This window comes from Ectopseudomonas toyotomiensis, from assembly GCF_017167985.1.
Classification (GTDB): Bacteria; Pseudomonadota; Gammaproteobacteria; order Pseudomonadales; family Pseudomonadaceae; genus Aquipseudomonas; species Aquipseudomonas toyotomiensis.
Window position 1 is genome coordinate 4,282,173 of the sequence record NZ_CP070505.1, and the last position, 115,343, is coordinate 4,397,515.

The following is a 115,343-nucleotide window of genomic DNA, read 5'->3' on the forward strand; positions in this document are numbered from 1 at the left end:
GCAATTGCTGAGCGTCGATGTCGATGCGGATCAGTCGACCGGGCAGGCGGAAGTCGCCGTCGAACACCACGTCGTAGTCGGTCTCGCCCAGCTCGGTGCCGATGGCCAGCACCACGTCAGCCTCCAGCGCCAGATCGCGCACCGGGCGCAGCGACTGGTTGCTGCCCAGCAGCAGCGGATGGCCCGGCGGCAGCAGGCCCTTGGCATTGATGGTCAGCGCGGTCGGAACATCCAGTGCAGCGGCCAGAGCGCGGGCTTCAGCCTCGGCGGATACGCAACCACCGCCCAGCAGCAGGAGAGGGCGCTTGGCCTGCCTGAGCAGGCCGGCGGCCTCACGGATCAGCGTGCGGTTCGGCGCCGGGCGGCGCACGGTCGGCCGTGGCGCCGGGGTCATGTGGGTGGCGTCTGCGGTGATGATGTCCAGTGGCAGCTCGATATGCACAGGGCGCGGCCGCTCGCCTTCGAATACGGCGAAGGCGCGAGCCAGCACGCCGGGCAGTTCCTCGACGCTCATCAGGGTATGGCTGAAGGCGGTGACGCCGGCGGTCATCGCCCGCTGGTTGGGCAACTCATGCAGATAGCCCTTGCCCAGGCCCAGGCGTGCGCGCTCGTTGACGCTGGAAATCACCAGCATCGGGATCGAGTCGGCGTAGGCCTGGCCCATGGCGGTGAGGATGTTGGTCATCCCAGGGCCGGTGATGATGAAGCACACACCCGGCTTGCCCGAGACGCGCGCATAGCCGTCGGCCATGAAGCCGGCGCCCTGCTCGTGACGCGGGGTGACGTGGCGGATGCTGCTTGAGGGCAGGCCGCGATAGAGCTCGACGGTGTGCACGCCGGGGATGCCGAACACGGTGTCGACGCCCCAGGCTTCCAGTTGCTTGACGAGAAATTCGCCGCAGGTGGTCATGGTCAGGTCCTTGTGTCGACGTCAGCCGACGATCCAGTGCGCCATCAGCGCGATGATCGGCAGGGTGATCAGGGTGCGGATGATGAAGATGACGAACAGCTCGAGCAGGTTCAGCGGCAGCTTGGCCTTGATGATCAGCACGCCGACCTCGGACATGTAGATCAGCTGGGTCAGCGACACGCAGGCCACCACGAAGCGGGTCAGTTCGCTCTCGATACCCTTGCCCAGCACTGCGGGCAGGAACATGTCGGCGAAGCCCACCAACATCGCTGGCGCTGCCTTGGCGGCTTCCGGCAGTTGCAGCAGTTCGAGCAACGGCACGATGGGAGCGGACAGCCAGTTGAAGATCGGAGTGAACTCGGCGATGGCCAAGGATACCGTGCCAATGGCCATTACCAGCGGCAGCAGACCCAGCCAGATATCGACCACGTTGTGCACGCCGACCTTGACCATCTGCCCCGGCGAGGGATTGGCGTTGGCGCGCTTGACAGCCTGCAGCAGGCCCCAGCGCAGCAGCGAGGTGCCGGCTGGCACATCTTCCTTGATCTGCTTGCCGACCCCGGCGACGTACTCGTCCTTCTTCCACGACAGCGGTGGAATACGCGGGGTGATGATGGCGGCAGCCAGACCGGCGACTACCACGGTCAGGTAGAAGGGTACGAACAGATGGTCGAGCTTCATGAAGCTGGTGATCAGCAGGCTGAAGGCGATCGAGGCGATGGAGAAGTTGGTGGCGATCACTGCCGCTTCTCGGGCGCTGTAGAAGCCCTTCTGGTACTGCTGGGCAGTGATCAGCACGCCAACGGTGCCGGAGCCGAGCCAGCTGGCGATGGCGTCGATGGCCGAGCGTCCGGGCAGGCCGAAGATCTTGCGGAACACATTGCGCACCAGGGTGCCGCAGAACTCCATCAGGCCGTAGTCGGTAAGCAGCGGCAGGATCAGGCCGGCGACCAGGAAGAAGGTGATCAACACCGGCGCCAGGTCTTTCAGCACCACGCCGCCGGTATTGGCGTTCCACACCCATTCCGGGCCGAATTGCCAGAACGTCATGGCCGCGAACAGCCCGCCGAGCACGCGCAGGGCGAGCCACAGCGGCGGCAGCACGAACAGGTCGTTCAGGGCGCGACGCTCCGTGAGCCAGCGTGGCTTGAGCAGGCTGCCGAACAGGCCGAGGACGGCGGAGAGCAGCAACAGGGCGGTGGCGATGGCAGGCAGCTGATCGCTGACGGCAGCCTTGAGTGCGTCAGCCATGACGCCGAGGCCGATGGTGACCTTTTCTTCGTAAACGATGGGGGTGAGAAACAGCAGTACGCCGAGCAACGAGGGGATCAGGAAGATCAGTAACTGACGCACGCTGTAGGAGGTATCGGTCGGCGGCTGGTCATCCAGCAACGGCATGGATTCTTCGCGATTCATCTGGGCACCCTGATTTGTTGTTGTAGGGATGTACCGGGCGCCTCGCGGGGCGCCCGGGCGGAGCAGTAAAAGCCGGAGGTCAGCGACGCTGAACCCCCGGAAGCACGCAGAGCATTTCGTACAGCAGGTTGGCGCCGAGCAACGAGGTGTTGCCGGTGGTGTCGTAGGGCGGCGAGACCTCCACCAGGTCGCCACCGATCAGGTCCAGGCCCTGGCAACCACGGATGATCTCGATGGCCTGGATGGTGGTCAGGCCGCCGATTTCCGGGGTTCCGGTGCCGGGCGCCCAGGCCGGGTCGATGCCGTCGATGTCGAACGACAGGTACACCGGGCCGCCGCCGACCTTCTCGCGCACTTCGGCCATCAGCGGCTCCAGCGACTTGTGCCAGCACTCCTCGGCCTGCACCACACGGAAGCCCTGCTTGCGGCTCCAGTTGAAGTCTTCGGCGGTGTAGCCCTGGGCGCGCAGGCCGATCTGCACCACACGCTGGCTGTCGAGCAGGCCTTCTTCCTGGGCGCGGCGGAAGGTGGTGCCGTGGGCGATCTTCTCGCCGAACATATGGTCGTTGACGTCGGCGTGGGCGTCGATATGCACCAGGCCGATCTTGCCGTACTTCTTGTGCAGGGCACGCAGGATCGGCAGGGTGATGGTGTGGTCGCCACCCAGGGTCAGCGGCTTGATGCCGAGTTCGACGATCTCGTCGTAGGCTTCCTCGATGATGCGCACGGCGTCGAGCAGGTTGAAGGTGTTGATCGCCACGTCGCCGATATCGGCCACGTTCAGCGAGTCGAAGGGGGCGGCACCGGTGGCCATGTTGTACGGGCGGATCATCACTGACTGGGCGCGGATCTCGCGCGGGCCGAAGCGGGTGCCGGAGCGCAGCGAGGTGCCGATGTCCAGTGGCACGCCGACGAAGGCGGCGTCGAGCTGGCGTTTTTCCTCGGGGCTCTGGATGTGGGGCAGGCGCATCATGGTGGCGATGCCGCCGAAGCGGGGCATTTCATTGCCGCCCAGGGGCTGGTGGAAGGTCTTGTCCATGGGTGGGCCTCAGGCTCGTTCTGGTTGTGGCCGGGAGTCTTGACCGGCCAGGCGCTGGGAAAAATCGGCTGGGGCAAAAACTTACTTCAGGATTGTTTGAAGTAAGGCTGTAAGCCCCGGTTCATAAGGTGTGGCGTGGCGCGCGCATCAGTCGCGGTAACTGGTATCGAGGCGATCAAGCTTGCGTAGCCAGGCCTGCCACAGCAGCTGGCGCTGCCATTCGGCGCCCTGCAGCTGCTCGCAGGCATGCTGCGCCAGGTGCGCCGGAATCTCGCTGCAGGGCTGGCCACCACCGGTGGCGGCGAGCTGGATCTCGCAGGCGCGGTTCAGGTAGTACATGACGTAGAAGGCGTCGGCGACGCTGGCGCCGACGCTGAGCAGGCCATGGTGGCGCAGCAGCAGGGCAATGTTGTCGCCCAGCGAGGCCTGGATGCGCGCACGTTCGTCCAGATCCAGCGCCACGCCTTCGTAGGCGTGGTAGCCCAGGCGCTGGTGGAACTCGGTGCTGATCTGGTTGAGCTGCAGCAGGCCATCGTTCTGCGCGGCCACCGCCATGCCGGCCAGGGTATGGGTGTGGATCACGCAGTGGGCGTCGTCGCGGGCCATATGCACGGCGCTGTGGATGGTGAAGCCGGCGACGTTGTAGTCGGCGTTGCCCTCGACCACCTTGCCGTGCATGTCCACCACGATCAGGTCGCTGGCGCGAATCTCCTCGAAGAACAGACCGAACGGATTGATCAGAAAACGCGGCTCGCCGTCACCCGGCAGGCGTACGGAAAAGTGCGTGTAGAGGGTGTCGTCCCAGCCGAACAGGGCGGCCAGGCGGTAGGCCGCAGCCAGGTCGCGGCGCAGGGGGGCGATGTCGTTCATGCGTTCTCCAGGCCGATGAAGCGGCGTACGCGTTGGTGGTTGCCGTGGTGGATGGCGGCAGGTGAGGCATCGAGCTGAACATGACCGTCTTCCATGAACAGCACGCGGTCGGATATCGACAGGGCGAAGTCCATCTCGTGGGTGACGATCAGCATCGTCATGCCTTCGCGGGCCAGGTCGCGGATCACCGCGAGCACGTCGCCCACCAGTTCCGGGTCGAGCGCCGAAGTGGGCTCGTCGAACAGCATGATGTCCGGCTGCATGGCCAGGGCGCGGGCGATGGCCACGCGCTGCTGCTGGCCGCCGGACAGTTGGTGCGGGTACTTGTCGGCGTGGGCCAACAGGCCGACCTTGTCCAGCAGCGCCAGGGCTTGTCGGCGCAGTTCGGCGTTATTACCCAGGCCGTGGTAGCGCGGCGCGAGTAGGACGTTGTCGAAGATGGTGCGGTGGGGGAACAGGTTGAAACTCTGGAACACCATGCCGATGCGCCGCACGCCTTCGCGCTGGCGGCGGTTCTCGGGGCGGTCGCCGGCCTGGATGAAACTCTCGCCGAACAGCACGATCTCGCCTTCGTCGATGCTTTCCAGGCCGTTGACGGTGCGGATCAGCGAGGTCTTGCCGGAGCCGGACGGGCCGATGATGGAGATCACCTCGCCAGGCTGCACACTCAGGTCGATGCCCTTGAGCACATGGTGGTCGCCGTAGTGCTTGTGGATGTTGCTCAGGTACAGCGCCGCCGGAGTGCCTGGCTCACGAACCCGGGCGTTGCCGGTCGCCACCTGTGGCAGTTCGCTGCGCAGCTTGGTTACCTGGGCATCGCCGAGGGTGCCCGGCTTGCGCCGGCCAAGGTCGAGGTGGCGCTCCAGGTACTGCAGGCCCCAGCCGAACAGGCTGACGATCAGCACGTAGTACACGGCCACGGCGCCGAGGGTTTCCAGCACCAGGAAGTTCTGCGCGTAAAGGCGTTGGCCGACCAGCAGCAGTTCGCTGAGGGAGATCACCGAGACCAGTGAGGTCAGCTTGACGATGGTCACGTACTCGTTGGTCAACGTCGGCAGGGCGATGCGAAAGGCCTGCGGCACGACGATCAGCCGCTGGGTGCCAAGCCGGCCAATACCCAGGGCGCGGGCGGCTTCGCGCTGCCCTTTGGCCACCGACAACAAGCCACCACGGTGGATTTCGGCCATGTATGCCGCTTCGGTCAGTACCAGGGCGAACAGACCGGCGTAGAACGGATTGGACAGTACCTTGCCGCTGGCCGGCATCAGTTGCGGCAGGTTGTAGACGAAGATCAGCAGCACCAGCAGCGGCACGCTGCGAAAGAACCATACGTAGATCGCGGCTGGCGCGCTGAGCCAGCGACTGGCGGCTTGCTTGGCACTGGCCAAACCGAAGCCCAGCACCAGGCCGAGCAGCCAGGCCAGGCTGCTGAGTTTCACCACCGTCCAGCACGCCGCCCAGAAGGCCGGCATGGAAAACAGGGAGAAGAAATAGCTCCATTCGAACGGCATATGGGGCACCTGTGACTCAAGCTGAAAAAAGGCCGCTGGCCGGAGCGAGTAACGGCCAGCGGGGTGAAGCGGTCATTCAACGCAGCGGCCGTGGGCGAGTCATGACGGACTCGCCCACGGACTTACCTCAGGCTTCTTCCAGGTTGTATTTCTTCAGCAGTTCGGCGTATTCGCCGCTGGCCTTGAAGTCGTCCAGCGCGGCTTTCAGGGCGTCGAGCAGTTGGGCGTTGCCCTTCTTCACGTAGATGCCCAACACCTGCGGGTAGATCGAACCCTTGGAGCTGATGGCGATGCGGCCCCGGGATTTTTCGACGATCAGCAGCGAAGCGGCGTCGATCTCCAGGTGCGCCTGGATATGGCCGGAGAGCAGCGCCTGGGAGGTTTCCGAGGTGGTCGGGTACTGGTTGATGGTGATGGCGCCGGCGCCCTGTTCCTTGCAGTAGCCGTCGGAAACCTTCTGCAGGGCTGGAATCCACGAAGTGCCCTGTTGCAGGCCGACGGTCAGACCGCATAGCTCTTCTGGTGTGGCCGGTTTCTTTTCGGCGTCGCTGCGCACCATGATCGCGGCGCCGGTCTTGGCGTAGGGGATGGCATCGGCTTTCTCCAGGCGCTCGGGAAGGATGTACATGCCGGAGATGATGGTGTCGAAGCGGCCGGCGTCGAGGCCGAGGATCAGGTTGGGGAAGGTGATGTCGCTGAAGTTCGCCTCCAGGCCCAGACGCTTGGCCAGGGCTGCGGAAACTTCCGGGTCGAAGCCTTTCACCTGGTCGCCTTCGTAGTATTCGAACGGTGGGTAGGTAATTTCCATGCCCACTTTCAGCTCGCCGCTGGAGAGGGTCTTGGGTGTTTCGGTGGCGTGGGCGGTGGTGAACAGGCCGGCGAGGGTGCAGGCCAGAGCCAGGGCGGTGCTGCGCAGCGGGGTACGGGTTGCCATTGTGTTTATCTCCGGATCAGTTTTTGTGTTGGCAGTGGGGAAAGTCACAGCGCGCTCAGCTGGTGCTTCAGGTGGCCGAAGCTGGATGGCGCGCGGGCGCGTTCGGGCAGCTGCAACTGGCCGTCCTCGACGCGCTTCTTCAGGTATTGGTAGGTCTGTAGCGCCTGGCTCCACATGTGCTCGCCGATGCTGATGGTTTCGTAGCTCTGGCCGGTGGCCTCGAACTGCGGCAGCGGGCGGATCTGCGTGTGGTAGTCGCAGGCATAGAAGAACGGGAAGGAGTAGCGCTCCTGGCTGACCTTGCGCACGCGGTGCGAAGTGGCGACGAAGGTGCCGGCGCTCATCACCTCGAGCATGTCGCCGATGTTGACGACGAAGGTGCCTTCGCGCGGCGGTGCGTCGATCCACTGGCCGAGGTCGTTCATCACTTCCAGCCCCGGACGGTCGGCGAGCAGGATGGTGAAACACTCGTAGTCGGTGTGGGCACCGATGCCGGGGGCATCCTGGGCATCGCCGTCGTAGGGGTAGTGGATCAGGCGCAACTTCGACGGCGGGAAGTTGGCCATCTCGTCGAAGGTGTTTTCCGGCACGCCGAGAGCCAGGGCGAAACCGCGGAACAGCATGCGGCCGAGCTGGAAGATGCGCGCGTAGTAGGCCTGCACCGCCTCCTTGAAGTCAGGCAGAGTGGGCCAGTCGTTGGGCCCCAGCAGCGGCGTGCCGGCCAGTACCAGCGGGTTGTCGGCGGGGACTTCGAAGCCGATGTCGAAGGCTTCCTTGTGGTCCGGCTTGCCGGCGCCGTAGCGCTCCTCGCCCTCGGGCACGAAGCCCTTGTGGCTGGCCGAGGTGCCGATGTAGTGGCGCATCTTGGCGTCCAGGGGCTGGGCGAAATAGTCCTCGGCGGCGCGGTGCAGGCCATCGATCAGCGTCTGCTCAATGCCATGGCCGCTGATGTAGAGAAAACCCACCTCGCGGGCGGCGCGGCCCAGGTTCTCGGCCACGGCCAGGCGCGCCGCCGGGTCGCTGCTGAACAGGCCGGCGATGTCGACCACGGGGATTTCGGTGAAATGCTTGGCGTTGGTGTTCATCACGGCTCCTCAGCGACTGGTGAAACGGTGGAAGTGCTGGCGCTCGCAGCGCGCCATCCACTGATTGAGTTGCCACAGGTCGGCCACCGGCACGTCGGTGAAGGGCAGGTGGTGCAGGTAGCCGTCCGGGCCGAATTCGGGGGTCAGGGTGGTGGTCTGCAGGCCGCGCTTTTCCTGGCTGCTCCAGATGCTTTCCCAGTGGCGCTGATGGAACGCCAGCACTTCGGCGTACTCCGGCGCGCCGGGGTGCGGCACCTGTGGGCCCTGGTCATAACCGACGCGGGCCTGGATGTGGTCGACCCGCTCGATGAAGGCGGAGAGGTCGTCGGCGGGGTCGTCGAGCAGGCGCTCGCAGGTCACCAGCCAGTGGCTGATATCGCTGGTGAAGCGCAGTTCGGGGACCTGACGGATCACGTCCAGCGTGACCCAGGGGCTGTACAGGGAACGGCCGCGATGAATTTCGAAACAGACGTGGAGGCCGCAGGCCAATGCCAGTTCGGCGGCGCGACCGAAGAAATCGACCTGTTCGCTCAGCGCCCAGCGATCATTGCCGGGCAGCACGTTGACCAGGCGCGGGCCGAGTTCGGCGGCCCAGTCGAGCTTCATGCGCAGGTCTTCGAGGTGCACCTGCGGGCTGTCGCTCTGACGTGGCAGAACCGGGGTGGAGGTGAACAGGGTGGCGATATAGGGGACATTCTGCTCGCGCAGCAGACGGGCGTTGATGGCGCGCTGCGCGGCGGTCTCGGGGATACGCGCTTCGATACCGTCGAAGCCGGCACCGAGCGCTTCGTCGAGCGCTTGCTGCCAACTGCCGCGGTAACCCCAGAGGGTGCGGAAGATTTCCAGTCGCATGGCCGTCTCCTGAAGAGGGCGAAGGTCAGCGGCAGATTGGCAAGGGGCGTGGTGTGGCGCCCGGTGGCAGCCGATTCGAGTCGGCGCCTGGTTATGGCGGCATTGTTGGCTCAGCCTGCGAACGGGTTAAATCGCATCGAACAAATACTTAGTTCAGTGATTGCTGAACTATTGATGCGTCTTGCGCTGCCCCGGATTTCATCCTGGCACCAAGCTAGCGCCGCTCCGTAGGGTGCGCCGCGCGCACCAGTTGTTTCGCCAGTCTGTGCCTAGAGCAGGGCGGTCTAGTTTTGTAGCCCGGATGCAATCCGGGGAAATAGGCTGGGTGTTGTCCCGGATTTCATCCGGGCTACGTTTGCTGGATGTGCCAGGCAGGGGCAGGGCGCTACACTGGCACTCCGTTCATCTGCCGTACGCCGCCATGTCCCTCGCTTTACCCGATCTGAAACTGCTGAAGATCTTCGTCGCCGTGGTGCGTCATCAGGGCTTCGCCGCCGCGCAGCAGGAACTCAATCTTTCCACGTCGGCCATCAGTACCTACATGAGCCAGCTGGAAAGTCAGCTCGGCATCGTGCTTTGCCATCGCGGCCGTGGCGGTTTCAGCCTGACCAGCAAGGGCGAACTGTTCCATCAGGAAACCTTGCGCCTGCTCGGCGAACTGGAAGGTTTCGAGCGTTACTCGGCGGCGCTCAAGGGCGAGTTGCGCGGCACCCTCAACCTCGGTGTGCTGGACTCCACGGTCAGCGATCCGGCCCTGCCATTGGCCGAGGTGATCGGCGCCTACAGCCAGGAGCACCCAGGCGTGCACCTGCACCTGTCGGTGATGAGCCCTTATGAGCTGCAGCTGGCGGTGCTGGACAATCGTCTGGACCTGGCCATCGGTGCTTTCTCCACGCGCATGAACGGCCTGGTCTACCAACCGTTGTATCGCGAGCAACACTGGTTGTATTGCAGCGAGCGGCATGCTCTGTTCGAGCAGAGGCGGATTCCCGAAGAACTGATTACCCAGCAACGCATGGTGGGCCGCGGCTACTGGAGCCAGGCCGAACTGGCTCGCCATGGTTTCAAGCACAGTGCGGCCACGGTGGAGTCGATGGAGGCGCAGCTGATTCTGGTGCTCTCCGGCGCCTACATCGGCTATCTGCCGGAGCACTACGCTCAGCCTTGGGTGGATCAGGGCAAGCTGCGGGTATTGCTGCCAGCGGTATTTGGCTATCAGGCACCGTTCTCGCTGATCCTGCGCCGAGGGCGTACTCGCGAACCGCTGATTCAGACCTTTCGCGATTTGCTCAAAACGCAACTGAATCAGATCTGAAACAGGGTCGTCTTTCTCCTCCGAAAGGCTTAGAGCCTGCAACTGGCGCGGTTATTAGGCTGTGCTAGTACTTATTCATACGTCTGTACCAACTTCAATTCGAACAGGGAAGCCTCGATGCGCCAGAACCTGCCCGTGACTCAGCGGGAAAGAACCTTCCCCGCTGATGAACGCCTGATTTCCACCACCGACCTCAACAGCAAGATCACCTACTGCAATGACGCCTTCGTCGAGATCAGCGGCTTCACCCGCGAGGAACTGATCGGCCAGCCGCACAACCTCGTGCGCCACCCGGATATGCCGCCAGCGGTGTTCGGCCATATGTGGGATACCATCAAGCAGGGCAAACCCTGGATGGGCATCGTCAAGAACCGCTCGAAGAATGGCGATTTCTACTGGGTCAGTGCCTACGTCACGCCCGTCTACGAGAACGGCCGAATTTCCGGCTACGAGTCGGTACGCTCATTGCCAACCGAGGCCCAGAAGCGTCGTGCCGAAGCGCTCTATGCCCGTCTGCGGGCCGGCAAACCACCGGTGCCGAAGCTGGAGTACTGGACCTACGATTTGCTGCGCTCCTGGCCACTGATCGTCGCGTCGCTGCTGATCGTTGCGGCGCACTGGGTGGTTTCTGGTTGGCCGCTGATGGCTTTTATCGTGCTGACGCTGTTCGCGCTGGGTTCATACCAGCTTTATCGGACCCGGCAGCTGATTCGCCGTACCCTGGCGGATCATCCGAAAGCCTTTACCAGCGGCCTGGTGGCGCTGACCTACAGCGACAACCGTGGTGCCCAGGCCCTGCTGGACATGGCGATGATCAGTGAGGAGGCGCGTTTGCAGACGGCGTTGACGCGACTGGAAGATGCTGGCGAGAACGTCAAGAAGCGCGCCACGCAGTCCGCCGAACTGTCGCACTCCAGCGCGCAGATGCTCGATCAACAGCGTGCCGAGACCGATCAATCGGCCACGGCCATCAACCAGATGGCAGCGACCATTCAGGAAGTCGCGCACAACGTGCAGAATACCTCGCATGCTGCCGAAGAGGCGGATCGTCTGGCACGTGAGGGGCGTGATCTGGCTGTAGGCAGCCTCGATTCCATGCGCCAGATGGCCAAGGCGGTCAACGATATTGGTCAGGCGGTCAACGAACTGGCCAACTCCACGCAGTCCATCGGCAGTGTGGCTGATGTGATCACCTCGATTGCCGAGCAGACCAACCTGCTGGCGCTCAATGCTGCCATCGAGGCCGCGCGGGCAGGGGAGCAGGGCCGCGGTTTCGCGGTAGTGGCCGATGAAGTGCGTTCGCTGGCTTCGCGTACGCGCCAGTCCACCGAGCAGATTCACCAGATCATCGCCGACCTGCGTGCAGGGGCCGAGCGTGCAGTGGTCACGGCGGGCAAGGGCGAGGACATTTCCCGCGGCAGTGTGCAGAGCGTGGAGTCGGTACGCGACGCGCTGGAGGGCATCAGCTCGGCGGTGACGCGCATTACCAGCATGAGCCAGCAGATGGCGGCGGCTTCCGAAGAGCAGAGCCATGTGGCCGAGGACATCAGCCGGCAGATCACTCGCATCGCCCAGCTTTCCGATCACAGCGCCGGGCAGGCGCATCAGGGCGCGGCCATCAGCCGTGAGCTGGAGGAAATGGCCGATTACCTGCACAGCCTGGCGGAGCGCTTCAACCGCTGACTCTGAAGCCGGATGCAGTCTGGGGATTCCCGGATTGCATCCGGGCTTCGCGAGTTCGAGGTGTTCTGGCACACTGCGCGGCATGCCTCGTCCGACCTGCTCCCGCTGCCAGCGCCCGCTTGGCCACTGCCTCTGCCCGCTGATTCCCAACCTCGAGAGTCGTACTCGTGTGCTCATCCTGCAGCACCCGAGCGAGGTCGGCCATGCCCTCAATACCGCTCGTCTGGCTGCGCTAGGGTTGCGCAACGCGGAACTGCGCGTCGGTGAGAGATTCGATGATCTGCCGCAATTGCTCGCGCAGCCTGATTATCGCGCCTGCCTGCTGTTTCCCGGCGATGAGGCTGTGGCCCTGACGGGCTACGCGCCCAAGGAGAAACCGCTGCTGCTGGTGGTGCCCGACGGCACCTGGCGCAAGGCGCGCAAGCTGCTGCATCTCAACCCGCTCCTGGCGGCGTTACCGCGCGTGAGCCTGGGAGCCGTGGCCCCGTCGCGCTACCGGCTGCGCAAGGCGCCGGAAGAGGGGGCGCTGTCGACCATCGAGGCGATCGTTGCCGCGCTGGATGTGTTGGAGGCCCCGCAGGGTTTCGCTGCGCTGCTGCGGCCCTTCGACGCGTTGATCGAAGGGCAGATCGCGGCGATGGGAGAAGAGGTCTTTATCCGCAATCACCAGCGCTAAGGAGGTGCGCACGACGCACCCTAGGGTAGCACTTAGGTCACGTAGCCCGGATGCAATCCGGGAAACTCTAATGAATGCCCGGCGGTCAAGCGCGAGGCAGGCGCATGTAGGGTGCGCCGCGCGCACCAGCTTCGACGACTTTCACGATGCCGGGCCCGGTGCGCACGGCGCACCCTACGGTATCGATTCGGGCTACGCAGGGTGCACGGCAGGTAATCAACGTTCGCGCATGGCTTCCGAGCGGGCCTTGAGAACGGGCTTGAGCAGGTAGGCCAGTACGCTCTTCTCGCCGGTGATGATATCCACCGTGGCGACCATGCCGGGGATGATCAGCAGCGGGTGTTCCTCGCCGCCAAGGTGGCTTTTGTCGGTGCGCACATGGATCAGGTAGAAGCTGTTGCCTTCCTCGTCGGTGATGGTGTCGGCGCTGATCAGCTCGAGGTTGGCCTTGAGCCCGCCGTAGATGGTGTAGTCATAGGCGGTGAACTTGACCATGGCTTTCTGCCCGGGATGCAGGAAGGCCACGTCCTGCGGGCGCACCTTGGCTTCGATCAGCAGGCTGTCATCCAGCGGCACGATTTCCAGCATGTCGCTGCCCGGCTGTACCACGCCACCGATGGTGTTGACCTTGAGCTGTTTGATCACCCCACGCACCGGCGAGGTCACGGTGGTCCGGGTCACCTTGTCCTGAATGGCGACGCTGGTGGCGGTGATCTTCTGCAGTTCGGTGCGTAATTCGTTGAGCTCCTTGAAGGCCTCGGCGCGGAAGGCCAGCTCGGATTCCTCCATCTTGCTCCTGATCTCGCTCATCGCCGCTTCAGCACGCGGGATCGCCAGGTTGGTGGCCTCCAGCGAGCCACGTACTTCCACCACGCTGCGGCGCAGACGCAACACCTCGACCTCGGAAATGGCGCCCGAGGCCACCAGGGGTTGCGACATGTTCAGTTCCTGCTGCAACAGGCCGAGACTGGAACGGTACTGCTGGGCCTTGGAGCGAAATTCGGCGAGCTCTTGCTCCTTTTGCCGCAGTTGTTCGCCCAATGTGCGCTGCTCGCTGCGCAGCCGTTGCTGGCGCGAGCGATACAGGGCCAATTGGTCTTCGGCCAGCTGTGGCGCGTCGCGGGTGATTTCTTCGGGCAGTTGCGGTTCGCGGCCTTCGGCCTCGGCGCTCAGTCGTTCGAGACGGGCGATGAGCGCCAGCCGATCCGCTTCGGTTTCCCCGCGATTGGATAGAAAACGCGTGTCATCCAGTCTCAGCAGGGTGTCGCCCTTGTCCACCACCTGGCCTTCGCGCACGAAGATCTCACTGACGATGCCGCCTTCCAGATTCTGGATCACCTGTACCTTGCTCGACGGGATGGCCTTGCCTTCGCCGGTAGTGACCTCTTCCAGCACGGCGAAATTTGCCCAGACCAGCGCTGCCAGCAGGCAGGCGCTGACCACCCAGATCGTGGCGCGGCTTAGCCAGGGCGAGTCCTCCAGAATGGCACCTTCGACTTCCGGCATGAACTCGGTGTCCTGGCGTTTTTCGCGCAGGCTGCCGAAGTAGTTGCCGAGGCTCTGGGTCGCTTGCATCGCACATCGCTCCTACAGACTGGCCGGGCCGACGCGGCCCTTGCGCAAGGCTTCGATCACCGCTTCCTTCGGCCCGTCCGCCACCACATGGCCGTTGTCCAGCACAGCCAGGCGATCCACCAGGCTGAGCATGGAGGCACGATGGGTGATGAGGATCAGCGTCTTGCCCTGCACCCACTTGTGCAGGCGTTGGCGCAGCAGGTCTTCGCTGGTGTTGTCCATGGCACTGGTGGGTTCGTCGAGTACCAGGATTGGCGGGTCGAGCAGCAGTGCGCGGGCCAGCAGTACGGCCTGGCGCTGGCCGCCGGAGAGCAGCTGGCCGCGTTCGCCTACCGGGCGGTCGAAGCCTTGCGGATGCTGGCGGGCCAGGTCCACCACGCCGGTGAGCTCGGCGACTTCGAGCATGCGCGCGTCGCTGATGTAACGGGCGCCGAGGGTCAGGTTGTCGCGCAGGCTGCCAGCCAGCAGTGGCAGGTCGTGGGCGACGTAGCCGATCTGATGGCGCAGGTCGGCGACGTCGAGTTGGCGCAGGTCGAGATTGTCCAGCAGGATCTGTCCTTCGTCGGCGCTGTAGAAGGCCATCAGCAATCGCGCCAGAGTGCTCTTGCCCGAACCGCTGCGGCCGATGATGCCAAGGCGTTCGCCAGCGCCCAGGCGCAGGCTGACGTTGCTCAGCGCCGGTGCGCTCTGGCCGGGGTAGGTGAAACTGATCTGCCGCACCTCCAGTGCCCCTTTGAGCTGGGTGCGATCCAGCGGCCGCTGCTTGTCCTGACGCTCCTGCGGCAGGGCCATCAGGGCATCGGTGCTGGTCATGGTCAGGCGCGCTTGCTGGTAGCGGGTGATCAGCCCGGCGATCTGCCCCAGTGGGGCGAGGATACGGCTGCCGAGCATGTAGCAGGCCACCAGCGCACCGACGCTGAGGTTGCCGGCGATGATCAGATAGACCCCGGCGACTATGGTGGCCATGCCGGCGAACTGCTGCAGGAACAGGGTGCCGTTGGTGGCCAGCGAGGCGAGGAATTTTGCATGGCCGTCCAGGCGGGTGAGGGCGCCATGGGTTTGCTCCCATTGGTGCTGACGCTCGCTTTCGGCACCACAGGCCTTGAGCGTTTCCAGGCCACCGAGGGTTTCGATCAGCAGCGCCTGGCGTTGCGAGCCAAGCTGCAGGCTTCTTTGCACAGTGTCGCGCAGGCGTGCCTGAATGATGTAGGCGAACAGCGCGGTGATGGGGAAGGCCAACAGCGGGATGAACACCAGCGGGCCGCCGATCAGCCCGATCACCAGCAGCATCAGCAGGGAGAAAGGCAGATCGATCAGGCTGGTCAGGGTGACCGCGGTGAGAAAATCGCGCAGTCCCTGAAAGTCGTGAATGCTTTGTGCGAAACCGCCCACGCTGGCCGGCCGCGCCTTCATCGACATGCCGGTGATGCGCTCGAACAAGGTGGCCGACAGCACCACGTCGGTCTTCTTACCTGCCGTGTCGAGCAGGTGCGCGCGTAGCACCTTGAGCAGCAGTTCAAAACCGGTGCCGATAAACAGGCCGATGGCCAACACCCAGAGCGTTGCGGTCGCCTGGTTGGGCACTACACGGTCGTAGGTCTGCATCACGAACAGCGGCACCATCAGGCCCAGCAGGTTGATCAGTAGGCTGGCCAGGACGGCATCGGTGTAGAGCCAGCGCGACAGCTTGAGGGTGTCGCGAAACCAGGCTTCGATGCGTGGCACCAGCGGCGTGCGGGCTTCTTCCAGCTGATGTCGAGGGCGGGCAAAAAAGGCCCGGCCACTGTACTCGGCGGCCAGTTGTTCACGGCTGACCCATTGTTCGCCGCCATCGGTCTCGCAGGGCAGGATCTGCGCCTGCTGCTTCGGCCCCCACTGGCGCAGGACCGCACAGCGACCGTCCTTGAGCAGTAGCAGGACTGGCAGGTTGAGGGCGGAAATGCTGGCAAGCTCGCGCTGTAGCAGGCGCCCCTGCAGCCCGGCCCGTGCCGCAGCACGCGGCAGCAGGTCGGGGCTCATGCGTTGCTCCGGCATGGGCAGGCCGGCACTGAGGGTGCCACGGCTGGCCGAGCAGCCATGTAGCCGGCAGAGGATCAACAAACCATCCAGCAGCGGATCGTCGTGACTGAGCCGCGGATCACTGGACGGGCCTGGCCGTTCCATGGTGGTCAATTTCTACTCCTCCTCACGCCGGTACTACTTCATATCCGGCAAGCGTGCCTCGCTCTTCACTTCAGTGAGGGCTACAGCTTCTGCCGGGACTACGACCTGTTGCTGGCGCAACAGATCACCCATTGCCGCAACGACGCGGTACATCGAGAACTCTTCGCCGTAGCGCACCTCGGTGTAACGACGGTTGGCGGTGAACAGCTCGTTTTCGCTGTCGAGCAGGTCGAGCAAGGTGCGTTGGCCCAGGCTGAACTGCTGCTGGTAGGCCTCGCGAACCCGTGAGGTGTAGTCCGCGTAATCACGCGCCTTGGGGGTTTGCAGGCGCGCGTTCTCCATGGCGTTCCAGGCCAGCGAGAGGTTCTCGTTGAGCACGCGCAGCGCGTTGTTGCGGATGTCCATCGACTCGTTGATCTGGTGCGCAGCCGACTGCAGCCGGGCCTTGTCGCGCATGCCGTTGAACAGGTTGTAGTTCATCACCACGGCAGCTCGCCAGGTGTTGTAGTGACCCTCATCGCCCTGCACGTTGTCATCGGCCGAGGTCGCCAGCTCCAGATCGAAGCGTGGGTAGAACGGCGACTTGGCTACCTCGTACTGCTTCTCGGCGGCGTTGACGTCAGCCTGCGCTGATTTCAGGAAGGGGTTGTTGTCCATCACGGTCTGCCGCGCAGCGAGCAGATCGGCAGGCATGCCGCCTCTGATCGATGCCGGGCTTTCCAACTGATCCGGCAGACGGCCCACGGCACTGAAGAAGTTGGCTTCGGCATCGGCCAGGTTGACTTCTTCGGTGTAGAGGTTGTTCTGCGCGAGTGCCAAGCGAGCTTCGGACTGGTCCAGGTCGGCAGTGCTGCCCACGCCCTGGCGACTGCGCAAGCCGATCTGATCGTTGATGCGCTGGTGTGCCTGCAGGTTGTTGCGCGCCAGGGTGACCATCTCGCGGCGCATCAGCACATCGAGGTACACCTCGACGGTGCGCAGGGCCAGGCTTTCGGACGTACCGAGCAGACGGTAGGCACGGGAGTTGACCACTGCCTGGGTGCGCGCCACCTCGTTGGGCGTGTTGAAACCGTCGAACAGCATCTGCCGCAGCCGCAGTTCGGCATCGCGGTAGTTCAGGGTCTCCTTGTTGTGATCGCCAAGCGCCCGTGTACTGGGGCTGTCAGTACGTTCCCGGCCATAACCGACCAGCAGGTCGACGGTGGGCAGGTAGCCGCCCTTGGCGAATTTCACGTCTTCATCCGATGAGAGTCGGCTATTGGCGGCAGCGTGGATTTCCGGGTGATTGTCCAACGTGCTCTGAATCGCTTCCGAGAGATTCATGGCTTGCGCCTGACTGCAAACAGTCGCCAAAAGCATGGCGCTCCATAGCGGGGTTAGGGTGCGCATTGGCGTTTCTCCTGACTGATGTTCTTATCCTGTCGCCATAAAAATGGCGTTTTTGCCTGTAAAACCGTTTCAGGCTTGTAACATCAGAGCTAAGAACAACTTTTGGAGAGCCTAAGATGTTTTTTTCACAACCCATATTCAGAAAAAATCTTATGAACTCTGCGAAAAGCAGCACATTGTTTGAACCTGTGAGCTGCGCAAGTCCTCATTTTCCGTGGGTTGCGCAGCTGAAATGGGTTGTCAGGCATCACAGGGCGGGGATTCATCTGATGGAGTAGTTCGACGCAGGTTGTAGTGACATTTTTTTGTCAGTAGCGTTTTTGGGATTTTGCGCCGTTCCATTTCAATCAGCTGTCTTGGGTTTCTCCTCGGCTTCGAAAAGGTGTTCTGACCCTTTCGGTAGGTACGTGTCGGCGGTGGTCGGCAGCCGTAGTGAGGATGGAATCATGGCTACTCTTATTGGTGTCGTCAGTCAGGTCGTCGGCGAAGTGTTCGCGGTAGCGAGCGACGGATCGCGCCGGCCGATCAGTGAAGGAGACCGGGTCTACGCGGGCGAGCAACTGGTAACCGGCGCTTCGGGCGCGGTGGCCGTTGCCATGACCAACGGCCAACAACTGACGCTTGGGCGCGACAGCAGCATGACGCTCGACGCGCAGATGCTTGCTACCAGTCCTGACTCGCAGACTCCGACGGCCGATGCGCCGCCCCCCGTTCCCAGCGACAGCGACCTGACCGATGTCGAGCGACTGCAGGCGGCGATCGAGGCCGGCGTCGACCCGACCCTCGAAGGTGAAGCTACCGCCGCCGGACCGGGTGCGGGTGGTGGTGCGGGCGGCGTCGGTGGTGGCCACTCCTTCGTGCTGCTCGGCGAGGTCGGCGGCGCACTCGACCCAGTGATAGGTTTCCCTACCGAGGGGCTCAGCACCGGCCCCGAATTCCCCGATGGCGAGCCGATTGTCGATCCGGATGACGCAGTGGTACTTGAGGTCGACGGCACCCCTACCGGGGGCGAGGCTATCAATGCAGTCGATGAGGAGGGTTTGCCAGGCGGCATTGCCGGCGGTCCAAATGATCTTCCCGGTGAGGCTGCTTCGGTATTCGGTATTCTGGGCTACAGCTTTGGTCCCGACGGTCCGGGCGGTTTCACCTGGAGCACGGCTGGGCTGTCCGGGTTGGGAATGACTTCGGGGGGCGTACCGCTTAGCTACGAGGTGAGTCTGGATGGCCTGACTTTGATGGCTTTCGCTGGTGATCAAGAGGTCTTCACACTCGAGATAACCGACCTGCTGGCCGGTACCTACACATTTGAACTGCTAGCCGCGTTGGATCACGAGCCGCCGCTGCCCGGAGGCAGCGATGAGAACGATCTTTTCTTTACCTTCACCTACACCATTACGGACGGCAACGGCACACCTGCGACCGGCAGCTTGAGCATTCTGATCGACGACGACAGTCCCGAACTGGCCGGTAGTGAAGGTCAGCGCCCAGTCGTCGGAGGCGTCGTGCATGAAGATGCTCTGGTTGGTATCGGCAATGCCGAGCCCGGCAACCTGCCTGCGCAAACCCATCAGCTGATTGGCGATCCGGGGGCACTGGATGCGCTGGTCAACTTCGGGGCTGACGGGCGCGGTGGCTTCCAGCTGAGTACCAACCCTGAGGCATTGAGCGATCTGCAGGCATTGGCCCTGACATCGGGTAAGGAGCCGTTGGTCTATTCCGTCGAGGTCTCGGACGACGGCAGCATAAGCACCCTGACAGCGACAGCGGGAGGTGTGCCGGTATTCACGCTGGTGGTGACCAGCGATGGTGGGTATGTCTTCACCTTGTCGGGGCCGATCGATCATCCACGCAAGGATGGAGATGACAGCGAGCTGTTGGGCGACAAGGATCTCGCGCTGGACTTCTCCAAGCTGCTGATCGCCACCGACTACGATGGTGATGCGGTGCCAGGCGGCTTCAACCCTGGCAGCTTTGTGATCGACGTGGAAGACGATGTGCCCGTGTTGGTGGAAGACGGAGTCAAACACTGCCTGACCATCACGTATCAGGGCGGTGATGCGTCATACCTCAACAGCTATGGCTATTACATCAAAGGCCCCGATGGTGAGCCGATTAGCGGTCAGATCATCTGGGGCGACACCAGCGGCCTGGCTGAAGGAGACTCGATCACCCTTCATGGCCTCGACCCGAGCCAGGTTGGTTTCTTCATCATTCCCAATGGGGGCTTGAACGGCGCAGCCAGCAACACCGAGGTAACCTTCCAGATCGTGGAGGGACAGTGGAAGGCCTTCATCGGCGATACAGAAATCAATGGGGCCGGTGGCGCTCACGTTCTGTTCAGTGACCCGACGCTGAATCCCGGCGGCAAGTCCCATGTTGACGACAATACCGCGCCGGGCAACCAGAACTGGGAGGATGTCAATGACGGCAACAGCGACAACGACTACAACGACGTCAATATCCAGGCCACCTGGACGGCCAAGACGCCGCCAGCTATCGGTGGCACGGTGCATGAAGACAAACTGACGGCACCCAATGTCGGTAATCAGGAGGGCGGGCAGACGCTGGTCATCAGCACTGCTGGCGGTGCTGGCACGCTGGCCTCGCTGGTCGCCTTCGGTGCCGATGGCCCTGGCAGCTTCGGCCTAGTAGAAAACGCCACGGTCACTTCGCAACTGAACGAGCAGGGGCTGACCTCCGGCGAAAAACCACTGGTCTACACGGCCAGCGAAAGCGTCGATGGCGACGGTAATCTGCTCAGCACCACCCTGACCGCTGCGGCTGCCGCGGATGTTGGCGGCTACAAAGTATTTACCCTGGTGATCAATGCCGATGGCAGCTTCACCTTCACCCTGCAAGGGCCGATCGACCACCCGCAGGCCGATGGCAACGACAGTGAGCTGTGGTCGAACGCTGGTCAGATCGGCATCGACTTCACTCACCTGCTGGCCATCACCGATGGTGACGGCGATCCGCTGAACATCCCCGAAGGTGTTGGCGGCCTGTTCGTGATCAATATCGAGGACGATGTGCCGACCCTGAGTCTCGGGGTCAATACTCAGGCACTGGCTCAGTTGGAAGTGGCACTGGACGAAACCCGTGGCAATCAGGACCGTTACGCCGCCAACGATGACCAGAGCCAGGGCTACACCAATGACGACAATGGTGCGCTGGCCAGGGTCACTACTCAGCTCGCTGGCGGTTTGACCTCGCTGTTCACCGTCGGCGGGGCAGCAGGGGCTGATGGCGAGGCTTCGCTCAATGGCACGCTGAGCTTCTCCGGGGTGCCGCCCCAGGGGCTGGCCACGACCTTGTCCGCCACCGTTGGCGGTGCCATCCGGCTGTTCGTTGACCCAGCCAACAGTCAGGTTATCAAGGGTGTCGATGCCACTGGCGATACGGTCTTTACCATCGCCATCGTCACCATCGATGGTCAGCCGCAACTGCAGACCACGCTGTTCGAAGCGATCCGTCATCCGCACAACGATCAGCGTTTCGACGAGGCGCTCGACCTACTGATCAAACACCAGGGCTCATTGCAGCTGCAGTACCAGGTCACCCGTGTCGACGGTGATGGTGACGCGGTGACCCGTACCGCTAAGGTCGAGCTTGCTGGCGGTAATTCGTCCTACTTCTCCTTTCAGGATGATGGTCCGAAAATCGGCAAGTTCGAGCTGGAGCATGGCGTCAAGCTCTACGTTGACGAGTCAGTTGGCAAAGGCGGCTCCAATCAGAACGAGCAAGGTCATGTTGCGCCGAACGATGAGCCCGACCATGGCAATGTGCTGGGGTATGCACGAGTCGATGGCAAGGATCTTTTCAAGCTGATCGCCGATGGCGGTTCCGATGACCTGGACAGCAGCCGTACCCGGTTCTCCCTGAGCCTTGCTGGCAATGCTGTGGACTCGGGGCTGAATGCCACGGCCGGTGGCGACATTCTTCTGTACAAGGAGTCCGATGGCAGCATTCTGGGTAAGGCCAATGGCGTTACGGTGTTCAAGATCAGCGTCAACTCTGCTGACGGCAGCGTGACCCTGGTGCAATACAAGGCCATCGCGCATGGTGATACCGGCAACCATGACGAGCTGGCGCTGCTCAAGGATGGCGTGCTGAAACTGAACGTGACCGTCTATGACAAGGACGGCGACTCGCAGAGCGCCAGCCTGGATCTGGGCAAGATCGTCGGTTTCGAAGACGACGGCCCGAAAATCACCAAGTTCGAGTTGCGCCACGGTACCAAGCTGTACGTCGACGAATCGATCGACACCACAGGTTCCAGCCAGAACGAGCAGGGCCATGTTGCGCCGAACGATGAGCAAGGCCACGGCAATGTGCTCGGCTACGCCAGCATCGACGGCAAAGACCTGTTCAGGCTCACCGTGGATGCGGGGTCAGATGGCCTGGACGCATCGCGTACCCGTTACCAGCTGAATCTGAGTCAGGACGGCGTGGACTCTGGGCTGGATGCCACTGCTGGCGGCGACATTCGCCTCTACAAGGACGGTGACGGCAACGTGCTGGGTGTCGCCGATGGCGTGACCGTATTCAAGATCAGCGTCAATGCCGGCAATGGCAGTGTGACCCTCGTGCAATACGAAGCCATCGTCCACGGCAAGACCAGCAACCATGACGAACTGGCACTGATTCGTGCCGGTGTGCTTAAGCTTGGTGTGACCGTCTATGACAAGGACGGCGACTCGTGGAGCTCCAACCTGGATCTGGGCAAGATCGTCGGCTTCGAGGACGACGGCCCCTCCGCTTGCATCACCCAGGCGGCCCATGCGCTGGACGATGAAGGCCTGCCCAATGGCATCAATGGTGGTGAGGGTGATGTAACTGGGGCGAGTACCACGGTCACCGGCACGCTGGTGTTCGACGCCGGCTCCGATGGTCTGCGTGGTATCGCCTTGTCCGGGCCGAGCGTGCTGGGCTGCGAGGATGTCACCTCGACCTGGAACGCCGTCACCAACACGCTGACCATCAGCAGTACCGAGCGCGGCACGTTGGTGACCGTGGTGTTGACCGATCCGGCGCTCGGCAAGTACGAGCTGGAGCTGCATAAACCTCTGATGCATCCGGCTGGCCAGGATGAAAACGACATCAAGCTGCAGATCGGCTACACCGTGACCGACGGTGATGGTGATACCGCCGAGGGCAAGCTCGTGGTCAACATCGACGACGACACCCCGACCATCCAGGCCATGCAGCCGGGCTTCGAATCGCAGGCCACTTTCCTCGGCAGCGATGCCGGTTATCAAAACAGCTATGGCTATTACTCGCGAGATGCCGACGGCAATCCATCCGTGGGCAAGGTGATCTGGGCTGATGTAAAGGCGCAGGTGGCAGGCGCCACCTTCGATCTGGATGGGCTCGATCCGAGTGAGATCGGCTTCTTCATCATCCCCAATGGTGCAGCCAACGCTGCGCTGAGCAATGGTGCCGAGCTGACCTTCGAGCAGGATGTCGATGGCAACTGGCAGGCCCTGCTGGGCGGGGTACCACTGACTGGCGCTGGTGGTGCCAACGTGCTGTTCGACCGTGCCGAGTTCAACCCGGGCGGCTCGCATCTGCAAGACAACGCCGAACCAGGCAACCAGAACTGGGAGGATCTCACCGACGCTCCCGACTATGACTACAACGACGTCAATACCAACGTTACCTGGGGTATGCCGCTGCAGGTGGACGAGACCTACCTGAGGACGCCGGATGCCACGGCCAGCCGCAACTTCAGTTCGGCCTTCAACGCCGAATATGGTGCCGATGGTCCTGGTTCCCTGACTTATGAACTGGTGATCAAATCGCCAGACTCCGGGTTGGTCGATACCAAGAGCGATGAAGCGGTCAAGCTGGTGTTCAACGGTTCGGTGCTCGAAGGTCGTACCGAAACCACTAACGAGCTAGTCTTCACCCTGAGCGTCGACGCTGCAGGGCTGGTGACCCTGACGCAACTGAGGGCCGTGGTTCATCCCACTGCCCAGCCGGATGAACTGCATCTGCTGGGCAGTGACAAGATCGGACTGCAGGCCACCATCACCGATGCCGACGACGATCAGGCCTCGGCCAGTATCGACTTGGGCCAGGTGCTGGGCTTCCGTGATGACGCACCGATGGCGGTCAACGATGAGATTGCCGGTGAGGTTTCACGCACGGCGGTCGATCAGGTCGTCGGCAACATCAACGCTCTCATCGGCAACGACAACTTTGGCAACGATGGCAAGGCAAGCGTCTCGCCAGTGCAGATCATCGGCCAGGGCAGCCAGGGCGGTACGCTGGTCATCGATGCCGGCGGTAATCTGGTCTACAGCGCCGGCAGTGGTGCCAGCGCCGGTACGGAGGTGTTCACCTATCAGATCACCGACGGCGATGGCGACGTTTCCACTGCCACCGTGACCCTCACGCTCGGTGGCAATGACCCGGTCGGTGGTCAGGCCTCTGGCAGCGTCGACGAGGATGGCTTGACCAATGGGCTGGCCGAAGGCCCCAATGATCTGGCTGGAGAGGCCACCACGGCCGGTGGAACGCTCGGTTATCAGGTGGATAGCTTCGGTGGTTTCGCCTGGGATGCCAGTGGTCTCGGCAGACTGTCTTCAGGCGGCTCGGATCTCAACTATCAGCTCAGTGCAGACGGCAAGACGTTGAGCGCGTTCGATGCCGGTGGCAATCCGGTCTTCACCCTCAGCCTGACCAACTCGGATACCGGGCAATACAGCTTCAAGCTGTTCAAGCCGCTCGACCATCCGGCACCAGACGTCGATGGAACGGCAGACGAGAACGACCTGAACCTGGCCTTCTCCTACACGCTCTGGGACTCTGCTGCGCCTTCGGCTCCGGCCACAGGTAGCCTGACGATCACGGTGGATGATGACTCGCCGGCCACGCCCGACGACATCGCCAAGTCTGCCAGCGAGCCGCAAGGCATCCAGACCAACCTGATGGTCGTGCTGGATCTGTCCGGCAGCATGGACGAAGCGCCGTCGGGTGTCAGCGGTTTCAGCAGCAAGCTGGCGCTGGCCAATGATGCCGTGAAGCGTCTGATCGACAGCTACGACAACCTCGGTGACGTGATGGTGCGCATCGTCACCTTTGCCAATACCGCCAGTGCGGTGGGCGAAGTCTGGATGACCGCCGTCGATGCGAAGGCCTGGCTCACCGACCTGGCCAGCAACGCTGGTAACGGCTCGACCAACTATGACGATGCGCTGATCGAGGCGATGGATGCCTACGATTCATCCGGCAAGCTCACCGGCGCAGGGGTACAGAACGTTTCGTACTTCCTTTCCGATGGTCAACCAACCCTGTCCAACGCCAACCCGGGCAGCAACAACAGTGGTAGCCAGTACAACCCGGAACTGGGCGATGGCATCGGTGCCGGCGAAGAGGCGGACTGGATCGCCTTCCTCACGGCCAAGGACATCAAGTCCTATGCCCTGGGTATGGGGCTGGGCAGTGACCTCGACAAGACCTTGCTCAACCCCATCGCTTATGACGGCAAGGCGGGCGTCAACACCGATGGCATCCTGGTCTCCAACCTCAACCAGCTCAACGACACCCTGCAGGGTACGGTGACGGGGACGGTGATCTCCGGCAACCTGATCAGCGAAGGCAGCAATGGTTTCGGTGCCGATGGTCCGGGTCTCCAGCCAATCGCCGCGATCACCCACAACGGTGTGACGTACACCAGTGAGTCGGCTGCCTACGATGAGGCGAGCCATACGCTGACCTTCAACACGGCAGGTGGTGGCTCGTTCAGCGTCAACCTGGTCACCGGGGCTTACACCTACAACTTCAATGGTGATGTCGCAGAAGATGTGACGGATACCATCCGCTACACCCTGATCGACCGTGACGGCGATGCGGTATCCGCCGACCTGAAGCTGACCATTACCGACAGCAGTGAGGTCTATGCCTACGACAATTACAACCAGGCGATCGTCGGGCAGCAGTGGGTCGATGCGGATCCAACTACGACGACACTCGCTAATTTCAGTAGCGGCAATATGAATAACTCACAAGGCAGCCAGTGGGTCTTTGATAACACTGGATCAGTTAATGGCGGCAGTGCCAATGTGGTGAGTGGCGATAGGTCGCCTGAAGCTAACCAATGGCACATAGCGGGTGACGTAAACCGCAGCAGTTCTTCCGGTACGCTGAGCTTTAAAGATTCGGATGGGGGCGGAGTCAGCAGCGCGTTGACGCCTACCTTCAGTGTTGCCTCAGGTAGCAGTGCCAAAATAACGTTCACCGTTACGTTGGTGAACGAATGGTTGGGCAACCAGTTCCAGGATGGCGACACTTTTACATGGAGTTTGGTCAATGATGTTAGCGGCGCGGTCTTAAAATCCGGCGCTACAACAAGTAGTGGCAGTACGACGATAGATGACGTTGCTGCAGGTACTTACCGTATTCGCTATACCCTAACTGATAAAACAGGTGGTTTTTGGTCCAGGCCTGCGGAGGTCCGGGTAGACAACATCACCCTGATCACCGTGGCTGCTGCCATGCTGGTCGACACGGCCACGGCGGTGGCGGGCAACGTGCTGACCGATGCCAACAACTACCTCTACAGCGACCATCCATGGGGTGCGGTGGATAGCAAGGGTAGCGAGGGGGCGACGCTCAGCGTGCTGGATAACGGCAGCTTCGTGGCCGTGAGCACCTCGAAGACCATTGACGGGCAGTGGGGCAGCTTGCTGTTGCACAGCGACGGCTCCTACACCTACACACCGGATCCCGACTACGCCAACCTGGGCAAGGAAGATGTCTTCACCTACCAGTTGACCCAGCCTGATGGCGACGTCAGCACGGCGCGTTTGGTGGTCGGTATCGGCTCCGGCGCTGCAGTGCAGCCCAATGTGGTGATGGGGCATGAGGCGCTCAACGACACCTTGCTGGGTAGCGAAGGCAGTGATGTGCTGCTGGGGTTGGGTGGCAACGATACGCTCCATGGGCTGGGTGGCAATGATCGTTTGGAGGGCGGTGATGGTAATGACACCTTGATCGGCGGCAAGGGCAACGACATCCTCATTGGCGGTGCCGGCAACGACACCTTCGTGTGGAACTCCGATGATCGTGGCGGCAACTACCACGATATCGTCAAGGACTTCGGCAATGGCGCGGACAAGCTGGATCTATCGCAGCTTTTGGTGGGTGTCAGCGATCCAGCCAGTGCCGACGTATTGACCCAATACCTGAGCTTCGACTTCGTCAGCGATCCGGGTAGTACGGTGATCAACATCGCCAGCGCCGGAGGTGGCGCGCCGCTGGATCAGACCATCACCCTGGAGAACACCATCCTCTCCGGTGGCAATACTGCAGATATCATCCAGGGCATGCTGGACCAGAATCAGCTGGTCGCCTGAGGTGTGAGGGGAGTCCGTCAGCGCTGCGCTGGCGGCCTCTCAGGCAAAGGGAAATGCTTATCAGAGTTTCCTTAGTTGGAGCACTCAACTAGAGTAAGCCCGCTACCCGTTCCGAGTAGCGGGCTTTTTTATGGCGTTTGCTGGAGGCAGCGATGGTTTACGTACAGCGCGACGCGGCCGGGCGTTTGTTGCGAGTCGAACATGAACCCTTTGAGGGTATGACGGAAAACCTGGCTGTCGAGAGCGAGGAGCTACACAGCTGGCTTGAGGCCAGGGAAGAGGTCAAGGCGCGCCTGGACAGCCTGAAACAGTCTGACCTGGAGCTGGTGCGCGTACTGGAAGACGTGGTCAGCGTGCTGGTCGAACGAGGTGTTATCCGCTACACCGACCTGCCCGAGGCCGCGCGACAGAAGCTCGATCAGCGTGCCATCGCCCGTGCCGAAATCGAGGGGCTCAGCGGTCTGCTTGGCGACGACGAGCACGATCTGGTCTAGAACCACGCCGTTGTAGGAGCCGCACCCCGCGGCGAAACGGTCGGAGCAACAACCTGTAACCTTCAGAAATTTCCTTCGGGGCGGGGCTCCCGCAGTTATTGGTTGCCCCAGGGCGCCGGTGCGCCGATCAGACGGCCCATGGCGCCGTGTATGCCCAGCTCGGTCAGCACCGCGAGTTCCTCTTCGGTTTCCACCATCTCGGCGATCAGCGGCAAGTCGATGCTGTTGGTGGCGCGGAAGATTGCTTCGATGAACAGTCGCTTGTCGCTCTCCTGGTCGATGGCGCGGATGTAGGTGCCATCGATCTTCAGGTAGGCCAGGCCCAGGTGGGTGAGATTGCCAATCAGGCTGAAGCGCCCACCAAAATGCTGCAGGCCCAGGTTGAAACCCGCCTCACGAATCGCCTGGCTCAGCGCTTCCAGTTCGGCGGGTGGCGGCAGGTGGCGTTCGTCGATTTCCAGCGTCAGCAGGTGCGCTACCTCCTTATGACTGTTGAGCGCATCGAGCAGGCGCGCTTTATCTTGGTCATTGCGCAGGGTCGCGGCAGACAGGCTCAGCGCCAGGGGTTGCGGGTGTCGCGTCAGGTGGGCCAGGCTGTGTTCGAGCATCGCCAGATCGAAGCGCGCGGCCCAGCCCAGGCGCTCGATCCAGGGTAGGAAGCGCCCGGCCGTGATGGCTTCACCGGCTGGATCGAGCAGGCGTGCGAGGACCTTGTGCTGCATGAACCTGCCCGTCGCGCATTCGGCTACAGGCTGGAAATACAACTGCAATTTGCCCTGGCTCAGCGCCTCGTCGATCCAGCCGCGCCAGTCGTGCAGGCCCTGAGTGGTCTGGGTGGTGAAGTCGTCGAGGCGTTCCCAGCACCTGTCGGTGTTGCTCTGTGCCTGAGCCAGTGCCTGATCGGCGCGACTCAGCACTGCCGCGCTCTGTTCGCCGGGACGAAAGACGGCAATACCGATATGGGCAACGGGGTCGCAGTCACTGGCACCGGTCTGCTTCAGGCTGGTCAGGGCTTCGCTGAGCTCGCTGGCCAGGCGCTCTGCGTCTTCGCCATTGAGGCCGGGCGCAAGCAGTATGAACTCGCCGCCGCGGTTGCGCGATGCCAGCCATTGACTGCGCCCTGGTAACGCCAGCAGTTGTTTTAGCTGATCGCCCAACGCGGCGATCAGCGCGTCGGTACGCTGGCCGCCGAGACGCTGGTTGAGACCGCCCAGGTCGTTCAGACGCAGCAGCAGCAGGTAGCCATCCGGATGCTGCTCGTTGATCACCAACTGATTGCTCAGGCGTATGTCGAACTGGCGGCGGTTGGCCAGGCCGGTGAGGCTGTCCTGATAGGCCTCCTCGCGCAGTTTCTCGCTGCGCGCGGCCTCTTCGGCGAACAGGGTCTTGAGCTTGTCGACCATCTGGTTCATTGCCAGCACCACCCGCTTGAGCTCTGGCGTGCGTGGCACACGGGGCAGGGTGAGAAATTCGCGGCGGCTGATGGCTTGCGCCTGCTGCACCATGTTGTCCAGCGGCCGCAGCTGGGTACGCAGCAGCCAGCCACCGAGCACGGCACTGACCAGGCCGCACAGCAGTAGCCAGAACAGGCTGCCGAGGGCGCTGTCCCATAGTTTGGCCAGGGCGAACTGCGGATGGCTGAGCACCTCGACCCTTGCGGCCTGCTCCCAGCCGCGCATGATCAGCGCATCGCCACCCTGGGGCTGCAGATCAACCAGGTCGACGAACCAGCCGGGCACGTTCTCGGGCCTGATCTCGGTGCTGCGCTCGACGATCACGCTGTCGTCGGCGATGCGCACCACGCGGATGCTGGCGAAGTAGCCACTGTCGAAGATCGAGCTGACCATCAGCTCGATCATCGCCGGGTCGTCCACATGCGGCGTCATCGACAGCCCCAGCGCCGTGGCGGCGTCCTGGGCGTGCGAGCGCAGCTGGCTGATCAACTGTTCGCGCGAGCTCTCCACCCCGGCGATGAAACTGCCGGTGAAGGCCACCACCAGAAACAGGCAGATGGCGAGAAACAGCTGCTTTAGTAACGACATGGCTTTTTCCTCCTAGCCTTCGCCGATGGCGAAGCCCTCCGCGCGCATTTTTTTCAGGATGTCCTGCCAGCGCGAGAGCTTCTTGGTGTCGCTCTTGCGTGTGTTGGAGCCTGCGAGATAGAGGCCTTCGGCATTGAAGGCGTATACCGGCAGCAGGTCCTTGCGTTGCGAGGCAGGGCGGATGTCGTTGATCAGGTTGTCCAGCACCAGTGGCTCGGCGGTAGGGCTGGCGTAGTAGGTCAGCACCATGTGTGCCTGGTTGTAGTTCAGCGCCTTGACGTAGGTGATGCGCAGCTTCTCGCTGGGGATGCCGAGGCGGCGCAGGGTGAAGTACTTGGCGATGGAGTAGTCCTCGCAATCGCCGGCGCCCTTGATCAGCATTTCTACTGGGGTGGCCCAGTAGTCGTTCTCGCGCCAGAGCTGAATGTCGTCGACGAAGCGGATGGTGCGGTTGAAGAAGCGATTGACCTCGTTGAGCTTGTCCGCCTCGTTCAGGCTGGTGCTGCTCTTGATCAACTCCTCCCAGTCGAGAATGCGTTTGCGTGCAGGGCCGAGGTTGCCGTAGCGGTTTTCCGCATTCTTCACGATCACGGCGAAGTCCCAATCGGCTACTGCCAGCGCGGCCAGCAGCCCGCCGCCAATCCACAGGATCAGCAGCCGCCACCGCCATCCCTGAACGCGCAGCCGTTGCATGGGGTCGTGGTCTCCAGGCTCGATTGGCAGAGTCTAGGTGAGGTGTCGGCTTTTTGCCGGCCGCTTCGTCAGTGTAAGAAAGCAGCGTCAAAAGCTTGTCGAGGAAGTGACTGGCTCCCGTAGCCCGGATGCAATCCGGGGGAGTACCGTTGAGCTGTCGGATAGCATCCGGGCTGCGCAGAACGCTCAGGGATTGGGCAGAGTCTTCTGCTTGAGAATATACAGGCTGACCAGCACCGCACTGCTGAGCATGAACACGCGCGCCCAGGGCATGGGCACCAGATAGCAGGAGAAGCTGATGCTGGCCCACATCAGCACCAGGGCGTAGACCTTACCCTTGAGCGGGATGCCCTGGCCTTCGAGGTAGTCGCGAATCCATGGTCCCAGGCGCGGGTGGGTGACCAGCCAGAGGTAGAAACGTCGTGAGCTGCGCACGAAGCAGGCCGCCGCCAGGAGCAGGAATGGCGTGGTCGGCAGTACGGGCAGGAAGATACCGATGACCCCGAGTGCCACGCTCAACCAGCCGATGGTCAGCAGCAGGTAACGGACACTGCGATGGCGGCTTGGCTGGATGTCACGCGGCATGGGCGGGTCTTGGCGGCAGCCGGGGGCGTACCCCGGCTCATGGGGTCAGTGGCGAGGCTTGAGCAGTGCGGGTTTTTCTTCCGGAGCCTGGCACAGCAGGAAGAGGGCGGTCAGCAGCTCGGGAATCTGGTCGATCATGCTGTCCACCAGGTCGCGGTCGCGGGCGATCTCGGCGAACTCGGCCTGTTCGTCGAACAGACCCGAGCCGACCATGATCGGCAGCAGCAACTCGCTGACTTCGTCTTCGGCATCTTCGAACCACACCGCTTCACGCAGGAACACGCCTTCCATGAAGCCGATGCACCAGCCGCGCAGGTCGGAGTCATCCGGTTCGTCACCGAGATCCAGATCGCACGGCAACTCGGGCTCTTCCTCGCCGGCCAACTGACGCGCGATGTGGGCCTTGAGATGGATCAGCGTGCTTTCGATCTCTTCGCGTTCGGCGTCGCTGCGGTAGTGCGGCGGCTCGGCGAACAGCGCATCGATCCACTCACGCTCCGGTACCTGATCCGGGCAGATGGCCAGGGCGGTCAGGTAGCCATGGGCGGCCACGTAGTCCAACGCCTCTTCGTGCAGCTCATCGGCATCGAGAAAGGCTTGCAGGCGGGACAGTTGCTCAGCGAAGGACATCGTGGAGTTACCTTGAGGCTTAGGGGATAAACGAGGATGGATTCTAGTTCACCGCTGCCTCTGCGACCAGCACGAGCGCTCTACTAACGGCGATTGAGCGGCTTCGGACGGGTAGGCGCCCTGTTGCCTGCGATCCTGCGGCATAATGCGCGGCTAGATTTGGAGGCCTTCATGCTCGACCACGCCATGCGCATTCTCAAAGATGTTTTCGGCTACGACGCCTTTCGCGGCAACCAGGCCGCGATCATCGAGCGCGTGGCCGGCGGCGGCGATGCCCTGGTGTTGATGCCTACCGGCGGCGGCAAGTCGCTGTGCTTCCAGGTGCCGGCACTGATGCGCGAGGGCCTGGCAGTGGTGGTTTCACCGTTGATCGCCCTGATGGACGATCAGGTGGCCACCCTCGACGAGTTGGGTGTGGCAGCCGTGGCGCTGAACTCCACCTTGAGTCCTGACGAGCAGCGCGAGATTGCCGATCGTATCCGTCGCGGGCAGATCAAGATGCTCTACCTGGCGCCCGAGCGTCTGGTGCAGCCGCGCATGCTGAGCTTCCTGCAGGACCTGGACATTGCCCTGTTTGCCATCGACGAAGCGCACTGCGTGTCGCAGTGGGGCCATGATTTCCGGCCTGAGTACCTGCAACTCGGCCAGCTTGCTGAGCTCTTTCCCAATGTGCCGCGCATCGCCCTGACCGCCACCGCGGATAAACGTACCCGTGAGGAAATCGTCCAGCGTCTGCACCTGGACAACGCCGAGCGCTTTCTGTCGAGCTTCGACCGGCCGAACATCTTCTATCGCATCCAGCCCAAGGATCAGCCGCGCAAGCAGCTGCTGGGTTTTCTCGCCGCGCGCAAGGGTGATGCCGGTATCGTCTACTGCCTGTCGCGCAAGAAGGTCGAGGAGGTCGCCGAGTTTCTCAGCAGCCAGGGCTTCCCAGCTCTGCCTTATCACGCCGGCTTGCCCAACGAGTTGCGTGCCTTCAATCAGAAGCGCTTTCTCAATGAGGAAGGCCTGATCATGGTGGCGACCATCGCCTTCGGCATGGGTATCGACAAGCCCAACGTGCGTTTCGTCTGTCACCTGGATCTGCCCAAGTCGCTGGAGGCCTACTACCAGGAGACCGGTCGCGCCGGTCGTGACGGACTGCCGGCCGATGCCTGGATGGCTTACGGCCTGCAGGATGTGATCTTCCTCAAGCAGATGCTCAACAATTCCGAAGGTGACGAGCGCCACAAGCGCATCGAGCAGCACAAGCTCGACGCCATGCTCGCCCTGTGCGAGGAGACACGCTGCCGCCGTCAGGCGCTGCTGGCCTACTTCGATGAAGAACTGCCCAACCCTTGTGGGCACTGCGACAACTGCATCGATGGCGTCGAGACCTGGGATGCCACCGAGCCGGCGCGCCAGGCGTTGTCGGCTGTCTATCGCAGTGGCCAGCGCTATGGTGTCGGCCATCTGGTGGATATTCTGCTCGGCCGTGACAACGAGAAGATTCGCGCCGCTGGTCATCAGCATCTGGCGGTGTTCGGTGTGGGCAAGGGTTTTTCCGAGGTCGAGTGGCGCACCCTGTTCCGCCAGTTGGTCGCGCGCGGCCTGGCCGATGTCGATCTGGATGGCTTCGGCGGTCTGCGTCTGAGTGAGACCTGCAGGCCGCTGCTGCGCGGTGAGGTCAGCCTGCAATTGCGCCGTGAACCCAAGCCGGCGCAGGCGGCCAAGGCCTCCAGCAGCGCCGCCAGCCAGTTGGTGCGTGGCCATGAACGGGAAATGTGGGAGGCGCTGCGCAGCCTACGCCGTAAGCTGGCCGAGGAACACAGCGTACCGCCTTACGTGATCTTCCCCGATGCCACGCTGCTGGAGATGCTGCGTAGCCAGCCCAGCTCGCTGAGCGAGATGGCCGAGGTCAGCGGCGTTGGCGCGCGCAAGCTGGAGCGCTATGGCCAGGCTTTTCTGGAAGTGCTCAATGGCAGCGGCGCGGATGACACGCCGGCTCCGGTGGCCGATCTGCGTCACGAGCTGGTCAGCCTGGCCCGTGCCGGCATGACGCCCGCACAGATCGCCGGCCAGCTTAACTGCAGCGAGAAGAACGTTTACAGCCTGCTGGCCGAGGCCATTGCCCAGCAACAACTGACCCTGGAACAGGCGCTGGATCTTCCTGAGGAACTGCTGGGCGAGATTCAGGAAACCTTCCTCGACGGCGAGGGCGAGCTGCCGGCCGTGAGTGAGGTGGCGCCACTGTTCGCCGGTCGCGTCGACGAGGCCGTGCTCTACTGCGTGCGTGCGGCGCTGCAGGCCGAGTTCGAGATCTAAGCGTCCTCGGTGAAACTTGGCAGCCTGATTCTGGCGGCATTTCGCGCACAGGGCTAACAGGCCGTTGAAAAACGTAGGCGAGGTAGCCAGTGCAAGGCAAAAAGCAGGCGAAAAAGCGGAGTTTACGAGTTGTAAATGAGCATTTTGAGCCTGTTTTTAACGCAGCAATGGCAACGCAGGTAGTTTTTCACCGGTCTGCTAAGGTGTGGGCAGGCCGCCAGATAACGAGGTGAGGGTGCCTAACTATCACGCCTGGCCAGACGAAGTTCGTTCGAGCCCCTATGCCGACCAGTTGAGCCTGGGCTTTCGGCGATTGCGTTTTTCCCGCGCTCTCGAGCGTGAATATCGTGCGCACATGCTCGAGGACGGCTTCGAGCTCAAACGTATCGCGCTCTGCGTGGCCACGGTCATCTGGCTGGCCCTGACTGCGCTCGACATGTTGGTGGTGCCTGCATCACACCTGGGCTGGGTGATTGCCGTGCGCCTGGTGGTGCTGGTCATCCTGCTGGTTTGCGCGACCCTGATCCTGCGGCGTCGCCACAGCCATCTGCTGTTACCGCTGAGCATGACCTGCATCCTCGCGCTCGGTGTGGGGGCAGCGATGATTGTCGGTATCGCCCATCGCGCCGACCCCGGCTACCCCTACGAAGGTCTGTTGCTGGTAAGCATGGCGGCGTACTTTCTGGTCGGCCTGCGCTTGAGCGAGGCCCTTGCCTGTTCCCTGGTGATTTTGCTCGCCTATGTGCTGGCGGAATTGGCCGCAGGGCTGCCTGCTCCGAGGTTGATCAACAACCTGTTGTTCCTGGTCTTCGGCAATCTTATCGGCGCTGTCGGTTGCTACCTCCTGGAATACAAATCACGCGAGCATTTTCTGATCAGCCACCTGATGCAGCTGCTTGCCTACCACGACAGCCTGACCGGGCTGCATAACCGTCGTAGCTTCAATCGGCAGTTCGAGCGCCTGTGGCGCCAGGCGCAGCGTGACGGCATATCGATTGCGTTGCTGCTCTGTGACATCGACCATTTCAAGGCCTACAACGACTGCTACGGTCACCAGGCTGGCGACGCGGCTTTGCAGCGTGTCGGCGCACTGATCGAGCAGGCGGCGCGGCGACCACTGGATATGGGCGTACGGCTTGGCGGTGAGGAGTTCGCGTTGCTGTTGTTCGACATCAGTGCCGATGAAGCCAGGCAACGCGCCGAGGCCCTGCGCCATTCGCTGGAGGAGGCGGGCATCGCCCACCGCGGCTCCGATAGTGCCGATGTGCTGACGATGTCCATCGGCGTCGCCTGCCTGAGTCCGGATAGTCAGCCTGAATTGAGCCAGCTCTACGAGCAGGCTGACAGAGCGCTATACGAGGCCAAGGCTTTCGGACGTAACAGGGTGGCAGCCTGAGTTGCAGTCGGTGCGCAACGAGTCGGTCGCATTCTGCAACGCTCATGGCGCAATCTGCGCTTGCCCTGCGCATCGGGTTATGGCTAGCTGGCTAATAATTAGTTTTTGACCTTTGTATGAGTCCGCTTGCCCATGTCTTACCCCGATCAACATCGCTTTGCCATGCAGGTTGCCCAGCTATCCCGTGCCTGGCGTTCCGAACTCGATAGACGCCTGGTAGGGCTGGGCCTGTCCCAGGCTCGCTGGCTGGTGCTGCTGCACCTGGCGCGCTTCAGCGAAATGCCGACCCAGCGTGAATTGGCGCAAAGCATCGGCGTAGAAGGGCCGACGCTGGCGCGTCTACTCGACAGTCTCGAAAGCCAGGGGCTGGTTACTCGCGTGGCGGTACCCGAAGACCGCCGTGCCAAGAAGATTGCGCTGCAGCCGGATGCGCAGCCTCTGATCGAGAAGATCGAAGCGATTTCCACCCAACTGCGCCATGAAGTCTTCGCCGGCATCGACGAGGATGATCTGCGTCGCTGTCAGCAGGTGCACGCTCGAGTGCTCGGCAACCTGATGAAGTGAACCGCCTGAACTGTCAAAAATCCGATCATTTTTTGATCGGATTTTTTCTGTGCCTAATTTTTGACTGATTCAGCTTGATGGCACTGTGCTTTCGTCGGCAAACTGGCGTCCAAGCCGCTACTTTGTGAATTAGTAGCCATAATGCAATTCGAGACGGCCTCGACAAGGACCTTGTCACCTGTTCTCGGAACTATCAAGGGCGCCAGCCTCCCGGCCAAGGGAAGCTCAGACAGGAAGTCGAGGAGGTGGCGTTCGAGCCGGATAACCCTGGAGGTCACATGGCTCGGGTGCGTCAATTAATGTTGGGTCTGGCGTCGGGGTCTGCCCTCTATTCGGGAATGGCACCGGCGCTTGGTTTAGGTGAGATCACGCTACATTCGGCGCTGAATCAGCCTTTCGAGGCCGAGATCGAGCTGCTGGAGGTGGGTGATCTGGGCGCGCAGGATCTGCGTGTCGGTCTGGCGCCAGCCGAGGTGTTCAGTCGTTCGGGCGTCGAGCGCTTCTACTTTCTCAACGATCTGCGTTTCACCCCGCTTCTGCAGGGTTCACGTAGCGTGATCCGCGTGGTGTCGAACCGTCCGGTGCGTGAGCCATACCTGAACTTCATCGTCGAAGTGGCGCGTCCCAATGGCCAACTGCTGCGTGAGTACACCGTGCTGCTGGATCCTCCCGGCTCTTCGGCTTATTCCGCCGTGGCTGCGCCAAGCGCTACGGCGCCTTCGCAACCCTCTACTCGCGCCGCGGCATCGCTCTCGCCGGTCAGCACGGTCACGCCACCGAGGGCATCGGCTGGGCACCGTCATCAGGTCAGCCGTGGCGACAGCCTCTGGTCCATCGCCGCGCGCCTGCGTGAGCAGGGCAGTACGCTATCTCAGCAGGCGCTGATGGAGGGCATTCTTGCCCTCAACCCGAATGCCTTTGCTGGCGGTGATCCAGGTCGTCTACAGGCTGGCGCCGACCTGCTGCTGCCGGATGCCGCCCGTGCGGAGGCTGTCCAGCCGACCGCTGCTCTGCTCGCTGCCGAGGCCGCACCTGCGCTCGCTGCAAACACTGCCGAAGGGCCCGTGAGCGCGCCTCTGGCTGCCTTGGAGCCAGCACCGCAGCCAACTGAAAGCCTGGAGCTGCTGGCCGAGAGGCAGCGCCAGGTCGATCTGGAGCTGGCTAATCAGGCTGCGGAAAATCTGCAGCTGCAACAAGGCTTGGCGCAACTGCAATTGCAACTGCAGCAGTTGCAGGAGCAATTGGCGCAGAAGGATGCTCAGTTGGCTGAGCTGGCTACGCGTACGCCCGCCGAGCCGGTCGCCCAGCCCATAGCCGTCGCGCCGGTCAGTGTCGAGGAGCCCGCGGCAGTAGAGCGCGGCTGGTGGTCGACACTGTTGGCCGGTGGTATTGGGCTTCTGCTGTTGCTCGGTGCGCTTTTCTGGGCCGGGCGGCGGCGTGGCGAGAAAACCAGGCCGGTGGTGCAGGTACAACCCAAGGCGCAGCCACCTCAGCAACCGCCTCGTCCCCAACTCGCGGCGGTTGCCGCTGCCGTTGGCGCCGCTCCGGTGGCCAAGGCAGTACCGACGCCGGCTCCGGTGCGTGCGCAAGGGCCGGTCGACCCGCTCGAGGCTGCCAATGTCTACATTGCCTACGGTCGCGTCAGCGAGGCGCGTGGTGAGCTGAGCAAGGCACTGGCTCAGGACCCGCAGCGCAGCGATCTGCGTTTCCGTCTACTGGAGGTTCTGGCGCTGTTGGGTGACGGGGCGGGCTTCGCGCGTGAGGAGGCCGTGCTGCGCGCCGAGGCGTTCGACGCCGCACGCATCGATGCCTTGAAGGCGCGTCATCCTGATCTGCGGGTGACTCAGCAGGTACCGACCGAGGCTGTCGCTGCGCCGCAGCCTGCGGCAGCACCTGCGACCGAGCCTGATTTTCAGCTCAACCTCGACGACCTGTCGCTGGATGCCGACTGGGATCTGGTCAGCCCGTTCCCGGCAACTGCCAAGGCCAAACCCAAGGCCGCTGCTGAGCCGGAGTTCGATGCGTCGTTCGCCAGCAATCTGCAGGAGCTGCCTGAGGTGTTCGAACTGCATCATGAAGACGAGCAGTTGAGCGCCTTCGGTGAGATGGAAATGGTGCTTAGTGATGAGGTGCCGGCGCTGGATGACAACTTCCTCGACGCTTTCGCCGGTGATGCCGATGCCACCGCTGCTCTGCAGGGCGACATCGACCACCTGGCGGGCAATCCGGAGCACATGGCCCAGCTCAACCAGGCGCTGGCCTATATCAAACAGGGCGATATCGCCACCGCCTGCGACATCCTCAACGAGGTGATCGACCACGGCGATGACGAGCAGAGGAAGGCCGCGCGCCAGTTACTGGCGGAAATCGCCTGACCGACTCTGTTGCTGGACCTGACGAGGCCGCGCATATGCGCGGCCTCGTCGTTTCAGAAGCTCTTGCCCAGGTTCAGGTACAGCGCCTTTTCCCGCTCGTCGTTGAAGCCGTAGCTGAAGTTCAGCGGGCCCAGCGGCGTATCCAGACCAAGGAAGATGCTGGCTGCGTTGATGTAGCCGCTGTCGAAGGCGTTGTCGTTGTTCCAGGCGCGGCCGCGCTCCAGCGACAGGCCCAGGTATAGCGGGAAGTTCAGCGGCAACATCGAGGTTGGCGTCATGCGCCGGTAGTAGATCATCCGCGCCAGCGCCATGTTCTGGCCGCTCAGCGAGTCCTGGCGAAAGCCCGACAGCTCCTGGGCGCCACCGAGAATGAAGCCCGAGGTGACCACTTCCGCCTCATCCAGGGTGCGTCCGTAGCGCCCACCGAACAGCCAGGTGTTGGGGCCGTGGCTGTGGGCCTTGTCCAGCTTCAGCTGCCATTGCCGATATTCCTCGTCCGAACCCAGCCCGCGGTCATATTTGCGCAGCATCAGGCCGATGTCCTCACCTGTACGTGGGAAGTCGAGGTTGTCCAGGGTGTCGAAGGAGTACAGCAGCTCGTAATACCCCTCGCTGAAACTGAAGCTGGGCAGATCGCGTTCGCCTACGCGGACATCCGCCTCGCCCCAGGCCTGAGCGATGCCGAAACGAATCTCGCCGTTGTTGGCAATCTGCCGGCCCAGATTGAGGCCATAGCCGTAACGCTCCAGGCGGTATTCGGCGATGGGATCGTTGTCCAGGATCGCTTCGACGTTCTGTGCCTCGCCGAACAGGTAGGGCGCGACGAAGTAGCGCGAGCCGGCGTCCAGCGGTTGATAGAACTCGCTATAGAGCTCCTGACGGTCACCCAGCTGCAGGCGTGTCAGCCATTCGGCGCCGAGCTCGTTGATGCCGTTGACGCGGTAACTGGCGCCGATGTTGAAAGCGCTGTCGCCACGCATGTCATCGGACAGGTTCAACCCCAGGCGCAGGTAGTCGGTGCCGGTGCGTTTGCCGCGGGCATCGATCACCAGTGCACTGCCGCGCTCGTCCAGTGGCTCTACCCGGTATTGCACGCGCTCGAAGTAGTCCAAGCCGTAAAGGGTGCCCATGTCTTTCTGCAGGCGATCCATGTCCAGTGGCTCGCCAAGCGTTTGGCGAATATGCCGGCGAATCACCGCATCGCTGACTTTCGAGTCGTTTTCCACCTGGATCTCGCGGATCACCGGTGTGCGCTGTTCGCGCGAGCGCGCCATGGCCAGTGCCGGATTGCCGGCGCTGCTGGTACGCAAACGAGCCAGGCGCTCGGCCTGAATCTGCGTGGCGCGATAACCGGCGTCGATCATCTGTTCGCCACGATTGAAGTCGGCGACGCCGAAGCCGGCCAGTGGCGGCTGGATCAATACGTCGTCCGCCTCCAGCGTTTCGAGTTGAGCCTCGGAGTTCTTGCGCATCATCAGGTTGATCGACTGGTTCATCACGTCGACCACGGTGAGCAGCTCTTTGGCCGGTTTCAGTGGCATACCCAGGTCGACGACGATGACGTGATCGACACCCATCTGCCGCGCGACGTCGATTGGCACGTTGTTGACCATGCCGCCGTCGACCAGCAGGCGGCCATCTACTTCCACCGGGGCGAACACCGCCGGGATCGACATACTGGCGCGCATCACCTGCGGCAGGTGACCGCTGCTCATGATCACCTGTTCACCCGTGACCACATCGGTGGCCACGGCGCGATAGGGGATCGGCAGATGATCGAAATCGCGGGTGGCGCTGCGATGCACCAGCAGGCTTTCCAGCAGCAGCGCCAGGTTCTGGCCCTGGATCACGCCCAGCGGCAGGCCAAGGCTGCCGTCGTCGCGAAAACTGAGTTTCTGTTTGATCAGAAAATCACGGTCGTCCTGCTTGCGGCGAAAGGGGATGTCCTCGCGTGGCGGTGAGTCGGACAGCGCCTGTTGCCAGTCCAGTTCCAGCGCCAGGCGCTCAAGCTCCGCCACCGAATAGCCGGCGGCATAGAGCCCGCCGACGATGGCGCCCATGCTGGTGCCGGCGATGGCGTCGATGCGAATACCTTGTTCCTCCAGGGCCTTGAGCACACCAATGTGTGCCAGGCCGCGAGCGGCGCCGCCCGACAGCACCAGACCGACACGTTCGGCAGCGACGACGGGCAGGCTGGACAGGGCGAACAGGCAGAGCAGCGAAAAGAGCAGGCGGCGCATGGTGGATTCCGGCAGGAGCAGAGACAAAGGCCGTTATTATAGGCATCAAGCCCCACAGTAGAGCCGCTGCCATGCCCGATCAGAAGCCCGAAATCGTCATCACCTATTGCACCCAGTGTCAGTGGCTGCTGCGCGCCGCGTGGCTGGCTCAGGAACTGCTGAGTACCTTTGCCGACGAGCTCGGCCGGGTCAGCCTGGAGCCGGGCACCGGCGGCGTGTTCCGCATCCTCTGCGATGGCCAGCAGATCTGGGAACGCAAGGCCGATGGTGGTTTCCCCGAGGCCAAGGTGCTCAAGCAGCGAGTGCGCGATTTGATCGCCCCGACCCGCGACCTGGGCCATAACGACCGCCCTTGATCGGATACGTATCAGAAGCTTTACCCCCTCTTTACACAGGGCTTACCCCGCTCCTGCGAGTGCGCACGAATAATTTGCCTTGAGCCGCTATGGCCATTCTGTGAGAGGTGAAGTATGTCGCTGCAACGCTCCGTGATCCTGGCATTGATGAGTCTGGTGCTTTCTGCCCAGGCGCTGGCAGGCCCGCCCGGTCCTGGTGGGTCTGCTCCGGGTGGCCCTGGTTGGGGTAAGTGGGGCCCCGGTCCCGGCGGTCATCGCCATGGTTTGCCGGAGGGCGCTCGTGAGCTATGGATCGGCAGTGCGCTGTACTTTGTCGCAGCAGGCACCTACTACCTGTGGAACGCCAATGCCCAGCGCTATGAGGTCGTCACACCGCCGCCAGTCATACAGGGCAATAGTATCGCCAGCTATGAAGTGATCGCCTATCCAGCCAGCGGACAGAGTGTCGAGCAACAGGGGCGTGATCGATATGAGTGCCACGGCTGGGCCGTGGGACAGAGCGGTTTCGACCCTGCCACCACAACCCGTCCAGTAGGTGCCGACTCCACCGAGCGTTATCGCCGGGCGTTGAGCGCCTGTCTGACGGGGCGTGGTTACAGCGTCAACTGATCAGCAGGGCTGCGCTGCAGCAAGGCGTTCCGGGCGTCAGCGCGCCATCCGCGCCGAAACGAAGATCGCGCTGACGATCAGCACGCCTCCGGCCAGCATGCGCAGCGTCGGCTGCTCGCTGAACAGCCACCAGGCGAACAGAATCCCGTAGACCGGCTCCAGAGCGAAGATCACTGCCGTAGTGCGCGCCTTGAGCACGCGCAGGCTGGCGACGAACAGGCTGTGCGCCAGGCCTGTGCAGAAGATGCCGAGCATGGCCAGCCACAGCCAGTCCACCGCGTGCACACTGGGCAGCAGCGGCCAGGCCAGCGGCAGGAAGCACAGCAGTACCGTGATGTTCTGGTACAGCGCGGCCTTTACCGGGTCGAGGTCACGGGTGCTGGCGCGATTGAGCAGCGACAGCAGGGCGAAGAGAAAGCCCGACAACACCGCCCACAGCAATCCGACTGTGGCGTCACTGTTCAGGCTGAACTCGGGCGTGACCAGGATCAGCCCCACGCATACCACGCCGACCATGGCGAACTCGCCGGGGCGGGTGCGCTCGCGAAACAGCAGGCCCTCCAGCAGTACGGTGAAGGCTGGGAAGCTGGCGAAGCCGAGGGTGGCGATGGCCACGCCGGAGACCTTCACCGCCTCGAAGAAGGTGACCCAGTGCGTGCCCAGTAGCAGGCCGCCGAGTGCCAGCAGAGCCATCTGCCGCAGGCTCGGACGAACTGCATTGCGGCTGCGCCAGAGCACCGCAGCCAGGCCCAGTGCGAGCACGGCGAAGAACGCGCGGCCGCCTGCAATCATGTTCGGCGTGGTCGCCGCGAGTTTGCCGAAGATGCCTGACAGGCCGAACAGCAGGGCACCCAGGTGAATCGCCAGCAGGGCGTTACGTTCCGTCATGCCAGGCGCGCACCGTTGGGCAATGGCTGGTCGAAACCGGCGAGGACGACGCGGTTGTCGCTGTCATAGACACCGGTGACCAGCACTTCCGAGCGCACCCCGGCGATGCGCTTGGGGGCGAAATTACACACGCACAGCACCTGGCGACCAATCAGCTCGCCACAGCTGTAGTGCGCGGTGATCTGCGCGCTGGAGGTCTTGATGCCCCGTTCGCCGAGATCCACATCCAGCACGTAGGCCGGCTTCACTGCCTTGTCATTGGGACGAGCGCTGCGAATGGTGCCGACGCGCAGCTCCACTTTCTCGAAATCCTGCCATTCGATGGTTTGCATGGGGTACTCCTCGATAATGCGGCGCAGTCTAGGCGGCGCAGACGATAGCCGTCTGTCGCGGGAGTGATGAGTTTTGTCGCCAGGCTATCGAGGCTACGTGCGGGCATCGCTAACGGCCGGTGCGCACGGCGCACCCTACGGCTCGTGTACTGGCTAGCGCGTGCGGCGCAATTGCCTTGGGGTCATGCCCAGGTGGCGGGAGAGGGCAGCGGTGAAGGCGCTTTGCGAGTTGTAGCCGACCCGTGCGGCGATTTCGCCAACGGCCAGGTCGCTGCCACGCAGCAGTTGCTCGGCCAGGTGCAGGCGGCGTTGGCGGATATGCTCCATGGGCGTGCTCCCGGTCTCGGCGAGGAAGCGGGCATGGAAGCGCGCCACCGACAGACCGGCAAGGCGCGCCAGGTCCGCCACCTGCAGCGGATGCGCCGCGTGCTGCTCGATATAACGATCCAAGGCTGCTAGCGGCAAACCTGGCGTCTCGGCATGCTGGCGGCTGCAGGCCAGGCTGCCGAGCAGCAGGGCCGCACCCTGGCCGGCGATGACCGGGTCATTGATCGGGCTGCTGGCCAACCAGTTGAGCAGCTGCCCCTGCGAGGGATCGAGTTGCAGGGCGTTGGGCTTGTCCAGCAAACGCTGGATATCGCTCGCATGGTGGCCCAGCTGGCGTTCCAGCCAGTCGTTGGCCGGCAGATCCAGTACCAGGCACTGGCTGCCGCGTGGGCTGCCGCAGGTATGGCGTGCTTCGGCCGGCACTACGGCCAGGTGATGGCGCAGCACCTGGCTGCCCTGGCCGTCCACTTCGAATTGCAGCTCGCCCGCCAGGCCGAACACCAGTTGCGCGTGGTCGTGGCTATGGCTGAGTACTTCGTGGCTGTAATGACGCAGGGACAGGATCGGGAGCATGGCAGTTTCCTTGGCAACCGCCGGAGTGTAACGCCTGGGCCGGGGCGCTGCTGCGTCATCGAATGGTCTTTTTCCTGTCATATGCCTTTCACCGCGACCCCTCAAGCTCGTCTAAACCCAGCCGGAGGTCGCCCATGACCAGCGCCCAGCTCGCCAAGCCCAGCCGCAAGCAACGAGTCCGCACCCTGTGGATTTCCGACGTACATCTCGGCACGCGTGATTGTCAGGCCGAACACCTGGCGGCCTTTCTCAAGCGTTATCACGCTGATCGCATCTATCTGGTGGGCGACATCATCGACGGCTGGAAACTGCGTGGTGGCATCTACTGGCCACAGGCGCACACCAACGTCATCCGCCGTCTGCTGACCATGAGCAAGCGCGGCACCGAAGTGATCTACGTTACCGGCAACCATGACGAGTTCTTGCGGCGTTACTCCAGCCTGCTGCTGGGCAATATCCAGTTGGTCGACGAGGCGGTGCACGTCACGGCCGATGGCCGGCAACTGCTGGTGATCCATGGTGATCAGTTCGATGTGATCACCCGTTATCACCGCTGGCTGGCCTTTCTCGGCGACTCGGCCTACGAATTCACCCTGACCCTCAATCGCTGGCTCAATCACTGGCGCAGCCGCTGGGGCTACGGTTACTGGTCGCTCTCGGCTTACCTCAAGCACAAGGTCAAGACCGCGGTGAACTTCATCAGCGACTTCGAGGAGGCCATCGCTCACGAGTGCGTCAAGCGCGGCTTGCAGGGCGTGGTCTGCGGCCATATTCACCATGCCGAGATTCGCCAGGTGAGTGGCGTGGAATACATGAACTGCGGTGACTGGGTGGAATCCTGCACGGCGCTGATCGAGCACTGGGATGGGCAGATCGAGCTCTATCGTCTGGCCGAGGCGCAACTGGCCAGCGAGGAGCGGGTCGTCGTCCTCGAGACCAGCGCATGAGGATACTGATCGTCTCCGACGCCTGGACGCCTCAGGTCAATGGTGTGGTCACCAGCCTGGCCGCGCTGGTCGGCGAACTGCGTGGGCTGGGTCATCAGGTCAAGCTGCTGTCGCCCGCCGATTTCCGCGCCGTGCCCTGTCCGACCTACCCTGAGATTCCTTTGGTGTGGGATCTGTGGCGCGTCGGTGCGGCGATTCGCGACTTTCGTCCTGACTGCGTGCATCTCGCTACCGAGGGGCCGCTGGGTTGGGCAGCGCGGCGTTGGCTGGTCAAGCGTGGGCTGGCGTTTTCCACGGCAATCCATACGCGATTCCCGGAGTACGTCAGCACGCGCTGGCCGTGGATTGCGCCACGTTGGGGCTATGCCTTTCTACGCGCTTTCCATCGCCCCAGCCAGGCCGTGCTGGTGACCACCGAGCGGCTGCGTGAAGAGTTCGCCGGCTGGGCTCTGCAACGGCTGCAACTGTGGCGCAAAGGGGTGGATACCCGGCTGTTTCGGCCGGACGAGACGCGCCCCCGGCCAGTGCGACCAGTATTTCTCTACGTCGGACGCATCGCTCCGGAAAAGAACCTGCAGGCGTTTCTCGATCTGGAATTACCGGGTGAGAAGCGCGTGGTCGGCGACGGCCCGCAACGTGAGGCGTTGCAGCAGCAGTATCCGTTGGTGCGCTTTCTCGGCTATCGCCATGGCCAGGCGTTGGCCGAGGCTTATCAGGATGCCTCGGTGCTGGTCTTCCCCTCGCGTACCGATACCTATGGCCTGGTGATGCTGGAAGCGCTGGCTTGCGGTACGCCGGTGGCTGCGTTTCCCGTGGCCGGGCCACTGGATGTGCTGCAGCAGGGGCTCAGCGGGATGATGGCCGAGGATTTACACGCTGCCTGCATGGGCGCGCTGGAGCTGGATCGGGAGACTTGCGCGGAATTGGCGGCAGCGCAGTCCTGGCGCGCGTCGGCGCTGGAGTTTCTGGCATTGCAGCCGCTGATCGACGGTGAGCCGGCGTTGACCGAGGCACTGGAGGCGTAGGGCGTACTCGCGAAGCAGTACGCCGCCGTACGTGTGGAGTTCCGGAAAACGGCGGACTGTTCGCTTCGCTCCTGAGTCCGCCCTACGGGCTACGAGCGGCCGACGTCCCGATCCGCCCTACACCTCGGTTTCCTTACAGAATGACCTTGTCGCGCAGCTTCTCGGCGGCTTGGTTGAGCGCCTGGATCACCCGTTCCTTGTCGAAGTTCTGAATGCCATTGGTGTCCAGGTACATGGAGAAGCCCGGCAGTTCGTGCTCGACGTAGCTGGAGGTGGCGCCCAGGTCGCGGCGGAAATCCACCACCTGGTAGATCTGCACCGGGCGGGTGAAGCCCTTGACGGCGATCTGGCCCTTGTCGCGGCACATGATCACGTCCTTGACCAGCGAATAAGTCTCGTGGGAGATCAGGATTTCGCCGGATTCGGCGGCGCTTTCCAGGCGGCTGGCAAGGTTCACGTCGCGGCCGATGATGGTGTAGTCCATGCGCGTATCGGCGCCGAAGTTGCCCACCGTGCAGTAGCCGGTGTTGAGGCCCATGCGAATTTCCAGTGGCTTGGTGATGCCCTGGGCGCGCCACTGCTGGCGCAGCACCTTCATGTGCTTGCGCATGGCGATGGCCATGGAAACCGCCGCGACCGCATCCTTCTTGGCGCCGTTGCTGCTCGGGTCGCCGAAGAACACCATGACGCAGTCACCGATGAACTTGTCGATGGTGCCGCCGTATTTCAGGGTGATCTTCGACATTTCGTTGAGGTAGGTGTTGAGCAGGTCGGTCAGCGCTTCGGCTTCCAGCTCTTCCGACAACTCGGTGAAACCCTTGATATCGGAGAAGAACACCGTGAGCTTCTTGCGCTGAGTCTCCAGGCGCACGCTCTTCTTGCCGGTGAAGATCGATTCCCAGACCTGTGGTGACAGGTACTTGGCCAGGTTGCGCGCCAGGCGTGCGGCCTTTTCCTGCTCACGCTTGATCTCGCTGCGTACCTGAGCCAGGCGCAGGCCCTGCTGGTTGACGAAGTAGGCGGTGATGCAGATGTACAGGGTGGCGAAGAGGATGCTGACCAGCGCCACCAGCGTCGGCGTATCGGTATTGGGATGAACCCCAACCAGCGCGGCGCACAGCGCCATGCCGCTGGCGGCCACCAGCAGGCCCAGGCCGAGATAGCGCATGCCACCGACCACCAGTGCACTGAAACAGAGAATCAGCAGGAACATCAGGCTGGGCACGGCAGAGAAACCGAGCAGCACGCAGGCCGCGCCAGCGTGCAGGGCATCGAAGAACAGCAGGGCGAGGTCGGTCTGCTGCGGATAGTCGCGCTTGAAGCGGCGGCTGAGATTGTGCGCCAGATGAGGGTAGAGCAGGGCGTAGGGCACCATCCACAGGATGTCGTAGGCGAAGTGCCCGACATAGGTGCCGGCGGCGATGCTGGCGGCCGTGGCGATATAGGCCAGTACGCGCGAATAGTATTCGCGCAACGGCGGCGTCGGTAGCCCGTTGGCACGGCTGGTGGTTGCTGGCTTCATCTGCTGGAACTGTCCCTGCTGGATTTCTGGCGTCTCTGCTGGACGCCTGATTGGTCTGCAAGACCTGAGCCAGAGGCTCGCTGGGCGGGGATCATAACCAAGGGGGTGGCGGCCAGCCAAGCATGGCCGCCGAACGGTGGCGCAACAGTGGCCAGCGGTCAGGCGCTGGTATTGTCCATTGCAGCCAGATAGATGGAGTTCTTCGGCCGGGCGAACACGCGCTGCAGCATGGGCTCGAAGAAGCTCAATGGCAGGCTTTCATAGTCCGGGTCGAAGGCGGCCGCATCGTACTTGGCGCAGAACTCGATGGTCGCCTGGTATTGCGGGTGATCCTTGAATTGCTCACGCAAGTGGCGATCCATGCCCAGGTGATGGAAGAAGTAATAGCCCTGGAAAATGCCGTGCTTCTCCACCATCCAGTGGTTCTCGGCACTGACGAAGGGCTTGAGGATCGCTGCAGCAATGTCCGGGTGGTTGTAGCTGCCGAGGGTATCGCCGATGTCATGCAGCAGCGCGCAGATCACGTACTCCTCGTCGCGGCCGTCGTGATGGGCGCGGGTGGCGGTTTGCAGCGAGTGGGTCAGGCGGTCCACCGGAAAGCCACCGAAATCGCCGTCGAGCAGACGCAGGTGGTCGAGGATGCGGGCTGGCAACTGAGCGGCGTAGGCGGCGAAGTCCTGGGCGATGATGGCCCAGTCCTCGGCCTGGCCGTCTTGCATATGGGTGAAGCGGGCGCGGCTATTCATGGTTTTTCTCGTTCTTGTTGTTAGGCTCTGTACGAAAAGTGCCTGCGCATCGGTGATGCTGCGTTAAAAACAGGCTCAGAATGCTCATTTACAGCACGTAAACTCCGCTTCTTCGCATGTTTTTGCCTTGCCTGACCTTTGCTCGACGACTTTTCGTACAGGCCCTAGTGTGAGCAGCCAGATTCTTAGAAACGGATGCGGCCGGTAAAGGCGTCCTTGAGCATCACCCAATCACCCATCAGGCTGTACAGCGGATAGTCGAAGGTCGCCGGTCGGTTCTTCTCGAAGACGAAATGGCCGACCCAGGCGAAGCCATAGCCGGCCAGCGGCATGGCCAGCAGCCACAGCCATTGTTGGCTGAGCAGGGCGTAGGCGAGGATCGCCAGCACCAGCAGGCTGCCGGCGTAGTGCAGGCGGCGGCACACGGGATTGCTGTGTTCCTGCAGGTAATAGGGGTAGAACTCGGCGAAGCTCTGGTAGCGTTCGGTGGTCTGGGCGGTCATGGCGCACGTCCTGTTATTGTCACCTACGAGTCTAGACCTGCTGTCTCCGTGGGCCACTGACTTAAGGTGCCAGTCTAGTATCCTTGCGCCGCCAACCATGGCCTTGCTGATTGATCACAAGAACAAGACGATGAGCGAAAGAACCACATCCTCCAACTGGGCCTTGGCCATCGTGCAGGCGCTGGAGCTGGGCGGCGTAGACTGCACCAGCCTGTTCGCCGAACTGGGCATGGATTACGCCGCGCTGAACGACCCCGATGCGCGCTTCCCACAGGACGGCATGACCCGTCTGTGGCAGCGCGCCGTGGCGCTGTCGGGCAACCCGGCGATCGGCCTGAACATGGCGCAAGTGGTACGCCCGGCGTCCTTCCATGTGGTGGGTTATGCACTGATGTCCAGTCGCAACCTGCGTGATGGCTTCACCCGTCTGGTGCGCTACCAGCGCATCATCGGTGAAGGCGCAGACCTGAATTTCTTGCCGCAACCCGACGGCTATGCGCTGACCCTGGCCATTCATGGCGACCGCCTGCCGCCGGCCCGGCAGAGTGCCGAGGCGTCGCTGGCATACTGCCTGGCCTTTTGCCGCTGGATGACCGGCAAGCCCATGCGCCCGCGCGAGATTCGCCTGCAAGGTCCGCCACCTGCCGACCTGGCGCCTTATCAGCAGGTGTTCCAGGCTCCGCTGAAGTTCAATGCCGAGCATTACGGGTTGATCTTCGAGCGTGCCGATCTGGAAGCGCCCTTGCCCAGCGCCAATGAGGCGCTGGCGCAACTGCATGACCGTTTTGCTGGCGAATACCTGGCGCGTTTCTGCAGCAGTCGCGTCACCCATCAGGCACGTCAGGTGCTGTGTCGCCTTTTGCCTCAGGGCGAGCCGCGGCGTGAAGTGGTGGCGCAAACGCTGCACCTGTCACAGCGTACTCTGCAGCGGCGCCTACAGGAGGAGGGCACCAGCTACCAGCAACTGCTCGATGACACCCGTCGTGAGCTGGCCGAACAGTACCTCGGTCAGGTCGACCTGACCCTGCTGGAGGTGGCCTATCTGTTGGGCTTTGCCGATCCGAGCAACTTCTTCAGGGCGTTTCGCCGTTGGTTCGGTGAAACGCCTGGTGAGTATCGCAGTCGTCGCGGGCTTGCGTAGCGCGCCTGCTCAGTGACGCCAGAAGGCCGGGAACAGCAGCACCAACACGGTGAGGATTTCCAGGCGCCCGAGCAGCATGCCGAAGCTCAGCAGCCACTTGGCCAGGTCGGGGATGGTGGCGTAGTTGCCAGCCGGACCGACCATCTCGCCCATGCCAGGGCCAACGCCTGAGACCATCGCTGCAGCGCCGGTCAGGGCAGTGATCCAGTCCACCCCGCACATCGCCACCGCCAGCGCCAGGGTGGCGATGGTGATGGTGTAGAAGAAGGCGAAGGCGAGGATCGAACGGACGATGTCTTCATCCAGGCGGTGGCGATTGTATTGCTGCTTGATCACCGCACGGGGGTGAATGAGCTGCCTGAGGTTGGCCTTGAGCAGGATGTAGGCGACCTGGAAGCGGAAGATCTTCAGGCCGCCGGCGGTGGAGCCGGAGCAGCCGCCGACGAAACCCAGGTAGAAGAACATCATGCTGGCGAACGGGCCCCACAGGTGGTAGTCGCCCACGGCAAAGCCGGTGGTGGTCATGATAGAGGTGATGTTCACCGCCACCAGACGCAGCGCATCGAGCCAGTACAGGTCGGTGGTGAGCCATTTCCAGCCCGCCAGCACAAACCAGCTGCCCACCAGCAGCAGCAGGAATCCACGCACCTGCGCGTCGCGAAACAGTGCGCGGTAGTTGCCGCGCAGGGCGCTGACATAGAGCACGAACGGCAGACTGCCAAGCACCATCACCACGATGGCGACCCAGTGAATGGCCGGTTCCTGCCATTTGCCCAGTGAAGAGTCGGACGTGGAGAAACCACCGGTGGCGATCGCCGACATGGCGTGGTTGATCGCATCGAACAGGCCCATACCAGCCCACCAGAACGCCAGCACCGCGAGTGTGCTCAGGCCGACATAGGCCAGCACCATGTACTTGGCGACCATGTGCGAGCGCGGCATGACCTTTTCCGAGCGGTCCGACGACTCGGTCTGGAACAGGCGCATGCCCCCGATGCGCAGGATCGGCAGGATCGCCACGGCCATGCCGATGAAGCCGATGCCGCCCAGCCAGTGCAGCAGTGAACGCCAGATCAGCGTACCCGGAGACATGTCGTCGAGGCCGCTGAATACGGTAGCGCCGGTAGCGGTGATGCCGGACATGCTCTCGAAGTATGCGTCGGTGATGCTCGCCCGTTCGGCGAAGATGAATGGCAAGGCGGCGAAGATCGATACCATCACCCAGCTCGACACCGTCAGCATGTACATGTCGCGGGGGCGCAGTTGCGTTTGTTGGGGCCTGCCCTGAGCGATCATGGCGATGCCGGTGAGCGCGGTGATCAGGCTTGACCAGAGAAAGGCATTGATGCCCTGCGGCTGCTCGAAGATCAACAGGGTGATCACCGGTACCAGCATGCTCAGCGCCAGGGTGACGAGGAAGATGCCGTTGATGAAGGCGAGGATGCGCAGGCTGGCTAGTGGCATCGGTCAGTGTTTCCAGAAACTACGGGTGACCAGCACCAGTACGGTCAGAATTTCCAGGCGGCCGAGCAGCATGCCAGCACTGAGTAGCCACTTGGCTGAATCCGGCAGGCTGGCGAAGTTGCCGGCCGGGCCGATGATCGGGCCAAGCCCTGGGCCGACGTTGCACACCGCAGTGGCGGCGCCGGTCAGCGCCGTGACCCAGTCCAGGCCGACCAGGGTCAGGGCCAGGGCCAGCACACCGATGGTGATGGTGAAGAAGAAGGAGAAGGTGATCAGCGAACGGACGATCTCTTCATCCAGGTTGTGATTGTTGTACTGCTGTTTGATCACTGCGCGCGGGTGCACCAGTTGCATGAGGTTGGCCTTGAGCAGCACGTAGGCGACCTGGAAACGGAAGATTTTCAAACCGCCCGATGTCGAGCCGGAACAGCCGCCGACGAAGGTCAGGTAGAAGAACAGCAGCACGGCGAAACTGCCCCAGGTGGTGTAGTCGCCGAGGGCGAAGCCGGTGGTGGTGACCACCGAGGTGACGTTCACCGCGACAATGCGAAAGGCGTCGAGCCAGGCGTAGTCCGAGTTGATCCACAACCAGGTGCCGAATACCAGCCAGGTCAGCAGCAGAAAGCCGATGAAGCCGCGAACCTGATGGTCCTTGAACAGCGCCTGGCGATTGCCGCGAACGAAGGCGACATAGAGCATGAATGGCATGCCGCCGAGCAGCATCAGCACGACTGCCGTCCAATGCACGGCCGGTTCTGGCCAGTGTGCCAGGGACGCATCGGAGGTGGAGAAACCGCCCGTGGAAATCGATGCCATGGAGTGGTTGATGGCGTCGAAAGGGCTCATGCCCGCAGCCCAGAAAGCCAGAAAACCGAGCAGGGTCAGGGCCAGATAAATCAGCAACAAATACTTGGCGGCCATGTGCGAGCGTGGCATGACCTTTTCGCCCCAGTCCGAGGATTCGGTCTGGAACAGGCGCATGCCACCCACGCGCAGCAGCGGCAAAATGGCGACGGCCATGCCGATGAAGCCAATGCCGCCGAGCCAATGCAGCATCGAGCGCCAGATCAGAATGCCGGGCGACATGTCATCCAGCCCGGTCAGCACGGTTGAACCTGTCGTGGTAATGCCGGACATGGTTTCGAAGATGGCGTCGGTGTAGCTGATATGGGCGATCAGCATCATGGGCAGCGCGGCAAAGCTGCAAACCAAGGTCCAGCTCCCGGTCGTCAGCAGGTACATGTCACGCGGGCGTAACTGAGCGTTCTGCGGCCGGCCGGGAATCACCAGGGCGAGACCCGTGATCAGGGTGATCAGGCTGGACCAGAGAAAGGCATTGAGATCTTCAGGCTGCTCGAAGATCAGCAGGGTCAGCATCGGGATGGCCATGCTGATCGCCAGGGTAATCAGGAATATGCCGATGATGAAACCGATGATGCGCAGCGTCGGCAAGGCCATGTAGAGGGCTCTGGCGGGTTGGAAAATGCGCCATTCTACCTGCGCACGGGCGGCTGTAAACCGCAACGGTGGGGGGCTTTACAAGCGCATTGCCGAGCATAGAATAGCCGCCAGTTGCCGACGTCCGTCGGTTTCCGAGTTCTCCTCAAATGTCCGAAGCTAATCCCTGCCTTACGTGCGGCGCCTGCTGCGCGTTTTTTCGTGTGTCCTTCTTCTGGGGCGAGTGCCAATCCGCGGGCGGTAGCGTTCCAGACGAGCAGGTCATCCAGATCAGCCCCCATTACGTCGCCATGCGTGGCACGGAGAGCAAACCGGCACGTTGCACGCAACTGTTAGGCGACGTCGGTTGTGGTGTGCGTTGCACCATGTACGAACAGCGCTCGAGTAGCTGTCGCGAGTTCGAAGCGTCATGGGCGAACGGTGAGCACAACCCGCGTTGCGACGATGCGCGCAAGGCTTACGGTCTGCCGCCGCTCACTCCGCCGGTGCAACCGGTGATATCGCCCGACCGGGTAGCCTGACGGCGGCTGCAGGTTAGCGGGTAGCCCGGATGCAATCCGGGGCCAGCGATCTCCGGATTGCATCCGGGCTACGGCTCGACAGGCTTCTGACATCAGCTCCGTGCATTGGTCAGCTTGCAGCTTGCAGCTTGCAGCATTGAGAATGCGCCATCTTTGTTTTTGGAGGTGGCCGATGGATGCCCTCGACGCTCTGCTCAACCGTGTTTCCGTTCCTCGCCTGGTCGAACCAGCCCCGGATGTCGCGCAGCGCGAGATGCTGTTTCGCGCAGCCCTGCGCGCACCGGATCATGGCCAGCTACGTCCGTGGCGTTTTCTGACGGTCGAGGGGGCAGCGCGTGAGCGTATGGGTGAACTGTTCGCCGAAGCCCAGCAGGTCGCCGATGCGCAGGCTACGCCGGAGGCGCTGAACAAGGCGCGTGGCATGCCGCTGCGCGCGCCATTGCTGGTGGTGGTGATCGCCCGGGTGCAGGCTCACCCCAAAGTGCCTGCTTCCGAGCAGGTGATAGCAGCCGGCTGCGCCGCGCATGGCATGCTGCTGGCCGCCCATGCTCAGGGTATCGGTGCGGTCTGGCGTACCGGCGACATGGCCTATAACGCCCATGTGGCCAAGGGGCTGGGCCTGGCGGCGGACGAGCAGATCATCGCCTACCTCTACCTTGGTACACCGGAGCGTGAGCTGCGCCGCGCCCCGGAGGTCCGCGTCGAGGATTTCGTCAGCGCCTGGGAGGGCTGAGCGAAACGCGCTCAGCCTGCCTGCTGCCTGGCCGGCAGGCTGAGCGTGGCGATGAAGCCACCTTGCGGATGGTTGCTCAACAGCAGTTCACCGCCATGACGCTGCGCTGCCCGCCGCGCGATAGCCAAGCCGAGGCCGTGGCCGGAGCCGCTCTGGCCCGGTGCACGGAAGAACGGTTTACCCAATTGCTCCAGGTGTTCGCTGGCGACCCCTGGACCGTGGTCGCGCACGCTCAGCGTTACGTTTTGCCCCTGGCTTTGCACGCTGATGAGGACAGGTTGATCCGCTGGGCTGAAACGCAAGGCATTGCGTAGCAGATTGTCCAGCGCGCGCTCCAGCATGTCTGGCCAGCCTTCCAGGCGTGCGCGTGGGTCGAGATCGATCTGCAGCTGTTGTTGCGGAGCGGTCAGGCGCGCGTCTTCCTGCAGGTTGCCGAGCAGAGCGGCCAGATCGACGGGCTGTGCGGCGCCCGGATCAGCGTCCAGGCGGGCCAGGGCAAGAATTTCGCTGATCAGCGCCTCCAGTCGATCACACTCCTGACTCAGACGGGGCCAGAGCCGTTCTCGCTCCGCGGCATCGGCGCGCTCCGCCAGTGCCAGTGCAATACGCAGGCGCGCCAGGGGCGAGCGCAGTTCGTGGGAAACATCGCGCAGCAACTGGCGCTGGCTGCCGATCAAGCCTTGCAGGCGCTCGCCCATGCGGTTGAAGTCCTTGGCCAGTAGGCCCAGCTCGTCGCGGCGCGTGGCCAGACGAGCCAGGCTGTTCTGTTGATAGGCGGTCTGGCCGAGGTCATGCACGGCGCCGCGCAGGCGATCCAGCGGGCGAGTGATCGACAGCGTCAGCATCAGGCTGAACAGCGTCAGCACCACCAAGGCAATGGCGATGGCACTGAGTGGCCAGAACAGGCTGCCGCGGTGCCAGGCTGCCAGTTCCGGGTGTGGAATACGGTAGATGAACAGGTAACTTTCACCGCTTTCCGGGCTGGTGTATTCGGCGGTCAGGCGCCGCCATGGCAAGCGACGGTCGTCGCCGTGACGCGCCTCGAAGGCGGCAGCACGGGACGGAAAGGTGCCTTTGACCAGTTGCTGGCCGCTCTCGCCAAGCACCTGCGTGTCGATACGGTACTTGCGCTTGCGCTGTTCGAGAAAATCCTGGGCTGCTGCTGGCCCTTGCTGTTCATAGCGCTTGACCCACTTGCTATCGAGATCGTCAAGGCCTGGGTGCAGGCTCAGAATCCAGGCGTCCTGATTCAGGGCGCGGCCAAGCAGCAGCGACAGAGCGGCCACCAGAGCGATGCCCAGCCAGAAGGTCGCCAGAATGCGCCAGAACAGTGAACGCACGGTGATTCCTCATGCAAAAGCCGCCGGGCTCAGGGAGCGCGGCGGCGGGTTTAGGGGCTGTTCCCGTTTCATTCGCGGCCCTTCGGGTTGCGCGGGAAATGGCCCCCGCTGTCGTTGCAGGACTTGGCAAGGGAACAACCATTACCTGCGTCCTGCGCCTAACCAGGGGCCATTTCTCGCAGCAACGCGTCTCGCGATGAAGCGGGAACAGACCCTAGGGTGACGGATCAGTTGGTCTTGCTGTCCTTCTCGGCCTTCCAGGCCTTGAATTCGGCCATTTCTGCGCGGCGAGCTTCCATTTTCTTCTGGTGCTCGTCGAAGGCTTTCTGCTGTTCGGGGTTGAGCAGGTCACGCAGGGCCTTGTGCTGGTCGGCGCGAGCCTTGTCCAGTTCCTTCTTCATGGCCTGCTTTTCGGCTTCTGGCAGTTTGTCCAGGTAGCGCTTGGTGATGTCGCGATGGGTTTTCATCTGCTCGCCCATCAGTTTGCGAAACTCCTGGCGCTGTTCCTTGCTCAGGTTCAGCTCCTTGAACATGCCGTGGCCGCGGTCATGGTGGCGAGGGCCGCCGTCTTGCATGGGCATGGCGAAGGCCAGGGTCGGCAGGGTGGCAGCGAGCAGCAGGGCGGTGAGGGTCTTGCGCATGGTGATTCTCCTTGTCTCGAAACCGGTAACGACCGGATGGGCTCAGTATGCGGCGGTCAAGGTCAAGGGCAGTCAGCTGTGGGTAAAGCTTGGGTAAAGGCGATGTTGCGGGTTATTTACGCTGCGCCAGGGCGTACTCACTGTGCGTAGTAATAGCCGCGGCTGCGCAGGGCGAGAATGCGTGGGCGGCCGTCCGGGTGCGGGCCGAGCTTCTTGCGCAGGTTGCTGACGTGCATGTCCAGGCTGCGGTCATACAGGGTCAATTTGCGTCCCAGGGCCAGTTGCGCCAATGCCTGTTTGTCCACCGGCTCACCTGGTTGGCGCAGCAGGGCTTCCAGCAGGCGGCTTTCGGAAAGCGTCAGGGGAACGTCATGCTCGCCAATGCTGACCACCCCGCGATTGGGGCTGAAGCTGAGATCGCCCAGCTCCAGCTGGCTGCTGGCCGGCGCGGGCACGGTGCGGCGCAGCACGGCGCGCAGGCGCGCGGTCAGCTCGCGAGGGTCACAGGGCTTGGCCAGGTAGTCATCGGCGCCCAACTCCAGGCCAAGGATGCGATCCAGCGGTTCGCCGCGGGCGGAGAGCATCAGCACTGGCAGGTCCGGATGCTCGCTCCGTAGCTGCTTGAGCAACTCCAGGCCGCTGCCGTCCGGCAGCATCACGTCCAGCACCACAGCCTCGGGGGCTTGTGCGGCAAGTGCCTGACGGGCGCCAGCGGCTTCGTGGCAGGCGGTGACCTGAAAGCCTTCCTGGGTCAGCCAACGGCTAAGCAGCTCGCAGAGTTCCTGATCATCATCGATCAGCAGCAGTCGGTTCATGGCTCAGTTGATCCACTCGCGACGGGTCTTGCGAGAGCCACGCAACAGGACGCCGAACAGCATCGAGATCAGGCTCAGGGCTGCGCCCAGGGCGAACCAGGTCTGTTCCTCGCTGAGCAGCCGGGGTTGAGCCTGCGCCTGGCTTTCCTTGAGCTGCAGGCGCAGGCGCTGATTTTCCTGGCGCAGGCGCTGCAGTTGCACGGCGCTACTCGCTTCCTGCTCATTGCGCAGTTGCTCACTCTGCGCCAGGCGCTGTTCCAGCACCTGGCTGTCGACCGCATCTGCTGGGGCGGAAGGCTGAGCGGGTTGTTCTTCTGCCTGTACTGAAGCACAGGTCAGCATCACGGTGACCAGCAGGGACAGCGGGATCGAGCGCATCGCGATTCCTTGTGTGCGAAAGCAGCGTGGGTGGCACTTCGTCAGGGCAATACTTTCTTGAAGGGTTTGACCAAAACGTTGGCATACACGCCGGCTGTGCGGTATGGGTCGGCGTCGGCCCATTGCTGGGCAGCTTCAAGGGAGTCGAACTCGGCAACCACCAGGCTGCCGCTGAAGCCCGCCGGGCCTGGATCATTGCTGTCGATGGCCGGGTGCGGGCCGGCCAGCAGCAGGCGACCTTCCTGCTTCAACTGCTCCAGACGAGCGAGGTGAGCAGGGCGGGTGGCCAGACGATTTTCCAGGGAGTTTTCGACGTCGGTGGCGATGATGGCGTAGAGCATCTCAATCCTTATTTGGGGTCGAAGCGGGGAGGGATGAAGCATTTTCGCCACACGGCAACAGCCTTGGCGCGGATGTGGGGCATAATAACAAACATCAATCTCAACGAAAGCGCCGCCATGATTGTCGATCTGCACTGCCACAGCACCGCCTCCGATGGCGCCCTGGCCCCCGCCGTACTGGTGGCCCGGGCGCATGAGCGTGGTGTGAGGCTGCTGGCACTGACCGATCACGACACCCTGGAAGGGCTGGATGAGGCACGCCGCGCAGCGACGGCTCTGGATATGCAATTGATCAACGGCATCGAGCTGTCCTGCACCTGGGGTGGAGCGACCATCCACGTATTGGGCTATGCCTTCGAGCGCGAGGCGCCGGCGCTGTGTGCTGCCATCGATGCCTTGCACCATGGGCGCTGGCAGCGTGCGCAAGAGATCGACCGACGCCTCGCCGCCAAAGGTATGCCAGGCGCTCTGGATGGCGCGCGGGCCGTTCAGCAGGAGCTGGGCGATAGCGGCAATGCGCCGGCCCGGCCACATTTCGCCGAATTTCTCGTGCGCGCCGGCCATGTGCGTGATCGCGCCGAGGCGTTTCGCAAGTGGCTGGGCTCGGGCAAGCTGGGCGACGTCAAGCAACATTGGCCTATGCTGGAAGAAACCGTCGCCACGCTGCTTTCGGCCAGAGCCTGGATCAGCCTGGCGCATCCGTGGCAGTACGACTTTACTCGCAGTAAGCGTCGACGCCTGGTGGCCGATTTCGCGGCGGCTGGCGGTCATGCCCTGGAAGTGGTCAATGGCATGCAGCCCGCTGAACAAGTCGGTGGCCTGGCGATTCTGGCGCGCGAGTTCGGCTTGATGGCCAGTGTCGGCAGTGATTTCCATGCGCCTGGCGACTGGTCCGAGTTGGGCATGTATCGCCCGTTGCCTGATGACCTGACTGCGCTCTGGGAGCGCTTCGAACATGCACAGCCATCCGCTGTCATCTCATGAGCTGGGAGCAAGTGTGAGTCAATTTTTCCAGGTTCACCCGGAAAACCCACAGGCACGCCTGATAAAACAGGCCGTGGAAATCATTCGTGGCGGCGGTGTGGTGGTCTATCCGACCGACTCCTCCTATGCGCTGGGCTGCATGATCGGTGACAAGAATGCCGTAGAGCGCATTCGTCGCCTGCGTCAACTCGACGACAAGCACAATTTCACCCTGGTCTGTCGAGACCTTTCGCAGATTGGCCTGTTCGCCAAGGTCGACACTGCAGCCTTCCGCTTGCTGAAGAATCACACACCGGGTCCTTACACCTTCATCCTCAACGCCACTCGCGAAGTGCCGCGCATGTTGCTGCACCCCAAGCGACGTACCATCGGCATTCGCGTACCCAGCCACCCGATCGCCCTGGCGTTGCTGGAGCAATTGGGCGAGCCGCTCATGAGCGTCAGCCTGATCATGCCGGGCGATGACTTGCCCATGTCCGACCCCTACGAAATGCGCCAGGTTCTTGAACACCATGTCGACCTGATCATCGACGGTGGTTTTGGCGGGCTGGAAGCGTCCACGGTGGTCAATCTTGCTGACGACAGTCCGGAAGTCCTGCGCGTCGGCTGCGGTGATCCGACGCCGTTCAATGATCTCTGACACCGCCTTTTCCGTTGTGGATGCAGCTGCCCTATACTCCCTGGTCTTGTCTGGATTTTGGATAGAACGGTTTGAGCCTTAACGACTCCGAGCGTCGGGTGCTGTCAGGGATGCGTCCGAGCGGTCGTCTTCACCTCGGGCACTATCACGGCGTGCTGAAGAACTGGGTCAAGTTGCAGCACGAGTACGACTGCTTCTTCTGTATCGTCGACTGGCACGCCCTGACCACCGAATACGCCGATGCCGGCCAGCTCTCCCAGCACGTCATGGATATGGCGGTGGACTGGCTGGCTGCTGGCGTCAGCCCCAGCTCCGCGACGCTGTTCGTGCAGTCGCAGGTGCCGGAACACGCCGAGCTGCACCTGTTGTTGTCGATGATCTGCCCACTAAGCTGGCTTGAGCGCGTGCCGTCCTACAAGGAGCAGCAGGAGCACCAGGGCAGCAAGGATCTCTCCACCTACGGGTTTCTCGGTTACCCGCTGCTGCAGGCTGCGGATATCCTGCTGTACCGAGCCGGACAGGTGCCGGTGGGGGCCGATCAGCTCCCCCACATCGAATTTGCCCGTGAAGTGGCGCGCCGCTTCAACCACCTGTACGGCAGCGAGCCGGATTTCGAGCTGAAGGCCGAAGCGGCCATCGGCAAGCTGGGCAAGAAGCTCGGCAAGCTCTACAGCAACCTGCGCAAGGCCTATCAGGAGCAGGGTGACGCACAGGCGCTGGAGACGGCGCGGGCCCTGCTCAAGGAACAAACCAGCATCACCCTTGGCGACCAGGAGCGCCTGTACGGCTATCTGGAAGGTGGCGGCAAGGTGATTCTGAGCGAGCCGCAGCCGATTCTTGCCGAGTTTTCGCGGGTGCCTGGCCTGGATGGACAGAAGATGGCCAAGTCCAGCGGTAACGCGATATTCCTGCGTGATAGCGATGCCGAGCTCGAGGAAAAACTGCGGCGCATGCCCACCGATCCGGCACGGGTACACCGTGACGATCCGGGTGAGCCGCAGCGTTGCCCGGTCTGGTCGCTGCATCAGCTGTACTCCGGTGACGAACAATTGCACTGGGTGATCGAGGGCTGTCGTAGCGCCTCGATTGGTTGCCTCGACTGCAAGAGCGCGCTGTGCTCCTCTTTGCAGGCCGAGCTGATACCCCTGCAGCAGCGCGCCATCGACTACGAGGAAAGCCCGGATCTGGTGCGCAGCATCCTCGCCGAAGGTGCCGAGCGCGCGCGTGACGAAGCGCGCGAAACCCTGGCCGAAGTGCGCATGGCCATGGGCCTGAATTACCGCTGAAGGAGCGCCAGTCGATGAGTGAGCCCGCCACGCCAACCCCGGACAGTCAGGCCGGCGCCCAACAGGAGCTGCCGTTCGCCCTGGTTTATGGTGAGGCGGTCACCGAATTGCCGCTGGACCTGTACATTCCCCCGGATGCCCTGGAGGTTTTCCTCGAAGCCTTCGAAGGGCCGCTGGACCTGCTGCTGTATCTGATCCGCAAGCAGAACATCGACATTCTCGATATCCCCGTTGCCGAGATCACCAAGCAGTACATGGGCTACGTTGAACTCATGCATTCGGTACGTCTGGAGCTGGCTGCCGAATACCTGGTGATGGCCGCCATGCTCGCCGAGATCAAGTCGCGCATGCTGCTGCCGCGCTCGAACGAAACCGAGGAGGAGGAAGACGACCCGCGTGCCGAGCTGATCCGCCGCCTGCAGGAGTACGAACGCTTCAAGGCCGCCGCCGAAGGTATCGACGAACTGCCGCGTGTCGGCCGCGACGTGACCGTGCCGAAGCTGGATGCACCCGAAGCCCGCGCGCGCAAGCTGCTGCCGGACGTCAGCCTGGAGGAGGTGTTGCTGTCGATGGCTGAGGTGCTGCGCCGCGCCGACATGTTCGAAAGCCACCAGGTTACCCGCGAGGCGCTGTCTACCCGCGAGCGCATGAGTGAAGTGCTGGAGCGCCTCAAGGGCGGAGCCTTCGTACCTTTCGTCGAGCTGTTCGCCGCCGAGGAAGGGCGTCTCGGCGTGGTGGTAACCTTCATGGCGGTGCTCGAATTGATCAAGGAATCCCTGGTCGAGCTGGTGCAGAATGAGCCTTTCGCTGTCATCCATGTCCGAGCCCGTGCCGAATGAACCTGAACGACCCCAAAGACCTGGCGCAATTGCTCGAAGCTTTTCTGCTGGCTTCCGGCAAGGCGCAGTCGCTCGATCGCCTCTTCGAACTGTTCGAAGAGGGCGAGCGGCCCGAACCCGAGCAGTTCAAGGCGGCGTTGGAGATCCTCCGACAGTCCTGCGAAGGGCGAGCGTTCGAGTTGAAAGAAGTGGCTTCGGGTTACCGTCTGCAAGTGCGCGAGCGTTTCGCGCCATGGGTTGGCCGGCTTTGGGAGGAGCGCCCACAGCGCTACTCCCGTGCGCTGCTGGAAACCCTGGCGCTGATCGCCTACCGCCAGCCCATTACCCGTGGCGAGATCGAGGACGTGCGGGGCGTGGCGGTCAACAGCAACATCACCAAGACCCTGCTCGAGCGTGAGTGGATTCGCGTGGTGGGCTATCGCGACGTACCGGGGCGTCCGGCGATGTTCGCCACCACCAAGGGCTTTCTCGATCACTTCAACCTGAAGAGCCTCGACGAACTGCCGCCACTCGCCGCTTTGCGCGAGCTGGAACCGGAGCCCGAGCTGGCGCTGGACGACGATGCCGAGGTGCCGGCCGGGTTGCAGGCGCGTGCCGATCTGGCCTTGCAGGAAGACGGCGAAACCGCCGAGCCTCGCGAGGAAACCAGCTTCCGTAGCCTGCTGGCCGAGCTGGACGACATGGAGCAGGGGCTCAAGACTGATTTCGATGACCTGCTTCTGGGAGAGGACGAAGAGGATGATGCGGTCGAAGATGATCTGGCCGACCTGGACGGCGATCAGCCGTTGCATTGATATCGCTTAAGCCCTTTATCGAATACTTCAATCTCGCTGTTTGTCCCTCGGCCTTTATTCTTGCGCCCATCCGATCCTTTCTGGTTTAGGCGTTCCAATGAGCAAGAGTCCGTGCATCAAGGTCTGTGAATTCGAAAAGGACATCTGCCTGGGCTGTGGCCGCAGCCGTGAGGAAATCAAAGGCTGGAAACGCCTGGACAAGGGTGAGCGTCTGGCGCTGCTGGCCGAGGCCGATATGCGCTTGCTGGCGCTGGAGGCCACCGGAAGGCGCAAGTATTGACCGCCCATCCGTTGTAGGAGCCGCGCCTCGCGGCGAATGGCGGGGCGACGATAATACAGGGGCATACGCAAAAGCTTCGCCCTGGGGCGGGGCTCCTACGATCCGTACTCTGTTCCTGCTTTTGCCAGGCGAATGCCGCAGTATCGTCTACCCTATGGGCTCTACAGCGCGTATGATGCGCGCCCTTCGATCATCAACTACTACACCGGGAGGTGCCCAAGATGACTGAGCACGAACAACCGCGTCCTGCAGGCGAGAAACTGCAGAAAGTCCTGGCCCGCCTCGGGCTGGCCTCGCGCCGCGAGATCGAGACCTGGATCGCCGAAGGTCGGGTCAAGGTCAACGGCGCTGCGGCGACCCTGGGCCAGCGCGTCGATGCCAACGATGCCATCGCTCTTGATGGCCGCTTGCTCAAGCGCGAAGAAATCACCGGTTCGGTTCGCCGCGTGCTGATCTACAACAAGCCGGACGGCGAGATCTGCACCCGTGACGACCCGGAAGGTCGCCCCACCGTATTCGATCGCCTGCCGCGTCCGAAAGAGGGCCGCTGGATCAATATCGGTCGCCTCGATATCAACACCACCGGCCTGTTGCTGTTCACCACTGACGGTGAGCTGGCCAACCGCCTGATGCACCCGTCCTATCAGATGGACCGCGAATACGCGGTGCGTGTGCGTGGTGAAGTCACCGAGGAAATGCTGGAGAACCTCAAGAATGGCGTGATGCTCGAGGATGGTCCGGCCAAGTTCACCGACATCAAGGAAGCGCCCGGCGGCGAAGGCTTCAACCACTGGTATCACTGCGTGGTGATGGAAGGGCGTAACCGCGAAGTGCGTCGCCTGTGGGAGTCCCAGGGCCTGGTGGTCAGCCGCCTGAAGCGCGTGCGCTTCGGCCCGGTGTTCCTCACTTCCGAGTTGACCATGGGCCGCTGGCGCGAAATGGACCAGCGTGAAGTGGACATTCTCAGCGCCGAAGTCGGCCTGACCCCGCAGGCGCTGCCAGCGATGAAGGAAAAGACCCGCGAGAAGCTCGACCGCCTGCAGCGCAAGTCGGCCAAGCCGGTCGAGGTGCGTGGCAAGCGTGTGCTGCGTCCGGCCAAGGATGAGACAGGTGCCGAAAATGCCCGCCCGAGCCGTGCGCCGCGCCGTGAGGATGGCGAGCAGCGCGCGCCGCGTGGCCCGCGAAAAGACAGTGGTGAACGTCGTGAAAATGGTCGCGGCACGCCGGTAGCGGAGCGCCCGAGCGATGTGAAGAAGCGTCAGCCGCGTCCGGCCGTCGAGTTGTCCGAGCGTCCGGCACGCAAGCCGCGCCCGGCAACACCCGGCAAGCGTCCGCCCGCCGGCGATGGTCAACGCCCCGGTTTCGGCCGCAAGCGCTGATAAACGAAAAGGGACTCCGCGGAGTCCCTTTTTTCATTCTGTGTCCCGAATTCAGCTTGAACCATTGCCTTCAGAGCATTCCCGGATTTCATCCGGGCTACGCAGAGCGGCCTCTCAGCCGGCCATGGACAGGCGGTTACGGCCTTCGCGTTTGGCCACATAGAGTGCGTTATCGGCGCGGCGCAGCAGGCTTTCGGCAGACTCGCCCGGCAGCAGGCTGGAGCAGCCCAGGCTGATGGACACGTCGATGGCGCGGCCGGCATCCAGGCATTGCAGTTCCATCACCGCAAAGCGCAGGCGCTCGCCTACCAGCGCAGCGCCCTCACGGTTGGTGCCGGAGAGAATCACCAGAAACTCCTCGCCACCGTAGCGAAAGACCATATCGATATTGCGCAACTGGTTCTTCAGGGTCTGGGCGACCGCTTTCAGCACTTCGTCGCCAAGCGTGTGGCCATGGTTGTCGTTGATGCTCTTGAAGTGGTCGATATCGAGCATCAGCAGTGACAGCGGTTGCAGGTTGCGGCGGGCCAGATCCACCTCGCGCTGCAGCACCTGGTCCATGGCGATGCGGTTGCCGGTGTCGGTCAGCGGGTCGCGCAGCGCACTTTGCAGCGCGGTGCGGTAGAGCAGGGCGTTGCGCAGCGGGAATAGCAGGCTGGCCAGCAGCGACTCCAGCTGGATTAGCTCGTCTTCGGCAAAGCGCTGTTTACGGCGGAAAATCAGTTCGCCCAGGTATTCCCCCTCATGGCTCAGGCGATAGCCGGCCGAGTGCGGGGCGCGCTCGCCCAGCTCGAGGCGCAGGTCATGCGACGGATGCTGAAAAGCCAGCGCATCGAGCGCCACCAGGCGCTGCACTTCGCGAAAGAACAACGTGAGGATTCGTTCCACGTCCAGGCTGGTCTGCAGTTGCAGGCTGAGTTGGTGGCGCAGCTCTATCAGGTTCGCGGGTTTGAGCGGCAGATTACGACTGCCGGTAAAGCCGAGACGCTGCAGCTTGGCGGCATCGAAATCGATGGTGTTGGATTGGCTGGGGGGAACCATGGAGCTGAACCTCTGGCGCTGATGGTGCGACGAGAGGGTTAGAGCGAATTTCGTGCCAGGTGGTTCAGGTGAGCTTAAAGTCTTGTGAAGTCAGTCACTTAGGTGTTTTTAAAAGCACTGATCGGCAAGGGGTTGCCGGTTGCCTGGCGGCGATGCTGGCAATGTGCTGCCGCTTGGCAAGGGCGGCGGCGGATTTTTGTCGTGCCATGGCTCGCTGACTGGCAGCGGGCCATGGCCGGTAATCACTGGGCGTCGAACGCCTGGCCGTTGATGCCCTTGCTGTCCGGGCCCATCAGGTAGAGGTAGAGCGGCATGATCTCTTCCGGCAGTGGGCGGGTCGCCGGGTTTTCCCCCGGATAGGCCTGGGCGCGCATGGCGGTGCGGGTGGCGCCCGGGTTGATGCTGTTGGCACGCACGTTGGCGATGCCGTCCAGCTCATCAGCCATGACCTGCATCAGGCCCTCGGTGGCGAATTTCGATACCGCGTAGGCGCCCCAGTAGGCGCGGCCCTTGCGACCGACGCTGCTGGAGGTGAAGGCCACGGAGGCGTCTTCCGACAGTTTGAGCAGCGGCAGCAGGGTGCTGCTGAGCATGAACATGGCGTTGACGTTCACGTGCATCACGCGCATGAAGTTGTCACCGGACAGTTGTTCCAGTGGCGTGCGCGGGCCGAGGATCGAGGCATTGTGCAGCAGGCCATCGAGGCGGCCGAATTCGTTCTCGATCATCACCGCCAGTTCGTCGTACTGGTGCGGCAGGGCGGTTTCCAGATTGAAGGGGATCACCACCGGTTGCGGGTGGCCGGCCGCCTCGATCTCGTCATAAACCTGGCTCAGGTTGGCCTCGGTCTTGCCCAGCAGCAGCACCGTCGCGCCATGGGCGGCGAAGCTCTTGGTGGCGGCCGCGCCAATACCGCGGCCGGCACCGGTGATCAGGATGACGCGATCCTTGAGCAGGTCTGGGCGGGCGGTGTAGTCGAACATGTTCAGGGTCCTTCGGGGGAGCATTGATTGGTAGGGTGGGCTAGGCCCGCCAAATGGCAGAGTGGCGGGTTCACCCGCCTTGCGAGATCAGCAAGTGCACAGGGCGCGATCGAGCATCGCACGCAGTTCCTGGGGGTGGTCCACGACCACGTCGGCGCCCCAGTTGCGTGGGTTGTCCTCGGGGTGGATATAGCCATAGGTCACCGCTGCCGTGCGGCAGCCGGCGGCGCGGCCGGATTCGATGTCGCGCGCGTCGTCGCCGATGAACAGCACTTCCTCGGGTTTGACGCCCATCTGCCGGCAGGCGAGCAGCAGCATGTCCGGCGCGGGTTTGCTTTGCTCGACATGGTCAGGGCAGACCAGCACTGCCGAGCGCTCGGCCAGATTCAGACCCTGCATGATCGGCTGGGCGTAACGCACCGGTTTGTTGGTCGCGACGCCCCACAACAGGCGCGCCTCTTCGATGTCGTCGAGCAGGGCTTCGATGCCATCGAACGGGCGGGTGAGGACTGCGCAGTGTTCCTGGTAGCGCTCCAGGAACTCCTGGCGCAGGGCTTCAAATGCGGCCGAGTCGGGGTCTTCATCGAAAGCGCAGGCGACCATGGCGCGAGCGCCGCCGGATACCTGGTCACGTATGGCCTTGTCTGCCAATGGCGGCAGGCCGCGAGTGGCGCGCATGGCCTGGGTGATGGCGATGAAGTCCGGCGCCGAGTCGAGCAGGGTGCCGTCCATGTCGAACAGTACAGCGCGCAAGCGCATCAGTCTTTCCTCAGCGTCTGGATCATGTAGTTGACGTCGACATCCGCCTCCAGCTTGTAGTGCTTGGTCAGCGGGTTGTAGGTCAGGCCGATGATGTCCTTGACCTCCAGCCCGGCCGCGCGGCTCCAGGCGCCGAGTTCGGACGGACGGATGAATTTCTTGAAATCGTGGGTGCCACGCGGCAGCAGGCGCAGGATGTACTCGGCGCCGATCACGGCGAACAGGTAAGCCTTGGGGTTGCGGTTGATGGTGGAAAAGAACACTTGGCCGCCCGGTTTGACCAGTCTGTGGCAGGCGCGGATGACCGAGGAGGGATCGGGTACGTGCTCAAGCATTTCCAGGCAGGTGACGACGTCGAACTGCTCCGGCATTTCTTCTGCCAGTGCCTCGGCGGTGATCTGTCGGTAGTCGACTTCCACGCCGGACTCCAGCTGGTGCAGCTGGGCGACTGACAGCGGTGCTTCGCCCATGTCGATGCCCATTACCGTTGCGCCGCGCTGGGCCATGGCTTCGCTGAGGATGCCGCCGCCACAACCGACGTCCAGTACGCGCTTGCCGGCCAGGCCGACGCGCTCGTCGATCCAGTTGACGCGCAGCGGGTTGATATCGTGCAGAGGTTTGAACTCGCTTTCGCGGTCCCACCAGCGGTGTGCCAGGGCCTCGAATTTGGCGATTTCGGCGCGGTCGACGTTGCTCATAAGCATCTCTATTCAAAGCATGGAAATCGTATCGCCGCTATGTTGCCAGTTTAAGAACGGGCGTGGGGCGGCGCGGATTCGTTCAATGTATGTCAGTTTGTCGCAGTGGTTTGGGAATGTTGTCGCGCCCAAGGTTTATCGGCTGCTCATTTATTTCGTTCATGCGTGGCCTGTCCTCTCTCCCATTTATGGGGGAGGGTTGGGGAGAGGGTCAGGCGAGTAGCTCGGTGTTACCTGGCAGACCTCTCCTCCGGCCCCTCTCCCGCAAGCGGGAGAGGGGAGGATAAGCAGTGTTACTTGCTGGCAATCCTGGCTCCCCATTCCCTGGCCTTGGCAATCAGCTCGCGTTCGTCCATGCGCGTCAGGCGGCCGTCATCCAGCAGTTGCTTGCCGCCAACCCACAAATGCTTCACGCAGTCGCGGCCGCTGGCATAGATCAGCTGCGATACCGGGTCGTAGATCGGTTGCTGGGCCAGACCGGAAAGATCGAAGGCGACCACATCGGCCAGCTTGCCCAGTTCCAGCGAGCCGGTCTGTGTTTCCAGTCCCAGTGCGCGGGCGCCGTTCAAGGTGGCCATGCGCAACGCGCTGTGAGCGTTCAGGGCGGTGGCGGAGCCGGCCACGGCCTTGGCCAGCAGGGCGGCGGTGCGGGTTTCGCCAAGCAGGTCGAGATCGTTGTTGCTGGCGGCGCCATCGGTGCCGATGGCGACATTGACGCCGGCCTGCCACAAGCGTTCGACCGGGCAGAAGCCGCTGGCCAGTTTGAGGTTGGACTCGGGGCAATGCACGATACTGCAGTTGTGCTCCACCAGCAGCGCCAGGTCCTCGTCATCGATCTGCGTCATGTGTACCGCCTGGAAGCGCGGGCCGAGCAGGCCGAGGCGAGCCAGGCGCGCCAGTGGGCGTTCGCCGTGCTTGGCCATGGCTTCGGCCACTTCCTGCGCGGTTTCGTGCACATGCATATGAATGCCGGCATCCAGCTCGTCAGCCAGTACGCGAATCTGTTCCAGCTTGTCGTCGCTGACCGTGTAAGGCGCGTGGGGGCCGAAAGCGATGCGAATACGCGGGTGTTGCTTGAGGTCGTCGAACAGCTGCAGGCCCGTACGCAGCGCTTCGGCAGCGTTGAGTGCGCCGGGTACCGGGAAGTCCAGGACAGGGACGGTGATCTGTGCACGCACGCCAGCGTTGTGCACGCGTTCGGCGGCGGTCTGCGGGTAGAAGTACATGTCTGAGAAGCAGCTGATGCCGCCCTTGATCTGTTCGGCGATGGCCAGATCGGTGCCATCGCGGACGAAATCCTCGTCGACCCACTTACCTTCGGCGGGCCAGATATGTTCGTGCAGCCAGGTCATCAGTGGCAGGTCGTCGGCGATGCCGCGCAAAAGCGTCATTGCGGCGTGGCCGTGGGCGTTGATCAGTCCGGGGGCGAGCAGGCAATGCGGCAGCTCGCGCACCTCGATTGCCGTGTAGCGCAAGGCTTCGCTGCGCGGCGCGATCAGTGCGATGCGTCCGTCGCGGATGCCCAGACCATGATCGCGTAGCACCACCCCGGCCGGCTCAACGGGCACCAGCCAGGTGGGCAGGAGCAGCAGGTCGAGAGGGGCTTCGGGCATGGGGGATTGTCCGTCTGGCTTGATCGGTGCAAGGAAGATCGCCAGTGTATAGATGAACGCATCTGGCTTGAAGTCGTGAGGGCGTGCTGGATTGTTCGGCTGGTCTTGGTCGGTCTGCGTATAATCCGCGATTTTTTGGCGGTGACAGATGGAGTGCGCGATGCGCGAGCAATTGCTGGCGGTGGAGAAGGTTCAGGCAATCGAGTGGCGCGATGGTGCGTTGTACCTGCTCGACCAGCGCCTGCTGCCGCATCGGCAGACCTGGTTGCGCTTCGATTCTGCCGCCGAGGTGGCTGACGCGATTCGCGACATGGTGGTGCGTGGCGCGCCGGCTATTGGCATCGCTGCTGCCTATGGTCTGGTGCTGGGCGTCCGGGCTCGGCTGCAGGCAGGTGGTGACTGGCGCGAGGCGCTGGAGGCGGACTTTGCCAGTCTCGAGCGCTCGCGTCCTACCGCGGTAAACCTGTTCTGGGCTCTGCAGCGCATGCGTGAGCGCCTGGCGCGACTCAAGGATGGCGACGATATCCTGGCTCTGCTGGAGGCCGAGGCGGTGGGGATTCATCTCAGCGACCGTGAGGCCAACCTGACCATGGCGCAACTGGGCATGGAGCTGATTCGCAAGCATCAGGGCAACCCGCAGGTGCTGCTGACTCACTGCAATGCCGGTGCGCTGGCGACCGGCGGCTTTGGCACGGCGCTCGGGGTGATTCGCGCGGCGTACCTGGAAGGTCTGGTCGAGCAGGTCTATGTCGATGAAACCCGTCCCTGGCTGCAGGGCGCGCGGCTGACTGCCTGGGAATTGGCTGGCGACGGCGTGCCGGTCAGCCTCAATGCCGATGCGGCTGCTGCTCACCTGATGAAAACCAAGGGCATTACCTGGGTCATAGTCGGGGCTGACCGCATCACCGCCAATGGTGATGTGGCGAACAAGATCGGCACCTATCAGTTGGCAGTCAACGCCATGCATCACGGCGTGCGCCTCATGGTGGTGGCGCCCAGTTCGACCATCGACATGAGTCTGGAAAGCGGCGAAGACATCGTGCTCGAAGAGCGTGATGGTCGTGAGCTGCTGGAGGTGGCGGGGCATCGGGTCGCGGCGGATGTGCACGCCGTCAATCCGGTGTTCGATGTGACGCCAGCTGATTTGGTCGACTACATCGTGACCGAGAAAGGCGTTATCGAGCGTCCCGACAGCGCCAAGCTGGCGCAGCTGATGTGTCGCAAGCGCCTGCACTGAGCTGATCGAGCGCGGCTTACTCTACTGTAGGAGCCCCGCCCTGGGGCGACCCTTTGCGTTCACTGGCCGTGCGGCAGCTGCTGCAGGTTGGTCGTTTCGCGTCTTTCCGTCTCGTGTGCTCCGCTTCTTAGTGAGGGTGCTCGGGGTAGGTGTGTGGCGCGCTTTGTGGTAATCTCCGGCAGTTTTCAAGGGGGCTGACTACAGCCACCTTCACTGCATCGAATCGTGACATAACTCGTTGATTTGTCGTGAGTCGCTGATGGCTTGAGGCTATCGCGACGAGCTCCATGGCGTTCAGGAAGAATGACGCGGAGTTTCACCAGAAAAAGGAACCAGGCTTCTCATGGGCGAACTGGCCAAAGAAATCCTCCCGGTCAATATCGAAGACGAGCTGAAACAGTCCTACCTCGACTACGCGATGAGCGTGATCGTCGGGCGTGCGCTGCCGGATGCGCGCGATGGCTTGAAGCCAGTACACCGCCGTGTGCTCTACGCCATGAGCGAGCTGGGCAACGACTGGAACAAGCCCTACAAGAAATCCGCCCGTGTGGTCGGTGACGTGATCGGTAAATACCACCCGCACGGCGACACCGCGGTGTACGACACCATCGTACGTATGGCGCAGGACTTCTCCCTGCGCTACCTGCTGGTTGATGGCCAGGGCAACTTCGGTTCGGTGGACGGCGACAACGCCGCGGCCATGCGATACACCGAAGTGCGCATGACCAAGCTGGCCCACGAGCTGCTGGCCGACCTGGACAAGGAAACCGTCGACTGGGTGCCCAACTACGACGGTACCGAGCAGATCCCGGCGGTCATGCCGACCAAGGTGCCGAACCTGTTGGTCAACGGTTCCAGCGGTATCGCCGTGGGCATGGCCACCAACATCCCGCCGCACAACCTCTCCGAGGTGATCGATGGCTGTCTGGCGCTGATCGACAATGCCGACCTGACCGTCGATGACCTGATGCAGTACATCCCCGGCCCGGATTTCCCCACTGCGGGCATCATCAACGGCCGTGCCGGCATCATCGAGGCCTATCGTACCGGTCGTGGGCGCATCTATATCCGCGCCCGCGTCGAGGTCGAGGACATCGACAAGGTCGGCGGTCGCCAGCAACTGGTGGTTACCGAGCTGCCCTACCAGCTGAACAAGGCGCGTCTGATCGAGAAGATCGCCGAGCTGGTCAAAGAGAAGAAGATCGAAGGCATCACCGAGCTGCGTGACGAGTCCGACAAGGACGGTATGCGCGTGGTGATCGAACTGCGTCGTGGCGAAGTGCCGGACGTGGTGCTGAACAACCTGTACGCCCAGACCCAGATGCAGAGCGTGTTCGGCATCAACGTCGTGGCGCTGGTCGATGGTCAGCCTAAGATCATGAACCTCAAGGACATGCTCGAGGTGTTCGTCCGTCACCGCCGCGAAGTGGTGACCCGCCGTACCGTCTACGAGCTGCGCAAGGCACGGGAGCGTGGCCACATCCTCGAAGGTCAGGCCGTTGCACTGTCGAACATCGACCCGGTGATCGAGCTGATCAAGGCCTCGCCGACGCCGGCCGAGGCCAAGGAACGCCTGATCGCCACTGCCTGGGAATCGTCCGCCGTGGAGGCCATGGTCGAGCGCGCCGGTGCCGACTCCTGCCGTCCGGAAGGGCTCGATCCGCAATACGGTCTGCGTGACGGCAAGTACTACCTGTCGCCGGAGCAGGCTCAGGCCATCCTCGAGTTGCGTCTGCACCGCCTGACCGGTCTGGAGCACGAGAAGCTGCTGGCCGAGTACCAGGAAATCCTCAGCCTGATCGGCGAGCTGATCCGCATTCTGACCAGCCCCGAGCGCTTGATGGAAGTCATCCGCGAGGAGCTGGAGAAGGTCAAGGCCGAGTTCGGTGATGCCCGTCGCACCGAGATCGTCGCCTCGCGTCTGGATCTGACCATTGCCGACCTGATCACCGAAGAAGAACGCGTCGTTACCATCTCCCATGGTGGCTATGCCAAGAGCCAGCCGCTGGCTGCCTACGAGGCGCAGCGTCGCGGCGGCAAGGGCAAGTCGGCCACCGGGGTGAAGGACGAGGACTACGTCGAGCACCTGCTGGTTGCCAACAGTCACGCGACCCTGCTGCTGTTCTCCAGCAAAGGCAAGGTGTACTGGTTGCGTACTTTCGAGATTCCCGAAGCTTCGCGCGCCGCGCGCGGTCGCCCGCTGGTGAACCTGTTGCCGCTGGATGAGGGCGAGCGCATCACCGCGATGCTGCAGATCGACCTCGAAGCGTTGCAGCAGAGCGCCGGTGCTGACGAAGACCTGGACGACGAAGGCGTGGTGATCGAAGGCGAAGCCACCGAAGTGGTCGAGGCCGAGGAAGTCGAAGAAGTCGAGGGTGAAACCCCTGAACTGGTCGCCGAACCGACCGGCGCCTTCATCTTCATGGCCACCGCATTCGGTACCGTGAAGAAGACCCCGCTGGTGCAGTTCAGCCGCCCGCGCAGCGCCGGTCTGATCGCGCTGAAGCTGGAAGAGGGCGATACCCTGATTGCTGCCGCCATCACCGACGGCGCCAAGGAAGTCATGCTGTTCTCCGATGCCGGCAAGGTGCTGCGTTTCGCCGAGAGCAAGGTGCGTACCATGGGCCGTACCGCCCGTGGTGTACGCGGCATGCGCCTGGGCAAGGATCAGCAACTGATCTCCATGCTGATTCCGGAGTCCGGTGCGCAGATTCTCACCGCCTCCGAGCGTGGCTTTGGCAAACGCACCGGCCTGGGCAAGTTCCCGCGTCGCGGTCGTGGCGGCCAGGGCGTGATCGCCATGGTCACCAGCGAGCGTAACGGCAAGCTGGTCGGTGCCATCCAGGTACAGGACGGCGAGGAAATCATGCTGATTTCCGACCAGGGCACCCTGGTGCGCACCCGTGTCGACGAAGTCTCCAGCTCCGGCCGTAACACTCAGGGTGTGACTCTGATCAAGCTGGCCAAGGACGAGACCCTGGTCGGCCTGGAGCGTGTGCAGGAGCCGACTGCGGTGGAAGAGGACGAACTGGTCGAAGGTGAAGAGGGCGCTCAAGTCGCCGAAAGCGCCGACGCACCAGTCGCCGACGCCGAGGAAGGCAGCGAAGAGTGAAGTCGGGCTCTGTGGGAGGGGCTTTAAAAGCCCCTCCCATAGACACGGTGACAGTGTGGACATGCCATCGCCTGGTGGTGGCGTTCTGTGAATCTGAGAGAGACAGACGTGAGCAAGCGAGCTTTTAACTTCTGCGCCGGCCCGGCCGCGCTGCCGACCGCTGTACTGCAACGCGCCCAGGCCGAGATGCTCGACTGGCAAGGCAAGGGCCTATCGGTGATGGAGATGAGCCATCGCAGCGACGAGTACGTGGCCATCGCCAGCCAGGCCGAGCAGGACCTGCGTGATCTGCTCGCTGTGCCCAACGACTACAAGGTGCTGTTCCTGCAGGGCGGTGCCAGCCAGCAGTTCGCCGAGATTCCGCTGAACCTGCTGCCGGAAGACGGCGTGGCCGACTACGTCGAAACCGGCATCTGGTCGAAGAAAGCCATCGAAGAGGCGCGTCGCTATGGCGCCATCAACGTGGCTGCCAGCGCCAAGGCGCACGACTACTTCGCTATCCCCGGACAGAACGACTGGCAGCTTTCGAAAGACGCTGCCTACGTGCATTACTGCAGCAACGAGACCATCGGCGGCCTGCAGTTCGACTGGGTGCCGCAGGTCGGTGATACCCCGCTGGTCGCCGATATGTCTTCAGACATCCTCTCGCGCTCGCTGGACGTGTCGCAGTTCGGCCTGATCTACGCCGGCGCGCAGAAGAATATCGGCCCGAGCGGCCTGGTGGTGGTGATCGTCCGTGAAGACCTGCTCGGTCGCGCCCGTTCCAGCTGCCCGACCATGCTCGACTACAAGATTTCCGCCGATAACGGCTCTATGTACAACACCCCGGCGACCTATTCCTGGTACCTCTCCGGCCTGGTCTTCCAGTGGCTGAAGGAGCAGGGCGGCGTCGAGGCCATGGAGCGCATCAACCGCGCCAAGAAGGACCTGCTGTACAAGGCCATCGACGACAGCGATTTCTACAGCAACCCCATCGCTCACAACGCGCGTTCCTGGATGAACGTACCGTTCCGCCTGGCTGACGAGAAGCTGGACAAGGCCTTCCTGGCCGGCGCCGATGAGCGCGGCCTGCTCAACCTGAAAGGGCATCGCTCGGTCGGTGGCATGCGTGCCTCCATCTACAACGCCGTTGGCATGGATGCGGTCGAGGCGCTGGTGGCCTATATGGCCGAGTTCGAGAAGGAGCGCGCCTGATATGTCGGAGCAGGAACTGCAAGCGCTGCGGGTACGCATCGACAACCTCGATGAGCGCATCCTCGAGCTGATCAGCGACCGTGCGCGCTGCGCCGAAGAAGTCGCCCGTGTGAAGATGAAGGAATTGAAGGAGGGCGAGTCGCCCGTCTTCTATCGCCCCGAGCGCGAAGCTCAGGTGCTCAAACGCGTGATGGAGCGCAACCGGGGCCCGCTAGGCAATGAGGAAATGGCGCGGTTGTTCCGCGAAATCATGTCCTCGTGCCTGGCCTTGGAAAACCCGTTGAAAGTTGCTTATCTCGGCCCTGAAGGCACCTTCAGCCAGGCAGCGGCGATGAAGCACTTCGGTCATGCGGTGATCAGCGTGCCGATGGCGGCCATCGACGAGGTGTTCCGTGAAGTGGCTGCCGGTGCGGTCAACTTCGGCGTGGTGCCCGTGGAGAACTCCACCGAAGGCGCGATCAACCACACCCTCGACAGCTTCCTCGAGCACGACATGGTGATCTGCGGCGAAGTCGAGCTGCGCATCCACCATCACCTGCTGGTCGGCGAGACCACCAAGACCGACAAGATCACCCGTATCTATTCCCACGCCCAGTCCCTGGCGCAGTGCCGCAAGTGGCTGGATGCGCACTACCCGAATGTCGAGCGCGTGGCGGTCTCCAGCAACGCCGACGCCGCCAAGCGGGTCAAGAGCGAGTGGAACAGCGCGGCCATCGCCGGCGACATGGCGGCCAATCTGTATGGCCTGACCAAGCTGGCCGAGAAGATCGAGGACCGTCCGGACAACTCCACGCGCTTTCTCATCATCGGCAGCCAGGAAGTGCCGCCGACCGGCGACGACAAGACCTCGATCATCGTCTCCATGCGCAACAAGCCGGGCGCGCTGCATGAGTTGCTGGTGCCGTTCCACAATAACGGCATCGACCTGACTCGCATCGAGACTCGTCCTTCGCGCAGTGGCAAGTGGACCTACGTATTCTTCATCGATTTCGTTGGTCATCACCGCGATCCGCTGATCAAGGATGTGCTGGAAAAACTTGCCCAGGAGGCCGTGGCGCTGAAGGTGCTGGGGTCATATCCGAAGGCGGTGCTTTGAGTGGAGCCCCTCACCCCGCCCGGGCCCTCTCCCGAGGGAGGGGGAGGGGGAGGTGTACGGTGAACGTTTGATCAATCACGTGCAGTCATTGCGATCGTTAGCCTGGACATAGATTTCAGCCCTGCGCCGTTTTGCTTGTCTCCCCTCTCCCTCCGGGATAGGGGCCGGGGGTGAGGGTAGGAGTTATCACAGTTTAAAGAGAGGGCAAGGATGCCACCCAAGCACAGACCGCTTCCTGCATGGCATAAGCAGCGCGCGCGGGAATTGCGCACTACGGCAACCGATGCCGAGGTTCGTATCTGGTATTTCCTGCGCTCGGGGCGGCTGGGCGGTCTGAAGTTTCGCAGGCAGCACCCGTTGCCGCCTTACATCCTCGACTTTTACTGCGAGGCGGCGAAGTTGGCGGTGGAGCTGGACGGTTCGCAGCACGGTGGTGAAGACGACGCTGCAAGAACATTGGATTTAGAGCGTGAAGGTATCATGGTGCTGCGCTTTTGGAATGATCAGGCCTTGAAGGAAACCGAGGCTATGTTGCAGGAGACTTTATCGGGTGGCTAGCGAGCGGATTGCTTCTGATCGCTGAAAGCCCCCTCACCCCCAGCCCCTCTCCCGGAGGGCGAGGGGAGCGAATCGCAGGCGTCTCTGATTTGGGATGTAGCCTGCGGAACGCGGTCTTGCAGCCGCTGCCGAAACGGTTCTAGGGGTGAGGGCGGGGTGTGCCGCGAGCAATTGGATTGAAGAGGTTTGTACATGAGCTGTGATTTCATCGCCCTGGCCCAGCCAGGCGTGCAAAAGCTGTCCCCCTACGTACCAGGCAAGCCAGTCGACGAGTTGGCTCGTGAGCTGGGGCTCGATCCGGCCGGTATCGTCAAGCTGGCCAGCAATGAGAACCCACTCGGCCCGAGCGACAAGGTTCTGGCAGCGATTCGCGCCGAACTGGACGAGCTGACCCGCTACCCGGATGGCAATGGCTTCACCCTCAAGACTGCGTTGGCTGCCCGTTACGGCGTCGACGCCACGCAGGTGACGTTGGGTAATGGCTCCAACGATATCCTCGAACTGGTTGCCCGTGCCTATCTGGCACCTGGTCTCAACGCCGTGTTCAGCGACTACGCCTTCGCGGTTTACCCCATCGCCACTCAGGCAGTCGGCGCGCAGGGCAAGATCGTGCCGGCCAAGGATTACGCTCACGACCTGCAAGCGATGCTTGCCGCCATCGATGACAAGACCCGCGTCGTCTTCATTGCCAACCCCAACAACCCGACCGGTACCTGGTTCGGGCCGGATGCGCTGGAAGCCTTCCTGGCCCACGTGCCGGAGTCGGTGCTGGTGGTGCTGGACGAAGCCTATATCGAGTACGCCGAAGGCGACGAGCTGCCAGACGGTCTGGATTATCTGGCGCGCTATCCGAACCTGCTGGTCTCGCGCACCTTCTCCAAGGCCTACGGCCTGGCTTCGTTGCGTGTCGGCTACGCCATCAGCTCGCCGGCGATCGCCGATGTGCTCAACCGCGTGCGTCAGCCGTTCAACGTCAACAGCCTCGCGCTGGCCGCAGCCTGCGCCGCGCTGGCCGATGCCGATTACCTGGCCGAGAGCCGTCGCTTGAACGATGCCGGGATGCAGCAGCTGGAAGAGGGCTTGCGTGCCCTGGGTCTGAGCTGGATTGCCTCCAGGGCCAACTTCATCGCCGTCGATTTTGGTCGCGACACCGCCGCGATCAATCAGGCGCTGCTGCGTGAAGGGGTGATCGTGCGGCCGATGGCCGGTTACCGCATGCCGAATTTTCTGCGCGTCTCCATAGGTCTGCCGAGAGAGAACGCACGCTTCCTTGAGGCGCTGGCCAAGGTGCTGTCGGCGTGACTGTCACTGCAGTGCAATCCAATGCCCCTAAGATCGGCCGCCTGGTGGTGGTCGGCCTCGGCCTGATCGGTGGCTCCTTCGCCAAGGGCCTGCGTGAGCGTGGTCTGTGCCGGGAGGTGGTGGGGGTCGATCTGGATGCCGAATCGCGTCGTCTGGCGGTACAGCTGGGCGTTGTCGATCGTTGCGAGAGTGACCTTGCTGCCGCCTGTCAGGGGGCCGATGTCATCCAGCTGGCAGTGCCTATCCTGGCCATGGAGAAGGTGCTTGCTCAGCTGGCCGCGCTGGATCTCGGCAATGCCGTGCTGACCGACGTCGGTAGCGCCAAGGGGAATGTCGTGCGCGCGGCACGTCTGGCATTTTCCGGCAAGGCTGTGCGTCTGGTGCCCGGCCATCCCATTGCGGGGTCCGAGCAGAGCGGGGTGGAGGCGGCTAACGCCGAGCTGTTCCGGCGCCACAAGGTCATCCTGACGCCCTGCGAGCACAGCGATGAGGCTGCTCTGGCGCTGGTCGAAGGGCTGTGGCGCGAGCTGGGGGCGGATGTCGAGGCGATGGAGGTCGAACATCACGACCAGGTGCTTGCCGCCACCAGTCATCTGCCGCATCTGCTGGCCTTTACCCTGGTCGACTCGCTGGCCAAGCGCAGCGAGAACCTGGAAATTTTCCGCTACGCCGCTGGCGGTTTCCGCGACTTCACGCGGATCGCCGGTAGTGATCCGGTGATGTGGCACGATATCTTCCTCGCCAATCGCGAGGCCGTGCTGCGCACACTGGATACGTTTCGCGACGACCTCGACGCTTTGCGCGATGCGGTCGACGCCGGGGATGGGCATCAACTGCTGGGCGTGTTCACGCGCGCCCGCGTGGCCCGCGAACATTTCAGCAAAATTCTGGCCCGCAGGGCCTATGTGGACGCTATGCACTCGACCGATCTGATTTTCCTGGCAAAACCTGGTAGCTCGCTAGCTGGACGTATCCGCGTACCCGGTGACAAATCCATTTCGCACCGCTCGATCATGCTGGGTTCGCTGGCTGAAGGCACCACCGAGGTCGAAGGCTTCCTCGAGGGTGAGGACGCCCTGGCCACGCTGCAGGCATTCCGCGACATGGGCGTGGTCATCGAAGGCCCGCACCACGGCCGCGTGACCATCCATGGCGTTGGTCTGCATGGCCTGAAAGCACCGGCCGGCCCGCTGTACATGGGTAACTCCGGCACCTCCATGCGCCTGCTCTCCGGCTTACTGGCCGCGCAGCCGTTCGACACCACGCTGACCGGTGATGCTTCGCTGTCCAAGCGCCCGATGAATCGCGTGGCCAAGCCGCTGCGTGAAATGGGGGCGGTGATCGAGACTGGCCCGGAAGGCCGTCCGCCACTGACCATCAAGGGCGGTCAGCGCCTGACCGGAATGGCCTACGAAATGCCCATGGCCAGCGCCCAGGTCAAGTCCTGCCTGCTGCTGGCCGGCTTGTACGCCGCTGGCAACACCTCGGTTACCGAGCCAGCGCCGACCCGTGATCACACCGAGCGCATGCTGCGCGGCTTTGGCTACCCGGTCAGCGTCGAGGGCAGCACGGCCTGTGTCGAGTCCGGCCACAAGCTGAGCGCCACGCGCATCGAAGTACCGGCGGATATTTCCTCGGCTGCTTTCTTCCTGGTCGCTGCCAGCATCGCTGAGGGCTCCGAACTGGTGCTGGAACACGTCGGCATCAATCCGACCCGCACTGGCGTGATCGATATTCTCAAGCTGATGGGCGGTGACATCACCCTGGAAAACCAGCGTGAAGTCGGCGGTGAGCCAGTGGCCGACATTCGCGTGGGTGCGGCCAAGCTGAAAGGCATCGATATCCCGGAAGACCTGGTACCGCTGGCCATCGATGAATTCCCGGTACTGTTCGTTGCCGCTGCCTGTGCCGAAGGTCGCACCGTGTTGCGCGGCGCCGAAGAGTTGCGCGTTAAAGAGTCCGACCGTATCCAGGTCATGGCCGATGGCCTGATCGCCCTGGGCGTGAAGGCCGAGCCGACCCCGGACGGCATCATAATCGAAGGCGGTGCCATTGGCGGTGGCGAAGTCTGGGCGCATGGCGATCACCGTATCGCCATGTCCTTCAGCGTCGCTTCGCTGCGCGCCAGTGCGCCAATTCGTATTCACGACTGCGCCAACGTCGCCACCTCATTCCCCAACTTCCTTGCCCTGGCGGCTGAAGTCGGTATCAACGTGGCCGTAGAGGGCAGCGCATGAACGCCCCGGTAATCACCGTCGACGGGCCGAGCGGGTCGGGTAAGGGCACGCTTTGCGCCTTGCTGGCCAAGCAGTTGGGCTGGAATCTGCTCGACTCCGGTGCGCTCTATCGCCTGCTGGCCTTCGCTGCCGGCAACCACGGCATCGACCTGACCAACGAAGAGTCGCTCAAGCAGCTGGCCGCGCATCTGGATGTGCAATTCATCGACAAGCGCATCATCCTCGAGGGCGAGGAGGTGACTGACGCCATCCGTAATGAACAGGTCGGTGCCGGTGCTTCCATGGTTGCCTCGCTGCCTGCCGTACGCGAGGCGCTGCTGCAGCGTCAGCGCGCGTTTCAGGAGATGCCAGGCTTGGTGGCAGACGGTCGCGACATGGGCACCGTGGTGTTCGCCGACGCGCCGCTGAAGATTTTCCTCACCGCCAGCGCCGAGGAGCGTGCCCGTCGTCGTTACTTGCAGTTGAAGGCCAAGGGTGATGATGTTAATCTCGCGAGTCTTCTCGACGAGATACGGGCGCGCGACGAGCGCGATACCCAGCGCACGGTGGCTCCGCTCAAGCCGGCAGCCGACGCAATCGTGCTGGATTCCACTGAGCTGTCGATCGAGCAGGTACTTGAACGAATTCTGAGCGAGGTCGCTGATCGCGATCTTGCCGGGTAAAGAGTCGCAGCTGCTAGAAGCTGAAAGACTCGCAAGGAGGCATACGGGAGACCAGTCCTTGTCCCGTAGGCCTCTTTTTACGTGAACGAACCCACATGGTCTGGAATGTGGTTTGGGCGAATCCCCGCCCTTGATCAACAGGAATCAACATGAGCGAAAGCTTTGCAGAACTATTTGAAGAAAGCCTGAAATCCCTCGACATGCAGCCGGGCGCCATCATCACCGGTATCGTGGTCGACATCGACGGTGACTGGGTTACCGTTCACGCCGGCCTGAAGTCCGAGGGCGTCATCCCGCTCGACCAGTTCTTCAACGAACAAGGCGAGCTGACCATCAAGGTCGGTGACGAAGTCCACGTTGCGCTGGACGCGGTTGAAGATGGCTTCGGTGAAACCAAGCTGTCCCGCGAGAAAGCCAAGCGCGCTGAGTCCTGGCTGGTTCTGGAAGCTGCGTTCAACGCTGAAGAAGTGGTCAAGGGCGTTATCAACGGTAAGGTCAAAGGCGGCTTCACCGTTGACGTCAACGGCATCCGCGCGTTCCTGCCAGGTTCCCTGGTTGATGTCCGTCCGGTGCGTGATACCACTCACCTGGAAGGCAAAGAGCTGGAATTCAAGGTCATCAAACTGGACCAGAAGCGCAACAACGTTGTCGTTTCCCGTCGCAGCGTCCTGGAAGCCGAGAACAGCGCCGAGCGCGAAGCTCTGCTGGAATCCCTGCAGGAAGGCCAGCAAGTCAAAGGTATCGTCAAGAACCTCACCGACTACGGTGCGTTCGTTGACCTGGGCGGCGTAGATGGCCTGCTGCACATCACCGACATGGCTTGGAAGCGCATCAAGCACCCGTCCGAGATCGTCAACGTTGGCGACGAGATCGACGTCAAGGTTCTGAAGTACGATCGCGAGCGTAACCGCGTATCCCTGGGCCTGAAGCAACTGGGCGAAGACCCATGGGTTGCCATCAAGGCTCGTTACCCGGAAAACACCCGCGTTGTTGCCCGCGTCACCAACCTCACCGACTACGGCTGTTTCGCCGAGCTGGAAGAGGGCGTGGAAGGCCTGGTACACGTTTCCGAAATGGACTGGACCAACAAGAACATCCACCCGTCGAAAGTCGTCAACGTCGGCGACGAAGTGGAGGTCATGGTTCTGGACATCGACGAAGAGCGTCGTCGTATCTCCCTGGGTATCAAGCAGTGCAAGACCAACCCGTGGGAAGACTTCTCCGGTCAGTTCAACAAGGGTGACAAGATCTCCGGCACCATCAAGTCGATCACCGATTTCGGTATCTTCATTGGTCTGGACGGCGGCATCGACGGCCTGGTTCACCTGTCCGACATCTCCTGGAACGAAGCCGGCGAAGAAGCCGTGCGTCGCTTCAAGAAGGGCGACGAGCTGGAAACCGTCATCCTGTCGGTTGACCCGGAGCGCGAGCGCATCTCCCTGGGCATCAAGCAGCTGGAAGACGATCCGTTCAGCAACTACGTCTCCATCAACGACAAGGGCACCATCGTCCGTGGCGTTGTGAAAGAAGTAGACGCCAAGGGCGCCATCATTGACCTGGGCAACGAGATCGAAGCTACCCTGAAAGCCTCCGAAATCAGCCGTGACCGCGTTGAAGACGCGCGCAACGTCCTGAAAGAAGGCGACGAAGTAGAAGCCAAGATCATCAGCGTCGACCGCAAGTCCCGCGTCATCAGCCTGTCCGTCAAGTCGAAAGACGTTGAAGACGAGAAGGATGCGATGAAGGAACTGCGTAACAAGCAAGACGTTGAAAGCACCGGCCCGACCACCATTGGTGATCTGATCCGTGCCCAGATGGAAAACCAGAACTAAGTTCGGGTAATTCATCAAAAAAAGGCGACCTTCGGGTCGCCTTTTTCATTTCCGCATTCCCAATGACTCCGCCCTCGTAGGCGCTGCGCCCCGCAGCGAATGGCGGTCATCCCGCAATACTTAGCCCATACCCAAAAGCTTCGCTTCGAAGTAGGCCTCCTACGCAAAGCCCTCGTTATCACAACTAACCGCAAAACTCGCTAACACCTTGTTTTTTAGGCTGTTCAAAAGCTGACCCGCGTGCTACAACCGAACCGTCGAGTCTTCTAGCCGCTTGAAAAAGAAGGGAAAACCATGACCAAGTCGGAGTTGATCGAAAGAATTGTCACTCATCAGGGTCAGCTGTCCTCCAAGGATGTCGAGTTGGCCATCAAGACCATGCTGGAGCAAATGTCCCAGGCATTGGCCACGGGGGATCGCATCGAAATTCGCGGCTTTGGCAGCTTCTCGCTGCACTACCGCGCACCGCGCGTTGGGCGTAACCCGAAAACCGGTCAGTCGGTACGTCTGGACGGCAAGTTCGTGCCGCATTTCAAACCGGGCAAGGAGCTGCGGGACCGGGTGAACGAAGACGAATAGCCTCTTTGCCGGATGAGTCTGTGGAGCAGGTGCGCTCGCTGTTTTGCCTGAGTCGGGCCTGCTACTGCCTGTGCTTTGCCTTCGCGCTACCTCCACATCAGATGTTCGCTGCAAGCCCAGGTTTAACCTAGGGTGCGATCATGGCAAAATGCCGCCCTCTTTTTTCGCTCCTCTCCCCGGTTAATGGACTAACCCATGCCTTATCCTGAGATTCTTCATCATGGCGCCACGGATGGTGTTACCGGGTCTTGTCATCAATTATTCATGGATGCCCAGCACAGCCTGTTGATCGACTGTGGGCTGTTTCAAGGGGTGGAGACCTCGGCGGATGGCAAAGCCAGTGCGGACCGACTGGCCATCGATTTCTCCCTTGAGGGAATCCGTGCACTTGTCGCGCCCCATGTTCATGTCGACCATGTTGGCCGTATTTCCTATTTACTAGCGGCTGGTTTCAAAGGACCGATCCTGTGTAGTGAGCCTTCTGCCAAGCTGTTACCGATTGTGCTGGAGGATGCCTTCAAGCTCGGTATCAGTCGTGATCAGAGTCAGGTCGAGCGCTACATCAAGCTGATCGAGCAGCGCATCGTCGCCTTGCCCTACAGCACGTGGTTCATGGTGCGTGACAATGAGCAACTGCAGTGTCGCATTCGCCTGCAGCGTGCAGGGCATATTCTTGGATCGGCCTATGTGGAAATCGATTTGCGTTATCTGCAAGCTGATGAGAAGAAATGCGTTGTCTTCTCGGGAGATCTCGGTGCGCTCCATGCACCGGTGTTGCCGGCGCCCAAGCCGCCGAAGCGTGCAGACATTCTGGTGATCGAGAGCACCTATGGTGACCGTTTACATGAGGATCGCCGCAATCGTCGTCAGCGTCTGGAGCGTGTCATCGAACAGGCGCTGGCTGATCGCGGCACCGTTCTGATTCCAGCATTCAGTATTGGCCGCACCCAAGAGTTGCTCTACGAGCTGGAAGATATCCTGTACCGCAGGGCACAGCGCAGCCAGCCCCCTCTCCCCTCCGGGGAGAGGGTTGGAGTGAGGGGCGCTGCGCCGGCCATCGACTGGCACAACCTCCCCATCATCCTTGACTCGCCTCTGGCCAGTCGTTTCACCCAGGTCTACCGCGAGCTCAAGCCATTTTGGGATGACGAAGCGCTGCAGCGAGTCAAGCAAGGCCGCAAGTCGCTGGGGTTCGAGCAACTACTCACTGTCGACAGCCATCAGGCGCACCTGGCCATGGTCAACCGACTGGCTCAAACGGCCCAGCCGGCCATCGTCATCGCCGGCAATGGCATGTGCTCCAGCGGTCGCATCGTCAACTACTTGAAAGCCATGCTCGGCGATAAAAGGCATAATGTGCTCTTTGTCGGTTATCAGGCCAGGGGAACGCCCGGCCAGGCTATCCAGACTCATGGCCCTAAGGGCGGATATGTGGTTCTTGACGGCGAGCAGTATACGATAAGGGCTGGGGTCGCCAGCATAGGTGGCTACTCGGCTCATGCGGACCAGGCTGGACTGCTGAGATTCATCACAGGGATGCGCAAATGGCCGTCTGAGGTCCGGGTGGTGCATGGGGAGGTGGCGGCCAAATGTAGGCTGCTCGCGATCATCCTTGATAAGTATCGTGATATGCGCAGAGAAGTGCGAGCAGTTATTCCTGATGGTGTAATCCTTGGGTAAGGAAGCTAATGATTTTATTTGCTCGTTATTTTTCGTGCTGTAGTGTCCTTGTGGTTTTGTCGATTTTGCGTAGTTAGAATTTTAAAAGGCAGTTTCATGAAGGTTACCGTTTTTGGTGTCGGCTACGTAGGGTTGGTTCAAGGAGCCGTGCTTGCGGAAGTGGGGCATGAGGTTGTATGTGTCGACGTTGATGCGAATAAAGTGGAGCGCCTTAATCAGGGTGTTATTCCTATATATGAGCCCGGTCTTGAGGTGCTGGTAAGGGAAAATCATAGTTCTGGTCGTCTAAGCTTTACTACTGACCCCATTATGGCTGTTCACCACGGTGACGTTCAATTCATCGCCGTTGGTACTCCTCCGGATGAGGATGGTTCTGCTGATCTAAAGCATGTTCTTGCAGTTGCTAATACTATTGCGCGTGCGATGGAGCGCAATGTCATTATCATTGATAAATCCACTGTTCCGGTGGGAACTGGCGATATAGTTAGAGCGCATGTTGCGAGTGTATTGGCCGAGCGTGGCCGCACTGATCTTGTATTTGATGTTGCTTCCAATCCCGAGTTCTTAAAGGAAGGCTCTGCTGTTTCGGATTGTATGCGTCCAGATAGGATTATTATTGGTACGAGTAGCAAGCACACTGAAGAGGTGATGCGTGAACTTTATGCGCCGTTCAATCGTAACCATGAAAAGATCATCGTTATGGATGTGCGCAGTGCTGAGCTGACCAAATACGCTGCCAACTGTATGCTGGCTACCAAAATCAGCTTCATGAACGAAATGGCCAATCTTGCAGAAAGGCTCGGTGCAGACATTGAGATGGTCCGTCAGGGTATAGGCTCTGACCCGCGCATTGGCTACCACTTCATTTATGCCGGTGTTGGCTATGGTGGATCCTGCTTCCCTAAAGATGTCCAGGCATTGATACGTACAGCCGATCACATTGGCTTCGATGCCGCCCTGCTGAAAGCAGTCGAGGCACGTAATGAGCAGCAGAAGCGTGTTTTGATAGACAAGATTTGTGCGCATTTTGCCGGCGATCTTGCAGGAAAGACCTTCGCGTTATGGGGGTTGAGCTTCAAGCCCAATACTGATGACATGCGCGAGGCGCCCAGTCGTGTGTTAATGGAGGCATTGTGGGCTGCAGGGGCGCGTGTTCAGGCGTTTGATCCTGAGGCGAGGACGGAAGCTCGGCGTATCTATGGTCGGCGCGACGAACTAAGTTTGTGCGAGACCAAGGAGGCCGCCTTGCAGGGGGCAGACGCTCTTATCATTGTTACTGAGTGGCAGTCATTCAAGGCGCCCGATTTTGAGCTCATTAAGAACCAGTTGAGCTCGCCGGTTATTTTTGATGGGCGCAACCTGTTTGACCCAGTGCGCATGAGCAAGAAAGGGATTCGCTATTACTCCATCGGAAGGTAAGTGTTGCATTTGTCCGTGATGCCATGTCTGTTTTAGGTCCAAGATGAAACCGAATATTTTGATAGTCATACCGGCGCGTGGGGGCTCGAAAGGGATTCCTAGAAAGAATCTTCGAGCGCTGGCTGGCAAGCCTCTGATCTATTACAGCATCCAGACCGCATGTGCTTCCCGTTTTCAGCCGGATATTTATGTGTCTACTGACGATGGTGAGATAGCAGCCATCGCGGAAAAGCTCGGTGCCAAGATCATTCACCGTGAAGCCACCAAGGCGCAAGATCACACCACCCTAGACCCGGTGATCTTCGATGGCTACCAGCAGGCCTGCGCGAAAGAGGGCAAGACCTATGACCTGATCGTTACCTTGCAACCCACCTCGCCATTGCTCAAGAGCGCCTCTTTGGATGCCGCGTTGGAGCGTCTGATCGACGAGCCGGCGATAGACACCATCATTTCCGCACGCGATGACACGCACCTGACTTGGAAGCGCGAAGAAGGGCGTTATATCCCGAACTATGCCAAGCGGGTGAACCGCCAGTATCTGGAGCCTGTATTCAAGGAGACCGGTGGTTTCCTTATCACTCGTGGTTCCATCATTTCGGAGAACAATCGCATCGGTTCGCGAGTCGAACTGTACTTGCTGCAGGGCGGCGAGGATATCGACATCGATACCTACGAGGACTGGAGCCTTTGCGAGTTCTATCTCAAGCGCAAGAAGATTCTCTTCGTCGTGTCTGGCTACCAGCAGATAGGCCTTGGACATGTCTACAACACACTACTGATTGCCAATGACATCCTAAATCACCAAGTCGAGTTCTTGGTCGATGACAAGAGTCAGTTGGCCTACGAAAAGATCGCCTCGAAGAACTATCAGGTACACATGCAGAGCCAGGCGGACATAGTCGATGACATCCGGCGTCTGGCTCCCGACGTGGTCATCAACGACCGTCTCGACACCAGCGAGGCCTACATGGTTGCGCTCAAGGGCAACGGCATCAAGACAGTCAACTTCGAGGATCTGGGTGCCGGTGCGCGGTTTGCCGACTTAGTGATCAACGCCATCTACCCGGAGCGCGAAGTGTTACCCCGGCACTACTTTGGGCATGAGTACTTCATTCTGCGCGACGAATTTGTTCTGACCCCGGTTCGCCGGCCGGCGGAGTGCGTGCGCAAGGTGCTGCTGACCTTCGGTGGTGTCGACCCCAACAACTACACCCGCAAGGTCATCGAAGCCATCCACCCTTACTGCCGCGAGCACGGGATAGATATCAGCGTTGTGGCCGGGTTTGGCTATTCCCAGTATGAGACCCTGGAACCCTTTGCGGATGTCCAGGTGTTCCGCAACAGTATGACCATTGCCGAGCATATGAGCGGCGCCGACATCATCTTCACCTCCGCCGGGCGAACTACCTATGAGGTGGCTTCGCTGCAGATACCGGCCATAGTCTTGGCGCAGAACGAGCGGGAGCTGACACATTTCTTTGCCTCGGCCGAATACGGCTTCCTCAATCTCGGACTGGGAACTGCGGTTTCCAGCGCAGAAATCCTTCAGGCTTTCTCCGGTCTGGTGGAAAATTACCCACCACGCCAGTACATGAGTGGCCTTATGGCCAAATCCGATCTGGCAGGCGGCCGCAAGCGGGCGCTCAAACTGATCAACAATATCGTGGAGCAGGTATGAACATTCTCCAGTTGTTTAACTCGATCGACCCGCACGAAGCCAAGCTCTATCGCCCCTACGTGATCGCTGAGGCCGGTGTGAACCACGAAGGCTCCATGGATATTGCCAAGCGCTTGGTTGACGAGGCCAAGGAGGGCGGTGCCGACGCCATCAAATTCCAGACCTACAAGGCCGACACCCTGGCTTCCAAGCACTCGCCGGCATACTGGGATACCAGCAAGGAGCCGACGCTCTCCCAGCATGAGTTGTTTTCCAAGCACGACAAGTTCTGGAAGAACGAGATGGTGGCGCTCAAGGAATACTGCGACAGGGTCGGCATCGAGTTCATGAGCACCCCGTTCGACATCGAGTCGGCGACCTTCCTCAATGACCTGATGAACGTCTACAAAATCTCCTCCTCGGATATCACCAACAAGCCCTTCATCCAGTTCATGTGCGGCTTCAACAAGCCGATCATCCTCTCCACCGGTGCCAGTCAACTGTGGGAGATCCAGGAGGCCGTCAGCTGGATTGAGGCCTTCGGTAATCCGCTGGCGCTGCTGCACTGCGTGCTGAACTACCCGACCGCCGACGAGAACGCCAACCTGGGGATGTTGCTGGGGCTCAAGCGGGCTTTCCCGGACAAGCTGATCGGCTATTCCGATCACACCCTGCCCAATGACATGAAAGTCTGCGAAATGGCTACCCTGCTGGGCAGCGTGATCATCGAGAAGCACTTCAGCCACGACAAGACACTGCCGGGCAACGACCACTACCACGCCATGGACAAGGAGGACCTGAAAGTCTTCCGCCGCAACCTGGAGCGTACCTTCACCATTCTCGGCAACTTCAAGGTTGAGGCCCTGAGCGAAGAGGAGCCGGCGCGCCGCAATGCCCGTCGCAGTCTGGTCGCCACCCGTGACATCTCGATCGGCAAGGTGGTCGAGCTGGCCGATCTGACGTTCAAACGCCCCGCTCATGGCATCAGCCCGCGCGCCATCGATGAGCTGGTGGGCAAGACCGCCAAGCAGGCGATCAGCGAGGATGCCGTCTTGCAGTGGGGAATGTTTGAGTGAAGGATTACTACGTCATCCTGACGGGCAGCAAGAACAACGCCGGCGACTTTCTCATCAAGCATCGTGCGAAGAAGCTGTTTGCCGCCCTTAGGCCTGACCGGGAAATAGTCGACCTCGATGCCTGGAAGCCATTCGACGCTGCCACCTTGGAGTTGGTCAACAACGCCAAGGCCCTGATTCTCATGGGCGGGCCTGCGCTGCAGATGAACATGTACCCCGGCATCTACGCGCTGACAGCCAATCTCGACGCCATCACTACGCCCATCACCACTATGGGTATAGGCTGGAAGTCCATCAACGGTAGTTGGCAAGACACCTACGACTATCCGCTATCTGCCAGCACGCAGCAATTGCTGAATAAAGCCGTGAATTCAGGGCTGCCGTTGAGCGTGCGTGATTTTCACACATTCAATGTCTTGGCCTTCAAGGGTATCGACGACGTGATGATGACCGGTTGTCCAGCGTATTACGACCTTGATTTCATCGGTAAACCGTTCAATCCGCCGCAGACCTTTACAAAGGTCGCGTTTTCTCTGGGTGTCGCTTTGGTAGACAGCCCGGCCATGGAGCAGGCGATGAAAACGCAGATTTTGCAGCTGAAACAGTGGTTCGCCGACAGCGAATTTGAAGTGGTGTTTCATCACGCCCTTAATGCAGACACCTTCCTCAAAGCTCATAGCAAAGGCCGAAGCCACAATAGTAAGCATCGAGCGTTAGCCGACTGGTTGGTCGGGGAGGGCATCTCCTACGTAGATATTTCCGGAAGTGCCGAACGCCTAATGGAATACTATGCGGGCGTTGATCTGCATATCGGCTATCGTGTGCATGCACATATATTTATGAATTCGGTGCGTAAAGCCAGTGTGCTAGTTACCGAAGACGGTCGCGGTAGGGCCGTGGAAAAGGTCATTGGCGGTACCGTCATCGATGGCGTAGAGCGCTTCAAAGCTGACTTTTTCTCTAAGGTCGGCTCTAAGCTTGTGCCTGGATTTGAGCGTTACGTTGCCAATCCATTAGTGTTCCGCGAGATTAAGGTGGCGTTGATTTACGAGCAGCAAAATCAGTGGCGTCGACTCAACGTGTCGCACTGCATGATCGATGAAAATTTCGAGGTCATGAAAGACTTTCTCGCGAGGCTACCTTGAGTCCGGTTTTCAACGCGTTTTTCCGACCATGAGGTTGTTAAGCCAATCCGGCATCTATCTGGGCTCTAGTCTGTTGAGTAGAGCCGTGCCGTTCCTGATGCTGCCAGTTATGACGCATCACCTTAGTCCGACAGAATTCGGTGCGCTGGCTATCTTCTTGTTAGCCAATAGTTGCATCTCCGCGTTTGTTGGCATGAACGTGCATGCCAATATTTCCAAAAATTTTTTCACTCTGCCCAAAGACAAGCTTGGCGATATGATCGGCAATATTTTTGTCGTAATGTTGGTCTCGTCTTTTATTGCCACGGTTTTTTTCGCTGTCGTCGCTCTTTTTGTCAATGACTTGTTCTCGCTGCCCTTATCGGCTTTCTTGGTCATGCCGCTGCTGAGTTTTATGACCATGGTGAACACGATCAATCTCACCATCTTAAGGAATGAGGGGCGTGCCTATATATATGGTGCCTTCGAGGTGGCCTGCACAGTATTAGCCATATCGGTCACCCTGGTTTTTTTGCTATCTCTTGAGGCCGGTTGGCGTTCGCAGGTGTATGGTTTGTTAACGGCGTACGGCGTATTCTTTTTTGTCGCCATTGTATATATGACCAAGCGCGGCTACTTGAGCCTAAATATTTCATCTGTGGAAGTGCGGAGGGTGCTTGGCTCTTCGGTACCGATGATTCCCTATGTGCTGGCCGGCATTGTCATGAATGTCAGTGACCGGGTCTTTATCGAGCGCATGGTCGGGCTTGAAGCTGTAGGACATTACGCTATTGGCTATAATTTTGGCATGATCGTGCTGATGTTTACCGATGCATTTGCCAAAGCCTGGAGCCCCTGGTTTTACAAGTTGATGAGCAAGCCGACCGAAGGCAATAAAAAAACCGTCGTTCGCTATAGCTACTTCTATGCGATGGGTGTGTTTTGCTTGGTTGTAGCGGTATCGGTGTTCGCCTATTTTGCGATTCCGTTTATGGTCTCCCAGGCCTTTCTCGGGGCTGCCTCCTACGTATTCTGGATCGCCTTGGCGCTGGCGATTCAGGGCCTGTACAAGATGCTGTTTCCTTATTTCATCCTTATGGAAAGGCACTATGTCTTATCCGGCATCTTGGTGATTTGTGCGTTGTCGAATCTGGTGTTCAGCTATGTTCTGGTTGATCATTTTGGTGCGGTCGGTGCGGCGTACTCGTCGGCGCTGGCGTGGGGGGGGGCAGTCGTCATGGCATTTATTTATAAACAGCGTATTTGCGCCATGCCTTGGAGATAGCACCGTGAAATCCTTACTGAAGACGCTCTATATCAAACTACGCAGGGCGCTAGCATGGGGCTATCGTTACCGTGTGGCAACTAGGTGCCGCTCCCACGGTGCGGGGTTGACTGTCAACTTCTACAGTACTGTCACAGCCACTACGGTACTGGGAACCAACGTCAACTTCAACGGTATGACCATTCGCGGAGCAGGAAAGGTATTAATTGGCGACAACTTTCATTCTGGGCAGGACTGTTTGATTCTGACCGACAATCATAATTACGATTGCGGCACGGCCATCCCGTACGATAGCACCGTTATTAGCCGAGACGTACGTATTCATGACAACGTCTGGCTGGGGGATCGGGTGATTATTCTTGGCGGTGTCACGCTGGAAGAGGGCGCCATCGTCCAAGCCGGTAGTGTGGTTACCAAGAGTGTGCCCAAGTACGCCATTGTGGGAGGGCATCCCGCACAGGTCTTCAAATACCGGGATCGCGAGCATTATGACCGCTTGAAAGCCGAAGGGCGGTTCCATTGAGCGCCATACAACCCCAAGGTTCGGTACGCACCGTTCGCGACCTATGCGAGCTCATCTGGTCGGTCGAGCGCGAATTCAATTTGCTGGATCTGGACGTCAACGGCGTAAAGGTCTGGCAATACACGCGCATGGAGATTTATTACTACCTGGCCGAACTGTCAGGCGTTTTTATTGAAGCGCATCCTATTAAACGTAACACCAGAAGTCTGCTTGCCCAACTGCCCCGGTTGCTTAAAGAGCTGGTGGTCGAAAGCCCACTCTGGCTAGCATGCAGAAAGGTCGATGAGGTAGTGATCGAACACCCACGCAGCGCAATATTCGAGGGGGAGCGGGTTGATATCTACACCCATGCGTACCGTGAGTCGATGCGGCGTAGCGGCAAAAAAGTCGTCAGTCTGAATCGGCTGGTTCCGGGGATTGCGCTAAAATCGGCTGATCAAAATCGATACAGTCTGGCGTGCTTGCCACTACTTCTTTTAGCGTGGAAACGGATAAAACACGACAGGCTTAGCGCTGACGCGTTAACGTGCATCAATCGCGTGTCAGTCCGGCTTTCCAGCGAGCTGGGGCGCGAGGTGTCGCTTGAGCCCATCCTGAGTCGATCGATTGGTAAATTTAAGCTCTACACTGCGTTCTACCGCTGGCTCTTTAACTCCATTAAACCGAAAAAATTGACGGTGGTGATTGGCTACGCTTGTGGCGATGCGATTTTCGCTGCCAAACAGTTGGGTATTGAAACCGCGGAAATCCAGCATGGCACGTTCAGCGCCTACCATCTCGGATACAGCTATCCGGGGCGCACGGCAGAGATTGAGCTGTTTCCCGCAAGCATGATGATTTGGGGCGCGTACTGGGCACGATTGGTACAGATGCCGATTGCCGAGGAAAACTGCTCGGTCATCGGTTTCGACTTTTTCAAGAGAAAGCTGGCCGCCTTGCCATCGGTAAATAAACATAATGCGGAGCTCGTGGTCATTTCCCAAGGCGCCTTGGGCGATAAGATTGCCGCCTGTATTTATGAGTATTGTGCCGAGCTACAGGGTTACAAGCTTTTCTACAAGCTGCATCCAAGCGAGTACGAGCGTTGGCGCGAGTATCCCTATTTGGAGGAACTCGCCCGCTCGGGAGTGATTGAAATTGTCACTGACCAATACGATTTATATACCTTGTTGAGGCAGGTTGGCGTTCAAGTGGGGGTGTTTTCAACGGCGCTATATGAAGGCCTGGCTCTAGGTTGCCAAACCATTCTTCTAGATCTTCCAGGGGTGGAATATATGACCGGTTTGGTCGATGCCGGCATGGCCAGCTTGGCCAATGATAGACCGAGTTTTAGGTTGGCATTAGATGTGCGGTCTGCGCCTGCCAACGGCGCTTCGGATATTTTTGGTGTGAAAGAGAATGGCGAGTTTTGAATGTTAGTTAGAGTGGTATTTTTACCTAATGGATAAATTAAATGTTTTGGTTTTTGTTAGTTATTATTATCCGGGTGGTAAAGGCGGCGGTCCGCTGCGTTCTATTTCGAATATGGTGGCATTGCTAGGTTCGGAATTTGATTTTTCTGTGGTGACACGGGATAGAGATGCCGGTGATAAAAAAAGTTATAGTGGTATTTCTGTTGGTGCGTGGAATGATGTGCGGGGTTGCAAGGTTTTTTATTTGCCGTCGGGTATTGTTTTTTTTACTAAGCTGTTAGGGCTGATCTTTTCTTCTCGTTGGAACGTTCTGTACCTCAATAGCTTTTTTGACCTGCGGATGACTCTTTGGGGGCTTCTGGCTGCGCGCTTTTTGGGGCGTGAAAGCAAGGTTCTGCTGGCACCGCGTGGGGAGTTTTCCGAAGGCGCCATGTCGTTTAAAACAGCCAAGAAGCGCTTATACATAAAAACCGTTAAAAGTCTGGGGCTGCTGCGCAAAACGATATTCCATGCCTCGACAACAGCAGAGGCCGATGAAATCGAACGGGTTTTGGGCGTCGATCGCGGACGTATCCGCATTGCGATGAACCTCACCATGCCGCCGATGGCATCCTCTGACGTGCGTGAAGCGCAAGTCGACGGGCCGTTGAAGTTAGTGTTTCTCTCCCGGTTGGCGCGCAAAAAGAACCTGGATTTCGTCCTCCGTTCCTTAGCGTCCGTGCAAAGCACTGCCAGCCTCGATGTGTATGGCGTATTTGAGGAAGACAGCTACAGCAACGAGTGTGCCGAACTAGTGGCAAGACTGCCGGCCTCCATCAAGGTCAACTTCTGCGGCTATGTCGAGCCAGATGATGTGGGCAACGTACTGGCTCAGTACGACCTCTTTTATTTTCCCACCCTGGGCGAAAACTACGGGCATGTAATCGCCGAGGCGTTGGCCGTGGGTACCCCGGTATTGCTCAGTGATAGAACCCCTTGGACCGGGCTCGAGACCGATGGCTTGGGCTGGGTCTGTCCCCTTGAGGCGCCTCAGGAATTCGTGCAGGTGCTGAATGGTTTCGGCTCTGTGCCTGCTGGCAGTGGTTATCGCAACCGCGCTTTAGTACAGGAGCGTGCGCGCAAGCGAATATCCAGCGACTTGCACATTCAAGCCAACCGTGAAGTGTTTCTCTCGTTTCAGCAGGGGGCGAGGGGGCGTTCGTGAACATCCTCATCCTTTCCCAGTACTTCTGGCCGGAAAGCTTCATCATCAATGACATCGTGCGCACCCTCGATGAGCAGGGCCACGAGGTGGTGGTCGCCACCGGCAAACCCAACTATCCCGACGGCAAGGTCTTCGATGGCTACCGTGCCGGTGGCACCCAGCGTGAGCGTTTCCTGGGGCGTATCGAGGTATTGCGGGTGCCGCTTTGGCCGCGTGGGCAGGGCGGGGCGAAGAACCTGATCCTGAACTACCTTTCCTTTGTCTTCAGCGGTCTGTTGTGTCTGCCCTGGATGCTGCGGAGGCGTGAGTTCGACGCAATTGTGGTGTTCGCCCCTTCGCCCATTACTCAGGCGATTCCGGCGATCCTACTCAAATGGTTGAAGAGGGCCAAGCTCGCCCTGTGGGTGCAGGATCTTTGGCCGGAGAGCTTGTCGGCCACCGGTTTCGTACGCAATCCGTATGCACTTCGGGTGGTTGGCTGGGCGGTGAGGGGTATCTATCGCTGCTGCGATACCCTGTTGGTTCAATCCCGGGCATTTGTTGAGCCGGTGGCCAGATATGCGAGGCGCGACAAGATCGTTTACTACCCGAATTCCCTGGATGTGCGCTTTCCGGTCGGGGGGGCTGTCATCCCAGATGAGCTCAGGAACGTTCTGGAACAACATTTCTGCGTAGTGTTCGCCGGCAATCTGGGGACTGCACAGGCTCTGGAAACGATCGTGCAGGCCGCGGTTCATCTGCGCGACGATCCGCAAATCCGCCTGGTGCTTGTGGGCAGTGGCAGTCGCCTGGCTTGGCTCAAGTCCCAGCAGCAAGCCCTCGGCCTGGACAATCTGGTGCTGCCGGGGCGTTTTCCGATGGAGATGATGCCGCAGATTTTCGAGCGCGCCTCGGCCCTGTTGGTGTCGTTGAACGACGAGCCCGCGTTCGCTCAGACCATTCCCAGCAAGATCCAGGCTTATCTGGCAGCTGGTCGGCCGATCATCGCCAGCATGAATGGCGAGGGCGCCCGTGTGGTGTGCGAGGCGGGTGCCGGCTTGGCATCGCCGGCCGAGAAGGTGCTGCCGCTGATGGCTAATATTCGCACCATGAAGGGGTATGGGCAGGCGGAGCGCGAAGCGATGGGGCTTTCAGGTAGAGATTATTTTGCCAAGCACTTCGAGATGAGCAGCCAGGTAAAAGAATTGGTTGAAATCCTTGCAAGTGTTCGTCCATTCATTTCAGGGCGTTAGTAGATGAAAGTATTAGTGCTTGGTGTCAGCGGTATGCTCGGTAATGCCGTCTTTCGAGTGTTTTCTGCCGATGCTGCATACGAGACGTGGGGCACGCTACGTAGCGGAGCGGCTTTGCGGCATATCTCTCCGGGTAGTCATGCATGTTTGCTCACCGGGATCGATGTGCTCGACCAGGACGCCTTGGTCGAGACCATGACCAGGGTCCGACCGGACGTGGTGATCAACTGCGTCGGGCTGATCAAGCAGTTGGCCGACGCTAAGGATCCGCTCACTGCACTACCGATAAACGCCATGTTGCCGCATCGGTTGGCCAGGCTCTGTGCGCTGAGTGGTGCTCGGCTGATTCATGTGAGCACCGACTGCGTGTTTGCCGGACGCAAGGGCTTATATCTGGAGAGCGATCTGTCGGATGCCGAGGACTTATACGGTAAGTCCAAGTACATAGGCGAGCTGCATGATATTCCGCATGCCATTACCTTGCGCACCTCGATCATTGGGCACGAGCTGAGCTCGAATCACGCGCTGGTGGATTGGTTCCTCTCCCAAAAGGGGAGCGTCAGGGGTTTCACCAAGGCTATTTTCTCTGGCCTGCCGACGGTGGAACTGGCTCGAGTAATGAAAGAGTTCGTGATTCCGCACCCGCAACTCAATGGCCTGTATCATGTCGCCGCCGAGCCGATCGACAAGTTCAGGCTACTCAGTCTAGTGGCGGCAGAGTACGGTAAGCAGATTGAAATTCGCGCTGACGACGCGCTGGCGATCGATCGCTCCCTCGATGGCTCGCGTTTCCGCAACGCCACGGGGTACGTGGCGCCATCCTGGCCGGAGCTTATCCGGCGGATGCGAGAACTGCGCTAGCTGCGTCCGCATGAAATTTACGCAGCCTCTGGGCTGCGTTCACGTTCTGGAAGGTTTTATGTTCGACGACAAGGTATTGATGATTACCGGTGGTACCGGTTCTTTCGGTCATACGGTATTACGGCGTTTCCTCGATACCGACGTGCGCGAGATCCGTATCTTCTCCCGCGACGAGAAGAAACAGGAGGATATGCGCATAGCCCTGGCCAATGACAAGGTCAAGTTCTACATCGGCGATGTGCGTGATTACGACAGCCTCAAGCAGGCGATGGTAGGCGTCGATTACATTTTCCACGCCGCGGCGCTCAAGCAGGTGCCGTCGTGCGAGTTCTATCCGATGGAGGCGGTGCGTACCAATGTCAATGGCACCGAGAACGTGCTCAATGCCGCCATCGCCAGCGGCGTGATGCGTGTGGTGGTGTTGTCCACCGACAAGGCGGTGTACCCGATCAATGCCATGGGTATCTCCAAGGCCATGGCCGAAAAGCTGATGGTAGCTAAGTCACGGATGATTCCAGAAGGCGGTACCGTGGTTTGCGCCACCCGTTACGGCAACGTGATGGCTTCACGTGGATCGGTGATTCCGCTATTCATCGAGCAACTGCGCAGCGGTGAGCCGCTGACCGTGACCGACCCACAGATGACCCGTTTTCTGATGTCGCTGGAAGATTCGGTCGATCTGGTGCTGCATGCCTTCGAGCATGGCCAGCAGGGCGATCTGTTCGTGCAGAAGGCGCCTGCCTCCACCGTCGGCGACTTGGCCCTGGCGCTCAAGGAGCTATTCGGTCACGACAACCCGGTGCGGGTGATCGGTACCCGGCACGGCGAGAAGCTCTACGAATCCCTGGTTTCGCGCGAGGAGATGGCCAAGGCCGAGGACATGGGGCGTTACTACCGTATTCCGGCCGACAATCGCGATCTCAACTACAAGAAGTATTTCGTCGAAGGCGAGGAGAAGCTCTCCGAGCTGGATGACTACACCTCGCACAACACCGAGCGTCTGGATATTCCCGCCATCAAGCAGCTACTGCTCAAGCTCGACTACATCAAGGAGCAGCTCGATGCTTAAGGTCATGACGCTGGTCGGCACCCGTCCGGAGCTAATCAAAATGAGCAGGGTGATCGCTGAACTGGATCGGCAGGTCAATCACGTACTGGTGCACTCGGGGCAGAATTACGACTATGAGCTCAACCAGGTGTTCTTCGATGATCTGGAGATTCGCAAGCCGGATCACTTCCTAGGCGCCGCTGGGGAAACCGCCGCGCAGACCATCGCCGAAGTAATTGCCAAGGCCGACGAAGTATTCGAACTGGAGCAGCCCGACGCGCTGCTGCTTTATGGCGACACCAATACTTGCCTGGCGGTGATCGCCGCGAAGCGCCGCAAGATTCCGATATTCCATATGGAGGCGGGCAACCGCTGTTTTGATCAGCGTGTGCCGGAAGAGCTAAACCGCAAGGTGCTCGATCATCTCTCCGACATCAACCTGGTGCTCACCGAACATGCTCGTCGCTATTTGATCGCTGAGGGTATCCGCCCTGAGACCATCATCAAGACTGGCTCGCACATGCATGAGGTGCTGGACTACTACAAGCCGAAGATCGAGGCCTCCGATGTGCTTGCTCGCGAAGGGCTCGAGGTAGGAAAGTTCTTCATTGTCAGCACCCATCGTGAAGAGAACGTCGACACTCCGGACAACCTGCGTGATCTGCTTGCCACCCTGCGAGCGTTGGCCGATGAATATGGCTTCCCGCTGATTGTCTCGACCCATCCGCGTACACGTAAGCGACTGGAGGCGCTGGGCGAATCGCTGGACCACCCTCTGATCCGCTTCTCCAAACCATTCGGCCTGCTCGATTACATCAAGCTGCAGATGAACGCTTTCTGTGTACTCTCTGATAGCGGAACCATCACCGAAGAAGCTTCCTTGCTCAACCTGCCGGCGGTGACGCTGCGTAATGCTCATGAGCGCCCTGAGGGGATGGACCAGGGCACGCTGATCATGAGCGGGCTGAAGAGGGATTCGGTGCTGGCTGCGGTCAAGGTCATCACCAGCCAACACCGGGCCAGCGAGCGTATGATTCCTCTGGTGCCCGACTATGAAGGCGGTCCAGTGTCGCTGCAGGTGGTGCGGGTGGTGCTCAGTTACACCGACTACGTGAATCGTACCGTCTGGCGTAAGGACTAAACATGCGTGTTCTGCTGACTGGCGCCAGCGGCTTCGTTGGTCGTGGTGTGCAGGCGCGCCTGCTGGGCGATGGCGTGCATCGGTTACGCTGCGCCCAGCGCAACACACCGGTTGTTCCACTTGTCGGGGTGGAGTACTTCCTCACTCCGTCTTTAGAGGCGGAGGCCGACTGGTCGCAGGCGCTCGAGGACGTCGATGCGGTCATTCACTGCGCAGCGCGGGTGCACGTGATGCATGAGCAAGCTGACGATCCATTGATAGAGTTTCGTCGAGCCAACGTCGAAGGCACGCTGCGCCTGGCACATCAGGCTGTGGTAGCGGGCGTACGGCGTTTCGTCTTCGTCAGCTCAATCAAGGTCAACGGTGAGCAGACTCTCCCAGGGCAGGCTTACAGAGCCGATGATGTTCCGAATGCAACGGACCCTTACGGCATCTCAAAACGAGAGGCGGAGGATGAGTTGCTGGCCCTTGCTGCTGAAACAGGGCTGGAAGTGGTCATCGTCCGTCCGCCTTTGATCTACGGCCCCGGGGTCAAGGCCAACTTCTTGAGCATGATGCGCTGGCTGCAGCGGGGGGGGGCGTTGCCCTTCGGTGCCATAGATAACCGCCGCAGTCTGGTTGCACTGGATAATCTGGTGGACTTGTTGGTTGTGTGCCTTACCCATCCAGGGGCCAGCGGGGAGCGTTTTCTTGTCTGCGACGGCGAGGATCTATCTACCAGCGAGTTGCTGCGTCGCCTGAGTGCAGCTCTCGGGCGCCCGGCGCGGCTCTGGCCAGTGCCGCAGGCGTTGATTGAGCGGGTTGCGATCATGTTGGGTCGTCGCCAGCTCAGTCAGCGCCTGTGTGGTTCGTTACAGATCAACATGGACAAGACGCGTGAGCGATTGGGGTGGACTCCACCGTTTACGGTTGATCAAGCGCTAGCTAAGACGGCTGCGCACTATTTAAAAGAATTCTCTAGATGAAAGTTATGGTTCTGATGGCGGCCATCGCTTTAGTGGCGTGGGGGCTTACGGCTTTGTTGCGACGCTACGCGCTGGCACGCAGCCTGATGGATATACCCAACGCACGTAGCTCACACAGCCAACCAACGCCGCGTGGAGGAGGCGTTTCCATTGTTGTGGCATTCCTCATGGGGTTGTGCGCCGCGTCCGCTGCAGGTCTGGATCTACCTACTGAGATTTATTACTCGCTGCTAGGCGCGGGTTCGGCAATTGCATTGCTTGGGTTCCTGGATGACCACGGGCACATTGCCGCTCGCTGGCGCTTGCTTGGGCATTTCGCTGCTGCTGCTTGGGCGCTATTCTGGCTCGGTGGACTGCCGCCGTTGGTAATACTTGGCCACTCAGTTGACTTTGGTTGGTTGAGTTATTTGTTGGCCTCTTTGTATCTGGTCTGGTTACTCAACCTTTACAACTTCATGGATGGAATCGATGGCATTGCCAGTATTGAGGCTATCTGTGTTTGTTTAGGGGGCGCTCTGTTATATGCCCTCCAAGGGCATGCTGACGCTGCATTGCTGCCGTTGCTGCTGTCGTCTGCTGTAGTGGGATTTCTTTATTGGAATTTCCCGCCGGCGCGAATTTTCATGGGCGATGCTGGTAGCGGCTTTCTAGGCGTTGTGCTTGGCGTTCTTTCCTTGCAGGCGGCGTGGATCGATCAATCCTTGCTTTGGGGCTGGCTGATCTTGTTGGGTGTTTTCGTGGTGGACGCGACCTTTACTCTACTCCGGCGTTTACTGCGCGGAGACAAGGTTTATGAAGCTCATCGAAGTCACGCGTATCAATACGCCTCGCGTCGGTTCGGCCGCCATGTGCCGGTTACTCTGGCGGTTGCTGCGATCAATCTCTGCTGGCTGTTACCGGTGGCAGTCTGGGTGGTGCAAGGCGGCGATGGTTTGGTCGGACTAGTGTTGGCTTACATGCCTTTGATAATGCTGGCCATCAAATTTCGTGCTGGCGAATTGGAGCACAGATGAGCCAGTTGCGGAAATTGCTTGTTCTTGGGGCCGGTGGTCACGGCAAGGCTGTTGCCGAGGCGGCATTACTCTCTGGAGAGTGGCAGCAGGTAGTTTTCCTCGACGACAGATGGCCTGAGCTGAAGGTTGTTTTTGGCCTGCCTGTGGTCGGTGGCCTGAGCCATCTGGCTGAAAATGCAGGGGCAGCTGACGGAGCTATCGCGGCGGTTGGTAATAATTGCTTGCGCCGTGCTTGGCAAGGAAAGATCACCGCTGCTGGCATTTCGCTGGTCAGCGTAGTTCACCCCCATGCTTGCGTGAGCGCTTCAGCTTTAGTCGGCCCTGGTTCAGCCATCATGTCACTGGCAGTCGTGGGCACTGAGGCTCGCTTGGGGCGAGGGGTAATCATCAATGCGGGAGCGGTGGTCGACCATGATGCGACTTTGGACGACTATGTGCATCTTGGTGTCGGTGTCTGCTTGGCTGGCGGAGTCGCGGTCGGCGAATCTGCTTGGTTACAGGCAGGTTGCAGTGCTGGATATGGTGTCGTTATCGAGCCGGGTTTGGTTATCAAGCCTGGCCAGGCTTTGATTGCCAAGGATTGAGGTATTGAGATGATTCGTCGACGAATAGAGTTATTGCGCCAATACCTTTTGCATTTGTCTCGTCGGCAAAAGCGAGTTCTTCAGCTGGTTGTTGATGTATTGCTAATTTGGCTGGCCCTGTGGTTGTCGTTTGCAGTTCGTATAGGGGCTTGGGATGCTGCCAGACCTTTTTCTGGTCATGGCTGGTTGTTTCTACTGGCGCCTGTTATTGCACTTCCCATTTTCATCAGGTTGGGGATGTATCGTGCGGTAATGCGTTATTTGGGTAATGATGCTCTTGTAACGATAGCCAAGGCAGTGACCCTATCTGCATTGGTGCTATCTCTGGCTGTTTATTGGTATCGTGGGCCGACGGCTCTCGTTCCGAGGTCCATGGTTTTTAATTATTGGTGGCTGAGCCTGCTGCTGTTGGGCGGTTTGCGCTTGACCATGCGCCAGTTCTTTATAGGTGATTGGTTCGAGCCGATTGCTCGCCGCCGCGATATCGAGTCAGGCACTTCCAAGGTCGCCATATATGGGGCCGGGGCGGCTGGTAATCAGCTGGTAGCAGCTTTGCGTTTGGGTAAAGCGATGCGTCCGGCGGCATTCATTGATGATGATTCCGGTATTGCTACTCGCACGATTGCGGGGCTGCGCGTCTACACGCCCAAGCATATTCAGCAAATGATCGATGAAACGGGTGTGACAGAGGTTTTGCTGGCAATGCCCTCGATCCCCCGCGCGCGCAGGCGGGAGATACTCGAGGCGTTGGAGCCTTACGCGCTTCATGTGCGCAGCATCCCCGGGTTTATGGATCTCGCCAGTGGGCGGGTAAAGGTCGAAGACCTTCAGGAAGTCGATATCGCTGACCTTCTCGGGCGTGATGCTGTTCCGCCTCGGCAAGATTTGTTCGAGCGCTGCATCAAGAATCAGGTGGTTCTGGTCACCGGAGCTGGTGGCTCCATTGGTTCGGAGTTGTGTCGGCAGATTCTCGCCAGCGGCGCGCGGACCTTGCTGCTTTTCGAGCACAGTGAGTTCAATCTCTACAGTATTCATGGTGAATTGCAGCAGCGCATCGAGCGGGAGTCGCTGCCGATCAAGCTGGTGCCGATTCTCGGGTCTATCCGTAACTTCGAGCGGTTGTTCGATATTCTGCAGACTTGGCGGGTCAACACCATCTATCACGCCGCCGCGTACAAGCATGTGCCGATGGTCGAGCATAATGTTGCTGAGGGCGTGCTCAATAACCTGGTTGGTACGCTCAATGCCGCGCAGGCGTCGATCAAGGCGGGTGTTGCCAATTTTGTGCTGATCTCAACCGATAAGGCGGTACGACCCACCAATGTCATGGGCAGCACCAAGCGCCTGGCTGAGATGGTGCTGCAGGCGCTGAGTCGTGAGTCTGCGCCGTTGCTGTTCGGTGATGACTCAGGTGTTCATCACGTCAACAAGACCCGGTTCACCATGGTGCGTTTTGGCAATGTGCTGGGCTCTTCCGGGTCGGTGATTCCATTGTTCAGGGAACAGATCAAGCAGGGTGGGCCGGTGACGGTGACTCATCCGAACATCACCCGTTATTTCATGACCATTCCCGAGGCGGCACAGCTCGTCATTCAGGCCGGTTCGTTGGGGCAGGGGGGGGATGTGTTTGTGCTGGATATGGGGGAGCCAGTGAAGATCGCCGACCTTGCGGAGAAGATGATCCGTCTGTCCGGTCTTACTGTGCGCGATGAGCGCAATCCGCATGGCGATATCGGTATCGAGTTCACCGGGTTGCGTCCGGGTGAAAAGCTCTATGAGGAGCTGCTGATCGGCGAGGATGTGAAGCCGACCGAGCATCCGATGATCATGCGCGCGGAAGAGGACATGCTGCCCTGGGACGAGCTCAAGGCTCGCTTGCAGGCGCTACTGGCTGCGGTCAGTGAGGATGATTACGCTCGCGTACGCGTGCTGCTGCGCGAAACGGTGCATGGTTATGTGCCGGAAGGTGAGATCGTTGACTGGATTCATCTCCGAAACCGGGAGCGTTGAGGCGTTGGTTTGACAGCTGGAAGATAGCGTCTAGGTTGATTCTTGTGGGGTTTCAAACCTCACTGGGATCTACTTACGACAAGGAATGCACATCATGCAAAAACTCCGTCTATCTTCCCTGCTGTTCGCTGTTCTCGCTTCTTTCTCTCTGGCTGCAGTCGCAGCTGAAACCCCGAAAACCGAAAGCGCCAAACCGACTGCCGTGCAGGTGGCGCAGGTTGCCGTGGTCAATCTGAATACCGCCGATGCTGCAACGCTGCAGCGTGAGCTGGCCGGGATTGGTGCGACCAAGGCGCAGGCGATTGTGGCTTATCGGGAGGAACACGGTAATTTCGCCTCGGTCGACGAGTTGTTGGAGGTGAAAGGTATCGGCGAGGCGACGCTGGAGAAGAATCGCGACAAGCTGAGTGTTAATTGACGCCTGGCGGCGTTGTTGTCTGGGCCGGTCTTTTGACCGGCCTTTTTCGTTTTTGCAGGGCGAGGGTGCTGGGTTGCGCGATTTGTGTTTTGTAGAAGCCCCGCCTCGGGGCGAAGCTTTTGGCGTTGCGGTGTTCTTTCGATTCGCCGCGGGGCGCGGATCCTACAGGTGCAGCGGGCTCCTTCAGGGAGATGAATAACCTGAGACATGGTCCCCGGTGAGAGTCCGCTGAAAACGAAAAAGCCCCGGATCAACCGAGGCTTTTGAATTTGGCTCCGCGACCTGGACTCGACAGCGCAGTTGAACGCGCTTTAGCGCGGCCCCGAAGGGGTGAGCGAAGCGAATAACCTGGGACGCAGTCCCTGGTGAGAGTCCGCAGGCAATAAAAAACCCAGCATTAGGCTGGGTTCTTGAATTTGGCTCCGCGACCTGGACTCGAACCAGGGACCCAATGATTAACAGTCATTTGCTCTACCGACTGAGCTATCGCGGAACAACGGCGCGTATGTTACTGATTAAAAAAGAGAAGTCAACACTTTGCCGTGACTTCTGCTTGTCTGGTATTCGGCAGATTCGGCGGCGCTGTTGTGGGAGGGGCTTTAGCCGCGACGGCAGTTGGCCCGCGACAGATCGCGGCTGAAGCCGCTCCTGCAGGTGTGTGGCGTTGGTGCATGCAAAAACGCCGGCTCATGGGCCGGCGTTCTTGTTTATTACAGAGGCTTACAGCACGGCGTGGATCGCGCGGGTGACGCTGTCCAGGTTGCCGTTGTTCAGCGCGGCGACGCAGATGCGGCCGGTGCCGACGGCGTAGATGCCGAACTCTTCCTTCAGGCGTTCCACTTGCTCCACGGTAAGGCCGGAGTAGGAGAACATGCCGCGTTGCTCGGCGACGAAGCCGAAGTCGCGCTTGGCACCCAGGGCTGCCAGTTGTTCGACCATGGCCAGGCGCATGCTGCGGATGCGGTCGCGCATTTCGCCCAGTTCGGCTTCCCACATGGCGCGCAGTTCGGGGCTGTTGAGTACGCTGGCGACTACTGTGGCGCCGTGGGTCGGCGGGTTGGAGTAGTTGGTGCGGATCACGCGCTTGAGCTGCGACAGGACGCGAGTCGACTCTTCGCGGCTGCTGGTGACCAGCGACAGGGCGCCGACGCGCTCGCCGTAAAGCGAGAACGATTTGGAGAAGGAGCTGGAAACGAAGAATTCCAGGCCCGACTCGGCGAACAGGCGCACGGCTTCGGCGTCCTGATCGATGCCGTCACCGAAGCCCTGGTAGGCGATGTCGAGGAAGGGCACGTGCTCGCGCTCGCGAAGCACGTCCAGCACGGCTTTCCAGTCTTCCAGCTGCAGGTCGACGCCTGTCGGGTTGTGGCAGCAGGCGTGCAGCACGACGATGGAGCGGGCCGGCAGATTGCGCAGGTCTTCGAGCATGCCGCCACGATTCACGCCGTTGCTGAACGGATCGTAGTAGCGGTAGTTCTGCACCGGGAAACCGGCGGATTCGAACAGGGCGCGGTGGTTTTCCCAGCTCGGGTCGCTGATGGCCACGGTGGCGTCCGGTAGCAGGCGCTTGAGGAAGTCGGCGCCGATCTTCAGGGCACCAGTGCCGCCCAGGGCCTGGGTGGTGATCACACGGCCGGCTTCGATCAGCGCAGCGCCTTTGCCGAACAGCAGTTCCTGCACGGCTTTGTCGTAAGCGGCAATGCCTTCGATCGGCAGGTAGCCACGAGGTGCGTGGGCCTCGATACGTGCCTTTTCAGCTTCTGCGACGGCGCGCAGCAGCGGAATTCGCCCCTCCTCGTTGTAGTAGACGCCCACGCCAAGGTTGACCTTGGTGGTGCGGGTGTCGGCGTTGAATGCTTCGTTGAGGCCCAGGATGGGATCGCGCGGAGCCATTTCGACGGCAGAGAAGAGACTCATGATGGGTGCGGCAACTCGAGTGAGGGGTGGGTGGCCAGGCGTCCCCGACAAAAGCGCTAGGGGGCGCGTAAACGGGGCGTTAGTATAACGACCCTGAATCCAGGGGGCGACAGCGCAAAGCCCTGAATTAAGGCCTTTTGCCAGGTAATTCGACTCTACCTGGACCTATCGCCGAATCGCCCCGCAATTCATGGCTTTTGACGCGGTCCGACAGGATGCGTCACAGCCATTTGTCGAGGTACTGCATGTCCGAGTTTCAGTTGGTGACCCGCTTCAAACCTGCCGGCGATCAGCCTGAGGCGATCCGGCAGATGGTCGAGGGGCTGGAGGCGGGGCTTTCGCACCAGACCCTGCTGGGCGTGACCGGCTCGGGCAAGACCTTCTCCATCGCCAACGTGATCGCCAAGGTGCAGCGCCCGACCCTGGTCCTGGCGCCGAACAAGACCCTGGCGGCGCAGCTCTATGGTGAGTTCAAGGCGTTCTTCCCGAACAATGCGGTGGAGTACTTCGTCTCCTACTACGACTACTACCAGCCGGAAGCCTATGTGCCGTCGTCGGACACCTTCATCGAGAAGGATGCCTCGATCAACGACCATATCGAGCAGATGCGCCTGTCGGCGACCAAGGCGCTGATCGAGCGCAAGGACGTCATCGTGGTCTGCACCGTGTCGTCGATTTATGGCCTGGGCAGCCCCGAGGAGTACCTGAAAATGGTGCTGCACCTCGACCGTGGCGACAAGATGGATCAGCGCGCGCTGCTGCGCCGCCTGGCCGAGCTGCAGTACACGCGCAACGACATGGACTTCGCCCGTGCCACTTTCCGCGTGCGCGGTGATGTGATCGATATATTCCCGGCGGAATCGGATCTGGAAGCCATTCGTGTCGAGTTGTTCGATGACGAGGTGGAGAGTATCAGTGCCTTCGACCCGCTGACCGGCGAGGTGATCCAGAAGCTGCCGCGCTTCACCTTCTATCCCAAAAGCCACTACGTCACGCCGCGTGAAACCTTGCTGGAGGCGGTTGAGCAGATCAAGGTCGAGTTGCAGCAGCGCCTGGAGTACCTGCGCGGGGCGAACAAGCTGGTGGAGGCGCAGCGCCTGGAGCAGCGCACGCGCTTCGACCTGGAGATGATCCTCGAGTTGGGCTACTGCAACGGCATCGAGAACTACTCGCGCTACCTGTCGGGCCGCCCGTCCGGCGCGCCGCCACCCACTCTCTATGACTACCTGCCGGACGAAGCGCTGCTGGTGATCGACGAGTCCCATGTCTCGGTGCCGCAGGTCGGCGCCATGTACAAGGGCGACCGCTCGCGCAAGGAAACCCTGGTGGAATACGGCTTCCGCCTGCCTTCTGCGCTGGATAACCGACCGATGCGTTTCGAGGAGTGGGAGGCGGCCAGCCCGCAGACCATTTTCGTTTCCGCTACACCTGGGCCTTACGAGGGCGAGCATGCCGGGCGCGTGGTGGAGCAGTTGGTGCGACCGACCGGCCTGGTCGACCCGCAGATCGAGGTGCGTCCGGCGCGCACTCAGGTCGATGATCTGCTCTCGGAGATCCGTTTGCGTGTGGCAGCGGGTGACCGCGTGTTGGTTACCACCCTGACCAAGCGTATGGCCGAGGATTTGACCGACTACCTGGGCGACCATGACGTCAAGGTGCGTTACCTGCACTCGGACATCGATACCGTCGAGCGGGTGGAGATCATTCGCGACCTGCGCCTGGGCGCCTTCGACGTGCTGGTGGGGATCAACCTGCTGCGTGAAGGCCTGGATATGCCCGAGGTGTCGCTGGTGGCGATTCTCGATGCGGACAAGGAAGGCTTCCTGCGTAGCGAGCGCTCGCTGATCCAGACCATCGGCCGTGCCGCGCGTAACCTCAACGGCCGAGCGATTCTGTACGCCGACAACATGACCGGCTCGATGCAGCGCGCCATTGGCGAGACCGAGCGGCGCCGCGCCAAGCAGATCGCCTTCAACGAGGCCAATGGCATCGTGCCCAAGGGCGTGCAGAAGGACGTCAAGGACATCCTCGAAGGCGCCGTGGTGCCGGGGGCGCGCAGCAACAAGCGCAAGGGCATGGCCAAGGCGGCGGAGGAGAGCGCGCGTTACGAGAGCGAACTGCGCTCGCCGAGCGAGATCACCAAGCGTATTCGTCAGCTGGAAGAGAAGATGTACGCCCTGGCGCGCGATCTGGAATTCGAAGCCGCGGCGCAGTTGCGCGACGAGATTCAGAAGCTGCGCGATCGCTTGTTGCAGGTTTGATGCTGCCGTGTGGCGTGGGGTTGTCTGTGTAGGAGCCCCCGCCGTGGCGAACCTTTTGGCTTTGCGGTGTTCTCTCGATTCGCCGCGGGGCGCGGCTCCTACAGAGCAGGGTCAGTGAGCTGCGCCACCGCCTGCCATGTTCTGCGGCAATTTCCGTGTCAGCAGTATCGCCAGCATGCTCACGCCCAGGGCGATGCCGATGAAATGGAAGGCATCGTTGTAGGCCATGATGATCGCCTGTTCATGGACGATCTGGCTGAGCTTGGCCAGGGCCGCCTGCTCGCTACCCAATGTCTGCGTCAGCAGGTACAGGCGTTCCTCTACCTGCGGGTTGGTTGGCACGATGGATTCGCGCAGGTAGTCGAAATAGACCTTGGCGCGGGCATCGAGCAGGGTGGCGAGCAGGGCGATGCCGATGGCGCCGCCGAGGTTGCGCAGGATGTTGAACAGGCTGGAGGCCGAGCCGGCGTCCTGCGGCAGGATGTAGGCCGTGGCAATCAGCGACACGGTGACCATCACCAGTGGCTGGCCCAGGGCGCGGATGATCTGGATGTGCTGGAACTGTTCGCCGGCGAAGTCCAGGTTGAGCACGCCGGAGAAGAAGCTCGCCGCGCCGAACAGGGCAAAGCCCAGGGCGCACAGCCATTTCGGCGAAATGATCTTCATCAGCTTGGGCACCAGCGGAATCAGGAACAGCTGCGGCACGCCCATCCACATGATCACTTCGCCGATCTGCATGGCGTTGTAGCCCTGGATCTGCGCCAGATACAGCGGCAGCACGTAGATCGAACCATACAGTCCGACACCGAGCCCCAGGCTGGAAATACTGGCCAGGCCGAAGTTGCGCTCGCGCAGTACGCCCAGGTTGATCAGCGGGTTGGGGCGGGAGATCTGCAGGATCACGAACAGGATCAGGCTGACCAGCGCGACGCTGCCCAGGCCGACGATCAGCTGCGATTCCAGCCAGTCCTTGCGGTGGCCTTCCTCGAGAAATACCTGCAGGCAGCCCAGGCCCAGGCCAAGGGTGACGATGCCGGCGTAGTCGGTGGTCTTCAGTAGCTCCCAGTGCGGCGCCTTTTTCTCCAGGCCATAGAGCAGCCCTGCGATCATGATCAGGCCGGGCGGCACGTTGATGTAGAAGATGTATTCCCAGCCCCAGTTCTCCGTCAGCCAGCCACCGAGTGTCGGGCCGATGGAGGGGGCGAAGGTGGCCGTGATGGCGAACAGGGCCATGCCCTTGGCGCGGTGGTGCTCGGGCAGCTTGATCAGCGTCATGGTGAACGCCAGCGGGATCAGCGCGCCGCCGGTAAAACCCTGCAGGGCGCGGAACACGATCATGCTTTCCAGGCTCCAGGCCAGGGAGCACAGCAGCGAGGCGATCAGAAAGCCCACCGACACCCACACCGCCAGGCGCCGCGCCGAGAGCAACTGCACCAGCCAGGCGGTCAGCGGGATCATGATGATCTCGGCCACCAGGTAGGAGGTGGAAATCCACGAACCTTCCTCCAGGGTGGCGGACAGTGCGCCCTGAATATCCTTCAACGAGGAGTTGGTGATCTGAATATCCAACACCGCCATGAAGGCGCCGAGCATCGCACTCATCACCGCAATCCAGTCGCGGCGGCTGGGCTCAGCCGTGGGGCGGATCAGCGCATCACCCGCCATGGCTTTCGTCGCTGCGCAGATCCACTGTGACCTCCACCGACATGCCGGGGCGGATCAGTCCATGCAGCGGGTTGTCGGCGGCGAAGGTCAGCTTGACCGGGATGCGCTGCACCACCTTGGTGAAGTTGCCGGTGGCGTTGTCTGGCGGCAGCAGGCTGAATTGCGCGCCGGAGGCGGCGAACAGGCTGTCGATGCGGCCTTCGATGGGGGTGTCGGGATAGCTGTCGAACAGCAGTTCGGCTTTCTGCCCAGGGTGCATGTGGCCGATCTGGGTTTCCTTGAAGTTGGCCTGGATCCAGATGTCCTGATCCGGTACCAGCGACAGCAGGTAGGCGCCGCTTTGCACCACCTGGCCCTCACGGGCCGAGCGCTGGCCGACCATGCCGCTGATCGGTGCATGGATCTGCGTACGCGAGAGGTTGAGGTCGGCCTGTTCCAGGTCGGCTTGCGCCGAGAGAATCAGCGCGTCCAGGCGTTTGAGCTCGGCTTCCAGGCTGGCGACCTGCTGACGCTGCGCTTGTAGATCGGCTTGGGCCTTGGCTACTTGCGAGCGGGCCACGCGGTTGTCGGCGGCCAGGGTGGTGACGCGTTCTTCGGAGACGTAACCCGGCTTGCGCAGGGTCTGCGCGCGGCCGAGATCGAGCTTGGAGCGATCGAGGGTCGCCTGGCTGGCGGCGACGTCGGCCTGGCTGGCGGCAATCAGGCTGGCCTGCTGGTCGAGCTTGCTCTGCGCCTGGGCGCGCTCGGCCTGGTGAGTTTCCAGGGCGGCGAGGGCGCGCTGGCGAGCGAGGCGGAAGTCGGCGTCTTCCAGTACCGCTAGAAGTTGGCCGGCCTCCACGTGTTGATTGTCACGCACCAGGACCTTTTCGATGCGTGCATTCAACTGGCTGGAGACGCGGGTGATCTCGCCCTGCACGTAAGCGTTGTCCGTGCTCTCGTGGTAGCGACCGATCAGCAGCCACTGGGCGAGCAGGGCACCGGCGATCAACACCAGCAGGATCACGAATACGAGAAGGCGACGTTGCAGTTTGGCGGGCATGCTTGAGGCTCGGGGTGCGTCGGAGAAATGTAAGTAAATTTAACAGCGTTCCCTTTTCGCTAGTAGACTCTCGGCTTGGCATGCTTTGTTGCGTATGAGGAACAATCATGGGGCTGGATGACGCACTGATCTTTACCCGAGTGGTGGAATGCCACAGCTTCACCCAGGCTGCGACCAGCCTGGGCATGCAGAAATCGACGGTGAGCCGGCGTATCGCGTTGCTCGAAGAGCGCCTTGGTGTGCGTCTGCTCAACCGCACCACGCGCAAGTTGCGTCTGACCGAGGTGGGGCAGGCCTATTACGAGCGTTGCCGGCAGATCATGCTCGACTTCGCCGAGGCCGAGCAGGCGGTGATGCAGCTGCAGCGTGAGCCGTCGGGGCTGTTGCGCATCACCTCACCCATCGAGTTCGGCCAGCTTTTTCTCGGGCGAGTGCTGGGTGAGTTCATGCGTCAGTACCCGCAGATCGACGCCGAGGTGGAACTGACCTCGCGATCCGTGGACCCGCTGGAGGAGGGCGTGGACATCGCCATCCAGGTCGGCCAGCCGCAGGATTCCACGCTGATCGCGCGCAAGTTGTTCGAAAGTGGCCGGCGTCTGTGCGCCAGTCCCGCTTACCTGGCGGCGCACGGCACGCCACGCAGCGTTGCCGGGCTGGAGGGGCATCGGGCGATCCTGCTGCAGCATGACGCCCCGCGTTACTGGCCGCTATTGGGCGAACATCTGCCGTGCCAGCGGGTGATGACCTGCAACAACATCACCTTCGCCCGTGAGGCGACGCTGGCAGGAGCCGGGATTTGCGGGTTGCCGGTGATGATCAGCGAGGAGGCGGTGCGCAGCGGGCGTCTGATCGAGCTGCTGCCCGAGGCGCGCCTGCCGGTGGGGGAGGTGTACGCCATCTACCCTTCACGGCGCTTCCAGGCGATGAAGGTCAAGACCTTCCTCGACTTTCTCATCGCCAGCTTGCCCATCACCCGTGGCGGGTTGCTGGAGCCTGGGGCCGTCGGCCTGCTAACATCGCCCGCTTGATTCAAAACCTCGTGTCTTCCTTCCGAGAGCATTCATGACCACCGTCCGTACCCGTATCGCGCCATCGCCGACCGGCGATCCCCATGTCGGCACCGCCTACATCGCACTGTTCAACCTGTGCTTCGCTCGTCAGCACGGTGGCCAGTTCATCCTGCGCATCGAAGACACCGACCAGTTGCGTTCGACCCGTGAATCCGAACAGCAGATTTTCGACGCGCTGCGCTGGCTGGGTATCGAATGGGACGAAGGCCCGGACGTAGGTGGCCCGCACGGCCCGTACCGGCAGAGCGAGCGTGGCGAGATCTACAAGAAATACTCGGACGAGCTGGTCGCCAAGGGGCATGCTTTCCCGTGCTTCTGCTCCGCCCAGCGCCTCGACGAAGTGCGCGCGCAGCAGATGGCCAACAAGGAAACGCCGCGCTACGACGGTCACTGCATGCACCTCGACCCGGCCGAGGCGCAGCGCCGCATCGCCGCAGGCGAGTCGCACGTGGTGCGCATGAAGGTGCCCAGCGAAGGCGTCTGCGTGGTGCCGGACATGCTTCGTGGTGATGTCGAGATCCCGTGGGATCGCATGGACATGCAGGTGCTGATGAAGGCCGATGGCCTGCCCACCTACTTCCTGGCCAACGTCGTCGACGACCACCTGATGGGTATCACCCACGTGCTGCGCGGCGAGGAATGGCTGCCGTCGGCGCCCAAGCTGATCAAGCTCTACGAATACTTCGGTTGGGAGCAGCCGGCGCTGTGCTATATGCCGCTGCTGCGCAATCCGGACAAGAGCAAGCTGTCCAAGCGCAAGAACCCCACCAGCATCACCTTCTACGAGCGCATGGGTTACCTGCCGCAGGCCATGCTCAACTACCTGGGGCGCATGGGGTGGTCGATGCCGGACGAGCGCGAGAAGTTCTCCCTGGCCGAGATGATCGAGCACTTCGATATCAGCCGCGTGTCGCTGGGCGGACCGATCTTCGATCTGGAGAAGCTGTCCTGGCTCAACGGCCAGTGGTTGCGTGAGCTGCCGGTGGAAACCTTCGCCGCCGAAGTGCAGAAGTGGGCGCTCAACCCCGAGTATCTGATGAAGATCGCGCCGCACGTGCAGGGCAGGGTGGAAACCTTCAGCCAGATCGCACCGCTGGCCGGCTTCTTCTTCTCCGGCGCGCTGAATCTGGACGCCAAGCTGTTCGAGCACAAGAAGCTGTCGCCCGACCAGGTGCGCCAGCTGATGCAGCTGATCCTGTGGAAGCTCGAGTCGCTGCGCCAGTGGGAAAAAGACCGCATCACCGGCTGCATCCAGGCGGTGGTCGAGCACCTGGAACTGAAGCTGCGTGATGCCATGCCGCTGATGTTCGCGGCGATCACCGGCCAGGCCAGCTCGGTATCGGTGCTCGATGCGATGGAAATCCTCGGCCCGGACCTGACTCGCTTCCGCCTGCGCCAGGCGCTGGAGCTGCTTGGTGGCACCTCGAAGAAAGAGGCCAAGGAGTGGGAGAAGCTGCTGGCGAGCATTGCCTGATGTAGGGTGCGCCGCGCGCACCGGGGTATCCTCGGTTGCGGCGGTGCGCGTGGCGCACCCTACGGTTAGGCCGGCGTTTAATTGTCGGGTTGGCTCTAAGTAATTGTTCTAGTGGCAAAAACTTTTGGCTGGCAGGAAAAATGTTGTTGACAGCCAATCGGGGCGCTCTTAACATGCGCCCCGTCCTCGAGATGGGGCTATAGCTCAGCTGGGAGAGCGCTTGCATGGCATGCAAGAGGTCAACGGTTCGATCCCGTTTAGCTCCACCAATCTCGGCTCCTTCGGGAGTGCCAGAATCGATGTGAGTCGATTCACGATCAGGGTCTTGCGTCCCCTTCGTCTAGTGGCCTAGGACACCGCCCTTTCACGGCGGTAACAGGGGTTCGAGTCCCCTAGGGGACGCCACTTATTCCAGCCGCAGCGCTCAGGCGTTGCAGCCAGACCGCAAGGTTTCGGGGCTATAGCTCAGCTGGGAGAGCGCTTGCATGGCATGCAAGAGGTCAACGGTTCGATCCCGTTTAGCTCCACCAAACACTGACAAGGCCAGCTTAGTGCTGGCCTTGTTCTTCGAAGGTTTTGTCCCCTTCGTCTAGTGGCCTAGGACACCGCCCTTTCACGGCGGTAACAGGGGTTCGAGTCCCCTAGGGGACGCCATATTCCAGTCGCAGCGCGCAAGTGTTGCGAACCGGCCGCAAGGTTTCGGGGCTATAGCTCAGCTGGGAGAGCGCTTGCATGGCATGCAAGAGGTCAACGGTTCGATCCCGTTTAGCTCCACCAATCACACTCAAGGCCAGCCTAGTGCTGGCCTTGTCGTTCGAAGGTTTCGTCCCCTTCGTCTAGTGGCCTAGGACACCGCCCTTTCACGGCGGTAACAGGGGTTCGAGTCCCCTAGGGGACGCCATTTTTCTTGCCGCATTTGCGGGACCCAGGGGCCACTTCTTCGGAAGTGGCCCCTTTTTGTTTTTCCCCTTCTTTTTCTGATGCTGGTGCGCCTGTCTTGCAAGGCTGACCAGCGGTCGATCCGGTGACTTGCAAAATAATATGATGATCGTAATATTGCATTCATCATATTAAGGGCGCAGTCATGAGCGGACGCAAAAGTGAAACCCGTACACGCATTCTCGCTGCGGCAGGGCGTGTGCTCGCGGAGCGCGGGCCAGGTGACTCGGCGGTGGCTGAGGTCATGGCTGAAGCGGGGCTGACGGTCGGCGGCTTCTACGCGCACTTCGCCAGCAAGGATGCGCTGATGCTCGAGGCTTTTCGTCAGTTGCTCCGGGTGCGGCGTGATCGCCTTGCGCAGGTCGATCAGAGCCTGACAGGCAGGGAGCGGCGAGTGCTCCTGGCTGCTTTCTACCTTTCGCGCAGGCACCGGGACGATGCTGACGAGCGCTGCCCGCTGCCGAGTTCGCTGGCGGAAATTGCGCGGTTACCGGATGGCTTTCGCCAGACCTTGGCTGAACACATTGAGCTGATCACGGCGCAGATGAGCGGGACGCCGGAAGAGGGTGATGTGGCGCTGGCCGACCTGGCGTTGATGATTGGTGGCCTGGCACTGGCGCGGGCCTTGGGGCCAGGCGAGTTGTCCGACCGGGTGTTGCGTGCTGCCAAGTCGGCAGTTGTGTGAAATCAAGCGTGAAGGAGAGGGTGATGAATCAGATGACCTGGGTCCGTGGTGTCAATGCAACGCTGGGTAGAGTGGCGCCGCAACTGATTGCCAGTCGTTTGCGCGAACGTTTCATGACGCCGCGCACTTCGTCGCCACGGGATTGGGAGCTGCCGCTGCTGGCAAGTTCAGAGCGCATTACCCTGCGTTTCGGTCTCTCTGCGCTGCGTTGGGGTAGCGGCCCTACAGTGCTGCTGATGCATGGCTGGGAGGGGCGCCCGACCCAGTTCGCGCTGTTGATTCGCGGTCTGGTCGATGCGGGTTATGGTGTTGTCGCTCTGGATGCGCCCGCCCATGGTCGATCACCGGGGCGTGAGGCCAATGTGGTGCTGTTCGCACGTGCGTTGCTCGAGGCGGCCAGTGAGTTGCCGCCGCTACGCGCCGTGATCGGCCATTCGATGGGCGGTGCCAGCGCGCTGCTGGCCACGCAAATGGGCTTGCGCAGCGAGACCCTGGTGACCATCGCTGCACCCAGCCGGATTCTCGGTCTGTTGCGTGGCTTTGCCCGGTTCATGGGGTTGCCTGCCGAAGCGCGTGCGCATTTCGTGCGGCAGGTGGAAAAGACTGCCGGTATCCCGGCTGCGCATCTCGATGTGCAGCGTTATCAGCTGGACCTGCCTGGCCTGGTCGTGCATGCCGAGGATGATCCGGTGGTGTCGGTGGGCGAAGCCGATCTGATCCACAAGGCCTGGTTCGACAGCCAACTGCTGCGTCTGCCTGCGGGTGGGCATCAGCGCCTGTTGAGTGATCCGTTGCTTCTGCAGGCAGTGCTCGAGCTGCTGGAGCAAGTGCCTCAGGCGTCGTTGAAGGCGTTGGCTTCGTAACTGGCCACGCGGTTACGACCGCTTGCCTTGGCGCGATACAGGGCACGGTCTGCCAGTTCCAGCCATTGCTCACCGCAGCCGGGGTCACTCGGTAGCCCGGCGTGCAGGCCGATGCTCAGGCTCAGCGCTATCGACTGCTGTTGGTAGAGGCAGGGGTTTTGCGCGAGGTCTTCGCGCAATTGCTCGGCCAGGTCGAGTGCGCCGGTCAGATCCGTGTTGTCGAGCAGGGCGGCGAACTCTTCGCCGCCGAAGCGTGCCAGCAGATCGCTGCTGCGCAGGCGTTGTTGAATGCGCTGGGCCGCATGACGCAGGCAGGCATCGCCTGCCAGGTGGCCGTAGCGATCATTGACCTGCTTGAAGTGATCCAGATCCAGCATCAATACCGCCAGCGACTGCCGGCTGCGCTCGGCGCGGGCGCAGGCGCGCGCCAGTTCTTCGCTGAGTGTCTGGCGATTGAACAGGCCGGTGAGTCCGTCACGGCGATTCAATTCCGCCAGGCGCATGTTGGCGTTGGACAGTTGCTGAAGAGTGTCCTGCAGCGTCGCGGTACGCTCCTGTACGCGTTGTTCCAGGTTTTCACTGATCTGCGTCTGCAGTTCCAGATGCTTGGTCTGTTCAGTGCGCAGGCGGCGCTCCTGATCGATCAGTTTGGCCTGGGCCAGGCGTTCGGCTTCCTGCACGTGGCGGATACGTGAGGCCAGGGCGATGGAAAACACCGTCATCTCGATCAGCCCGCCGATCTGCTGGGCATGCAGGGTCAGCAGTGAGTAGGGCAGCAGACCGGTACCGGTGAGGATGCTGGCAAGGCTGGCAGCAATCAGCACGAACCAGCCCAGGGCGAACAGGCGCGCTGCCGCATAGCCGCCCCGCCAGCGCAGCAGGGTGATGATGAAGGCAGCTATGGCACAGGCGA

General features: G+C 61.3%; 94 protein-coding genes and 7 tRNA genes (2 of these 101 cut by a window edge). 62 read left to right on the top strand and 39 right to left on the bottom strand.

Annotated elements, in window-relative coordinates; translation table 11 throughout:
- The 8 genes from JWV26_RS19850 to JWV26_RS19885 all read right to left on the bottom strand — a co-directional run.
- Positions 1–910, bottom strand: partial view of a 5-guanidino-2-oxopentanoate decarboxylase gene (locus JWV26_RS19850; protein ID WP_206417636.1) — the 5' portion only. The gene continues 692 nt to the left of window position 1, outside the view; 910 of the gene's 1,602 nt are visible here — the first part of the coding sequence; its start codon is at positions 908–910; its stop codon lies off the left edge, out of view.
- 21 nt (positions 911–931) lie between these two features.
- Positions 932–2,326 carry a YjiH family protein gene (locus JWV26_RS19855; RefSeq protein WP_072424661.1) on the bottom strand — a complete coding sequence of 465 codons (1,395 nt, stop codon included), beginning with the start codon at positions 2,324–2,326 and terminating at the stop codon, positions 932–934.
- Positions 2,327–2,405: 79 nt separating this feature from the next.
- A complete protein-coding gene (gene speB, locus JWV26_RS19860) occupies positions 2,406–3,365 on the bottom strand; it encodes an agmatinase (protein WP_072424662.1) in 960 nt (319 codons plus the stop codon).
- Positions 3,366–3,512: 147 nt separating this feature from the next.
- A complete protein-coding gene (locus JWV26_RS19865; protein WP_072424663.1) occupies positions 3,513–4,235 on the bottom strand; it encodes a class II aldolase/adducin family protein in 723 nt (240 codons plus the stop codon).
- Complete coding sequence (locus JWV26_RS19870) at positions 4,232–5,746, bottom strand: amino acid ABC transporter permease/ATP-binding protein (protein ID WP_206417637.1); 1,515 nt, start codon at positions 5,744–5,746, stop codon at positions 4,232–4,234. The genes JWV26_RS19865 and JWV26_RS19870 overlap by 4 nt, the downstream gene beginning before the upstream one ends.
- 127 nt (positions 5,747–5,873) lie before the next feature.
- Positions 5,874–6,680, bottom strand: a complete 807-nt coding sequence (locus JWV26_RS19875) for an ABC transporter substrate-binding protein (RefSeq protein WP_206417638.1) — start codon at positions 6,678–6,680, stop codon at positions 5,874–5,876.
- A 44-nt stretch (positions 6,681–6,724) separates the two neighbouring features.
- Positions 6,725–7,765 (bottom strand): isopenicillin N synthase family dioxygenase, encoded by a 1,041-nt coding sequence (locus JWV26_RS19880; RefSeq protein ID WP_206417639.1) that lies wholly within the window; start codon positions 7,763–7,765, stop codon positions 6,725–6,727.
- A gap of 9 nt (positions 7,766–7,774) precedes the next feature.
- A complete protein-coding gene (locus tag JWV26_RS19885) occupies positions 7,775–8,617 on the bottom strand; it encodes a sugar phosphate isomerase/epimerase family protein (protein WP_206417640.1) in 843 nt (280 codons plus the stop codon).
- 421 nt (positions 8,618–9,038) lie between these two features.
- On the opposite strand from JWV26_RS19885, the gene JWV26_RS19890 reads away from it, so the two are divergent.
- The 3 genes from JWV26_RS19890 to JWV26_RS19900 all read left to right on the top strand — a co-directional run bounded on the left by JWV26_RS19890 (position 9,039) and on the right by JWV26_RS19900 (position 12,291).
- Positions 9,039–9,932, top strand: coding sequence for a LysR family transcriptional regulator (locus tag JWV26_RS19890; protein WP_017677412.1), 894 nt, complete (start codon positions 9,039–9,041; stop codon positions 9,930–9,932).
- Positions 9,933–10,049: 117 nt separating this feature from the next.
- The gene (locus tag JWV26_RS19895; RefSeq protein ID WP_072424668.1) at positions 10,050–11,615 is read left to right on the top strand and encodes a methyl-accepting chemotaxis protein; all 1,566 of its coding nucleotides are present in this window, start codon (positions 10,050–10,052) and stop codon (positions 11,613–11,615) included.
- An 82-nt stretch (positions 11,616–11,697) separates the two neighbouring features.
- Positions 11,698–12,291: a tRNA-uridine aminocarboxypropyltransferase gene (locus JWV26_RS19900; RefSeq protein ID WP_074914385.1), complete on the top strand. Its 594-nt coding sequence runs from the start codon at positions 11,698–11,700 to the stop codon at positions 12,289–12,291.
- A gap of 216 nt (positions 12,292–12,507) precedes the next feature.
- On the opposite strand, the gene JWV26_RS19905 is transcribed toward JWV26_RS19900, so the two are convergent.
- The 3 genes from JWV26_RS19905 to JWV26_RS19915 are packed head-to-tail and all read right to left on the bottom strand — an operon-like array spanning position 12,508 to position 17,418.
- On the bottom strand, positions 12,508–13,866 hold the full coding sequence (locus JWV26_RS19905) for an HlyD family type I secretion periplasmic adaptor subunit (protein WP_072424670.1): 1,359 nt from the start codon (positions 13,864–13,866) through the stop codon (positions 12,508–12,510).
- A 12-nt stretch (positions 13,867–13,878) separates the two neighbouring features.
- A complete protein-coding gene (locus tag JWV26_RS19910; RefSeq protein WP_206419235.1) occupies positions 13,879–16,029 on the bottom strand; it encodes a type I secretion system permease/ATPase in 2,151 nt (716 codons plus the stop codon).
- Between the two features lie 33 nt (positions 16,030–16,062).
- On the bottom strand, positions 16,063–17,418 hold the full coding sequence (locus tag JWV26_RS19915) for a TolC family outer membrane protein (protein WP_072424672.1): 1,356 nt from the start codon (positions 17,416–17,418) through the stop codon (positions 16,063–16,065).
- 446 nt (positions 17,419–17,864) lie between these two features.
- Here JWV26_RS19915 and JWV26_RS19920 point away from each other — a divergent pair, with 446 nt between their 5' ends.
- Complete coding sequence (locus JWV26_RS19920; protein WP_206417641.1) at positions 17,865–26,777, top strand: retention module-containing protein; 8,913 nt, start codon at positions 17,865–17,867, stop codon at positions 26,775–26,777.
- A 152-nt stretch (positions 26,778–26,929) separates the two neighbouring features.
- Complete coding sequence (locus JWV26_RS19925; protein ID WP_074675029.1) at positions 26,930–27,271, top strand: tryptophan synthase subunit beta; 342 nt, start codon at positions 26,930–26,932, stop codon at positions 27,269–27,271.
- Positions 27,272–27,366: 95 nt separating this feature from the next.
- On the opposite strand, the gene lapD is transcribed toward JWV26_RS19925, so the two are convergent.
- The 4 genes from lapD to JWV26_RS19945 all read right to left on the bottom strand — a co-directional run bounded on the left by lapD (position 27,367) and on the right by JWV26_RS19945 (position 31,221).
- Positions 27,367–29,313, bottom strand: coding sequence for a cyclic di-GMP receptor LapD (gene lapD, locus JWV26_RS19930; RefSeq protein ID WP_206417642.1), 1,947 nt, complete (start codon positions 29,311–29,313; stop codon positions 27,367–27,369).
- 12 nt (positions 29,314–29,325) lie between these two features.
- Positions 29,326–30,006: a cysteine protease LapG gene (lapG, locus tag JWV26_RS19935; RefSeq protein ID WP_079784012.1), complete on the bottom strand. Its 681-nt coding sequence runs from the start codon at positions 30,004–30,006 to the stop codon at positions 29,326–29,328.
- 186 nt (positions 30,007–30,192) lie between these two features.
- Complete coding sequence (locus tag JWV26_RS19940) at positions 30,193–30,591, bottom strand: YbaN family protein (RefSeq protein ID WP_072424676.1); 399 nt, start codon at positions 30,589–30,591, stop codon at positions 30,193–30,195.
- Positions 30,592–30,636: 45 nt separating this feature from the next.
- Positions 30,637–31,221, bottom strand: coding sequence for a UPF0149 family protein (locus JWV26_RS19945; RefSeq protein ID WP_072424677.1), 585 nt, complete (start codon positions 31,219–31,221; stop codon positions 30,637–30,639).
- Positions 31,222–31,392: 171 nt separating this feature from the next.
- Here JWV26_RS19945 and recQ point away from each other — a divergent pair, with 171 nt between their 5' ends.
- The 4 genes from recQ to JWV26_RS19965 all read left to right on the top strand — a co-directional run bounded on the left by recQ (position 31,393) and on the right by JWV26_RS19965 (position 37,860).
- Positions 31,393–33,525, top strand: a complete 2,133-nt coding sequence (recQ, locus tag JWV26_RS19950) for a DNA helicase RecQ (RefSeq protein WP_093049661.1) — start codon at positions 31,393–31,395, stop codon at positions 33,523–33,525.
- 235 nt (positions 33,526–33,760) lie between these two features.
- Positions 33,761–34,921 (top strand): GGDEF domain-containing protein, encoded by a 1,161-nt coding sequence (locus JWV26_RS19955; RefSeq protein WP_074914401.1) that lies wholly within the window; start codon positions 33,761–33,763, stop codon positions 34,919–34,921.
- A 132-nt stretch (positions 34,922–35,053) separates the two neighbouring features.
- Complete coding sequence (locus tag JWV26_RS19960; RefSeq protein WP_074914403.1) at positions 35,054–35,485, top strand: MarR family transcriptional regulator; 432 nt, start codon at positions 35,054–35,056, stop codon at positions 35,483–35,485.
- A gap of 278 nt (positions 35,486–35,763) precedes the next feature.
- Positions 35,764–37,860, top strand: a complete 2,097-nt coding sequence (locus tag JWV26_RS19965; RefSeq protein ID WP_478210380.1) for a motility hub landmark protein FimV — start codon at positions 35,764–35,766, stop codon at positions 37,858–37,860.
- A 53-nt stretch (positions 37,861–37,913) separates the two neighbouring features.
- On the opposite strand, the gene JWV26_RS19970 is transcribed toward JWV26_RS19965, so the two are convergent.
- Positions 37,914–40,100, bottom strand: coding sequence for a patatin-like phospholipase family protein (locus tag JWV26_RS19970; protein ID WP_206417643.1), 2,187 nt, complete (start codon positions 40,098–40,100; stop codon positions 37,914–37,916).
- Between the two features lie 71 nt (positions 40,101–40,171).
- On the opposite strand from JWV26_RS19970, the gene JWV26_RS19975 reads away from it, so the two are divergent.
- Positions 40,172–40,456, top strand: a complete 285-nt coding sequence (locus tag JWV26_RS19975) for an Rdx family protein (RefSeq protein WP_206417644.1) — start codon at positions 40,172–40,174, stop codon at positions 40,454–40,456.
- 114 nt (positions 40,457–40,570) lie between these two features.
- Positions 40,571–41,065 carry a hypothetical protein gene (locus tag JWV26_RS19980; RefSeq protein ID WP_206417645.1) on the top strand — a complete coding sequence of 165 codons (495 nt, stop codon included), beginning with the start codon at positions 40,571–40,573 and terminating at the stop codon, positions 41,063–41,065.
- Between the two features lie 36 nt (positions 41,066–41,101).
- Here the strand turns inward: JWV26_RS19980 and JWV26_RS19985 are convergent, their stop codons facing one another.
- The 3 genes from JWV26_RS19985 to JWV26_RS19995 all read right to left on the bottom strand — a co-directional run bounded on the left by JWV26_RS19985 (position 41,102) and on the right by JWV26_RS19995 (position 43,185).
- Positions 41,102–41,953 carry a DMT family transporter gene (locus tag JWV26_RS19985; RefSeq protein WP_206417646.1) on the bottom strand — a complete coding sequence of 284 codons (852 nt, stop codon included), beginning with the start codon at positions 41,951–41,953 and terminating at the stop codon, positions 41,102–41,104.
- Positions 41,950–42,285: a tRNA-binding protein gene (locus JWV26_RS19990; RefSeq protein WP_074914419.1), complete on the bottom strand. Its 336-nt coding sequence runs from the start codon at positions 42,283–42,285 to the stop codon at positions 41,950–41,952. Before JWV26_RS19990 ends, JWV26_RS19985 begins: the two co-directional genes overlap by 4 nt.
- 153 nt (positions 42,286–42,438) lie before the next feature.
- Positions 42,439–43,185: a helix-turn-helix transcriptional regulator gene (locus tag JWV26_RS19995; protein ID WP_074914422.1), complete on the bottom strand. Its 747-nt coding sequence runs from the start codon at positions 43,183–43,185 to the stop codon at positions 42,439–42,441.
- 134 nt (positions 43,186–43,319) lie between these two features.
- Here JWV26_RS19995 and JWV26_RS20000 point away from each other — a divergent pair, with 134 nt between their 5' ends.
- Together JWV26_RS20000 and JWV26_RS20005 are read left to right on the top strand one after the other, a co-directional pair.
- Positions 43,320–44,132 (top strand): UDP-2,3-diacylglucosamine diphosphatase, encoded by an 813-nt coding sequence (locus JWV26_RS20000; protein ID WP_196460797.1) that lies wholly within the window; start codon positions 43,320–43,322, stop codon positions 44,130–44,132.
- Positions 44,129–45,157: a glycosyltransferase family 4 protein gene (locus JWV26_RS20005; protein WP_206417647.1), complete on the top strand. Its 1,029-nt coding sequence runs from the start codon at positions 44,129–44,131 to the stop codon at positions 45,155–45,157. The genes JWV26_RS20000 and JWV26_RS20005 overlap by 4 nt, the downstream gene beginning before the upstream one ends.
- A 133-nt stretch (positions 45,158–45,290) precedes the next feature.
- Here the strand turns inward: JWV26_RS20005 and JWV26_RS20010 are convergent, their stop codons facing one another.
- The 3 genes from JWV26_RS20010 to JWV26_RS20020 all read right to left on the bottom strand — a co-directional run bounded on the left by JWV26_RS20010 (position 45,291) and on the right by JWV26_RS20020 (position 47,928).
- The gene (locus JWV26_RS20010; protein ID WP_196448273.1) at positions 45,291–46,679 is read right to left on the bottom strand and encodes an adenylate/guanylate cyclase domain-containing protein; all 1,389 of its coding nucleotides are present in this window, start codon (positions 46,677–46,679) and stop codon (positions 45,291–45,293) included.
- Positions 46,680–46,837: 158 nt separating this feature from the next.
- Positions 46,838–47,425 carry an HD domain-containing protein gene (locus JWV26_RS20015; RefSeq protein ID WP_074914429.1) on the bottom strand — a complete coding sequence of 196 codons (588 nt, stop codon included), beginning with the start codon at positions 47,423–47,425 and terminating at the stop codon, positions 46,838–46,840.
- A gap of 185 nt (positions 47,426–47,610) precedes the next feature.
- Positions 47,611–47,928, bottom strand: coding sequence for an Mpo1-like protein (locus JWV26_RS20020; RefSeq protein ID WP_017677387.1), 318 nt, complete (start codon positions 47,926–47,928; stop codon positions 47,611–47,613).
- A 130-nt stretch (positions 47,929–48,058) separates the two neighbouring features.
- Between JWV26_RS20020 and JWV26_RS20025 the strand changes: the two genes are divergently transcribed.
- Positions 48,059–49,069 (top strand): AraC family transcriptional regulator, encoded by a 1,011-nt coding sequence (locus JWV26_RS20025; RefSeq protein ID WP_206417648.1) that lies wholly within the window; start codon positions 48,059–48,061, stop codon positions 49,067–49,069.
- 9 nt (positions 49,070–49,078) lie between these two features.
- Here JWV26_RS20025 and JWV26_RS20030 read toward each other — a convergent pair whose 3' ends face one another.
- Together JWV26_RS20030 and JWV26_RS20035 are read right to left on the bottom strand one after the other, a co-directional pair.
- The gene (locus tag JWV26_RS20030; RefSeq protein ID WP_074914431.1) at positions 49,079–50,533 is read right to left on the bottom strand and encodes a TrkH family potassium uptake protein; all 1,455 of its coding nucleotides are present in this window, start codon (positions 50,531–50,533) and stop codon (positions 49,079–49,081) included.
- Positions 50,534–50,536: 3 nt separating this feature from the next.
- Positions 50,537–51,991 carry a TrkH family potassium uptake protein gene (locus tag JWV26_RS20035; protein ID WP_074914433.1) on the bottom strand — a complete coding sequence of 485 codons (1,455 nt, stop codon included), beginning with the start codon at positions 51,989–51,991 and terminating at the stop codon, positions 50,537–50,539.
- Positions 51,992–52,140: 149 nt separating this feature from the next.
- Here JWV26_RS20035 and JWV26_RS20040 point away from each other — a divergent pair, with 149 nt between their 5' ends.
- Together JWV26_RS20040 and JWV26_RS20045 are read left to right on the top strand one after the other, a co-directional pair.
- On the top strand, positions 52,141–52,512 hold the full coding sequence (locus tag JWV26_RS20040) for a YkgJ family cysteine cluster protein (RefSeq protein WP_037002400.1): 372 nt from the start codon (positions 52,141–52,143) through the stop codon (positions 52,510–52,512).
- A 172-nt stretch (positions 52,513–52,684) separates the two neighbouring features.
- Positions 52,685–53,245, top strand: a complete 561-nt coding sequence (locus JWV26_RS20045; protein ID WP_206417649.1) for a nitroreductase family protein — start codon at positions 52,685–52,687, stop codon at positions 53,243–53,245.
- An 11-nt stretch (positions 53,246–53,256) separates the two neighbouring features.
- On the opposite strand, the gene JWV26_RS20050 is transcribed toward JWV26_RS20045, so the two are convergent.
- The 5 genes from JWV26_RS20050 to JWV26_RS20070 all read right to left on the bottom strand — a co-directional run bounded on the left by JWV26_RS20050 (position 53,257) and on the right by JWV26_RS20070 (position 56,760).
- Positions 53,257–54,585, bottom strand: a complete 1,329-nt coding sequence (locus tag JWV26_RS20050) for a sensor histidine kinase (RefSeq protein ID WP_055987135.1) — start codon at positions 54,583–54,585, stop codon at positions 53,257–53,259.
- A 227-nt stretch (positions 54,586–54,812) separates the two neighbouring features.
- A complete protein-coding gene (locus JWV26_RS20055; protein WP_017677381.1) occupies positions 54,813–55,226 on the bottom strand; it encodes a Spy/CpxP family protein refolding chaperone in 414 nt (137 codons plus the stop codon).
- 137 nt (positions 55,227–55,363) lie between these two features.
- Entirely contained in the window at positions 55,364–56,041 is a 678-nt protein-coding gene (locus tag JWV26_RS20060) for a response regulator transcription factor (protein ID WP_072424693.1), read from the bottom strand.
- A gap of 3 nt (positions 56,042–56,044) precedes the next feature.
- Positions 56,045–56,419, bottom strand: a complete 375-nt coding sequence (locus tag JWV26_RS20065) for a translation initiation factor 2 (IF-2, GTPase) (RefSeq protein WP_206417650.1) — start codon at positions 56,417–56,419, stop codon at positions 56,045–56,047.
- Positions 56,420–56,460: 41 nt separating this feature from the next.
- On the bottom strand, positions 56,461–56,760 hold the full coding sequence (locus tag JWV26_RS20070) for a YciI family protein (protein ID WP_003460961.1): 300 nt from the start codon (positions 56,758–56,760) through the stop codon (positions 56,461–56,463).
- A gap of 117 nt (positions 56,761–56,877) precedes the next feature.
- Here JWV26_RS20070 and JWV26_RS20075 point away from each other — a divergent pair, with 117 nt between their 5' ends.
- From JWV26_RS20075 to rluB, 7 genes are all read left to right on the top strand, one after another.
- A complete protein-coding gene (locus tag JWV26_RS20075; RefSeq protein WP_196460811.1) occupies positions 56,878–57,744 on the top strand; it encodes a PHP domain-containing protein in 867 nt (288 codons plus the stop codon).
- Positions 57,745–57,757: 13 nt separating this feature from the next.
- Positions 57,758–58,384 (top strand): L-threonylcarbamoyladenylate synthase, encoded by a 627-nt coding sequence (locus JWV26_RS20080; protein WP_093049705.1) that lies wholly within the window; start codon positions 57,758–57,760, stop codon positions 58,382–58,384.
- A 110-nt stretch (positions 58,385–58,494) separates the two neighbouring features.
- The gene (locus JWV26_RS20085; protein WP_230875483.1) at positions 58,495–59,670 is read left to right on the top strand and encodes a tryptophan--tRNA ligase; all 1,176 of its coding nucleotides are present in this window, start codon (positions 58,495–58,497) and stop codon (positions 59,668–59,670) included.
- 14 nt (positions 59,671–59,684) lie between these two features.
- On the top strand, positions 59,685–60,509 hold the full coding sequence (locus JWV26_RS20090; protein ID WP_074914449.1) for a segregation and condensation protein A: 825 nt from the start codon (positions 59,685–59,687) through the stop codon (positions 60,507–60,509).
- Positions 60,506–61,303 (top strand): SMC-Scp complex subunit ScpB, encoded by a 798-nt coding sequence (gene scpB / locus JWV26_RS20095; RefSeq protein WP_074914451.1) that lies wholly within the window; start codon positions 60,506–60,508, stop codon positions 61,301–61,303. The genes JWV26_RS20090 and scpB overlap by 4 nt, the downstream gene beginning before the upstream one ends.
- Before the next feature lie 97 nt (positions 61,304–61,400).
- A complete protein-coding gene (locus tag JWV26_RS20100) occupies positions 61,401–61,583 on the top strand; it encodes a DUF1289 domain-containing protein (protein WP_017677373.1) in 183 nt (60 codons plus the stop codon).
- Between the two features lie 221 nt (positions 61,584–61,804).
- Positions 61,805–62,962 (top strand): 23S rRNA pseudouridine(2605) synthase RluB, encoded by a 1,158-nt coding sequence (rluB, locus tag JWV26_RS20105; RefSeq protein ID WP_074914454.1) that lies wholly within the window; start codon positions 61,805–61,807, stop codon positions 62,960–62,962.
- 114 nt (positions 62,963–63,076) lie between these two features.
- Here the strand turns inward: rluB and JWV26_RS20110 are convergent, their stop codons facing one another.
- The 5 genes from JWV26_RS20110 to JWV26_RS20130 all read right to left on the bottom strand — a co-directional run bounded on the left by JWV26_RS20110 (position 63,077) and on the right by JWV26_RS20130 (position 68,056).
- Positions 63,077–64,003: a GGDEF domain-containing protein gene (locus JWV26_RS20110; RefSeq protein WP_021489980.1), complete on the bottom strand. Its 927-nt coding sequence runs from the start codon at positions 64,001–64,003 to the stop codon at positions 63,077–63,079.
- Positions 64,004–64,245: 242 nt separating this feature from the next.
- Positions 64,246–64,986, bottom strand: coding sequence for a YciK family oxidoreductase (locus JWV26_RS20115; protein ID WP_206417651.1), 741 nt, complete (start codon positions 64,984–64,986; stop codon positions 64,246–64,248).
- An 87-nt stretch (positions 64,987–65,073) separates the two neighbouring features.
- On the bottom strand, positions 65,074–65,745 hold the full coding sequence (gene mupP / locus JWV26_RS20120; protein ID WP_074914456.1) for an N-acetylmuramic acid 6-phosphate phosphatase MupP: 672 nt from the start codon (positions 65,743–65,745) through the stop codon (positions 65,074–65,076).
- The gene (ubiG, locus tag JWV26_RS20125; protein WP_017677368.1) at positions 65,745–66,443 is read right to left on the bottom strand and encodes a bifunctional 2-polyprenyl-6-hydroxyphenol methylase/3-demethylubiquinol 3-O-methyltransferase UbiG; all 699 of its coding nucleotides are present in this window, start codon (positions 66,441–66,443) and stop codon (positions 65,745–65,747) included. Before ubiG ends, mupP begins: the two co-directional genes overlap by 1 nt.
- 293 nt (positions 66,444–66,736) lie before the next feature.
- Complete coding sequence (locus JWV26_RS20130; RefSeq protein ID WP_206417652.1) at positions 66,737–68,056, bottom strand: TRZ/ATZ family hydrolase; 1,320 nt, start codon at positions 68,054–68,056, stop codon at positions 66,737–66,739.
- Between the two features lie 160 nt (positions 68,057–68,216).
- Here JWV26_RS20130 and mtnA point away from each other — a divergent pair, with 160 nt between their 5' ends.
- The 28 genes from mtnA (at position 68,217) to JWV26_RS20270 (ending at position 102,517) form a co-directional block, all read left to right on the top strand.
- Entirely contained in the window at positions 68,217–69,293 is a 1,077-nt protein-coding gene (gene mtnA / locus JWV26_RS20135) for an S-methyl-5-thioribose-1-phosphate isomerase (RefSeq protein ID WP_093049713.1), read from the top strand.
- A gap of 343 nt (positions 69,294–69,636) precedes the next feature.
- Positions 69,637–72,405: a DNA gyrase subunit A gene (gene gyrA / locus JWV26_RS20140; protein WP_074914460.1), complete on the top strand. Its 2,769-nt coding sequence runs from the start codon at positions 69,637–69,639 to the stop codon at positions 72,403–72,405.
- 108 nt (positions 72,406–72,513) lie between these two features.
- Entirely contained in the window at positions 72,514–73,599 is a 1,086-nt protein-coding gene (gene serC, locus JWV26_RS20145; protein ID WP_074914462.1) for a 3-phosphoserine/phosphohydroxythreonine transaminase, read from the top strand.
- Position 73,600: 1 nt separating this feature from the next.
- Entirely contained in the window at positions 73,601–74,695 is a 1,095-nt protein-coding gene (gene pheA, locus JWV26_RS20150; protein ID WP_072424705.1) for a prephenate dehydratase, read from the top strand.
- A 210-nt stretch (positions 74,696–74,905) separates the two neighbouring features.
- On the top strand, positions 74,906–75,253 hold the full coding sequence (locus JWV26_RS20155; protein WP_206417653.1) for an endonuclease domain-containing protein: 348 nt from the start codon (positions 74,906–74,908) through the stop codon (positions 75,251–75,253).
- Positions 75,254–75,445: 192 nt separating this feature from the next.
- Positions 75,446–76,555, top strand: coding sequence for a histidinol-phosphate transaminase (hisC, locus tag JWV26_RS20160; protein WP_206417654.1), 1,110 nt, complete (start codon positions 75,446–75,448; stop codon positions 76,553–76,555).
- Complete coding sequence (locus JWV26_RS20165; RefSeq protein WP_206417655.1) at positions 76,552–78,792, top strand: bifunctional prephenate dehydrogenase/3-phosphoshikimate 1-carboxyvinyltransferase; 2,241 nt, start codon at positions 76,552–76,554, stop codon at positions 78,790–78,792. The genes hisC and JWV26_RS20165 overlap by 4 nt, the downstream gene beginning before the upstream one ends.
- Positions 78,789–79,454, top strand: a complete 666-nt coding sequence (gene cmk / locus JWV26_RS20170) for a (d)CMP kinase (RefSeq protein ID WP_072424708.1) — start codon at positions 78,789–78,791, stop codon at positions 79,452–79,454. The genes JWV26_RS20165 and cmk overlap by 4 nt, the downstream gene beginning before the upstream one ends.
- Before the next feature lie 149 nt (positions 79,455–79,603).
- A complete protein-coding gene (gene rpsA / locus JWV26_RS20175) occupies positions 79,604–81,286 on the top strand; it encodes a 30S ribosomal protein S1 (protein ID WP_061239651.1) in 1,683 nt (560 codons plus the stop codon).
- A 294-nt stretch (positions 81,287–81,580) separates the two neighbouring features.
- A complete protein-coding gene (ihfB, locus tag JWV26_RS20180; protein ID WP_003243558.1) occupies positions 81,581–81,865 on the top strand; it encodes an integration host factor subunit beta in 285 nt (94 codons plus the stop codon).
- A gap of 195 nt (positions 81,866–82,060) precedes the next feature.
- Positions 82,061–83,545 carry an MBL fold metallo-hydrolase gene (locus tag JWV26_RS20185; RefSeq protein WP_206417656.1) on the top strand — a complete coding sequence of 495 codons (1,485 nt, stop codon included), beginning with the start codon at positions 82,061–82,063 and terminating at the stop codon, positions 83,543–83,545.
- A 96-nt stretch (positions 83,546–83,641) separates the two neighbouring features.
- Entirely contained in the window at positions 83,642–84,964 is a 1,323-nt protein-coding gene (locus tag JWV26_RS20190) for a UDP-glucose dehydrogenase family protein (RefSeq protein ID WP_206417657.1), read from the top strand.
- Positions 84,965–85,007: 43 nt separating this feature from the next.
- Entirely contained in the window at positions 85,008–86,642 is a 1,635-nt protein-coding gene (locus JWV26_RS20195; protein ID WP_206417658.1) for a cytidylyltransferase domain-containing protein, read from the top strand.
- A complete protein-coding gene (locus JWV26_RS20200) occupies positions 86,639–87,697 on the top strand; it encodes an N-acetylneuraminate synthase family protein (protein ID WP_206417659.1) in 1,059 nt (352 codons plus the stop codon). Before JWV26_RS20195 ends, JWV26_RS20200 begins: the two co-directional genes overlap by 4 nt.
- Entirely contained in the window at positions 87,694–88,842 is a 1,149-nt protein-coding gene (locus JWV26_RS20205; protein ID WP_206417660.1) for a polysaccharide pyruvyl transferase family protein, read from the top strand. Before JWV26_RS20200 ends, JWV26_RS20205 begins: the two co-directional genes overlap by 4 nt.
- 85 nt (positions 88,843–88,927) lie before the next feature.
- Entirely contained in the window at positions 88,928–90,106 is a 1,179-nt protein-coding gene (locus tag JWV26_RS20210; RefSeq protein WP_206417661.1) for a lipopolysaccharide biosynthesis protein, read from the top strand.
- Between the two features lie 4 nt (positions 90,107–90,110).
- Entirely contained in the window at positions 90,111–90,629 is a 519-nt protein-coding gene (locus tag JWV26_RS20215) for an acyltransferase (RefSeq protein ID WP_206417662.1), read from the top strand.
- Positions 90,626–92,041 (top strand): hypothetical protein, encoded by a 1,416-nt coding sequence (locus JWV26_RS20220; protein ID WP_206417663.1) that lies wholly within the window; start codon positions 90,626–90,628, stop codon positions 92,039–92,041. The genes JWV26_RS20215 and JWV26_RS20220 overlap by 4 nt, the downstream gene beginning before the upstream one ends.
- A gap of 28 nt (positions 92,042–92,069) precedes the next feature.
- Positions 92,070–93,245 (top strand): glycosyltransferase family 4 protein, encoded by a 1,176-nt coding sequence (locus tag JWV26_RS20225; protein ID WP_206417664.1) that lies wholly within the window; start codon positions 92,070–92,072, stop codon positions 93,243–93,245.
- Positions 93,242–94,477 (top strand): glycosyltransferase family 4 protein, encoded by a 1,236-nt coding sequence (locus JWV26_RS20230; protein WP_206417665.1) that lies wholly within the window; start codon positions 93,242–93,244, stop codon positions 94,475–94,477. The genes JWV26_RS20225 and JWV26_RS20230 overlap by 4 nt, the downstream gene beginning before the upstream one ends.
- Positions 94,478–94,480: 3 nt before the next feature.
- A complete protein-coding gene (locus JWV26_RS20235; protein ID WP_206417666.1) occupies positions 94,481–95,338 on the top strand; it encodes a dTDP-4-dehydrorhamnose reductase family protein in 858 nt (285 codons plus the stop codon).
- Positions 95,339–95,396: 58 nt separating this feature from the next.
- Positions 95,397–96,407 (top strand): polysaccharide biosynthesis protein, encoded by a 1,011-nt coding sequence (locus JWV26_RS20240; RefSeq protein ID WP_206417667.1) that lies wholly within the window; start codon positions 95,397–95,399, stop codon positions 96,405–96,407.
- Entirely contained in the window at positions 96,400–97,527 is a 1,128-nt protein-coding gene (gene wecB / locus JWV26_RS20245; RefSeq protein ID WP_206417668.1) for a non-hydrolyzing UDP-N-acetylglucosamine 2-epimerase, read from the top strand. Before JWV26_RS20240 ends, wecB begins: the two co-directional genes overlap by 8 nt.
- 2 nt (positions 97,528–97,529) lie before the next feature.
- Positions 97,530–98,492, top strand: a complete 963-nt coding sequence (locus JWV26_RS20250; RefSeq protein WP_206417669.1) for a UDP-glucose 4-epimerase family protein — start codon at positions 97,530–97,532, stop codon at positions 98,490–98,492.
- Complete coding sequence (locus JWV26_RS20255) at positions 98,489–99,505, top strand: MraY family glycosyltransferase (protein ID WP_206417670.1); 1,017 nt, start codon at positions 98,489–98,491, stop codon at positions 99,503–99,505. Before JWV26_RS20250 ends, JWV26_RS20255 begins: the two co-directional genes overlap by 4 nt.
- Positions 99,502–100,089 (top strand): PglD-related sugar-binding protein, encoded by a 588-nt coding sequence (locus JWV26_RS20260; protein ID WP_206417671.1) that lies wholly within the window; start codon positions 99,502–99,504, stop codon positions 100,087–100,089. The genes JWV26_RS20255 and JWV26_RS20260 overlap by 4 nt, the downstream gene beginning before the upstream one ends.
- Positions 100,090–100,098: 9 nt before the next feature.
- On the top strand, positions 100,099–102,099 hold the full coding sequence (locus JWV26_RS20265; protein ID WP_206417672.1) for a polysaccharide biosynthesis protein: 2,001 nt from the start codon (positions 100,099–100,101) through the stop codon (positions 102,097–102,099).
- 94 nt (positions 102,100–102,193) lie between these two features.
- Positions 102,194–102,517 (top strand): ComEA family DNA-binding protein, encoded by a 324-nt coding sequence (locus tag JWV26_RS20270; RefSeq protein WP_206419237.1) that lies wholly within the window; start codon positions 102,194–102,196, stop codon positions 102,515–102,517.
- Between the two features lie 417 nt (positions 102,518–102,934).
- On the opposite strand, the gene JWV26_RS20275 is transcribed toward JWV26_RS20270, so the two are convergent.
- Both JWV26_RS20275 and JWV26_RS20280 read right to left on the bottom strand, forming a co-directional pair.
- Positions 102,935–103,010, bottom strand: a tRNA-Asn gene (locus JWV26_RS20275).
- A 227-nt stretch (positions 103,011–103,237) separates the two neighbouring features.
- A complete protein-coding gene (locus JWV26_RS20280; RefSeq protein WP_143497276.1) occupies positions 103,238–104,434 on the bottom strand; it encodes an amino acid aminotransferase in 1,197 nt (398 codons plus the stop codon).
- Positions 104,435–104,679: 245 nt separating this feature from the next.
- On the opposite strand from JWV26_RS20280, the gene uvrB reads away from it, so the two are divergent.
- Complete coding sequence (gene uvrB, locus JWV26_RS20285) at positions 104,680–106,695, top strand: excinuclease ABC subunit UvrB (RefSeq protein ID WP_206417673.1); 2,016 nt, start codon at positions 104,680–104,682, stop codon at positions 106,693–106,695.
- Positions 106,696–106,806: 111 nt separating this feature from the next.
- Here the strand turns inward: uvrB and JWV26_RS20290 are convergent, their stop codons facing one another.
- Entirely contained in the window at positions 106,807–108,360 is a 1,554-nt protein-coding gene (locus tag JWV26_RS20290) for an MDR family MFS transporter (RefSeq protein WP_420890276.1), read from the bottom strand.
- Entirely contained in the window at positions 108,350–109,399 is a 1,050-nt protein-coding gene (locus JWV26_RS20295; RefSeq protein ID WP_196448303.1) for an HlyD family secretion protein, read from the bottom strand. Before JWV26_RS20295 ends, JWV26_RS20290 begins: the two co-directional genes overlap by 11 nt.
- Before the next feature lie 107 nt (positions 109,400–109,506).
- On the opposite strand from JWV26_RS20295, the gene JWV26_RS20300 reads away from it, so the two are divergent.
- The 10 genes from JWV26_RS20300 to JWV26_RS20345 all read left to right on the top strand — a co-directional run bounded on the left by JWV26_RS20300 (position 109,507) and on the right by JWV26_RS20345 (position 114,430).
- Positions 109,507–110,427 (top strand): LysR family transcriptional regulator, encoded by a 921-nt coding sequence (locus tag JWV26_RS20300; RefSeq protein ID WP_017677332.1) that lies wholly within the window; start codon positions 109,507–109,509, stop codon positions 110,425–110,427.
- Between the two features lie 34 nt (positions 110,428–110,461).
- Positions 110,462–111,943, top strand: a complete 1,482-nt coding sequence (gene gltX / locus JWV26_RS20305) for a glutamate--tRNA ligase (RefSeq protein ID WP_206417674.1) — start codon at positions 110,462–110,464, stop codon at positions 111,941–111,943.
- A gap of 193 nt (positions 111,944–112,136) precedes the next feature.
- A tRNA-Ala gene (locus JWV26_RS20310) sits at positions 112,137–112,212 on the top strand.
- A gap of 60 nt (positions 112,213–112,272) precedes the next feature.
- Positions 112,273–112,348, top strand: a tRNA-Glu gene (locus JWV26_RS20315).
- A gap of 49 nt (positions 112,349–112,397) precedes the next feature.
- Positions 112,398–112,473: transfer RNA gene (locus JWV26_RS20320), tRNA-Ala, on the top strand.
- Positions 112,474–112,521: 48 nt separating this feature from the next.
- Positions 112,522–112,597: transfer RNA gene (locus JWV26_RS20325), tRNA-Glu, on the top strand.
- Positions 112,598–112,644: 47 nt separating this feature from the next.
- Positions 112,645–112,720, top strand: a tRNA-Ala gene (locus JWV26_RS20330).
- Between the two features lie 48 nt (positions 112,721–112,768).
- Positions 112,769–112,844: transfer RNA gene (locus JWV26_RS20335), tRNA-Glu, on the top strand.
- Between the two features lie 183 nt (positions 112,845–113,027).
- On the top strand, positions 113,028–113,567 hold the full coding sequence (locus tag JWV26_RS20340; RefSeq protein ID WP_072424725.1) for a TetR/AcrR family transcriptional regulator: 540 nt from the start codon (positions 113,028–113,030) through the stop codon (positions 113,565–113,567).
- A gap of 23 nt (positions 113,568–113,590) precedes the next feature.
- Entirely contained in the window at positions 113,591–114,430 is an 840-nt protein-coding gene (locus JWV26_RS20345) for an alpha/beta hydrolase (RefSeq protein WP_072424726.1), read from the top strand.
- Here JWV26_RS20345 and JWV26_RS20350 read toward each other — a convergent pair.
- Positions 114,400–115,343, bottom strand: partial view of a sensor domain-containing diguanylate cyclase gene (locus tag JWV26_RS20350; protein ID WP_241201234.1) — the 3' portion only. 919 nt of this gene lie beyond the right edge of the window; 944 of the gene's 1,863 nt are visible here — the last part of the coding sequence; its start codon lies beyond the right edge, outside the window; its stop codon occupies positions 114,400–114,402. The two genes, JWV26_RS20345 and JWV26_RS20350, sit on opposite strands and share 31 nt — an antisense overlap.

Coding starts and splice junctions, on each gene's coding strand:
- JWV26_RS20045 (WP_206417649.1), top strand. CDS start 52,685: ATGGATGCCCTCGACGCTCTGCTCAACCGTGTTTCCGTTCCTCGCCTG.
- JWV26_RS20115 (WP_206417651.1), bottom strand. CDS start 64,986: ATGTTCGACTACACCGCCCGCCCAGACCTGCTCAAGGATCGCGTCATC.
- JWV26_RS19895 (WP_072424668.1), top strand. CDS start 10,050: ATGCGCCAGAACCTGCCCGTGACTCAGCGGGAAAGAACCTTCCCCGCT.
- JWV26_RS20085 (WP_230875483.1), top strand. CDS start 58,495: ATGCGTCCGAGCGGTCGTCTTCACCTCGGGCACTATCACGGCGTGCTG.
- uvrB (WP_206417673.1), top strand. CDS start 104,680: ATGTCCGAGTTTCAGTTGGTGACCCGCTTCAAACCTGCCGGCGATCAG.
- JWV26_RS19875 (WP_206417638.1), bottom strand. CDS start 6,680: ATGGCAACCCGTACCCCGCTGCGCAGCACCGCCCTGGCTCTGGCCTGC.
- JWV26_RS19975 (WP_206417644.1), top strand. CDS start 40,172: ATGCCCGATCAGAAGCCCGAAATCGTCATCACCTATTGCACCCAGTGT.
- JWV26_RS20030 (WP_074914431.1), bottom strand. CDS start 50,533: ATGCCACTAGCCAGCCTGCGCATCCTCGCCTTCATCAACGGCATCTTC.
- pheA (WP_072424705.1), top strand. CDS start 73,601: ATGTCGGAGCAGGAACTGCAAGCGCTGCGGGTACGCATCGACAACCTC.
- JWV26_RS20020 (WP_017677387.1), bottom strand. CDS start 47,928: ATGACCGCCCAGACCACCGAACGCTACCAGAGCTTCGCCGAGTTCTAC.
- JWV26_RS20300 (WP_017677332.1), top strand. CDS start 109,507: ATGGGGCTGGATGACGCACTGATCTTTACCCGAGTGGTGGAATGCCAC.
- JWV26_RS19980 (WP_206417645.1), top strand. CDS start 40,571: ATGTCGCTGCAACGCTCCGTGATCCTGGCATTGATGAGTCTGGTGCTT.
- JWV26_RS19865 (WP_072424663.1), bottom strand. CDS start 4,235: ATGAACGACATCGCCCCCCTGCGCCGCGACCTGGCTGCGGCCTACCGC.
- JWV26_RS19880 (WP_206417639.1), bottom strand. CDS start 7,765: ATGAACACCAACGCCAAGCATTTCACCGAAATCCCCGTGGTCGACATC.
- JWV26_RS19905 (WP_072424670.1), bottom strand. CDS start 13,866: ATGCAAGCGACCCAGAGCCTCGGCAACTACTTCGGCAGCCTGCGCGAA.
- cmk (WP_072424708.1), top strand. CDS start 78,789: ATGAACGCCCCGGTAATCACCGTCGACGGGCCGAGCGGGTCGGGTAAG.
- JWV26_RS20035 (WP_074914433.1), bottom strand. CDS start 51,991: ATGGCCTTGCCGACGCTGCGCATCATCGGTTTCATCATCGGCATATTC.
- gyrA (WP_074914460.1), top strand. CDS start 69,637: ATGGGCGAACTGGCCAAAGAAATCCTCCCGGTCAATATCGAAGACGAG.
- JWV26_RS19870 (WP_206417637.1), bottom strand. CDS start 5,746: ATGCCGTTCGAATGGAGCTATTTCTTCTCCCTGTTTTCCATGCCGGCC.
- JWV26_RS20155 (WP_206417653.1), top strand. CDS start 74,906: ATGCCACCCAAGCACAGACCGCTTCCTGCATGGCATAAGCAGCGCGCG.
- JWV26_RS19970 (WP_206417643.1), bottom strand. CDS start 40,100: ATGCGCCGCCTGCTCTTTTCGCTGCTCTGCCTGTTCGCCCTGTCCAGC.
- JWV26_RS20340 (WP_072424725.1), top strand. CDS start 113,028: ATGAGCGGACGCAAAAGTGAAACCCGTACACGCATTCTCGCTGCGGCA.
- JWV26_RS20255 (WP_206417670.1), top strand. CDS start 98,489: ATGAAAGTTATGGTTCTGATGGCGGCCATCGCTTTAGTGGCGTGGGGG.
- JWV26_RS19915 (WP_072424672.1), bottom strand. CDS start 17,418: ATGCGCACCCTAACCCCGCTATGGAGCGCCATGCTTTTGGCGACTGTT.
- JWV26_RS19995 (WP_074914422.1), bottom strand. CDS start 43,185: ATGCTCCCGATCCTGTCCCTGCGTCATTACAGCCACGAAGTACTCAGC.
- JWV26_RS20015 (WP_074914429.1), bottom strand. CDS start 47,425: ATGAATAGCCGCGCCCGCTTCACCCATATGCAAGACGGCCAGGCCGAG.
- JWV26_RS20005 (WP_206417647.1), top strand. CDS start 44,129: ATGAGGATACTGATCGTCTCCGACGCCTGGACGCCTCAGGTCAATGGT.
- JWV26_RS20060 (WP_072424693.1), bottom strand. CDS start 56,041: ATGAACCGACTGCTGCTGATCGATGATGATCAGGAACTCTGCGAGCTG.
- JWV26_RS20200 (WP_206417659.1), top strand. CDS start 86,639: ATGAACATTCTCCAGTTGTTTAACTCGATCGACCCGCACGAAGCCAAG.
- ihfB (WP_003243558.1), top strand. CDS start 81,581: ATGACCAAGTCGGAGTTGATCGAAAGAATTGTCACTCATCAGGGTCAG.
- mupP (WP_074914456.1), bottom strand. CDS start 65,745: ATGCGCTTGCGCGCTGTACTGTTCGACATGGACGGCACCCTGCTCGAC.
- wecB (WP_206417668.1), top strand. CDS start 96,400: ATGCTTAAGGTCATGACGCTGGTCGGCACCCGTCCGGAGCTAATCAAA.
- JWV26_RS20070 (WP_003460961.1), bottom strand. CDS start 56,760: ATGCTCTACGCCATCATCGCCACCGACGTCGAAAACTCCCTGGAAAAT.
- hisC (WP_206417654.1), top strand. CDS start 75,446: ATGAGCTGTGATTTCATCGCCCTGGCCCAGCCAGGCGTGCAAAAGCTG.
- JWV26_RS20075 (WP_196460811.1), top strand. CDS start 56,878: ATGATTGTCGATCTGCACTGCCACAGCACCGCCTCCGATGGCGCCCTG.
- JWV26_RS19910 (WP_206419235.1), bottom strand. CDS start 16,029: ATGGAACGGCCAGGCCCGTCCAGTGATCCGCGGCTCAGTCACGACGAT.
- JWV26_RS20260 (WP_206417671.1), top strand. CDS start 99,502: ATGAGCCAGTTGCGGAAATTGCTTGTTCTTGGGGCCGGTGGTCACGGC.
- JWV26_RS19940 (WP_072424676.1), bottom strand. CDS start 30,591: ATGCCGCGTGACATCCAGCCAAGCCGCCATCGCAGTGTCCGTTACCTG.
- JWV26_RS20185 (WP_206417656.1), top strand. CDS start 82,061: ATGCCTTATCCTGAGATTCTTCATCATGGCGCCACGGATGGTGTTACC.
- JWV26_RS20195 (WP_206417658.1), top strand. CDS start 85,008: ATGAAACCGAATATTTTGATAGTCATACCGGCGCGTGGGGGCTCGAAA.
- scpB (WP_074914451.1), top strand. CDS start 60,506: ATGAACCTGAACGACCCCAAAGACCTGGCGCAATTGCTCGAAGCTTTT.
- JWV26_RS19965 (WP_478210380.1), top strand. CDS start 35,764: ATGGCTCGGGTGCGTCAATTAATGTTGGGTCTGGCGTCGGGGTCTGCC.
- speB (WP_072424662.1), bottom strand. CDS start 3,365: ATGGACAAGACCTTCCACCAGCCCCTGGGCGGCAATGAAATGCCCCGC.
- rpsA (WP_061239651.1), top strand. CDS start 79,604: ATGAGCGAAAGCTTTGCAGAACTATTTGAAGAAAGCCTGAAATCCCTC.
- mtnA (WP_093049713.1), top strand. CDS start 68,217: ATGCGCGAGCAATTGCTGGCGGTGGAGAAGGTTCAGGCAATCGAGTGG.
- JWV26_RS20240 (WP_206417667.1), top strand. CDS start 95,397: ATGTTCGACGACAAGGTATTGATGATTACCGGTGGTACCGGTTCTTTC.
- JWV26_RS19925 (WP_074675029.1), top strand. CDS start 26,930: ATGGTTTACGTACAGCGCGACGCGGCCGGGCGTTTGTTGCGAGTCGAA.
- JWV26_RS20270 (WP_206419237.1), top strand. CDS start 102,194: ATGCAAAAACTCCGTCTATCTTCCCTGCTGTTCGCTGTTCTCGCTTCT.
- JWV26_RS20055 (WP_017677381.1), bottom strand. CDS start 55,226: ATGCGCAAGACCCTCACCGCCCTGCTGCTCGCTGCCACCCTGCCGACC.
- JWV26_RS20345 (WP_072424726.1), top strand. CDS start 113,591: ATGAATCAGATGACCTGGGTCCGTGGTGTCAATGCAACGCTGGGTAGA.
- JWV26_RS19855 (WP_072424661.1), bottom strand. CDS start 2,326: ATGAATCGCGAAGAATCCATGCCGTTGCTGGATGACCAGCCGCCGACC.
- JWV26_RS20025 (WP_206417648.1), top strand. CDS start 48,059: ATGAGCGAAAGAACCACATCCTCCAACTGGGCCTTGGCCATCGTGCAG.
- JWV26_RS20265 (WP_206417672.1), top strand. CDS start 100,099: ATGATTCGTCGACGAATAGAGTTATTGCGCCAATACCTTTTGCATTTG.
- JWV26_RS19900 (WP_074914385.1), top strand. CDS start 11,698: ATGCCTCGTCCGACCTGCTCCCGCTGCCAGCGCCCGCTTGGCCACTGC.
- JWV26_RS20100 (WP_017677373.1), top strand. CDS start 61,401: ATGAGCAAGAGTCCGTGCATCAAGGTCTGTGAATTCGAAAAGGACATC.
- JWV26_RS19920 (WP_206417641.1), top strand. CDS start 17,865: ATGGCTACTCTTATTGGTGTCGTCAGTCAGGTCGTCGGCGAAGTGTTC.
- JWV26_RS20040 (WP_037002400.1), top strand. CDS start 52,141: ATGTCCGAAGCTAATCCCTGCCTTACGTGCGGCGCCTGCTGCGCGTTT.
- lapD (WP_206417642.1), bottom strand. CDS start 29,313: ATGTCGTTACTAAAGCAGCTGTTTCTCGCCATCTGCCTGTTTCTGGTG.
- JWV26_RS19890 (WP_017677412.1), top strand. CDS start 9,039: ATGTCCCTCGCTTTACCCGATCTGAAACTGCTGAAGATCTTCGTCGCC.
- JWV26_RS19990 (WP_074914419.1), bottom strand. CDS start 42,285: ATGCAAACCATCGAATGGCAGGATTTCGAGAAAGTGGAGCTGCGCGTC.
- JWV26_RS19945 (WP_072424677.1), bottom strand. CDS start 31,221: ATGTCCTTCGCTGAGCAACTGTCCCGCCTGCAAGCCTTTCTCGATGCC.
- JWV26_RS20065 (WP_206417650.1), bottom strand. CDS start 56,419: ATGCGCTCGATCCCGCTGTCCCTGCTGGTCACCGTGATGCTGACCTGT.
- JWV26_RS20130 (WP_206417652.1), bottom strand. CDS start 68,056: ATGCCCGAAGCCCCTCTCGACCTGCTGCTCCTGCCCACCTGGCTGGTG.
- JWV26_RS19960 (WP_074914403.1), top strand. CDS start 35,054: ATGTCTTACCCCGATCAACATCGCTTTGCCATGCAGGTTGCCCAGCTA.
- JWV26_RS20010 (WP_196448273.1), bottom strand. CDS start 46,679: ATGAAGCCAGCAACCACCAGCCGTGCCAACGGGCTACCGACGCCGCCG.
- JWV26_RS20110 (WP_021489980.1), bottom strand. CDS start 64,003: ATGGTTCCCCCCAGCCAATCCAACACCATCGATTTCGATGCCGCCAAG.
- JWV26_RS20225 (WP_206417664.1), top strand. CDS start 92,070: ATGGATAAATTAAATGTTTTGGTTTTTGTTAGTTATTATTATCCGGGT.
- lapG (WP_079784012.1), bottom strand. CDS start 30,006: ATGCAACGGCTGCGCGTTCAGGGATGGCGGTGGCGGCTGCTGATCCTG.
- rluB (WP_074914454.1), top strand. CDS start 61,805: ATGACTGAGCACGAACAACCGCGTCCTGCAGGCGAGAAACTGCAGAAA.
- gltX (WP_206417674.1), top strand. CDS start 110,462: ATGACCACCGTCCGTACCCGTATCGCGCCATCGCCGACCGGCGATCCC.
- JWV26_RS20000 (WP_196460797.1), top strand. CDS start 43,320: ATGACCAGCGCCCAGCTCGCCAAGCCCAGCCGCAAGCAACGAGTCCGC.
- JWV26_RS20190 (WP_206417657.1), top strand. CDS start 83,642: ATGAAGGTTACCGTTTTTGGTGTCGGCTACGTAGGGTTGGTTCAAGGA.
- JWV26_RS20090 (WP_074914449.1), top strand. CDS start 59,685: ATGAGTGAGCCCGCCACGCCAACCCCGGACAGTCAGGCCGGCGCCCAA.
- recQ (WP_093049661.1), top strand. CDS start 31,393: ATGCTCGACCACGCCATGCGCATTCTCAAAGATGTTTTCGGCTACGAC.
- JWV26_RS20250 (WP_206417669.1), top strand. CDS start 97,530: ATGCGTGTTCTGCTGACTGGCGCCAGCGGCTTCGTTGGTCGTGGTGTG.
- JWV26_RS20235 (WP_206417666.1), top strand. CDS start 94,481: ATGAAAGTATTAGTGCTTGGTGTCAGCGGTATGCTCGGTAATGCCGTC.
- JWV26_RS20295 (WP_196448303.1), bottom strand. CDS start 109,399: ATGCCCGCCAAACTGCAACGTCGCCTTCTCGTATTCGTGATCCTGCTG.
- JWV26_RS20280 (WP_143497276.1), bottom strand. CDS start 104,434: ATGAGTCTCTTCTCTGCCGTCGAAATGGCTCCGCGCGATCCCATCCTG.
- JWV26_RS19985 (WP_206417646.1), bottom strand. CDS start 41,953: ATGACGGAACGTAACGCCCTGCTGGCGATTCACCTGGGTGCCCTGCTG.
- ubiG (WP_017677368.1), bottom strand. CDS start 66,443: ATGAGCAACGTCGACCGCGCCGAAATCGCCAAATTCGAGGCCCTGGCA.
- JWV26_RS19885 (WP_206417640.1), bottom strand. CDS start 8,617: ATGCGACTGGAAATCTTCCGCACCCTCTGGGGTTACCGCGGCAGTTGG.
- JWV26_RS20290 (WP_420890276.1), bottom strand. CDS start 108,360: ATGGCGGGTGATGCGCTGATCCGCCCCACGGCTGAGCCCAGCCGCCGC.